General features: G+C 56.2%; 97 protein-coding genes (1 of these 97 running past the window's edge). 61 read left to right on the top strand and 36 right to left on the bottom strand.

The features are described 5' to 3' along the window. Window positions 1-1,263: the 5' portion of a xylose isomerase gene (gene xylA, locus DBY73_RS15270; protein ID WP_112011967.1), read on the bottom strand. It extends 60 nt beyond the left edge of the window; only the first 1,263 of its 1,323 coding nucleotides appear in the window; the start codon lies at window positions 1,261-1,263; its stop codon lies beyond the left edge, outside the window. 371 nt (window positions 1,264-1,634) lie between these two features. On the opposite strand from xylA, the gene xylF reads away from it, so the two are divergent. The 4 genes from xylF (at window position 1,635) to xylR (ending at window position 6,610) form a co-directional block, all read left to right on the top strand. Then, window positions 1,635-2,627 carry a D-xylose ABC transporter substrate-binding protein gene (xylF, locus tag DBY73_RS15260; protein ID WP_112011938.1) on the top strand — a complete coding sequence of 331 codons (993 nt, stop codon included), beginning with the start codon at window positions 1,635-1,637 and terminating at the stop codon, window positions 2,625-2,627. Window positions 2,628-2,699: 72 nt separating this feature from the next. Next, a complete protein-coding gene (locus DBY73_RS15255; RefSeq protein WP_112011937.1) occupies window positions 2,700-4,241 on the top strand; it encodes a xylose ABC transporter ATP-binding protein in 1,542 nt (513 codons plus the stop codon). Further along, window positions 4,219-5,400, top strand: coding sequence for a xylose ABC transporter permease XylH (gene xylH, locus DBY73_RS15250; protein WP_112011936.1), 1,182 nt, complete (start codon window positions 4,219-4,221; stop codon window positions 5,398-5,400). Before DBY73_RS15255 ends, xylH begins: the two co-directional genes overlap by 23 nt. A 31-nt stretch (window positions 5,401-5,431) precedes the next feature. Further along, window positions 5,432-6,610 carry a D-xylose utilization transcriptional activator XylR gene (gene xylR / locus DBY73_RS15245; protein ID WP_112011935.1) on the top strand — a complete coding sequence of 393 codons (1,179 nt, stop codon included), beginning with the start codon at window positions 5,432-5,434 and terminating at the stop codon, window positions 6,608-6,610. Window positions 6,611-6,653: 43 nt separating this feature from the next. Here xylR and DBY73_RS15240 read toward each other — a convergent pair whose 3' ends face one another. Beyond that, window positions 6,654-7,481: a protein bax gene (locus tag DBY73_RS15240; RefSeq protein ID WP_112011934.1), complete on the bottom strand. Its 828-nt coding sequence runs from the start codon at window positions 7,479-7,481 to the stop codon at window positions 6,654-6,656. A 314-nt stretch (window positions 7,482-7,795) separates the two neighbouring features. On the opposite strand from DBY73_RS15240, the gene DBY73_RS15235 reads away from it, so the two are divergent. Both DBY73_RS15235 and avtA read left to right on the top strand, forming a co-directional pair. Further along, entirely contained in the window at window positions 7,796-9,826 is a 2,031-nt protein-coding gene (locus DBY73_RS15235; protein ID WP_112011933.1) for an alpha-amylase, read from the top strand. A gap of 243 nt (window positions 9,827-10,069) precedes the next feature. Next, window positions 10,070-11,326, top strand: a complete 1,257-nt coding sequence (avtA, locus tag DBY73_RS15230; RefSeq protein ID WP_112011932.1) for a valine--pyruvate transaminase — start codon at window positions 10,070-10,072, stop codon at window positions 11,324-11,326. 3 nt (window positions 11,327-11,329) lie between these two features. Here avtA and DBY73_RS15225 read toward each other — a convergent pair whose 3' ends face one another. Both DBY73_RS15225 and DBY73_RS15220 read right to left on the bottom strand, forming a co-directional pair. Beyond that, window positions 11,330-11,800 (bottom strand): 4Fe-4S dicluster domain-containing protein, encoded by a 471-nt coding sequence (locus DBY73_RS15225; RefSeq protein ID WP_112011931.1) that lies wholly within the window; start codon window positions 11,798-11,800, stop codon window positions 11,330-11,332. Between the two features lie 108 nt (window positions 11,801-11,908). Next, window positions 11,909-12,649: a MipA/OmpV family protein gene (locus tag DBY73_RS15220; RefSeq protein WP_112011930.1), complete on the bottom strand. Its 741-nt coding sequence runs from the start codon at window positions 12,647-12,649 to the stop codon at window positions 11,909-11,911. A gap of 117 nt (window positions 12,650-12,766) precedes the next feature. Here DBY73_RS15220 and DBY73_RS15215 point away from each other — a divergent pair, with 117 nt between their 5' ends. Continuing rightward, on the top strand, window positions 12,767-13,732 hold the full coding sequence (locus DBY73_RS15215; protein WP_112011929.1) for a LysR family transcriptional regulator: 966 nt from the start codon (window positions 12,767-12,769) through the stop codon (window positions 13,730-13,732). Here DBY73_RS15215 and DBY73_RS15210 read toward each other — a convergent pair. From DBY73_RS15210 to DBY73_RS15195, 4 genes are all read right to left on the bottom strand, one after another. Next, complete coding sequence (locus tag DBY73_RS15210; protein ID WP_112011928.1) at window positions 13,729-15,267, bottom strand: aldehyde dehydrogenase family protein; 1,539 nt, start codon at window positions 15,265-15,267, stop codon at window positions 13,729-13,731. The genes DBY73_RS15215 and DBY73_RS15210 overlap by 4 nt on opposite strands. Window positions 15,268-15,422: 155 nt before the next feature. After that, window positions 15,423-17,261: a selenocysteine-specific translation elongation factor gene (selB, locus tag DBY73_RS15205; RefSeq protein ID WP_112011927.1), complete on the bottom strand. Its 1,839-nt coding sequence runs from the start codon at window positions 17,259-17,261 to the stop codon at window positions 15,423-15,425. Next, a complete protein-coding gene (gene selA, locus DBY73_RS15200) occupies window positions 17,258-18,643 on the bottom strand; it encodes an L-seryl-tRNA(Sec) selenium transferase (RefSeq protein ID WP_112011926.1) in 1,386 nt (461 codons plus the stop codon). Before selA ends, selB begins: the two co-directional genes overlap by 4 nt. Window positions 18,644-18,745: 102 nt before the next feature. Next, the gene (locus DBY73_RS15195; protein ID WP_112011966.1) at window positions 18,746-19,354 is read right to left on the bottom strand and encodes a glutathione S-transferase; all 609 of its coding nucleotides are present in this window, start codon (window positions 19,352-19,354) and stop codon (window positions 18,746-18,748) included. A gap of 456 nt (window positions 19,355-19,810) precedes the next feature. Here DBY73_RS15195 and DBY73_RS15190 point away from each other — a divergent pair, with 456 nt between their 5' ends. The 10 genes from DBY73_RS15190 (at window position 19,811) to trmL (ending at window position 35,709) form a co-directional block, all read left to right on the top strand. Then, entirely contained in the window at window positions 19,811-21,718 is a 1,908-nt protein-coding gene (locus DBY73_RS15190; RefSeq protein WP_112011925.1) for a PTS mannitol transporter subunit IICBA, read from the top strand. 102 nt (window positions 21,719-21,820) lie between these two features. Beyond that, window positions 21,821-22,969, top strand: a complete 1,149-nt coding sequence (mtlD, locus tag DBY73_RS15185; RefSeq protein ID WP_112011924.1) for a mannitol-1-phosphate 5-dehydrogenase — start codon at window positions 21,821-21,823, stop codon at window positions 22,967-22,969. Continuing rightward, on the top strand, window positions 22,966-23,556 hold the full coding sequence (gene mtlR, locus DBY73_RS15180; RefSeq protein WP_112011923.1) for a mannitol operon repressor MtlR: 591 nt from the start codon (window positions 22,966-22,968) through the stop codon (window positions 23,554-23,556). Before mtlD ends, mtlR begins: the two co-directional genes overlap by 4 nt. Window positions 23,557-23,613: 57 nt before the next feature. Continuing rightward, entirely contained in the window at window positions 23,614-23,976 is a 363-nt protein-coding gene (locus DBY73_RS15175) for a YibL family ribosome-associated protein (protein ID WP_112011922.1), read from the top strand. A gap of 246 nt (window positions 23,977-24,222) precedes the next feature. Then, window positions 24,223-29,790, top strand: a complete 5,568-nt coding sequence (locus tag DBY73_RS15170) for a DUF3320 domain-containing protein (protein ID WP_112011921.1) — start codon at window positions 24,223-24,225, stop codon at window positions 29,788-29,790. Window positions 29,791-30,067: 277 nt separating this feature from the next. Continuing rightward, window positions 30,068-31,723, top strand: a complete 1,656-nt coding sequence (gene lldP / locus DBY73_RS15165) for an L-lactate permease (RefSeq protein WP_112011920.1) — start codon at window positions 30,068-30,070, stop codon at window positions 31,721-31,723. Next, window positions 31,720-32,493, top strand: a complete 774-nt coding sequence (gene lldR, locus DBY73_RS15160) for a transcriptional regulator LldR (RefSeq protein WP_112011919.1) — start codon at window positions 31,720-31,722, stop codon at window positions 32,491-32,493. Before lldP ends, lldR begins: the two co-directional genes overlap by 4 nt. Then, complete coding sequence (lldD, locus tag DBY73_RS15155) at window positions 32,490-33,677, top strand: FMN-dependent L-lactate dehydrogenase LldD (RefSeq protein WP_112011918.1); 1,188 nt, start codon at window positions 32,490-32,492, stop codon at window positions 33,675-33,677. Before lldR ends, lldD begins: the two co-directional genes overlap by 4 nt. Before the next feature lie 175 nt (window positions 33,678-33,852). Continuing rightward, window positions 33,853-35,193, top strand: a complete 1,341-nt coding sequence (locus DBY73_RS15150; protein WP_112011917.1) for an aromatic acid/H+ symport family MFS transporter — start codon at window positions 33,853-33,855, stop codon at window positions 35,191-35,193. A 45-nt stretch (window positions 35,194-35,238) separates the two neighbouring features. Next, window positions 35,239-35,709 carry a tRNA (uridine(34)/cytosine(34)/5-carboxymethylaminomethyluridine(34)-2'-O)-methyltransferase TrmL gene (gene trmL, locus DBY73_RS15145; RefSeq protein WP_112011916.1) on the top strand — a complete coding sequence of 157 codons (471 nt, stop codon included), beginning with the start codon at window positions 35,239-35,241 and terminating at the stop codon, window positions 35,707-35,709. Window positions 35,710-35,742: 33 nt separating this feature from the next. On the opposite strand, the gene cysE is transcribed toward trmL, so the two are convergent. The 5 genes from cysE to DBY73_RS15120 all read right to left on the bottom strand — a co-directional run bounded on the left by cysE (window position 35,743) and on the right by DBY73_RS15120 (window position 38,856). Beyond that, entirely contained in the window at window positions 35,743-36,564 is an 822-nt protein-coding gene (gene cysE, locus DBY73_RS15140; protein WP_008502718.1) for a serine O-acetyltransferase, read from the bottom strand. 78 nt (window positions 36,565-36,642) lie between these two features. After that, the gene (gpsA, locus tag DBY73_RS15135; protein ID WP_112011915.1) at window positions 36,643-37,662 is read right to left on the bottom strand and encodes an NAD(P)H-dependent glycerol-3-phosphate dehydrogenase; all 1,020 of its coding nucleotides are present in this window, start codon (window positions 37,660-37,662) and stop codon (window positions 36,643-36,645) included. Beyond that, a complete protein-coding gene (gene secB / locus DBY73_RS15130) occupies window positions 37,662-38,129 on the bottom strand; it encodes a protein-export chaperone SecB (protein WP_112011914.1) in 468 nt (155 codons plus the stop codon). The genes gpsA and secB overlap by 1 nt, the downstream gene beginning before the upstream one ends. 32 nt (window positions 38,130-38,161) lie before the next feature. Next, window positions 38,162-38,413 (bottom strand): glutaredoxin 3, encoded by a 252-nt coding sequence (gene grxC, locus DBY73_RS15125; RefSeq protein ID WP_080329847.1) that lies wholly within the window; start codon window positions 38,411-38,413, stop codon window positions 38,162-38,164. Window positions 38,414-38,424: 11 nt separating this feature from the next. After that, the gene (locus DBY73_RS15120) at window positions 38,425-38,856 is read right to left on the bottom strand and encodes a rhodanese-like domain-containing protein (RefSeq protein WP_112011913.1); all 432 of its coding nucleotides are present in this window, start codon (window positions 38,854-38,856) and stop codon (window positions 38,425-38,427) included. Window positions 38,857-39,106: 250 nt separating this feature from the next. On the opposite strand from DBY73_RS15120, the gene gpmM reads away from it, so the two are divergent. From gpmM to DBY73_RS15100, 3 genes are read left to right on the top strand one after another with little or no spacing between them, the layout of a single operon-like run. Further along, window positions 39,107-40,651, top strand: coding sequence for a 2,3-bisphosphoglycerate-independent phosphoglycerate mutase (gene gpmM, locus DBY73_RS15110; protein WP_112011912.1), 1,545 nt, complete (start codon window positions 39,107-39,109; stop codon window positions 40,649-40,651). Window positions 40,652-40,684: 33 nt separating this feature from the next. Then, complete coding sequence (gene envC / locus DBY73_RS15105; RefSeq protein ID WP_258458741.1) at window positions 40,685-41,944, top strand: murein hydrolase activator EnvC; 1,260 nt, start codon at window positions 40,685-40,687, stop codon at window positions 41,942-41,944. 3 nt (window positions 41,945-41,947) lie between these two features. Further along, window positions 41,948-42,892 (top strand): divergent polysaccharide deacetylase family protein, encoded by a 945-nt coding sequence (locus DBY73_RS15100; protein WP_112011910.1) that lies wholly within the window; start codon window positions 41,948-41,950, stop codon window positions 42,890-42,892. A 41-nt stretch (window positions 42,893-42,933) separates the two neighbouring features. On the opposite strand, the gene tdh is transcribed toward DBY73_RS15100, so the two are convergent. Both tdh and kbl read right to left on the bottom strand, forming a co-directional pair. Continuing rightward, window positions 42,934-43,959, bottom strand: coding sequence for an L-threonine 3-dehydrogenase (gene tdh, locus DBY73_RS15095; protein WP_112011909.1), 1,026 nt, complete (start codon window positions 43,957-43,959; stop codon window positions 42,934-42,936). 9 nt (window positions 43,960-43,968) lie between these two features. Continuing rightward, complete coding sequence (kbl, locus tag DBY73_RS15090) at window positions 43,969-45,165, bottom strand: glycine C-acetyltransferase (protein WP_112011908.1); 1,197 nt, start codon at window positions 45,163-45,165, stop codon at window positions 43,969-43,971. 208 nt (window positions 45,166-45,373) lie between these two features. Between kbl and rfaD the strand changes: the two genes are divergently transcribed. Genes rfaD through DBY73_RS15060 form a run of 6 tightly spaced genes read left to right on the top strand, consistent with a single transcriptional unit; the run spans window position 45,374 to window position 51,901 of the window. Then, window positions 45,374-46,306: an ADP-glyceromanno-heptose 6-epimerase gene (rfaD, locus tag DBY73_RS15085; RefSeq protein WP_014881999.1), complete on the top strand. Its 933-nt coding sequence runs from the start codon at window positions 45,374-45,376 to the stop codon at window positions 46,304-46,306. A gap of 2 nt (window positions 46,307-46,308) precedes the next feature. Continuing rightward, a complete protein-coding gene (gene rfaF / locus DBY73_RS15080) occupies window positions 46,309-47,355 on the top strand; it encodes an ADP-heptose--LPS heptosyltransferase RfaF (protein WP_112011907.1) in 1,047 nt (348 codons plus the stop codon). 3 nt (window positions 47,356-47,358) lie between these two features. Then, entirely contained in the window at window positions 47,359-48,327 is a 969-nt protein-coding gene (rfaC, locus tag DBY73_RS15075) for a lipopolysaccharide heptosyltransferase RfaC (RefSeq protein WP_112011906.1), read from the top strand. After that, window positions 48,327-49,502: a glycosyltransferase gene (locus tag DBY73_RS15070; protein WP_112011905.1), complete on the top strand. Its 1,176-nt coding sequence runs from the start codon at window positions 48,327-48,329 to the stop codon at window positions 49,500-49,502. Before rfaC ends, DBY73_RS15070 begins: the two co-directional genes overlap by 1 nt. Next, complete coding sequence (locus DBY73_RS15065; protein WP_112011904.1) at window positions 49,483-50,748, top strand: O-antigen ligase family protein; 1,266 nt, start codon at window positions 49,483-49,485, stop codon at window positions 50,746-50,748. Before DBY73_RS15070 ends, DBY73_RS15065 begins: the two co-directional genes overlap by 20 nt. Before the next feature lie 58 nt (window positions 50,749-50,806). Beyond that, a complete protein-coding gene (locus tag DBY73_RS15060) occupies window positions 50,807-51,901 on the top strand; it encodes a glycosyltransferase (protein WP_112011903.1) in 1,095 nt (364 codons plus the stop codon). A 3-nt stretch (window positions 51,902-51,904) separates the two neighbouring features. On the opposite strand, the gene DBY73_RS15055 is transcribed toward DBY73_RS15060, so the two are convergent. Next, window positions 51,905-52,864: a polysaccharide deacetylase family protein gene (locus tag DBY73_RS15055; RefSeq protein ID WP_112011902.1), complete on the bottom strand. Its 960-nt coding sequence runs from the start codon at window positions 52,862-52,864 to the stop codon at window positions 51,905-51,907. Window positions 52,865-52,975: 111 nt separating this feature from the next. Here DBY73_RS15055 and rfaQ point away from each other — a divergent pair, with 111 nt between their 5' ends. The 8 genes from rfaQ to coaD all read left to right on the top strand — a co-directional run bounded on the left by rfaQ (window position 52,976) and on the right by coaD (window position 61,040). Then, window positions 52,976-54,052, top strand: a complete 1,077-nt coding sequence (gene rfaQ / locus DBY73_RS15050; RefSeq protein ID WP_112011901.1) for a putative lipopolysaccharide heptosyltransferase III — start codon at window positions 52,976-52,978, stop codon at window positions 54,050-54,052. Further along, the gene (locus tag DBY73_RS15045) at window positions 54,045-55,178 is read left to right on the top strand and encodes a glycosyltransferase family 4 protein (RefSeq protein ID WP_112011900.1); all 1,134 of its coding nucleotides are present in this window, start codon (window positions 54,045-54,047) and stop codon (window positions 55,176-55,178) included. The genes rfaQ and DBY73_RS15045 overlap by 8 nt, the downstream gene beginning before the upstream one ends. Beyond that, window positions 55,175-56,266 carry a glycosyltransferase gene (locus tag DBY73_RS15040; RefSeq protein ID WP_112011899.1) on the top strand — a complete coding sequence of 364 codons (1,092 nt, stop codon included), beginning with the start codon at window positions 55,175-55,177 and terminating at the stop codon, window positions 56,264-56,266. The genes DBY73_RS15045 and DBY73_RS15040 overlap by 4 nt, the downstream gene beginning before the upstream one ends. Before the next feature lie 34 nt (window positions 56,267-56,300). Then, window positions 56,301-57,287: a glycosyltransferase gene (locus DBY73_RS15035; protein ID WP_112011898.1), complete on the top strand. Its 987-nt coding sequence runs from the start codon at window positions 56,301-56,303 to the stop codon at window positions 57,285-57,287. A gap of 39 nt (window positions 57,288-57,326) precedes the next feature. Then, window positions 57,327-58,418 carry a glycosyltransferase family 9 protein gene (locus DBY73_RS15030; RefSeq protein ID WP_112011897.1) on the top strand — a complete coding sequence of 364 codons (1,092 nt, stop codon included), beginning with the start codon at window positions 57,327-57,329 and terminating at the stop codon, window positions 58,416-58,418. A 94-nt stretch (window positions 58,419-58,512) separates the two neighbouring features. Next, entirely contained in the window at window positions 58,513-59,787 is a 1,275-nt protein-coding gene (gene waaA / locus DBY73_RS15025) for a lipid IV(A) 3-deoxy-D-manno-octulosonic acid transferase (RefSeq protein WP_112011896.1), read from the top strand. Further along, on the top strand, window positions 59,787-60,557 hold the full coding sequence (locus DBY73_RS15020) for a glycosyltransferase family 2 protein (protein ID WP_112011895.1): 771 nt from the start codon (window positions 59,787-59,789) through the stop codon (window positions 60,555-60,557). The genes waaA and DBY73_RS15020 overlap by 1 nt, the downstream gene beginning before the upstream one ends. 3 nt (window positions 60,558-60,560) lie before the next feature. Beyond that, complete coding sequence (coaD, locus tag DBY73_RS15015; protein ID WP_112011894.1) at window positions 60,561-61,040, top strand: pantetheine-phosphate adenylyltransferase; 480 nt, start codon at window positions 60,561-60,563, stop codon at window positions 61,038-61,040. 42 nt (window positions 61,041-61,082) lie between these two features. On the opposite strand, the gene mutM is transcribed toward coaD, so the two are convergent. The 4 genes from mutM to radC all read right to left on the bottom strand — a co-directional run bounded on the left by mutM (window position 61,083) and on the right by radC (window position 63,274). Beyond that, the gene (gene mutM / locus DBY73_RS15010; protein ID WP_112011893.1) at window positions 61,083-61,892 is read right to left on the bottom strand and encodes a bifunctional DNA-formamidopyrimidine glycosylase/DNA-(apurinic or apyrimidinic site) lyase; all 810 of its coding nucleotides are present in this window, start codon (window positions 61,890-61,892) and stop codon (window positions 61,083-61,085) included. A 72-nt stretch (window positions 61,893-61,964) separates the two neighbouring features. Then, a complete protein-coding gene (gene rpmG, locus DBY73_RS15005) occupies window positions 61,965-62,132 on the bottom strand; it encodes a 50S ribosomal protein L33 (RefSeq protein ID WP_003024094.1) in 168 nt (55 codons plus the stop codon). A 22-nt stretch (window positions 62,133-62,154) separates the two neighbouring features. Further along, window positions 62,155-62,391: a 50S ribosomal protein L28 gene (gene rpmB, locus DBY73_RS15000; protein WP_013511031.1), complete on the bottom strand. Its 237-nt coding sequence runs from the start codon at window positions 62,389-62,391 to the stop codon at window positions 62,155-62,157. Window positions 62,392-62,608: 217 nt separating this feature from the next. Continuing rightward, a complete protein-coding gene (gene radC / locus DBY73_RS14995) occupies window positions 62,609-63,274 on the bottom strand; it encodes a DNA repair protein RadC (protein WP_112011892.1) in 666 nt (221 codons plus the stop codon). Between the two features lie 175 nt (window positions 63,275-63,449). Between radC and coaBC the strand changes: the two genes are divergently transcribed. From coaBC to slmA, 3 genes are all read left to right on the top strand, one after another. Then, the gene (gene coaBC, locus DBY73_RS14990; RefSeq protein WP_181573243.1) at window positions 63,450-64,661 is read left to right on the top strand and encodes a bifunctional phosphopantothenoylcysteine decarboxylase/phosphopantothenate--cysteine ligase CoaBC; all 1,212 of its coding nucleotides are present in this window, start codon (window positions 63,450-63,452) and stop codon (window positions 64,659-64,661) included. Continuing rightward, on the top strand, window positions 64,639-65,097 hold the full coding sequence (dut, locus tag DBY73_RS14985; RefSeq protein WP_146745779.1) for a dUTP diphosphatase: 459 nt from the start codon (window positions 64,639-64,641) through the stop codon (window positions 65,095-65,097). Before coaBC ends, dut begins: the two co-directional genes overlap by 23 nt. A gap of 119 nt (window positions 65,098-65,216) precedes the next feature. Beyond that, on the top strand, window positions 65,217-65,813 hold the full coding sequence (slmA, locus tag DBY73_RS14980; RefSeq protein ID WP_112011889.1) for a nucleoid occlusion factor SlmA: 597 nt from the start codon (window positions 65,217-65,219) through the stop codon (window positions 65,811-65,813). An 83-nt stretch (window positions 65,814-65,896) separates the two neighbouring features. Here slmA and pyrE read toward each other — a convergent pair whose 3' ends face one another. Continuing rightward, window positions 65,897-66,538, bottom strand: coding sequence for an orotate phosphoribosyltransferase (gene pyrE, locus DBY73_RS14975; protein WP_112011888.1), 642 nt, complete (start codon window positions 66,536-66,538; stop codon window positions 65,897-65,899). Window positions 66,539-66,605: 67 nt separating this feature from the next. Then, window positions 66,606-67,322 (bottom strand): ribonuclease PH, encoded by a 717-nt coding sequence (gene rph / locus DBY73_RS14970; protein ID WP_112011887.1) that lies wholly within the window; start codon window positions 67,320-67,322, stop codon window positions 66,606-66,608. A 124-nt stretch (window positions 67,323-67,446) separates the two neighbouring features. Between rph and DBY73_RS14965 the strand changes: the two genes are divergently transcribed. After that, complete coding sequence (locus DBY73_RS14965; protein ID WP_112011886.1) at window positions 67,447-68,310, top strand: YicC/YloC family endoribonuclease; 864 nt, start codon at window positions 67,447-67,449, stop codon at window positions 68,308-68,310. Window positions 68,311-68,514: 204 nt separating this feature from the next. Then, window positions 68,515-69,132 (top strand): trimeric intracellular cation channel family protein, encoded by a 618-nt coding sequence (locus DBY73_RS14960; RefSeq protein WP_112011885.1) that lies wholly within the window; start codon window positions 68,515-68,517, stop codon window positions 69,130-69,132. 2 nt (window positions 69,133-69,134) lie between these two features. Here the strand turns inward: DBY73_RS14960 and ligB are convergent, their stop codons facing one another. Then, window positions 69,135-70,805 carry an NAD-dependent DNA ligase LigB gene (gene ligB / locus DBY73_RS14955; protein ID WP_112011884.1) on the bottom strand — a complete coding sequence of 557 codons (1,671 nt, stop codon included), beginning with the start codon at window positions 70,803-70,805 and terminating at the stop codon, window positions 69,135-69,137. A gap of 251 nt (window positions 70,806-71,056) precedes the next feature. On the opposite strand from ligB, the gene gmk reads away from it, so the two are divergent. The 5 genes from gmk to recG are packed head-to-tail and all read left to right on the top strand — an operon-like array spanning window position 71,057 to window position 76,923. Continuing rightward, window positions 71,057-71,680 (top strand): guanylate kinase, encoded by a 624-nt coding sequence (gmk, locus tag DBY73_RS14950; protein ID WP_028017843.1) that lies wholly within the window; start codon window positions 71,057-71,059, stop codon window positions 71,678-71,680. A 54-nt stretch (window positions 71,681-71,734) separates the two neighbouring features. After that, window positions 71,735-72,010 (top strand): DNA-directed RNA polymerase subunit omega, encoded by a 276-nt coding sequence (gene rpoZ / locus DBY73_RS14945; RefSeq protein WP_000135058.1) that lies wholly within the window; start codon window positions 71,735-71,737, stop codon window positions 72,008-72,010. Between the two features lie 19 nt (window positions 72,011-72,029). Next, the gene (gene spoT / locus DBY73_RS14940; RefSeq protein WP_112011883.1) at window positions 72,030-74,144 is read left to right on the top strand and encodes a bifunctional GTP diphosphokinase/guanosine-3',5'-bis pyrophosphate 3'-pyrophosphohydrolase; all 2,115 of its coding nucleotides are present in this window, start codon (window positions 72,030-72,032) and stop codon (window positions 74,142-74,144) included. Between the two features lie 4 nt (window positions 74,145-74,148). Beyond that, window positions 74,149-74,838, top strand: a complete 690-nt coding sequence (gene trmH / locus DBY73_RS14935; RefSeq protein WP_112011882.1) for a tRNA (guanosine(18)-2'-O)-methyltransferase TrmH — start codon at window positions 74,149-74,151, stop codon at window positions 74,836-74,838. 3 nt (window positions 74,839-74,841) lie between these two features. Then, window positions 74,842-76,923 (top strand): ATP-dependent DNA helicase RecG, encoded by a 2,082-nt coding sequence (gene recG / locus DBY73_RS14930; RefSeq protein ID WP_112011881.1) that lies wholly within the window; start codon window positions 74,842-74,844, stop codon window positions 76,921-76,923. A 3-nt stretch (window positions 76,924-76,926) separates the two neighbouring features. Here recG and gltS read toward each other — a convergent pair whose 3' ends face one another. Next, window positions 76,927-78,129, bottom strand: coding sequence for a sodium/glutamate symporter (gltS, locus tag DBY73_RS14925; RefSeq protein ID WP_112011880.1), 1,203 nt, complete (start codon window positions 78,127-78,129; stop codon window positions 76,927-76,929). 224 nt (window positions 78,130-78,353) lie between these two features. Here gltS and DBY73_RS14920 point away from each other — a divergent pair, with 224 nt between their 5' ends. From DBY73_RS14920 to DBY73_RS14905, 4 genes are all read left to right on the top strand, one after another. Next, entirely contained in the window at window positions 78,354-79,745 is a 1,392-nt protein-coding gene (locus DBY73_RS14920) for a uracil-xanthine permease family protein (RefSeq protein WP_112011879.1), read from the top strand. Window positions 79,746-79,864: 119 nt separating this feature from the next. Next, on the top strand, window positions 79,865-81,565 hold the full coding sequence (locus tag DBY73_RS14915) for an AsmA family protein (protein WP_112011878.1): 1,701 nt from the start codon (window positions 79,865-79,867) through the stop codon (window positions 81,563-81,565). A gap of 264 nt (window positions 81,566-81,829) precedes the next feature. After that, entirely contained in the window at window positions 81,830-84,481 is a 2,652-nt protein-coding gene (ppc, locus tag DBY73_RS14910; protein ID WP_112011877.1) for a phosphoenolpyruvate carboxylase, read from the top strand. 94 nt (window positions 84,482-84,575) lie between these two features. Next, entirely contained in the window at window positions 84,576-85,424 is an 849-nt protein-coding gene (locus tag DBY73_RS14905) for an AraC family transcriptional regulator (protein ID WP_112011876.1), read from the top strand. Here the strand turns inward: DBY73_RS14905 and DBY73_RS14900 are convergent. Genes DBY73_RS14900 through DBY73_RS14880 form a run of 5 tightly spaced genes read right to left on the bottom strand, consistent with a single transcriptional unit; the run spans window position 85,411 to window position 90,372 of the window. Then, window positions 85,411-85,755: a PTS fructose-like transporter subunit IIB gene (locus DBY73_RS14900; protein WP_112011965.1), complete on the bottom strand. Its 345-nt coding sequence runs from the start codon at window positions 85,753-85,755 to the stop codon at window positions 85,411-85,413. The genes DBY73_RS14905 and DBY73_RS14900 overlap by 14 nt on opposite strands. A 14-nt stretch (window positions 85,756-85,769) precedes the next feature. After that, window positions 85,770-86,645 carry a [formate-C-acetyltransferase]-activating enzyme gene (locus DBY73_RS14895; protein ID WP_112011875.1) on the bottom strand — a complete coding sequence of 292 codons (876 nt, stop codon included), beginning with the start codon at window positions 86,643-86,645 and terminating at the stop codon, window positions 85,770-85,772. Beyond that, complete coding sequence (locus DBY73_RS14890) at window positions 86,611-88,905, bottom strand: formate C-acetyltransferase (RefSeq protein ID WP_112011874.1); 2,295 nt, start codon at window positions 88,903-88,905, stop codon at window positions 86,611-86,613. The genes DBY73_RS14895 and DBY73_RS14890 overlap by 35 nt, the downstream gene beginning before the upstream one ends. Before the next feature lie 52 nt (window positions 88,906-88,957). Then, window positions 88,958-89,278, bottom strand: a complete 321-nt coding sequence (locus DBY73_RS14885) for a PTS fructose-like transporter subunit IIB (protein WP_112011873.1) — start codon at window positions 89,276-89,278, stop codon at window positions 88,958-88,960. Between the two features lie 14 nt (window positions 89,279-89,292). Further along, window positions 89,293-90,372, bottom strand: coding sequence for a PTS fructose transporter subunit EIIC (locus DBY73_RS14880; protein ID WP_112011872.1), 1,080 nt, complete (start codon window positions 90,370-90,372; stop codon window positions 89,293-89,295). Between the two features lie 301 nt (window positions 90,373-90,673). Between DBY73_RS14880 and ptsP the strand changes: the two genes are divergently transcribed. The 3 genes from ptsP to DBY73_RS14865 are packed head-to-tail and all read left to right on the top strand — an operon-like array spanning window position 90,674 to window position 94,967. Next, window positions 90,674-93,175 (top strand): phosphoenolpyruvate--protein phosphotransferase, encoded by a 2,502-nt coding sequence (gene ptsP / locus DBY73_RS14875; RefSeq protein ID WP_112011871.1) that lies wholly within the window; start codon window positions 90,674-90,676, stop codon window positions 93,173-93,175. A gap of 13 nt (window positions 93,176-93,188) precedes the next feature. Then, window positions 93,189-93,851, top strand: a complete 663-nt coding sequence (fsa, locus tag DBY73_RS14870) for a fructose-6-phosphate aldolase (protein ID WP_112011870.1) — start codon at window positions 93,189-93,191, stop codon at window positions 93,849-93,851. Between the two features lie 12 nt (window positions 93,852-93,863). Then, window positions 93,864-94,967: a glycerol dehydrogenase gene (locus tag DBY73_RS14865; RefSeq protein ID WP_112011869.1), complete on the top strand. Its 1,104-nt coding sequence runs from the start codon at window positions 93,864-93,866 to the stop codon at window positions 94,965-94,967. Window positions 94,968-95,059: 92 nt separating this feature from the next. Here the strand turns inward: DBY73_RS14865 and katG are convergent, their stop codons facing one another. The 4 genes from katG to metB all read right to left on the bottom strand — a co-directional run bounded on the left by katG (window position 95,060) and on the right by metB (window position 102,192). Further along, complete coding sequence (gene katG / locus DBY73_RS14860; protein WP_112011868.1) at window positions 95,060-97,240, bottom strand: catalase/peroxidase HPI; 2,181 nt, start codon at window positions 97,238-97,240, stop codon at window positions 95,060-95,062. Window positions 97,241-97,448: 208 nt separating this feature from the next. Next, entirely contained in the window at window positions 97,449-98,339 is an 891-nt protein-coding gene (gene metF / locus DBY73_RS14855; protein ID WP_112011867.1) for a methylenetetrahydrofolate reductase, read from the bottom strand. 257 nt (window positions 98,340-98,596) lie between these two features. Next, window positions 98,597-101,029 (bottom strand): bifunctional aspartate kinase/homoserine dehydrogenase II, encoded by a 2,433-nt coding sequence (locus DBY73_RS14850; protein WP_112011866.1) that lies wholly within the window; start codon window positions 101,027-101,029, stop codon window positions 98,597-98,599. 2 nt (window positions 101,030-101,031) lie between these two features. Further along, entirely contained in the window at window positions 101,032-102,192 is a 1,161-nt protein-coding gene (metB, locus tag DBY73_RS14845; RefSeq protein ID WP_112011865.1) for a cystathionine gamma-synthase, read from the bottom strand. A gap of 275 nt (window positions 102,193-102,467) precedes the next feature. Between metB and metJ the strand changes: the two genes are divergently transcribed. After that, window positions 102,468-102,785: a met regulon transcriptional regulator MetJ gene (gene metJ / locus DBY73_RS14840; RefSeq protein ID WP_007369220.1), complete on the top strand. Its 318-nt coding sequence runs from the start codon at window positions 102,468-102,470 to the stop codon at window positions 102,783-102,785. A gap of 44 nt (window positions 102,786-102,829) precedes the next feature. Here the strand turns inward: metJ and DBY73_RS14835 are convergent, their stop codons facing one another. Next, the gene (locus DBY73_RS14835; protein ID WP_112011864.1) at window positions 102,830-103,510 is read right to left on the bottom strand and encodes an oligogalacturonate-specific porin KdgM family protein; all 681 of its coding nucleotides are present in this window, start codon (window positions 103,508-103,510) and stop codon (window positions 102,830-102,832) included. 339 nt (window positions 103,511-103,849) lie between these two features. Further along, window positions 103,850-104,062, bottom strand: a complete 213-nt coding sequence (gene rpmE, locus DBY73_RS14830; protein ID WP_003862040.1) for a 50S ribosomal protein L31 — start codon at window positions 104,060-104,062, stop codon at window positions 103,850-103,852. A 200-nt stretch (window positions 104,063-104,262) separates the two neighbouring features. On the opposite strand from rpmE, the gene priA reads away from it, so the two are divergent. From priA to rraA, 7 genes are all read left to right on the top strand, one after another. Then, on the top strand, window positions 104,263-106,458 hold the full coding sequence (gene priA / locus DBY73_RS14825) for a primosomal protein N' (protein ID WP_112011863.1): 2,196 nt from the start codon (window positions 104,263-104,265) through the stop codon (window positions 106,456-106,458). A gap of 119 nt (window positions 106,459-106,577) precedes the next feature. Beyond that, window positions 106,578-107,603 (top strand): DNA-binding transcriptional regulator CytR, encoded by a 1,026-nt coding sequence (gene cytR / locus DBY73_RS14820; RefSeq protein ID WP_112011862.1) that lies wholly within the window; start codon window positions 106,578-106,580, stop codon window positions 107,601-107,603. 92 nt (window positions 107,604-107,695) lie between these two features. Further along, complete coding sequence (gene ftsN, locus DBY73_RS14815; protein ID WP_112011861.1) at window positions 107,696-108,694, top strand: cell division protein FtsN; 999 nt, start codon at window positions 107,696-107,698, stop codon at window positions 108,692-108,694. A gap of 94 nt (window positions 108,695-108,788) precedes the next feature. Then, window positions 108,789-109,319: an ATP-dependent protease subunit HslV gene (gene hslV / locus DBY73_RS14810; RefSeq protein WP_003862036.1), complete on the top strand. Its 531-nt coding sequence runs from the start codon at window positions 108,789-108,791 to the stop codon at window positions 109,317-109,319. 9 nt (window positions 109,320-109,328) lie between these two features. After that, entirely contained in the window at window positions 109,329-110,663 is a 1,335-nt protein-coding gene (gene hslU, locus DBY73_RS14805) for an HslU--HslV peptidase ATPase subunit (RefSeq protein ID WP_112011860.1), read from the top strand. 69 nt (window positions 110,664-110,732) lie between these two features. Further along, window positions 110,733-111,653: a 1,4-dihydroxy-2-naphthoate polyprenyltransferase gene (gene menA, locus DBY73_RS14800; RefSeq protein ID WP_112011859.1), complete on the top strand. Its 921-nt coding sequence runs from the start codon at window positions 110,733-110,735 to the stop codon at window positions 111,651-111,653. A gap of 92 nt (window positions 111,654-111,745) precedes the next feature. Continuing rightward, complete coding sequence (gene rraA / locus DBY73_RS14795) at window positions 111,746-112,231, top strand: ribonuclease E activity regulator RraA (protein ID WP_042718157.1); 486 nt, start codon at window positions 111,746-111,748, stop codon at window positions 112,229-112,231. A 92-nt stretch (window positions 112,232-112,323) separates the two neighbouring features. Here the strand turns inward: rraA and zapB are convergent, their stop codons facing one another. Next, on the bottom strand, window positions 112,324-112,563 hold the full coding sequence (gene zapB / locus DBY73_RS14790) for a septal ring assembly protein ZapB (protein ID WP_010436935.1): 240 nt from the start codon (window positions 112,561-112,563) through the stop codon (window positions 112,324-112,326). 400 nt (window positions 112,564-112,963) lie between these two features. On the opposite strand from zapB, the gene DBY73_RS14785 reads away from it, so the two are divergent. Further along, the gene (locus DBY73_RS14785) at window positions 112,964-113,809 is read left to right on the top strand and encodes an MIP/aquaporin family protein (protein WP_112011858.1); all 846 of its coding nucleotides are present in this window, start codon (window positions 112,964-112,966) and stop codon (window positions 113,807-113,809) included. 21 nt (window positions 113,810-113,830) lie between these two features. Next, window positions 113,831-115,339, top strand: coding sequence for a glycerol kinase GlpK (glpK, locus tag DBY73_RS14780; RefSeq protein WP_112011857.1), 1,509 nt, complete (start codon window positions 113,831-113,833; stop codon window positions 115,337-115,339). Window positions 115,340-115,343: the final 4 nt, after the last annotated feature.

Genomic DNA, 115,343 nt, shown 5'->3' with positions numbered 1-115,343 from the left:
GTGCTGCGGCGCAAGCTGATGCTGTTCAGCGTACTTCGCGATCTCGGCAAGGGATAACTGGCCTTTCAAAATTTGCTGGCCCAGCTCACTGTTCCAGCCGCCGTAGCGCTTCGCAACGCGCTTATCCAGCTCGCCGTCTTCAATCATACGGGCAGCCACCTTCAGCGCCAGCGCCATGGTATCCATTGCGCCAATGTGGCCGTAGAACAGATCGTATTTATCGGTGCTCTGGCGACGCACTTTGGCATCAAAGTTAAGCCCGCCGGTGGTAAAGCCGCCCGCTTTGATGATTTCGTACATCACCAGCGCGTTCTCCTCCACGCTGTTCGGGAACTGGTCGGTATCCCAGCCCAGCTGCGGGTCACCGCGGTTTGCGTCAACCGAACCGAAGATCCCTAACGCGATAGCAGAGGCGATTTCATGGTGGAACGAGTGGCCCGCCAGCGTCGCATGGTTAGCCTCAATGTTCACCTTGATCTCTTTTTCCAGGCCAAACTGCTTCAGGAAGCCGTAAACGGTCGCCACGTCATAGTCATATTGATGTTTGGTTGGCTCCTGCGGCTTCGGTTCAATCAGCAATGTGCCGCGGAAGCCGATTTTGTGCTTATGGTCGACCACCATCTGCATAAAGCGGCCAATCTGCTCGCGCTCCTGGCGCAGGTCGGTGTTCAGCAGGGTTTCATACCCTTCACGGCCGCCCCACAGGACATAGTTTTCGCCGCCCAGCTGGTGCGTTGCGTTCATCGCCGTCACCACCTGCGTGGCCGCCCAGCTGAACACTTCCGGGTCCGGATTGGTTGCCGCCCCTGCGCCATAGCGCGGGTTGGTAAAACAGTTTGCGGTACCCCACAGCAGCTTCACGCCGCTTTCCTGCTGTTTTGCCGCCAGCACGTCCACCATCTGGGCAAAGTTATTCAGGTACTCTTTCAGCGATGCGCCTTCCGGTGAGACATCCACATCGTGGAAGCAGTAGTACGGCACGTTCAGCTTGTGGAAAAATTCAAACGCCACATCCGCTTTCCGCTTCGCCAGCTCAATGGCCTCACCCGGCTGCTGCCACGGACGATCGAAAGCGCCAACACCGAACATATCCGCACCGTTCCAGCAGAAGGTATGCCAGTAACAGGCGGCGAAGCGCAGATGGTCTTCCATGCGTTTACCCAGCACCCGCTCATCCGGGTTGTAATGACGGAAGGCTAAGGGATTGGTCGTTTTCGGGCCTTCATAACGAACGCGATCGAGTTGGTCGAAATAAGCTTGCATATTGAGCTCCATAATCAAGAGATGCGGCGGGTAGTCGATACTGGAGTAATAGTGAATAGACATTCCAGCTTGCTCAATTACGTTATTTCACACTGCTATTGAGAGAATGCACAACTGTGCGCTGGCTCGCAAAATAATGTGCGAGAAAACTTTTTCTCGGGGCTTATTCCAGAATCAAATGTAATTAGTACGTTACGCATTTTAAAATCCGATCGCGGTCATAAATTGAGAAATAAACCAAATATCGTAACGAGAAGATAAAAATCTGTAATTGCCAGCAGGACTTTCCACGTTAAAAATTTGCTGCGTCTCAGCAGTAAATGTTTCTTTTATCTCAGCAACACATATCCCTACAAAAAGGCACAATAATTATGAAGATAAAGAACTTAACCCTTACGCTCTGCACGACTCTCCTGCTCGCAAGCTTTGCCGGTCACGCCAAAGAGGTCAAAATCGGCATGGCGATTGACGACCTTCGCCTGGAACGCTGGCAAAAAGATCGCGATATTTTTGTTAAAAAAGCGGAATCACTCGGGGCGCAGGTCTTTGTACAATCGGCCAACGGCAACGAAGAAACGCAAATGTCGCAAATTGAAAATATGATCAACCGCGGCGTCGACGTGCTGGTCATTATCCCTTACAACGGCCAGGTGCTCAGTAACGTTGTAAAAGAAGCCAAACAGGAAGGAATAAAAGTTCTGGCTTACGATCGCATGATTAATAATGCCGACATCGATTTTTATATTTCCTTTGATAATGAAAAAGTCGGTGAACTTCAGGCTAAAAGCCTGATCGACAAGGTTCCTCAGGGAAATTATTTCCTGATGGGCGGCTCCCCGGTGGATAACAACGCAAAATTGTTCCGTGAAGGCCAGATGAAAGTGCTTAAGCCGTATATCGACGACGGAAAAATTAAGGTGGTCGGCGATCAGTGGGCAGACGGCTGGCTGCCGGAAAATGCGCTGAAAATTATGGAAAACGCGCTGACCGCCAACAATAACAAAATCGATGCCGTCGTGGCCTCTAACGATGCGACAGCTGGCGGTGCCATTCAGGCGCTCAGCGCACAAGGCCTTGCGGGGAAAGTGGCGATATCAGGTCAGGATGCCGACCTCGCGGGCGTGAAGCGCATTATCGCAGGCACGCAGACCATGACGGTGTATAAGCCGATTACCGAGCTTGCCAATACGGCTGCGGAAATCGCCGTCGAGCTGGGAAATGGCCAGCAGCCTAAAGCGGATTCCACCCTTAATAACGGCCTGAAGGACGTTCCGGCTCGCCTGCTTACCCCGATTGAAGTCAATAAAGAGAACATTGACGCCACCGTGATTAAAGACGGTTTCCATAAAAAGAGTGAACTGTAATCCAGCGCCGCCCCTGCAGAGCGGGGGCGCATCGACCAGCCCGGTATTTTCCTTCGGTCACGTGGAGCAGTTATGCCTTATTTACTTGAAATGAAAAGTATCACCAAAGCCTTTGGCGCGGTGAAAGCCGTCGATAACGTGAGCCTGCGCCTGAACCCCGGCGAAGTGGTATCGTTATGCGGTGAAAATGGTTCCGGTAAATCGACGCTGATGAAGGTGCTCTGCGGCATTTACCCTTACGGCAGCTATGACGGTGAAATCGTTTTTGCTGGCGAAGTGATTCAGGCTTCGCACATCCGCGATACCGAACGCAAAGGTATCGCCATTATTCACCAGGAGCTGGCGCTGGTGAAACACCTCACCGTTCTGGAGAATATTTTCCTCGGTGCTGAAATTTCACGCCACGGCGTGCTCGATTACGACACCATGACGCTGCGCTGCGAAAAGCTGCTGGCGCAGGTCAGCCTTGCTATTTCCCCCGACACCCGCGTGGGCGATCTCGGCCTCGGCCAGCAGCAGCTGGTTGAAATCGCTAAAGCGCTAAATAAACAGGTGCGTCTGCTGATCCTCGATGAGCCGACCGCCTCGCTCACCGAGCAGGAAACCGCCGTTCTGCTTAACATCATCCGCGATCTGCAAAACCACGGTATCGCCTGCATCTATATTTCGCACAAGCTTAACGAAGTGAAGGCCATATCTGACACCATCTGCGTGATCCGCGACGGGCAGCACATCGGCACGCGCGAAGCCGCGGGCATGAGCGAAGATGACATCATCACCATGATGGTCGGACGCGAGCTGACCGCGCTTTATCCGAACGAACCACACGCAGTGGGCGAAGAGGTGCTGCGCGTGGAAAACCTGACCGCGTGGCATCCCGTTAATCGCCATATCAAACGCGTCAATAACGTCTCTTTCTCACTTCATCGCGGCGAGATCCTTGGCATCGCAGGTCTGGTCGGTGCCGGACGTACCGAAGCCGTACAGTGCCTGTTCGGCGTCTGGCCGGGACGCTGGGAAGGGACTGTTTACATCGACGGCCAGCCGGTAAAAATCAGCAACTGCCAGCAGGCCATTGCGCACGGTCTTGCCATGGTACCGGAGGACAGAAAAAAAGACGGCATCGTGCCCGTCATGGCGGTGGGCAAGAACGTTACGCTGGCCGCGCTTAATCAGTTCACCGACAGGCTGAGCAGCCTGGACGATGCGGCCGAGCAGCGGTGCATCCTGGATTCACTCGCGCGACTGAAGGTGAAAACCTCCTCTCCGGAGCTGGCCATCGGACGCCTCAGCGGCGGCAATCAGCAGAAGGCCATTCTGGCGCGCTGCCTGCTGTTAAATCCACGCATTCTGATTCTGGATGAGCCGACGCGCGGAATTGATATCGGCGCGAAATACGAAATCTACAAGCTGATTAACCAGCTTGTGCAGCAGGGGATTGCCGTCATTGTTATCTCGTCTGAATTACCCGAAGTGCTGGGCCTGAGCGACCGTATTTTGGTCATGCACGAAGGCAAGCTAAAAGCCAACCTGACCAACCAGGGCCTGACCCAGGAAAAGGTCATGGAAGCCGCATTAAGGAGCGAACGCCATGTCGAAAAGCAACCCGTCTGATATCAAAGCCGCTGTCCCGACGCCCGGCGCGTTTTCGGGACTTAAAGCGCTAAACCTGCAGGTTTTCGTGATGATTGCCGCCATCATCGTCATCATGCTGTTTTTCACCTGGATGACGGACGGCTCGTATCTGAGCGCCCGCAACGTCTCTAACCTGCTGCGCCAGACCGCGATCACCGGCATTCTGGCCGTGGGGATGGTTTTCGTCATTATCTCTGCGGAGATTGACCTCTCGGTGGGGTCGATGATGGGCCTGCTCGGCGGCGTGGCCGCGATATTCGACGTATGGCTTGGCTGGCCGCTGCCTCTGACCATTGCCGTTACGCTGGTCCTTGGATTGCTGCTCGGCGCGTGGAACGGCTGGTGGGTGGCCTATCGCAAAGTGCCGTCGTTCATCGTCACCCTGGCGGGAATGCTGGCGTTTCGCGGCATTTTAATCGGGATTACCAACGGCACCACGGTTTCCCCCACCAGCGCCGCCATGTCGCAGATTGGGCAGAGCTATCTCTCTGACGGCGTTGGCTTTACGCTCGGGGTTATCGGGCTGATGGCCTTCGTTGCGTGGCAGTGGCGCGGGCGCATGCGCCGACAGGCGCTGGGCTTATCGTCTTCGGCATCAACCTCCGCCGTTGGCCGCCAGGCGCTCACCGCCGTTATCGTGCTGGGCGCCATCTGGCTGCTGAACGACTATCGCGGCGTGCCGACGCCGGTTCTGCTGCTCGCGCTCCTGCTGCTGGGCGGCATGTTTATGGCCACGCGCACGGCCTTTGGGCGCCGTATTTACGCTATTGGCGGCAATATTGAAGCGGCGCGGCTGTCAGGCATCAACGTGGAACGCACCAAGCTGGCGGTCTTTGCCATCAACGGCCTGATGGTTGCCATCGCGGGGCTGATCCTCAGCTCGCGCCTGGGGGCGGGTTCACCGTCTGCGGGTAACATTGCGGAACTGGATGCTATCGCGGCGTGCGTAATCGGTGGAACCAGCCTCGCAGGCGGTGTGGGCAGCGTGGCAGGTGCTGTAATGGGCGCATTTATTATGGCGTCGCTGGATAACGGAATGAGTATGATGGACGTCCCGACGTTTTGGCAGTATATCGTCAAGGGCGCCATTCTGCTGCTCGCCGTGTGGATGGATTCTGCGACCAAGCGACGGGCGTGAACACAACCTCCTCTTATTTGGGAAACAGGCCATGTTTGAAAAGCGTCACCGCATAACGTTGTTATTCAATGCCAACAAAGCCTATGACCGTCAGGTTGTGGAGGGCGTTGGGGAATATTTGCAGGCGTCGCAATCCGAGTGGGATATCTTTATTGAAGAAGATTTCCGCATGCGTCTTGAGAACATAAAAGACTGGCTGGGCGACGGGGTCATCGCGGACTATGACGACCCCGTTATTGAGCAACTGCTGAAGGATGTCGACGTCCCTATCGTGGGCGTTGGCGGCTCTTACCACGCTCCCGAGAACTACCCGCCCGTTCACTACATCGCCACCGACAATCATGCGCTGGTCGAGAGCGCCTTTTTGCACTTAAAAGAGAAAGGCGTGCATCGCTTTGCGTTTTACGGCCTGCCGGCGTCGAGCGGCAAGCGCTGGGCGGTAGAGCGCGAACATGCGTTTTGCCAGATCGTCGCGCAGGAGAAGTACCGCGGCGTGGTGTATCAGGGGCTGGAGACGGCGCCCGAAAACTGGCAGCACGCGCAAAACCGGCTGGCGGACTGGCTGCAAACGCTGCCGCCGCAAACCGGGATTATCGCCGTCACCGACGCCAGGGCGCGCCACGTGCTGCAGGTCTGCGAACATCTGCATATCCCGGTTCCGGAAAAACTCTGCGTGATCGGCATTGATAACGAAGAGCTGACGCGCTATCTGTCGCGCGTCGCGCTCTCTTCCGTGGCGCAGGGCACGCGCCAGATGGGCTACCAGGCCGCCAAGCTGCTTCACAGACTGTTAGATAACGAGGCATTACCGCTTCAGCGCCTGCTGGTTCCGCCCGTTCGCGTGGTGGAGCGACGCTCTACGGACTACCGCTCGTTAAGCGACCCGGCGGTAATTCAGGCCATGCACTACATTCGCAACAATGCCTGCAAGGGCATTAAGGTCGATCAGGTGCTGGATTCGGTAGGCATTTCACGCTCCAATCTTGAGAAGCGTTTTAAGGAAGAGGTGGGCGAAACTATTCACGCGGTCATTCACGCTGAAAAGCTGGAGAAAGCGCGGAGCCTGTTAATTTCTACGTCGCTCTCAATTAATGAAATTTCACAGATGTGCGGCTACCCCTCGCTGCAATACTTTTACTCGGTATTCAGGAAAGAGTACGACACTACGCCAAAAGAGTATCGGGAACGTCACAGTGAAGTATTGATTTAGAAAAGAAAACGCCTTCCATGAGGAAGGCGTTTTTTTATTTGAACTACATGTGCGCGGCAATTAAGCGCTGGTTATCCTGGTACATCGCAAACAAATAGTTGTTATAGCGTTGTCCCTGCGTGGAATACCCTTTCAGCTTGTGAATCATGGTGCTTGCAGTAACTTCCTGATCCGCTTTACGCAGCTGCGCGCGCGACTTGCGGAAAGAAGAGTAGGCTGGGTGCGTATTCAGATTAACCACATAGGCGTTAACTGAATCCTTCACCGATTCAAACTGGGAATAGCCTTTCACTTTACCTGGCGCATTGGTACAACGGCCTTTCATGCACTTCATGCCGAAAAGGTTGTTGTTGTTTCGCGCAAGCTTAGAGGTTCCCCAGCCGCTTTCTGCGGCTGCCATAGTGGCGACCATGCTGCCAGGAATAATATCCACGCGTTCAAGCAGCGAGTTCCACGGTACACGGCGGGTGTTACCGTTCCAGCTCACCTTATAGCGTTTGGCGATATTCTGCAGACGCTTACGTTCGGACGGCGACCAGCGGCTGTCGTACTGCTTGGAAATTAGCCAGTTACGATCTGCCGTAATCGCAGCATTTTGACTTGTTATATAAGGCATTACCGTCCGGAGAAACGCTTTTTTTCGTGGTGTCCCGGAAGGGTATTTTCGCAAATCAGGAAGTGAACTACTCTTTGCACTATTGCGAGAATACTCTTGTTTACTGCTAACCTTACTTTTACTCGTCGTCTTTATGACGTGGGCTTTCTTACTCGTTGTATCCGTGTGCGTCTTCGCAAGCACCCCACCCGAAAATGCAAGGGTGAGTAACATGAGTATCGAAGCCCCATATCGTCGAATGGGAGTCGATATCATTAGGTCTCCTGGCTGGATTTATTCATTCCAACACCTTATTTTTTTCTCGAAATTGAGAGCGGAATCTCAAATCATACCAAAAATAGACTGCAAGAGCACGTTTAGAAATAGTCCAAATCCGAAACCATGTCATCTCAAACGTGCTCATTAAAACGCCAAATCTAAAAAATTGTGTGCGATATCGCAGATAACGCTCTGGATTTGCGCGGGATCACTCATCCTTTGATGTCCTCCCGCCCGAACGCGTCAGAGGAGGATTTTTTCATTTGCAGCGGATGCCACACTGGTTAAAAATCCCGCGACAGGAAAATGGAATGAAACGCTCCACTTTGGCACTTATGCTCTTACCCGCAATGGCGCATGCCGGCTGGTCGTCGGCGGACTTTACTGCTTTCAAAAAAGACAGTGCTGGCATTTTCACCAGTACGGCAGCGCTGACGAAGGGTACCCGCCCTCTGACCCTGCGTTTTGACAACGCGTGCTGGCAGCCGGCCGATGCGATAAAACTCAACGAGATGCTGTCGCTCAAACCCTGTGAAGGTACGCCGCCGCAGTGGCGTCTGTTCCGCGACGGAGATTATCAGATGCGCATCGATACGCGCTCCGGCACGCCAACGCTCATGCTTACGGTGCAAAGCGCGGCTGAAAAACCCGTTGCGGGCGCGGTGCGCCAGTGCCCTAAATGGGACGGCAAGCCGCTGACCATTGATGTGAGCAATACGTTCCCGGAAGGCTCCGCGGTGCGGGATTTCTACAGTAAACAGATCGCCACGGTACAAAAGGGCAAAATTACCCTCCAGCCCGCGGCCAACAGCAACGGCCTGCTGCTGCTCGAGCGCGCCGAAACTGACAAACCCGCCCCCTTTAGCTGGCAAAACGCCACCGTCTACTTCGTGCTTACCGACCGCTTCGTTAACGGCGATCCGACGAATGACAACAGCTATGGCCGCCACAAAGACGGGATGCAGGAGATTGGCACCTTCCACGGCGGCGATCTCAAGGGGCTCACCAGCAGGCTCGATTATCTGGAAAAATTGGGCGTTAACGCGCTCTGGATAAGCTCTCCGCTGGAGCAGATCCACGGCTGGGTCGGCGGCGGAACGAAAGGCGATTTCCCCCACTACGCCTACCACGGCTACTACACGCAGGACTGGACGAAACTGGATGCCAACATTGGCACCGAAGACGATTTACGCCAGCTTGTCGACGAAGCGCACAGGCGCGGCATCCGCGTATTATTCGACATCGTGATGAACCACGCGGGCTACGCCACGCTGGCCGATATGCAGGAATACCAGTTTGGCGCCCTCTACCTGCAGGGCGATGAGCTGAAAAAAACGCTGGGTGAACGCTGGACGGACTGGAAGCCGGGCGCGGGGCAAAGCTGGCACAGCTTTAATGACTACATCAACTTTAGCGATAAAGCGGCGTGGGAAAAATGGTGGGGGAAAAAGTGGATACGCACCGATATCGGCGATTACGACACCCCGGGCTTTGATGATTTGACCATGTCGCTGGCGTTCCTCCCTGACCTGAAAACGGAATCGACGATGCCTTCCGGCCTGCCGAACTTTTATCAGCATAAGCCCGACACGCAGGCGAAAGCGATACCGGGATATACGCCGCGCGACTATCTGACCCACTGGCTTAGCCAGTGGGTGCGGGATTACGGTATCGACGGTTTCCGCGTCGACACCGCCAAACACGTGGAGCTTGACGCGTGGCAGCAGCTGAAGGATCAGGCAAGCCAGGCGCTGGCGGCGTGGAAAGCGTCTAACCCGGATAAAAAGCTCGACAACGCGCCGTTCTGGATGACCGGCGAGTCCTGGGGCCACGGCGTCATGCAGAGCGATTATTATCGCCACGGCTTTGACGCGATGATCAACTTTGATTATCAGGAGCAGGCGGCAAAAGCGGTGGATTGCCTGGCCGATATCGACCCGACGTGGCAGCAAATGGCGGAAAAGTTGCAGAGCTTTAACGTGCTGAGCTACCTCTCCTCGCACGACACGCGCCTGTTCCGCGAGGGCGGCCAGCGCGCCGCTGAGCTACTCCTGCTGACGCCGGGCAGCGTGCAGATCTATTACGGTGATGAATCAGCGCGTCCGTTTGGCCCAACCGGCTCTGACCCGCTTCAGGGAACCCGTTCAGACATGAACTGGGAGGAGATCGCGGGTAATCAGGCCGCGACCGTCGCGCACTGGCAGATTTTAGGCCAGTTCCGCGCCCGCCATCCGGCGATAGGCGAAGGCTCGCAAAAAACGCTGGCGCTGAAGCAAGGATACGGCTTTGTGCGCGAGCACAACGGCGATAAAGCCATGGTGGTGTGGGCGGGGAATTTCTAATTCTGTCCCCTCACCCCGCCCTCTCCCCAAAGGGGCGAGGGCGAAAAGACGGCTCCTGGCGATCCCCTCTCCCCTCCGGGGAGAGGGTTAGGGTGAGGGGCAAACTTCACCAGAACGATTCACTGAATAAATCAAAATCGACCACATAAAAATACAAATCCGACCACACCCGCCGATTTGCACCCGCACGGTGCTAACGTTATGGTTACCCACTCTCAAAATAAGCACATTAGATCACCTGCTATGACGTTTTCACTTTTCGGCGACAAATTCACCCGCCATTCAGGCATTACCCGCCTGATGGAAGATCTTAACGACGGGCTGCGTACACCGGGCGCCATCATGCTCGGCGGCGGAAATCCGGCTCAAATCCCGGAGATGAATACCTATTTCCAGACGCTGCTGGCACAAATGCTGGAAAGCGGCAAAGCCACCGATGCGCTTTGCAATTACGATGGCCCTCAGGGTAAGACCGAGCTGCTGAAACTGCTCGCCGACATGCTGCGCGAAGAGCAGGGATGGGATATCGGACCACAGAATATTGCACTGACGAACGGCAGCCAGAGCGCCTTTTTCTACTTATTCAACCTCTTTGCAGGACGCCGCGCAGACGGCACCACGCGAAAAGTCCTGTTCCCGCTGGCGCCGGAATACATCGGCTATGCGGATTCCGGCCTCGAAGAGGATCTGTTTGTTTCAGCTCGACCAAACATTGAGCTGCTGCCGGAAGGCCAGTTCAAGTATCACGTGGATTTTGAGCATCTACATATCGGCGAAGAGACGGGCATGATCTGCGTTTCGCGCCCCACCAACCCAACCGGTAACGTGATTACCGACGACGAGCTGATGAAGCTGGACGCGCTGGCAAACCAGCACGGCATCCCGCTGGTCATCGATAACGCCTACGGCGTGCCGTTCCCCGGCATTATCTTTAGCGAAGCGCGTCCGCTGTGGAACCCAAACATCGTGCTGTGCATGAGCCTCTCCAAGCTTGGCCTACCGGGCAGCCGCTGCGGGATCATCATTGCCAATGAAAAAATCATCACCGCTATTACCAACATGAACGGCATCATTAGCCTTTCCCCCGGCGGGATTGGCCCGGCGATGATGTGCGAGATGATTAAGCGCAACGACCTGCTGCGCCTGTCTAACGAGGTGATTAAGCCGTTCTACTACCAGCGCGTGCAGGAAACGATTGCTACCCTTCGCCGCTATTTGCCTGAAGAACGCTGCCTGACCCACAAACCGGAAGGAGCGATTTTCCTCTGGCTGTGGTTTAAGGATCTGCCGATCACCACCGAGCTGCTTTACCAGCGCCTGAAAAAACGCGGCGTGCTGATGGTGCCAGGCGATTACTTCTTCCCTGGCCTGGATAAACCGTGGCCGCATACGCACCAGTGCATGCGCATGAACTACGTGCCCGATCCGGATAAAATCGACGCGGGCGTGAAGATCCTGGCCGAAGAGATTGAAAAAGCGTGGCGTGAAGGCGGGCAATAACGGTTAAGCCAGGTTTCGCAGCCGTTCCGTGCGAAGTCTGGCAGGATCAATACAGCTTAGCGCGCGTGTCGGACACGCCTCTACGCAGGCGGGTCCGCCCTCGCGATGGGCGCACAAATCGCACTTCAGCGCCCGAGCGCGGTTGTCTACCCGGCGAACCTGCATCGCGCCAAACGGGCACGCCACCACGCAGCTTTTGCATCCGATACAGCGCGCCTGTTCCACCAGCCAGGCCCCGGCATGGCGGTGAATAGCCCGCGTCGGGCAAACGTTCGCGCACGGTGCGTCTTCACACTGATGACAGCCCACCGCCGTGGTATACGTATCGCCTTTAACGACCCGAATGCGGGAAGAAAGCGCCTCTGTAAAGGCGGGAGCGCCCTCCTGCATATCCTGATGTGCTACCGAGCAGGCGACTTCGCAGGTACGACATCCGATGCATTTCGCCGCATCTGCCATGATAAATCGGTTCATCCCTTCCCTCCTCATTCAGACCGTTAGGTAAGCTTGCCAGATGAGCACGCGTCGCTGCCATGATCGAAACGGCAGAAGAAGAAATAAACCTTAAGCGTGGCGCTTTTTTTAAAAACGCCAGCTCACTCCCGTCAGCAGCGCAAAGCTGTCGTCACGGTCAATCATCGGGCTGTTCTTCACGTCAGCAGGCAGCACGCTGTAGACCGCGCTGGCCGTCAGGAAAAGGCTCTGCGTAAGCTGGTACCTTGCGGTAAGGCCAACGTACGGGCTCCAGCCGTCGCCGGCAGAGTATTGATTCAGACCGCTGCGGCGAGATTCACTGCCCGACACGCCGTAGTAGTAATCGTTATAGCTGGCGTCACTGTAGAAAACCCCGGCGGAGGGGATCAGCGTCAGTCGCGCCATGCGGACGGGATGGAAATAAGACACCTCGCCAACCAGGCCGCCGCTCTCGTCCATCACATCGCCGGAAACGGCCACTTTCAGGCTTCCCCAGCGCTCATGGCGGTAGTAAGCGCCGCCCAAAAATGCGGAGGCCTTGCGCTCATCAAGCCGTTTCATCCGGGCGTCATCGTTATCATCCGGATCAAAGTGCAGCGGCATCCAGGAGGCGGTAAGGCTGATTTCGTTCTTATTGTCTTTCCACAAGATCCAGCCGCCCGTTGCCTGACGGATATAGAAGCTATTGCCTTCATAGCTTATTAATGGCACCGCCGTAGTATTTTTGTTATAGCCTTTGTAAGGAGACTCATTAAATACCGCCCCCGCACCCAGTGAAAATTCACCGGCCATTGCGGATGATGATGCAAATAACGCGGCAGCAATAAGAAAATTCTTTTTGATAATCATTCCATGCGATCCATTTAAACGCCAAGCGAGCGAGGCGAATAATAATGGTTACAAAATTATCAATGCAATGCCGCTATTTATATAATATTATATATAAAATCATATAGATGGGTTCTGATGATGAATAAGCTACAGTTAAAACCCCGTGAGCTAAAAATCATTTCCGTGATCGCCGCCACGCACAGCATCGGTGATGCCGCCGCATTTCTGGGAATGGCGCAGGCTAACGTCAGTAAATACCTGTCTGATTTTGAAACGCGTATCGGTCTAAAGGTTTTTGAGCGCACTACCCGGCATCTGGCGCTAACCCAGTTTGGCGAAGCATTACTCCCTTACGTTAATGCCGCACTTGATAAAAATAGCCTGCTCATAAATTTCATCGCAGATTATAAACATGAAAAACGCGGTAAAGTGACGATTTACGCTCCTACGGGGATCGTGAACTATCTTGCACGCCAGGTGATTCACCAGATTGAAGAAATCGGAGATATTCGCATTTCGTTAAAAACGTCCAATCTGGGGCGTAATGAGTTTTCTGAAGGCGCCCCATTTCCCGATGACTGCGATATATTAATTACCTACGCCCAGCCTAAAGACGAAAGCTTAGTTGCCAGCGTTTTAGCAAAATATTCCATCACGGCATTTGCGACAGCAGAATATTTAGAAAAGCATCCTATCAACTGCCCTGAAGAGTTAATTAACCATTCGTGTATCTTAATTGACTCAATGCTGGTGGATGATGCCAATATCTGGCGTTTTCACGATCGTGAAAGCGGAGAAATACATGATTACAGAGTGACCGGTAACTATATTTGCGACAACACCCAATCCGCGCTTGAACTGGCGAGAAATCATCTCGGTATCGTTTTTGCGCCAAAAGAAAGCCTGAAAAATGAGATTATAAGCGGCATGCTTATACCCTGCTTCCCGCATCAGGATGAGTGGTGGCTGGACCTCACGGCCATTTTTCGTAAACGTGAATACCAGCCCTGGCGCGTGCAGTACGTCCTTGACGGCATACTAAACTGCCTGCGCCAGCAGATAGCTCAGGCCGCACTCGGACGGCCCGAGCAGGAGAATTAAAACAGCCCCAGCGGTTTATCGGAATAGCTAACCAGCAGACATTTCGTTTGCTGGTAGTGTTCCAGCATCATCTTGTGCGTCTCTCGACCGATGCCTGACTGCTTATAACCACCAAACGCCGCGTGCGCCGGATAAGCGTGATAGCAGTTGGTCCATACGCGCCCGGCCTGGATGCCCCGCCCCATCTTATAGGCCTGGTTCCCGTTGCGGCTCCAAACGCCCGCCCCCAGGCCATACTGCGTATCGTTGGCAATCTCCAGCGCCTCGTCCATGGTTTTGAAGGTTGTGACGGCCAAAACCGGGCCGAAAATTTCCTCCTGGAAGACGCGCATTGAGTTTTGCCCGTACAAAATCGTTGGCTCCAGGTAGTATCCCTCCTGAAGATCGCCGCCCAGCACCTTCCGCCGCCCGCCGGTCAGCACGTCTGCGCCTTCCTTTTTGCCGATATCAATGTAGTTGAGGATGGTTTCTAGCTGTCCGTGCGAAACCTGCGCACCCATCTGCGTCACGCCGTCGAGCGGGTTGCCGCTGCGTATCGACTCAACCCGCCGAATTGCCCGCTCCATAAAGCGCTCATAAATGGATTCCTGAACCAGCGCGCGGCTAGGGCAGGTGCAGACTTCGCCCTGGTTAAAGGCAAACAGCGCAAACCCTTCCAGCGCTTTATCAAAGAAGGCATCTTCCTCATCCATCACGTCGGCAAAGAAGATATTCGGCGACTTCCCGCCCAGCTCCAGCGTGACGGGAATAATATTCTGCGTCGCATACTGCATGATCTGCTGGCCCACTTCCGTCGAGCCGGTAAACGCGATCTTGGCGATGCGCTTTGACGTCGCCAGATATTCTCCGATCTCGCCTCCCGCGCCGTTGACCACATTAATCACCCCCGGCGGGAGCAAGTCGCCAATGACCTCCATCAGCAGCAGCACCGACAGCGGCGTCAGCCGGGCGGGCTTCAGGACAACGCAGTTCCCGGCCGCCAGTGCGGGCGCCATTTTCCAGCTCGCCATCAGAAGCGGGAAATTCCACGGGATAATTTGCGCCACAACCCCGAGCGGCTCGTGAAAGTGATAGGCCACCGTTTCGCTATCCACCTCGCTGATCCCGCCCTCCTGCGCGCGAATGCAGGAGGCAAAATAGCGGAAGTGATCAATCGCCAGCGGGACATCCGCGGCCATCGTTTCCCGAATAGGCTTGCCGTTGTCCCACGTTTCCGCGGTCGCAAGAAGCTCCAGGTTTTGCTCCATCCGATCGGCAATTTTAAGCAGGATAGCGGCTCTGTCCTGAACGGAGGTGTGCGCCCACTTCTCTTTAACGCCGTGCGCCGCATCCAGCGCCAAATCGATATCACGCCTGCCCGAGCTGGCTATCTCGCACAGCGGCTGGCCGGTAACGGGCGTCAGGTTTGAATAGTATTCACCGTCAACGGGAGCTACCCAGCTGCCGCCGATAAAGTTGTCATAACGGGGTTTCAGCTTAAGCGGAAAGCCATATTCACCTGGCTGAATGCGCGATGAGGGAGGATTGTTGGTCATGACCGTCTCCATGCTGTGGGGATATAACAAGGGTAGTCACGGCTGGCTGTTTTCTCGCCAGCTAAAAACAGGTTTACGAGCTATATCACGGATTGCCGTTGTTTAACCCTCATGAAGCGAGCGGGGCATCACGCCCCGCCTCTTCACTGCCTGCCTTAGGGAAACAGCCGCGCGTCGCGAAGGATATGGTCATTGCCGCGACGGCGCGTAAAGCCGATGCGGTTAAAATATTCCAGGATCTGAATCGCCAGCTTTCGCCCCACGTTGAGCCGGTCGCGGAAGTCCGCCGCGCAGGTTGAACCACGCTCCCGATCCAGCTCGCGGATCAGGTTTGCAAACGCCACGATGCGATCGTTGCGGTAATAACGATCCTTCACGATCGCCACAATCAGCCCCTGCTGCGCCGCGTGCCGCAGCACCTGCCGCATTATCTGCTCGTCGGCGTGGATTTCGCGCGCCAGGTCGCGAACCCACCACGGCTCGTCGCCAAACAGCGGCGCCGCCTGTTGCCAGATAGCCTCCTGTTCGGCCGTGAAGCCGGCTTTGTGCTCCGGCAGGTGCAGCCAGCCGTGGTGGCTGCTAATCACGCCGCTCTCGCGCATGTTTTCAATCAGCAGCAGCACCAGCGCCTCGTCTTCCATAGGTAGCGCCATGCGCCGCAGGCGCTCGCGCCCCGGGCCTGGCTCATCCTGGTGCTGTTCGTGATAGGTGGCGAGCGTGCTGAGGATTTTGCGCTGCCAGCGCGCCGCGACGGGCGCACTCAGCAGGTTATACCCGGCCTGGATAAAGCCCGGCTCCTGCGTCAGCGCGCGCAGGCCTTCGCCGCTCAGCTGGCGCGCCCACGCGAAGTCGCCAAGGTTGACCGCGCCCCGCTCGAGGTGAACATTCAGCGCGGCTTTATCGTCCGCGGCCTGCGCGAGCGACGCCAGCCACTGGAGATACTCCGGCTTGCGCTTGCCGCGTCTCGGCGGGTTGAGCGCCACCACGCGGGCGCCAGCCAGCGTTTCCCGCGCGGAAATGTCGCGCAGCACCAGACGGTCGTTATCCGCAAGCCAGAGCGGGCTATCCAACACCAGCTCGGCAAGATCGTTTTCCAGCAGGGAGACGCGCCCGGTAATGTGGCTGGCCGCGTGGTGGATATGCAGCGGCTGCCATTGCGTCAGCGGGGTATGCGTTTGCAGGGAGACGATCACCCGCTCGGACGGCTCGGGCGGTGCGTCGGCCAGCAGCCAGTCGCCGCGGCTTAGCTGCTCTTTCTCCGCATCACCGGCGATGTTCAGGGCGATGCGCTGCCCCGCGTGGGCCTGTTCCGCGGGCTGGTTTTGCGCATGCAGGCCGCGCACGCGCATCGGCCTGTTGACGCCCGTCAGCCACAGCGTATCCCCCACCTTTACCTCACCGCTGAGGGCCGTCCCGGTGACCACAAGGCCCGCACCCTTAACGGTGAAGGCCCGATCGATAGCCAGGCGGAAGCGGAACTGCCCGGCCGGCTCGCGGGCGGGTAGCTGCAGCAGGTGCTGGCGAAGCGCGTCGATGCCGCGGCCCTGCGTCGCAACGGTGACGAAAAGCGGCGCATCGGCAAAGCCAAATTCATGCAGGGTCATCTGCACCGCGCTGCGCACCTCTTCAATACGGGAATCATCCACGCGATCGGCTTTGGTCAGCGCCACCGTCAGCTGCGGATTTCCGGTCAGCTGGAGTATGGCAAGGTGTTCGCGCGTTTGTGCCATCACGCCGTCATCGCACGCCACCACCAGCAGCGCATGGTCAATGCCGCCCACGCCTGCCAGCATATTAGCGAGAAACTTTTCGTGACCCGGCACGTCGATAAAGCCCAGCACGCGGCCATCGGGCTGCGGCCAGTAGGCATAGCCCAAATCGATGGTCATGCCGCGTTTCTTCTCTTCCGGCAGGCGGTCGGCATTCACGCCCGTGAGCGCCTGCAATAGCGTCGTTTTTCCGTGGTCGACGTGACCGGCGGTGGCAATGATCATTTCAACAGCATCTCCAGAAACCGCTTTTCATCTTCAAGACAACGTAAGTCCAGCCACAGGCGGCCATCGTAAATACGTCCAATGACCGGCACCGGCAGCGCGCGCCAGCGGGCCGATAGCGCCTCAAGCTGGCTCCCGCGCCCGTCGCGCGGCGTAAACGTGAGCGCCGCGCTGGGCAGCCGATCGACGGGGAGTGAGCCACTGCCGATCTGCGACTGGCACGGCTCTACGCGCACGTCAAAATCAGGGTAGAGGGGCGCAACCTGCGGCAGCAATAGCTCGCCCTGAGCGCGAATCGACGCCGCGTCGCGCGACAGCATACGCAGCGTTGGAAGGCGTTCAGCCAGCTTTTCCGGGTGCAGATAAAGCCGCAGCGTGGCTTCCAGCGCGGCGAGCGTCATTTTATCGGCGCGCAGCGCGCGCTTGAGCGGATGCTGCTGCAGCTGCGCAATCAGCGCGCGCTTGCCGACGATAATCCCCGCCTGCGGCCCGCCGAGGAGCTTGTCGCCGGAAAAACTCACCAGGCTCACGCCAGCGGCGATCATCTCCTGCGGCATCGGCTCTTTTGGCAGCCCGTACTGGCCTAAATCTACCAGCGAACCGCTGCCGAGATCGGCTATCACCGGCACGTCCAGCTCGCGTCCGATCGCGGCAAGCTCGGCCTCTTCAACCACTTTGGTGAAGCCTTCAATATGGTAATTGCTGGTATGTACCTTCATCAGCAGCGCGGTGTTTTCATTCACCGCCGCGCGATAATCTTTAGCGTGGGTGCGGTTCGTGGTGCCCACCTCGTGCAGGGTACATCCCGCCTGGCGCATCACGTCCGGAATGCGAAACGCTCCGCCGATCTCCACCAGCTCCCCGCGAGAAACAACGACCTCTTTACCGCTCGCCGTGGCGGCCAGCATCAGCAGCACGGCGGCGGCATTGTTGTTCACAATGCAGGCATCTTCCGCGCCGGTAAGCTGGCACAGGAGATCCGCCAGCGCGCGATCGCGGTGGCCGCGGCCCGCACCGTCAAGATCGTACTCCAGCGTAACCGGTGAACGCATGGCCTGCTCAACCGCCTCAACGGCTTCCTCAGCCTGCTGCGCGCGGCCCAGGTTGGTGTGCAGCACCGTACCGGTCAGGTTGATGACCGGGCGCAGCGCGCTTTGCGCATTCTCAACCAGCCTGTTCTCCACTTCCTGCCCCCACGCGCTGCACCAGTCGGGCAGCGCATTCTCCGCCTGAATATGCCGCCGGGCTTCGTCCTGAAGCAGGCGCAGCATCTCCACCGTCGCGGTATGGCCGAAACGCCCCAGCGCGCGGAGAATATCGGGCTGACGAAGCAGACGGTCGGTAGCAGGAATTTGGCTGTAGAGGGAATGATGAGTAGTCATGGAAACGCCCGGCGAGTAAATTTCACCCCCCTCCCGACGGGAGAGGGAGTTAGTATTGGGAGGGATTGTACAACCTCTCGCCGCGAAGTGTTATAACCCGAATCAAGCCTTTGGCGGTTCGGTGCGCGCAAAGCTCTCGCGCTGGAAGAGCGTTTCGGCAAGCTTCACCAGCAGCGGGCGCTCCACGCACCAGCCCGGAGAAACGCGGCGAAAATTGAGGTAGTCGATGGCGCAGGCAATCGCAATCGTCGCCAGATTTAGCTCATCGCTGCGAATTTTCCCGTGCTGTATCAGCTGCTCGCACATGTCCAGACTGCGGCTGATTTTTTCGCGCTGGCGCAGCAGCTCGGTTTCCGACTGCTGCGCGGCGGGCCTTGCCTGTTCGCGCACGGACGCAAGCGCGGCGTCCATAATGCCGTCGGCCAAGGCTTCGATCTGCTTCACGGCCAGCGCCGCTTTGGGCTCAGCGGGCACCATCGCCGGGGCGATGCCCAGCAGCTCGATGTACTCCGCAATAATCGGGGAATCAAACCAACACTCGCCATCGTCGGTGACCAGCGCAGGGACTTTTCCCAGCGGGTTATACCGCGCAACGCCGCTCTCCGCGCTGTAGGGCTGTTCATTCACAAACTCAAATTCGATCCCCTTCTCCAGCAGAAGAATCGAAATTTTACGCACGAAAGGGCTGGTATAGCTGCCGATGAGTTTCATTGCCTGCTCCAGGATGCCAACAAAGAGGTCAGTATGGATCATGCACAGAAAAATGGCAGGTAGCCGTATCGCATTCCCTGATTGCGGTAATGCGTTTGCCCGCGATCGCTCCCGGAAAGATCCGTATAAAAATATTTTGTGAAGATAGTCACAATACAGAAACAAACACCACACAATATAGTGTGATTGAAATCACAAAATGCCCTCCATCACGCCTGTTTTTTGCGCAACGATGATTTTTCATACGCCATATTTGTGATGGCGATCACTTCATTAACGTCCAGTCACCCTATATTTACGTGATTGAGATCACACAATTTTTCGCTGTCTGGACAGTTGAACGATTCAGTGCCAGATTTCACAGCATCAGAACAGGGCTCGGCTACCTCTGCCGCCGCACGTTAACAATAAACCTCGGGCCGCAGGCCTAAGCGTAAACAAAAGAAGGGGTGTTTTATGTCATCCGATTTCAAGATCAAAGTGCAAAGCTTTGGTCGCTTCCTCAGCAATATGGTGATGCCAAATATCGGCGCGTTTATCGCGTGGGGTATCATCACCGCGTTGTTCATTCCAACAGGGTGGTTGCCTAACGAAACGCTGGCGAAACTGGTTGGCCCAATGATTACCTATCTGCTGCCGCTGCTCATCGGTTATACCGGTGGTCGTCTGGTCGGCGGCGACCGCGGCGGCGTGGTCGGTGCAATCACCACCATGGGCGTGATCGTCGGTGCGGACATGCCGATGTTCCTCGGTGCGATGATTGCCGGCCCTCTGGGCGGCTGGGCAATTAAGAAGTTCGACGTTTGGGTTGACGGTAAGATCAAGTCCGGCTTCGAAATGCTGGTGAACAACTTCTCTGCGGGCATCATCGGGATGATCCTCGCGATTCTGGCGTTCCTCGGCATTGGCCCTGCGGTTGAAGTCCTGTCCAAAATTCTGGCGGCGGGCGTTAACTTCATGGTGGCACACGACATGCTGCCGCTGGCGTCTATCTTTGTTGAACCGGCGAAAATCCTGTTCCTCAATAACGCTATCAACCACGGCATCTTCTCGCCGCTGGGTATTCAGCAGTCACACGATCTCGGCAAGTCCATCTTCTTCCTGATTGAAGCGAACCCGGGTCCGGGTATGGGCGTACTGCTGGCGTACATGTTCTTCGGTCGCGGCAGCGCGAAGCAGTCTGCGGGCGGCGCGGCGATCATCCACTTCCTGGGCGGTATCCACGAAATTTACTTCCCTTACGTGCTGATGAACCCGCGTCTGATCCTGGCCGTTATCCTCGGCGGTATGACCGGCGTGTTCACCCTGAGCGTGCTGGGCGGCGGCCTGGTTTCTCCTGCGTCTCCGGGCTCCATCCTGGCGGTGCTGGCGATGACGCCGAAAGGCGCGTACTTCGCGAACATCGCGGCTATCTGTGCGGCAATGGCGGTCTCCTTCGTTGTTTCGGCCATCCTGCTGAAAACCAGCAAGGTGAAAGAAGACGACGACATTGAAGCGGCAACCCGCCGTATGCAGGACATGAAAGCAGAGTCCAAAGGCGCGACTCCGCTGGCGGCTGGCGAAGTATCCAACGACCTGAGCCACGTACGTAAAATCATCGTTGCCTGCGACGCCGGTATGGGCTCCAGCGCAATGGGTGCAGGCGTGCTGCGTAAGAAAGTGCAGGACGCGGGCCTGACCAACATCTCCGTCACCAACAGCGCGATAAACAGCCTGCCGCCGGACGTTGACCTGGTGATTACCCACCGCGATCTGACCGAGCGCGCCATGCGTCAGGTACCTCAGGCGCAGCACATCTCGCTGACCAACTTCCTCGACAGCGGCCTGTACTCCAGCCTGACCGAGCGCCTGGTTGCCGCGCAGCGTCACGAAGACAATGAAGTAAAAGTGCGTACCAGCCTGCAGGACAGCTTTGACGAGAGCAATGCGCACCTGTTCAGACTCGGCGCGGAAAATATCTTCCTTGGCCGTACCGCTGCCACGAAAGAGGAAGCCATTCGCTTCGCGGGTGAGCAGCTGGTTGCAGGCGGCTACGTTCAGCCGGAATACGTTGAAGCAATGCTGGAACGTGAAAAACTGACGCCAACCTACCTCGGCGAATCCATTGCGGTTCCGCACGGTACGGTTGAAGCGAAAGACCGCGTGTTGAAAACCGGCGTCGTGTTCTGCCAGTATCCGCAGGGCGTTCGCTTCGGTGAAGAAGAAGACGATATTGCCCGCCTGGTGATTGGTATCGCCGCTCGCAACAACGAGCATATCCAGGTGATTACCAGCCTGACCAACGCCCTGGACGACGAGTCCGTTATTGAGCGTCTGGCCAACACCACCAGCGTGGAAGAAGTTCTGGCACTGCTTAACAAATAACAGCGCCTCTTCCCTCTCCCCCCGGGGAGAGGGCTAGGGTGAGGGGGAGAAAGCTCCTCACCCCAGCCCTCTCGGGTAAAAACATTGATGAAGGTTAATACTATGAAAGCATTACATTTTGGCGCAGGTAATATCGGTCGTGGCTTTATCGGCAAACTGCTGGCAGACGCGGGCATTACGCTGACGTTCGCCGACGTGAACCAGGTGGTGCTCGACGCCCTGAATGCCCGTCATAGCTATCAGGTTCACGTGGTGGGTGAAAACGAGCAGGTTGAAACCGTATCCGGCGTAAACGCCGTCAGCAGCATCGGCGATGACGTGGTCGACCTGATCGCAACCGTCGATCTGGTCACGACCGCCGTCGGTCCAGTAGTGCTTGAGCGCATCGCCCCTGCCGTGGCAAAAGGCCTGGCAAAGCGTAAAGCGCAGGGCAATGACGCCTCGCTAAACATTATCGCCTGCGAAAACATGGTACGCGGTACCACGCAGCTGAAAGGCCACGTGATGGCCGCCGTCGCGGACGAAGATAAAGCCTGGGTCGAAGAACACGTTGGGTTTGTGGATTCCGCCGTGGACCGCATCGTGCCGCCGTCCGAATCGGCGACCAACGACCCGCTGGAAGTGACCGTGGAAACCTTCAGCGAATGGATTGTCGACAAAACCCAGTTTAAAGGCGCGCTGCCGACCATTCCGGGAATGGAACTGACCGATAACCTGATGGCATTTGTCGAACGCAAACTCTTCACCCTGAACACCGGGCATGCTATAACCGCGTACCTCGGAAAATTAGCCGGTCATCAGACCATCCGTGACGCGATTCTCGATGAGAAAATCCGCGCCGTGGTAAAAGGGGCGATGGAAGAGAGCGGCGCGGTGCTGATCAAACGCTACGGTTTTGATGCTGACAAACATGCGGCATACATTCAGAAAATCCTCGGTCGTTTTGAAAATCCGTACCTGAAAGATGACGTTGAGCGCGTTGGCCGCCAGCCGCTGCGTAAGCTGAGCGCGGGCGATCGCCTGATTAAACCACTGCTGGGCACGCTGGAATATGGCCTGCCGCATGCCAACCTGGTGAAAGGCATTGCCGCTGCGATGCACTACCGCAGCGAACAGGACCCGCAGGCGCAAGAGCTGGCCCAGATGATTGGCGATGACGGTCCACAGGCTGCGCTGGCGCAGGTTTCCGGTCTTGACCCAAACAGTAACGTGGTTGTGGAGGCGGTTAAAGCATACAACGCCACCAAATGATGCAGAATGCGGCGCAGGAGATCCTGCGCCCTAATTACAGATTGTCAGATATGCAGGCAATAATGGAACAAACCCAGGCCTTTGAAAATCGTGTGCTTGAACGTCTGAATGCTGGCAAAACCGTACGAAGCTTCCTGATTGCCGCCGTCGAGCTACTGACCGAGGCGGTGAACATCCTGGTGCTTCAGGTATTTCGCAAAGACGACTACGCCGTGAAATATGCCGTTGAGCCGCTGTTGGACGGAGACGGACCGCTGGGCGATTTATCCGTCCGCCTGAAGCTGATCTACGGTCTTGGCGTGCTGAGCAGGCCGGAGTATGAAGACGCCGAGCTGCTGATGGCGCTGCGCGAAGAGTTAAATCACGACGGTAATGAATACGCGTTTACCGACGATGAAATTCTCGGTCCGTTCGGCGAGCTGCACTGCGTTTCCGCGCTGCCGCCCGCGCCCCATTTTGATAACAGCGATCCTGAGCTGTATGCGATGCAGAGGCTGCGTTATCAACAGGTTGTCCGTTCAACGATGGTCCTTTCCCTGACTGAGCTGATTTCACGAATCAGCTTAAAAAAAGCGTTTCAGAAGTAAGCCTGCGCGCATTGGTGTATCCTTCCTGTAAATTCCCCCGATTTAGAGTCATTTGTCATGAAAGAAGTCGAAAAGAACGAAATTAAACGCCTGAGCGACCGTCTGGATCTGATCCGTCACCAGATGGCGGGTCTGTCACTGGTCGATTCCGCCGAGAAGTACGCCGAGCTGGAGAAAGAGAGCGAGAAGCTTGAAGCGGAAATCGAGCGCCTGCGCGAAGTGAAAGGCCAGAAGCTGAGCAAAGAAGCGCAAAAGCTGATGAGTATGCCGCACCGCCGCGCAATCACCAAAAAAGAGCAGGCCGACATGGGCAAGCTGAAGAAAAGCGTCCGTGGTCTGGTGGTGGTTCACCCGATGACCGAGCTTGGCCGCGAAATGGGCCTGAAAGAGATGACGGGCTTTTGTAAGACGACGTTCTGATAATTTAATTTAGAGTAATATTCCTGAGGCTCATATATTCACAACATAAATATATGAGCCTTTTATTTTAATCATCAATTAAAGATATATTATATTTAATTGGGCATTATTAGTAGACCGATTCACATTCATTACGCATCAGAGTAAAGTAGAGATTCATCTTTCACGAATATAAATAACACACGGTCTGCCTATGAATCGCTTTCATGGGCATCGTAGCCTGTCATTGCGTTAGGTTATTAATTTATGAATCCTACTGAAAATTCAACCTTCCAAAACGCCGCGCTTTCGTTAGAACAAAAACTTGAAAAAGCGCGTGCAGAACTGCTCGATCTTGGTGCCAGAAACCGCTTGCTTAATATCCCACGTTCTAAAAACACGCGTTTTCTTGAGATCATTGATGAACGTTCCGAGCATGTCTATAAACTTTTAGTTAGTGATAAAAAAGCGTTTACCTTTCTCCATGGGAAGTCTGGAAAAGAAGACGACAGTGAGCTTGTCGATGATGAAACAGACGAGAAAAAATTTATTTATCAGTTTGATGAAACCAGCACTGAGACAAAATCTCAACATCTGGATACAAAATTACAGACTCGGCTAACGCCCAAGGGCCTTCAAACACGTTTACTTGATCTCTACCATGACACCAAGACACTTGAAGAAGAGCAAGGTGCTAACATTCTTTATCTCGCGCTAGGCACATTGAAATGGATCGACCCAGCGAATAAAGAAAATGTACGCTATGCCCCCTTGATACTCGTCCCTGTGGGCCTCGAGCGAGGTAATGCTGGAGAGAGATTTAAGCTTAAAGCTCGTCATGAAGACATCATTCCTAACTTATCGCTAGAAGCGTTTCTTGACCGTGTACATCACATTAAACTGCCTGACTTGCAACCCGATGAAACGGATGAGATTAACGTCGCTGGTTACTTCGAAGCCGTGCAAAACGCGATAGCGTTGAAAACTGACTGGGAGGTTAAGAGCAATGATATGATTCTTGGCCTTTTTTCCTTCTCAAAATTTTTGATGTATCGTGATCTTGACCCTGCTAACTGGCCCGAAGATGAGGCGATCACCTCGAAGTATCTTATTCGCGCGTTAATGGAGGAAGGCTTCGATGAGAGTGATGATAGTTATTCCGATGATAGCCCGATAGATCCTATTATCTTGCCGAAAGATATGCTCCATATAATGGATAGCGATAGTTCACAAACACTCGCAATTCATGAAGTGAGAAAAGGAAAGAACCTTGTTATCCAGGGGCCTCCCGGCACAGGAAAGTCCCAGACAATAGCCAATATAATTGCCTCCGCTATTGCTGATGGCAAGACCGTGCTATTTGTTGCAGAGAAAATGGCAGCTCTTGAAGTAGTTAAAAGACGCTTAGATCAAACTGGTGTAGGCGATGCGTGTTTAGAATTACATAGCAACAAAGCCAATAAACGTATTCTGCTTGACGAATTAAAGCGGGTCTGGGAGTTAGGGTCTCCGCGCGGGGAATTTCCCGATGAACTCATTGAAAACTTAACTAAAGCCCGAGACTCTTTAAATGATCATCCTGCCCAATTACACAAAATATACCAGCCTTCGGGTTTGAGTCCCTATCAGGTTATTGGTCAATTGGTACGGCTTCATCAACAAGGGCAAACCCCTACTGATTTCACTTTGCCCAGGTTCGAGGAATGGAGCAATGATGGTCTGAAAAAGCGACTTGATCTCGTGAGTGAGTTAATTGAGCGCATTGAGGACATTGGGCTGCCTCAAAACCACCCCTGGAATGGGGTTAAACGAGTTTCAATCACCCCAGGTGAACTCAACCGTCTGGTTTCGAAAATCCAGGACCTTCTTATTCAGATTGAAAACTTCGACAGCCTGCTTACATTAACTGCTGCTAAGGTCGGTTTGAAGCTTGAGAAACATCTCGTCGCGGATTCAGCTAAAGTATTCGAACGCGCTCAAATTCTAAATCAAGCTCCAGAATTTGAAGAGGCCGCATTGATTAATGCTTGCTGGTCGGTCTCGCTCAACGATATAAAAAAATTATTGAAGCAAGGAGAAGTTTTCCAGAACGGTTACGACGATATTGAAGCACATATTCACCCTGCTCAATTTGACACTCACCTCATTGAGCTTAGAGATGAATTGCAAACTGTTCCAGATAACTTCTCGCCGAGTGGCTTTGCTGCGGCTCGCTCGCTGCAGCTAATGCTCCCACAGCTACAGACCGCTGTTACGAATTTGGCCCGAGAACTGGGCACGGAATCTACTTACGCATCTGTTAAGGATATTAAGAACCTTATTGCGCTTAGTTTACGCGTTGCAGATGCACCGGATGCAAGTCCGCAAGCATTTATCGCTTCCGTTTGGGAGCACGGTGTCGATCAAGCAATGGAACTGGTCGCATCCATTGCCCGATTAAGAGAATTGCGGCAAAAAATTGAGCCTCATATTTTCGAGGCGGTATGGGAAGCGGAGCTCACGCAAACTCGGCATAATCTTGCTATTCATTCCGGCATGTTTAAATTTCTTAACGCCGAGTGGCGTCGTTCAAAGGCACTTGTAAAGACGCTAATACGCGACACAAATCAACCACTTTCTCAGCAGATTGAACTACTTGATAGCATTATGCAGGCACAATCGCTTCGGAAAAATATTGCGGAGAATGATGAATTTGGCACAAGCGCATTTGGACCGCATTGGCGCGGCGAGAACAGTGACAGTGACGCACTCAAAGCCTTAGTAGAATGGATGGGCACGCTTAAAGACGTGGGTGCAGAAGCGCGTCAGCTCGCTAGCCAGCTTTCCGATCGTGAAATGCTTAAGCACCTTAGCAACCAGTTGTCTCAATTGCTGGAGAAGACCAGTGTTGAACTTAATCAGCTGTGGAAAGCCTTTGGTGCATTACCCGAAGCCTGGTTTGATAATCACTACTCCGTAAAGCGCGTGCCTGTAAGCTTCATTGAAGCGATGGTACAAAAACTCATTCATATTGATACAACTTCGCATCAGGTTTTGGTAGAGCCTGTTGACCATCTTGATGAACGGCTTGTTTTAATTAAGAAAATTATCGAGCTTCAATATCAAAAGAAAGCTATTGAATCGCAAGCTGAGTTAGGTTGTGCAGCGTTTGGTTCGTCATGGGCAGGTTACCAATCCATTTGGCCAAAACTCTTACGCGATTTTGAATGGATTGCAAACCAAGGTGACTTACGTTTTATCAGTGCCACTATCAAAGATCGCGATGAGCTAATGAACACCGCCACGGATCTTGCTAATACCAATGCATCAATTACTGCAACATTCGCAGAACTTGCAAAAGAACTCAGCACAACCGTCGAAGATCTCTTTAAATGCGACGCACAAGAAGCGTTACCCCTTGCAATTGCAAAAAGCAAACTGGCTTCATGGATTGAACATTCTGAGCAATTATCAAAATGGGTTTCGTGGAGACAACGAAGTACCAAGGCTAAACAAAAAGGACTTTCCGACGTTGTAGCAAGATTGGAGGATGGTCGCTTAAAACTTACCGAATGCTACGCGTCAGTTGAATACACCTACTATGAATCACTTTTCAAACTGATGGCCGATAAAACGCCATCCTTATCACGTTTTGATGGCGATCTTCATAGCCGTAAAGTAAGCCACTTTGCTGAAATGGACTTACGGCGAATCAAATCCTCATGCCTGGAAGTTGTTCGCGCGCATCATCGCCGTATTCCATCGAAAACAGGGGCAGCAGGCCCGGTTGGAATTTTACGATCAGAAATGGCAAGAAAGCGTGGCCATATGCCGATCCGTCAACTGATGTTAAAAGCGGGGCCGGCTATCCAGGCATTAAAACCTGTCATGATGATGAGTCCACTCTCCGTTGCGCAATTCCTGGTTCCAGGAAAGCAAACATTTGATTTACTTGTTATGGATGAAGCCAGCCAGATCCAGCCTGTTGACGCTATTGGCGCCATTGCACGCTGCGAGCAAGTTGTTGTTGTGGGTGATGAAAGGCAATTACCACCAACCAGTTTCTTCTCTCATATGACCGAAGCAAGCAACGACGACGACGATGAATCAACACAGGTATCTGATATAGAGAGCATATTGGGTTTATTTGTTGCCAGAGGCCTACCGCAGCGCATGCTACGCTGGCACTATCGTAGCCGTCATCAATCATTGATTGCGGTTTCGAATAGCCAGTTTTATGAAAATAAACTTTTCATCGTTCCTAGCCCTTATACGGAAGAGGCAGGGATGGGATTACGTTTCCATCACGTTGAAAATGGTGTGTTTGAATCGGGAACAACCAACGCAAACCCTACTGAGGCAAAACGAATTGCCCATGCAATACTTGAACATGTTCAACAACATCCTGAATTGTCGCTTGGAGTCGCCACGTTTTCCGTTTCACAGCGTAAAGCCATTCAGGACGAACTCGAATTGCTTCGTCGACTTAACCCGCAGTACGAGGATTTCTTCCAGGCTCACCCTGGCGAGCCCTTCTTCATAAAAAACCTTGAGAACATTCAGGGCGATGAGCGCGATGTAATTATGATTTCCGTTGGTTACGCGCGAAATGCGCAAGGCTATCTTGCGATGCGATTTGGGCCATTGGGTTCAAAAGGTGGCGAAAGGCGTCTCAATGTACTCATAAGTCGTGCCAAACGTCGCTGTGAGGTATTTGCATCCATTACCGATGAAGACATCGATCTGGAACGTGCAAAAGGGATTGGCGTAATGGCCTTCAAACTGTTTCTTCAATATGCCCGTACTGGACGTTTATCTTTGGCAACACATTCCGGACGACCAATGGATAGCGTATTTGAGGAACAGGTGGCGTCAGCGCTTCAGGCTCGTGGCTATCAGGTACATCCACAGGTTGGAATTGCAGGATTCTTTATTGATTTAGCCATCGCCGATTCCGAATTACCGGGACGTTATATTCTGGGTATCGAATGCGATGGTAGCGCCTATCACTCTTCTCGCTCAGCGCGGGAGCGCGATCGTCTGCGTCAGGCCGTTCTCGAAGACCATGGATGGAATATCCATCGCATCTGGAGCACGGATTGGTTCCAGCGCCCAGAGGAACAACTGCAGCGGGTAATTAATGCCATCGATAATGCCAAAGCAGAGCTTATTAACCGCGCCGAACATAAGTCAAAGGAGACGCGTGCGGTTAACATTGAGATAGTTACGGTGGAACGAGAAAACGTCGTTGAGGTTGGGTTAGGTAGAACAGAACCAGCAAATGAGCTGTTCGTTAATTATGAGGAATCACAGCCTAAAGCTAATCCAGGCTATGTACTCCATGAAATGCCCACGAACCTATTGGCAGATATGATCGAACATATTGTTTCGATAGAAGCACCAGTCCATTTAAGTGAAATTGTTACGCGACTTCGCACAGCCTGGGGATTAGGGCGGGCAGGCGCACGCATTGAAAGTGCCGTAAGTGTAGCCGCACAAAAGGCGTGTCAAAAAGGCAAAATCTATCAAGAGGATGGCTTCTTTTTCTATAAGGATTCAATTGTACAACTGCGTAACAGGCAAAATGTCATTTCTGCAGGTTTACGTAAGCCAGAGATGATTGCACCGAAAGAAATTGCCCACGGCGTGCTTGAGATCGTCAAAACGAGCCTAGGCGCAACTGAAGATGAAATTGTCACGTCTGTCTCACGGATGCTCGGTTTTAAATCAACAAGCAGCGTTCTGAAGAGAGTCATAACAGACGTTATTGAAAATCAAATTGAGGGTCATCAACTCAGGAAAAGTGACCATCTTCTTGTTGCTGAAGAAGGTCAAGATATGCGGAGCGTGAGCTAATAAGCAGTTGCAAGTAAAAAAATCTTAAAGCAGGGGCATTCGATAAGAATGCCCCACCGCAAATTGGCCCAACCAATCCGCCCTTACCTCCTTCCCTGGTTCACACTTCCATTAATTCCACTCACAAAACCATTGCTCATCCATAACATCTGATTAACCATTCATTGTCATTCACCCTACAATACAATATTGGCAGGACCACTTTTACACAGCGCGTGACGCAGAGATGGGCATAGACTCACCGCCGATCGCGATGTGGGGTCCTCAGGAGACCTGCATGAGCCTCTGGCAACAAAACTACGACCCGGCCGGAAATATCTGGCTGTCGAGCCTGATCGCATCGCTACCGATCCTGTTCTTCTTCTTTGCGCTGATTAAGCTCAAGCTGAAGGGCTATCTTGCCGCAACCTATACCGTCGCCATCGCGCTGCTGGTGGCGCTGTTCTTCTACAAAATGCCCGTCGACCGCGCGCTGGCATCGGTCGTGTATGGCTTTTTCTACGGCCTGTGGCCGATTGCGTGGATCATCATCGCGGCGGTGTTTGTCTACAAAATCTCGGTGAAAACCGGGCAGTTTGACATCATCCGCTCGTCGATTCTCTCCATCACGCCGGACCAGCGCCTGCAGATGCTGATTGTCGGCTTCTCCTTCGGGGCGTTTCTGGAAGGTGCGGCAGGCTTTGGCGCACCGGTGGCGATCACCGCCGCGCTGCTGGTCGGGCTGGGCTTTAATCCGCTGTATGCCGCCGGGCTGTGCCTGATTGTGAACACCGCGCCGGTGGCGTTTGGCGCGATGGGTATTCCGATCCTGGTGGCCGGACAGGTAACCGGGCTGGACAGCTTCGAGATTGGCCAGATGGTGGGCCGCCAGCTGCCGTTCCTGACCATTATCGTGCTGTTCTGGATCATGGCGATTATGGACGGCTGGCGCGGCGTGAAGGAGACCTGGCCCGCGGTGATGGTCGCCGGCGGTTCGTTCGCCATCGCCCAGTACCTCAGCTCCAACTTCCTCGGCCCCGAGCTGCCGGACATTATCTCATCGCTGGTCTCGCTGGTATGCCTGACGCTGTTCCTGAAGCGCTGGCAGCCTGTGCGCATCTTCCGCTTTGCCGATATGGGCGCGTCCCACGTGGATCAGACCCTTGCCCGCACGGGCTATACGCCGGGGCAGATTATTCGCGCCTGGTCGCCTTTCCTGTTCCTGACCGCGACCGTTACGCTGTGGAGCATCCCGCCGTTTAAAGCGCTGTTCGCTCCGGGCGGCGCGCTGTACGACATGGTGATTAACGTCTCCGTGCCGTTCCTCGACAAGATGGTCGCGCGCATGCCGCCGGTGGTTCACGACGCCACGCCGTATGCTGCGGTGTTCAAGTTCGACTGGTTCTCCGCCACCGGCACGGCCATCCTGTTTGCGGCACTCCTTTCCGTGGTGTGGCTGCGCATGAAGCCTGCCGCCGCGGTGCAGACCTTTGCCAGCACGCTGAAAGAGCTCGCGCTGCCGATCTACTCCATCGGGATGGTGCTGGCGTTCGCGTTTATCTCGAACTACTCCGGCCTGTCGTCCACGCTGGCGCTGGCCCTGGCCCATACCGGACACGCGTTCACCTTCTTCTCGCCGTTCCTCGGCTGGCTGGGGGTGTTCCTGACGGGCTCAGATACCTCGTCTAACGCGCTGTTCGCCGCGCTGCAGGCCACCGCCGCGCAGCAAATTGGCGTCTCGGACGTCCTGCTGGTTGCGGCTAACACCACCGGCGGCGTAACCGGCAAGATGATCTCTCCGCAGTCCATCGCTATCGCCTGCGCGGCGGTTGGCCTGGTCGGCAAAGAGTCGGACCTGTTCCGCTTTACCGTTAAACACAGCCTGATATTTACCTGCATGGTGGGCGTCATCACCACGCTGCAGGCCTATGTCTTAACCTGGATGATTCCATGATAGTGATGCCCAGGCGCCTGTCCGACGAGATTGCCTCTCGCGTGCGGGCGCTGATTGAAGAACAACAGCTGGAGGCGGGCATGAAGCTGCCCGCCGAGCGCCAGCTTGCCGCCCAGCTGGGCGTATCGCGTAATTCCCTGCGCGAGGCGCTCGCCACGCTGGTCAACGAAGGGCTGCTGGTGAGCCGCCGCGGCGGCGGCACCTTTGTGCGCTGGCAGCACGACGACTGGTCCGAGCAAAATATCGTTCAGCCGCTGAAAACGCTGCTGGAGAACGACCCGGACTACAGCTTCGATATTCTTGAAGCCCGCCACGCCATTGAGGCCAGCACCGCCTGGCACGCGGCGATACGCGCCACCGACGCCGATAAAGAGAAGCTCAGAGCCTGCTTCGAGGCCACGCAAAGCAGCGATCCGGACATTGCGTCCCAGGCGGACGTACGCTTCCACCTGGCGATTGCCGAGGCGTCGCACAACATCGTTCTGCTGCAGACCATGCGCGGCTTCTTCGACCTGCTGCAATCCTCCGTGAAGCAGAGCCGCCAGCGCATGTATCTGGTCCCGCCCGTGTTCGCGCGGCTGACCGAACAGCACGAGGCGATTCTTAACGCCATTCTGGACGGTGACGCCGACGCCGCGCGCAAAGCGATGATGGCTCACCTGAGCTTCGTGCACACCACCATTAAACGATTTGATGAAGACCAGGCACGACAGGCGCGTATTACCCGTCTGCCCGGTGAAAGTGATATTTCCAGGGAGAACAACGCATGATTATTTCAGCAGCCAGTGACTATCGCGCCGCGGCGCAGCGCATCTTACCGCCGTTCCTGTTCCACTATATCGACGGCGGGGCCTATGCGGAGCATACCCTGCGCCGCAACGTGGAAGACCTGTCGGACGTGGCCCTGCGCCAGCGCGTGCTGAAGAATATGTCCGACCTGAGCCTTGAGACGAAGCTGTTCAACGAAACGCTCTCGATGCCCGTTGCGCTCGGCCCCGTCGGCCTGTGCGGCATGTACGCCCGCCGGGGTGAGGTGCAGGCCGCCGCCGCAGCGGATGCCAAAGGGATACCGTTCACGCTCTCCACCGTTTCCGTGTGCCCGATTGAAGAGGTTACACCCACCATTAAGCGTCCGATGTGGTTCCAGCTGTACGTGCTGCGCGACCGCGGCTTTATGCGTAACGCCCTCGAGCGCGCTAAAGCGGCGGGCTGCTCGACGCTGGTGTTCACCGTCGACATGCCGACGCCGGGCGCGCGCTACCGCGATGCGCACTCCGGCATGAGCGGCCCGAACGCCGCCATACGCCGCTACTGGCAGGCGGTGACGCATCCGCAGTGGGCGTGGGACGTCGGCCTTAACGGTCGCCCGCACGATCTGGGCAATATCTCCGCCTATCTCGGCAAGCCAACCGGGCTGGAAGACTACATCGGCTGGCTGGCGAATAACTTCGATCCGTCGATTTCCTGGAAAGATCTCGAGTGGATCCGAGAGTTTTGGGACGGCCCGATGGTGATCAAAGGCATTCTCGATCCGGAAGACGCCCGCGACGCGGTGCGCTTCGGCGCGGACGGCATTGTGGTCTCTAACCACGGCGGCCGCCAGCTTGACGGCGTGCTCTCCTCCGCCCGCGCATTACCGGCGATTGCAGACGCGGTTAAAGGTGATATTACGATTCTGGCCGACAGCGGCATTCGCAACGGCCTTGACGTGGTGCGCATGATCGCGCTGGGTGCAGACAGCGTGCTGCTGGGGCGCGCGTATCTGTATGCCTTAGCGACCGCCGGGCAGGCGGGCGTCGCAAACCTGCTGGACCTGGTTGAGAAGGAGATGAAGGTGGCGATGACGCTGACCGGTGCGAAGAACATCAGCGAGATCAGCCGTGATTCGCTGGTGCAGGAGCTGAGCAAGCTGCCTGCCGGTCTTGCCCAGCTGTCTCAGGGCAGCGCTGCCTAATCCATTCCATTTTTGCTTCACGCGTTCAGCCCACCTTCGGCTGAACGCTTTTTTTTGCGCAAAATAACACCCACATAACATTTCAGATAACTAAATTTGACATCCTGGTGGCGATCGCAAATGTATATACAGGCAAATACAAGAACATTTAAAACACCACAACAGAGGGTAGCGTATGGCGTATTCAGGCAAGGTGGATATCCAGCAGGTGATCGACGATAGCCCCTTCTCACGATTCCACTGGATGCTGATCGTGCTGGGATTTTTGGTTTTGGCGATCGACGGATTCGACACCGCCGCGATGGGCTATATCGCCCCAACGCTCTCGGCCGAATGGGGGATCGCCAGACAGGACCTCGGCCCCGTGGTCAGCGCTGCTCTGCTGGGCCTGTCACTTGGTGCGCTGGTTGCCGGGCCGGTGTCGGACCGCGTCGGGCGCAAGCGCGTGCTCGTTTTCTCCTGCCTGTTTTTTGGCCTTTCCAGCCTGGGAACCGCCTGGGCGCAAAGCCTGAACACCCTCACCCTCTGGCGCTTTTTAACCGGCCTCGGGCTGGGCGCGGCAATGCCTAACGCCATTACGCTGATCTCGGAATTTGCGCCGCAGCGCTGCCGCGCGATGGCGATTAATACCATGTACTGCGGCTTTCCCCTCGGCGCGGCGGGCGGAGGGGCAATCTCCTCATGGCTGATTCCGCATCACGGCTGGAAAAGCGTGCTGCTGCTCGGCGCCGTCGCGCCGCTCGTGCTGACGGTGCTGCTGGCGCTGCTGCTGCCGGAGTCGGTGAAGTATCTGGTGCAGCGCGGAAAAGAGACGGCGCGCATCCGGCGCATCGCCAGCCAGTTTGCCGGGCAGTCAGTCGAAAAAGTGAGCGGGTTCTTTCTTACCGAGACAGGCGCGGGGCAAAAGAAAGGCAGCGTGGCGCAGCTCTTTGCCCTTCCCTGGCTGCCCGGCACGCTGATGCTCTGGACCACCTACTTCATGGGGCTGGTGATTTACTACGTGCTGCTAAGCTGGATGCCGACGCTGATGCTCGGCATGGGCTACCCGCTGGCGGAATCGGCGTGGCTGACCTCCCTCTTCACCTTTGGCGGCACCGCCGGGATCTTGCTCGCGGGCTGGATGATGGATCGCTGGGAAGCGCACAGGGTGGTGACCGGGGGTTTTTTCATCACCATGCTGCTAATCCTCGCGCTGGGCATGGAGCATAACCACATCGTGCTGTTCGGCGGTCTGATCTTCGTGATGGGGATTACCATGAACGGCGCGCAGTCCGGCATGCAGACCCTCGCCGCCACGTTTTATCCTACCCACTGCCGCGCGACGGGCATCGCCTGGATGCAGGGCATCGGGCGCTTTGGCGGCGTCGCGGGCACCCTGACCAGCGCGCACCTGCTTTCGCTGCAGTGGCAGGCGGACAGCATCCTGATGTTCCTGAGCGTTCCCGCGCTGCTGGCCACCGCCGCCACGCTCTACAAAATGTTCCGCTACCGTTCGCAGGTCGCGAGCATCGCGTAGGCCCACCCGTTTCTGCTATTCTGCCCCCGCAATTAAGGGGGCAGCATGCTTAACATCGTTTTATTCGAACCAGAAATTCCGCCGAACACCGGCAACATTATCCGCCTGTGCGCCAACACCGGCTTTCGTCTGCATATCATTGAGCCGATGGGCTTTGCGTGGGACGACAAGCGCCTGCGCCGCGCGGGGCTGGATTACCATGAATTTACGGCGGTGCTGCGCCATCACGACTACGCCGCATTTATGGAAGCCGAAAAGCCTCAGCGCATGTTCGCCCTGACGACCAAAGGCACCCCCGCGCACAGCGCCGTAAGCTATCAGGAAGGTGATTATCTGATGTTTGGGCCGGAAACGCGCGGCCTGCCGGCGACGATTCTGGACGCCCTGCCCGCCGAGCAAAAAATTCGCATTCCGATGATGCCGGACAGCCGCAGCATGAACCTGTCAAACGCGGTGTCGGTGGTGGTGTATGAAGCGTGGCGCCAGCTTGGTTATCCCGGCGCACTCTTACGGTAGGCCCGGTGGACGCAGCGCCACCGGGCAAAAATCTCAGATGCCGTCGCCATACTCGAAGGTATGGTGAATGCCGTTGAAGTGCTGATCCATGTCCATGGACGGCTTATCGCTGTCCGGCTTGCCGACGATGCGCGCCGGGACGCCGGCGGCAGTGGTATGCGGTGGCACAGGCTGAAGCACGACTGAACCCGCGCCAATCTTCGCGCCGCGCCCGACCTCAATATTGCCGAGAATTTTCGCACCCGCGCCAATCATCACCCCTTCACGGATTTTCGGATGGCGATCGCCGCTGGTTTTGCCGGTACCGCCCAGGGTAACCGACTGCAGGATCGACACATCATCTTCAATCACCGCCGTTTCCCCGACAACGATGCCGGTGGCGTGGTCGAGCATGATCCCGCGGCCAATTTTCGCTGCCGGGTGAATATCCACCTGAAAGGTGACGGAAACCTGGTTTTGCAGGAAGATGGCCAGCGCGCGGCGGCCCTCGTTCCACAGCCAGTGGCCGATGCGGTAAGCCTGCAGAGCGTGAAAGCCCTTCAGGTACAGCAGCGGCGTGGAATATTTGTCTACCGCCGGGTCGCGCGTGCGCACGGCCTGAATATCACAGGCGGCAGAGGCGATCATTTCCGGGTCGGCGGCGTAGGCTTCTTCTACCACTTCACGAATGGCGATGGCGGGCATAATCGATGAGGCAAGCTTGTTAGCGAGCATATAGCTCAGGGCGCTGCCGAGGTTTTCATGCTTGAGTAGCGTCGCGTGGTAGAAGCTGGCCAGCATGGGCTCACAGTCGGCCAAAGCCCGGGCTTCGGCTTTAATATTGTTCCAGACGATATCCAGTTCTTCACACGGCATTGCTTACTCCAGACGATACGTTAATGACCGGCCAGTTCTTTGCTGGCCGGGTCAAGTCGCTAACAGGGGTCCCTGCGATTAGTTGCTGCTGCGCTCGTCCTTGCGCGCACGACCTAATAAGGTCAATGCTGCCTCGCGCGCATTTTTTCCGCAATACAATACCTGATAAATTTCCTCGGTTATTGGCATTTCGACACCAAAACGGTGCGCCAATTCGCGAACTTCTTTGGTATTGCGGTAGCCTTCAACCACCTGGCCAATCTTCTCCTGCGCGCTTTTCACATCGCTGCCCTGCCCGAGCATCATGCCAAAGCGGCGGTTACGCGACTGGTTGTCGGTACAGGTCAGCACCAGATCGCCCAGCCCTGCCATCCCCATAAAGGTGGCCGGATCGGCGCCAAGCGCTTCGCCCAGGCGAGACATTTCGGTGAGCCCGCGGGTAATCAGCGCCGTGCGCGCGTTCGCGCCAAAGCCGATACCGTCGGACATACCGGCACCAATGGCAATCACGTTTTTCACCGCGCCGCCCAGCTGTACGCCGATGAAATCCGGGTTGCTGTAAACGCGGAAGCTCTTGCCGCAGTGCAGCAGATGCTGAAGATCATCAGAGAATGTCTGGTCGGTTGAAGCGAGCGAGATCGCCGTCGGGAGGCCAGCGGCCAGCTCTTTGGCAAACGTCGGTCCGGAAATCACGGCCAGCGGAATGTCATCGCCCAGCGCTTCGCGGGCAACGTCCTGCAGCAGGCGGCCCGTTTCGGCTTCCAGCCCCTTCGTCGCCCACACGATGCGTGCATCGGCGCGCATCAGCGGCTTGATCTGGCGCAGGACTTCGCCGAACACGTGGCTCGGTACCACAACCAGTATATTGCGGCTGGCCGCCAGGGCGGTGGCAAGGTCACTTTCCAGATGCAGAGAGTCAGGGAACGGAACGTCCGGGAGAAACGCCACGTTGCAGCGGTCGTGTTGCAACATCGCGATATGTTTAGGATCGTGGCCCCACAGGACCACGTCGTGACCATTTCTTGCCAGCGTGATAGCAAGAGCGGTGCCGTAAGAGCCGGCACCGATCACAGTCATTGACGCATTAACAGTGCTCATCAGGCATCCTGATGTTGTTCGGCACCTTCGCCAGCCTGCTGCTGCAGATAGTTCATGAACAGCGCATCGAAGTTAACTGGCGCAAGGTTCAGTTGCGGGAATGTACCGCGAGATACCAGGCTGGTGATGCATTCACGCGCATACGGGAACAGGATGTTCGGGCAGTATGCACCCAGGCAGTGCGCCAGCTGGTTGCCTTCGATACCGCCAACGGAGAAGATGCCGCCCTGCTGTACTTCGCACAGGAATGCAGTTTCTTCGCCCAGAGACGCGGTAACGGTCACACGCAGTACGACTTCATACACGTCATCCGCCAGCTGGGTGGATGCGGTATCCAGATCAAGTTTAACCTCTGGCTGCCAATCTTTCTGGAAAACGTGCGGCGCATTTGGCGCTTCGAAAGAGACATCTTTGGTGTAGATACGCTGGATCTGGAAAGTCATTTCGGTGTTGTTTTGTTCTGACATGGAAAAACCCTTTTTAATTGTCCTAAAACGTCTTAGCGCAACAGCGGATCGAGTCCACCACGCGCGTCGAGCGCATACAAGTCATCACAGCCGCCAATGTGCTGCGCATCAATAAAAATCTGCGGAACCGTCGTGCGGCCACTACGTTGAATCATCTCTTCGCGTTTAATCGCGTCACCGTCAATAGGCAGTTCCTGGAACGTTACGCCTTTGCTGTTCAGCAACGCTTTTGCACGGTGGCAGAACGGGCAGGTTGCTTTGGTGTAGATCTCAATATTGGCCATCACTGAACTCCTTATTTACCGCGAACCAAAGGAAGATTCTCTCCGCTCCAGCCGGAAATGCCTTCTTTCAGAACCGTTACGTTTTCGAAGCCTGCTTTATGCAGCGCGTTAGCAGATTCCTGCGCCTGCATGCCGGTGCCGTCAACCACAATAATCGGCTGAGCTTTATGCTTATCCAGCTCACCGAGGTTGTTCGCTTTGATTTCCGCTGGCAGCAGGTTAATAGAACCTGCAATATGCCCTTTGCGGAAGTCATCACGCTGGCGCAGATCGACCACGACCGCATCTTCTTTGTTAATCAGACGGGTCGCTTCACCCCGCGTGATCACCTTAATTTTAGACGTCAGGCCCTTAAACGTGGTGAAAAGCACGGCGGCCAGCAGGCCAATCCACGCGATGCTCAGAACCGGGTGGCGGCTGACAAATTGCATAATTTCTTGCATGGGGGGTACTAACTCCCGACTAAGTGATTAAAAAAAACCAGGAGAGGAGTATACCTGCGCGTTGTGGCAAATACAGCCAGTGACATAAAGCTAATCCATTTTCTGCGGCCTGCCACGAAAAAAAATGGCTGAAAATACCCTCCAGGGTGGTTTGTGACCGCGCTTTCTTTGATCTTCCGAGGCTATTTTATCGATTCAGCTGTAGTAAAATTACGCAAATTTTTTGTCTCTTGAGCATGAGGTTGTCGCAATGTCGGTTTCTAAAAAACCTATGGTACTGGTCATTCTTGATGGTTATGGCTATCGCGAAGAAAGTCAGGATAACGCCATTCTTAACGCCAAAACCCCGGTTATGGATGCGCTGTGGGCAAAACGTCCTCACACCCTGATTGATGCATCTGGTCTGGAAGTGGGTCTGCCGGATCGCCAGATGGGCAACTCCGAAGTTGGACACGTCAACCTGGGCGCGGGCCGTATCGTGTATCAGGATTTGACCCGTCTCGACGTAGAAATCAAAGAACGCACCTTCTTCGCCAACCCAACGCTGACCGGTGCCGTTGATAAAGCCGTTGCGGCAGGCAAAGCCGTTCACATCATGGGCCTGCTCTCTGCGGGCGGCGTTCACAGCCATGAAGATCACATCATGGCGATGGTTGAGCTGGCAGCCGAGCGAGGTGCGGAAAAAATCTACCTGCACGCGTTCCTCGACGGCCGCGATACGCCTCCGCGCAGTGCGAAGGGCTCGCTGGTCGCGTTCGAAGAAAAATTTGCTGCACTGGGCAAAGGGCGCGTGGCGTCTATCATTGGTCGCTACTACGCCATGGACCGCGATAACCGCTGGGATCGCGTTGAGCAGGCCTATGACCTGATGACGCTGGCGAAAGGTGAATTCCAGTTCGCAACCGCCGTTGAAGGCCTGGAAGCCGCTTACGCGCGTGATGAAAACGACGAGTTCGTGAAAGCCACCGTTATTCGTGCAGAAGGCCAGGCCGATGCGGCAATGGAAGACGGCGACGCGCTGATCTTCATGAACTTCCGCGCTGACCGCGCGCGCGAAATCACGCGCGCCTTTGTAAACAGCGACTTCGACGGCTTCGCCCGCAAAAAAGTGGTTAAGCTCGACTTTATCCAGCTGACCGAATACGCGGCAGACATTAAAGCGCCTTGCGCCTATCCACCGGCTTCCCTGGCAAATACCTTCGGCGAGTGGATGGCGAAGCACGACAAAACGCAGCTGCGCATCTCCGAAACCGAGAAATACGCGCACGTGACCTTCTTCTTTAACGGCGGCGTTGAAGAGCCGTTCAAGGGAGAAGAGCGCATTCTGATCAACTCGCCGAAAGTGGCGACCTACGATCTGCAGCCGGAGATGAGCTCCGCCGAGCTGACCGAAAAACTGGTCGCGGCGATCGAAAGCGGCAAATACGACGCCATCATCTGTAACTACCCGAACGGCGACATGGTCGGCCATACCGGCGTGATGGACGCGGCTGTGAAAGCGGTTGAAGCGCTGGATCATTGCGTTGAGCAGGTAGCGAAAGCGGTTGAGTCCGTTGGCGGCCAGCTGCTGATTACCGCCGACCACGGCAACGCGGAGCAGATGCGCGATCCGTCTACCGGACAGGCGCACACTGCCCACACCAACCTGCCGGTTCCGCTGATTTATGTTGGTGATAAATCACTGAAAGCGGTAGAAGGCGGCAAGCTTTCCGACATCGCGCCGACCATGTTGACGCTGATGGGTATGGAAATCCCGAAAGAGATGACTGGCAAGCCGCTGTTCATCGTGGAATAATCGCTCCCCATGAGGGGAAAGGCGATTTTTTCAATCACATGGGTCGTGAAGCCGTTACGGTTATCAGTCAGACCTCTGCTTTACGCCAGCGCGCTCAGCGCTGGCGTATTGCTGTGCGCCCAATCCGCCCACGCGGACGACCGCGACCAGCTTAAATCTATTCAGGCCGATATCGCCGCTAAAGAGCGCGCGGTACGCCAGCAGCAACAGCAGCGTTCGGTACTGCTTGCCCAGCTTAAGCAGCAGGAAGAAGCGATTTCCGCCGCCGCGCGCAAGCTCCGCGAAACCCAGAATACCCTCGCCCAGCTGAATAAGCAGATCGACGACATGAACGCGTCGATTGCCAAACTGGAGCGCCAGCGGGACGCGCAGGAGCGCACGCTTGCGGCCCAGCTTGACGCCGCGTTTCGTCAGGGCGAACACACCGGCCTTCAGCTGATCCTGAGCGGAGAAGAGAGCCAGCGCGGCCAGCGCCTGCAGGCCTACTTTGGCTACCTCAACCAGGCCCGCCAGGAGACCATTGCGCAGCTGAAGCAGACGCGCGAAGAAGTCACCACTCAAAAAGCCGAGCTGGAAGAGAAGCAAAGCCAGCAGCAGACGCTCCTTTACGAGCAGCAGGCCCAGCAGGCGAAGCTTGAACAGGCGCGCAACGAGCGTAAGAAAACCCTTTCCGGACTTGAGTCCTCCATCCAGCAGGGTCAAAGCCAGCTGAGCGAGCTGCGCGCTAACGAATCTAAGCTGCGTAACAGCATTGCCCGTGCGGAAGCCGCCGCAAAAGCCCGCGCCGAAAAAGAGGCGCGCGAAGCGCAGGCCGTACGTAACAAGCAGCAGGAAGCCTCGCGCAAAGGCACCACCTATAAGCCAACCGAAAGCGAACGCTCCCTGATGTCGCGCACAGGTGGCCTTGGCTCTCCGCGCGGTCAGGCCTACTGGCCCGTTCGCGGCACCCTTCTGCATCGCTATGGCGAACAGCTGCAGGGTGAGCTACGTTGGAAGGGGATCGTTATCGGTGCGTCTGAGGGTAGCGAAGTGAAAGCCATCGCCGATGGCCGCGTGATCCTGGCCGACTGGCTGCAGGGCTACGGGCTCGTGGTGGTGGTTGAGCACGGTAAAGGCGATATGAGCCTTTACGGCTACAACCAGAGCGCGCTGGTCAGCGTCGGCACTCAGGTGCGCGCTGGCCAACCCATCGCCCTTGTGGGCAGCAGTGGCGGTCAGGGCCGCCCGTCACTCTATTTCGAAATTCGTCGCCAGGGTCAGGCGGTCAATCCACAGCCGTGGTTGGGAAGATAAGTTTTGCTTCACTTTCGCCGAATTGTTCTCTCCGTCGTCAGCGCTCTGGCGCTGGCTGGACCGGTTTACGCAGGCAAACTTGCCATCGTGATTGATGACTTCGGTTATCGTCCGCATAACGAAAATCAGGTGCTGGCGATGCCGCAGGCCATCTCCGTCGCCGTGTTGCCAAATGCCCCGCACGCCCGCGAGATGGCAACCAAAGCCCACAACAGCGGGCATGAAGTCCTGATCCATTTGCCTATGGCACCGCTCAGCAAACAGCCGCTTGAAAAAGACACGCTGCGCCCGGAGATGAGCAGCGACGAGATCGATCGCATCATCCGCGAGGCGTACGGTAAAGTGCCCTACGCCGTCGGGCTGAATAACCACATGGGCAGCGCAATGACCTCCAGCCTGTACGGTATGCTCAAGGTGATGCAGTCGCTTGAGCGCTACAACCTCTATTTCCTCGACAGCATGACCATCGGCAACAGTCAGGCGATGCGCGCCGCGCAGGGAACGGGCGTGAAGGTGATTAAGCGTAAGGTGTTTCTGGACGATACCCAAAACGAAGCGGATATCCGCGTGCAGTTTAACCGCGCGGTGCAGCTGGCGCGCCGGAACGGCTCGGCGATTGCCATCGGCCACCCGCATCCGTCTACCGTCCGCGTGCTTCAGCAAATGCTCCCGACGCTGCCTTCCGACATTACGCTGGTTCGCCCAAGCGACCTGCTGAACGAACCGCAGGTAGATACGTCGCGTCCTGGCAATGCCCGGCCGCCGGTAACGCAGCCGCGCAATCCGTTCCGCGGCGTGAAAAACTGCGCGCCAAAGCAGCCACTTGAGCCGGTCCATGCAACGCGCTTCTTCACGGTGATTGGGGAAAGCATCGGTGAAAGTACGCTGGTGAAATATTTCCAGCATCAGTGGCAGGGCTGGGGAAATAGCGACTCATCGTCGCGTTGATTCACGCCCATAAAAAAAGCGCCTGAGGGCGCTTTTTTTACTTAATCCCAGCTGAGGATCACTTTTCCAGACTGCCCTGAGCGCATCGCGTCAAAGCCCTGCTGGAACTCATCGATGGAGAAGCGGTGAGTGATGATTGGAGAGAGATCGAGGCCGGACTGGATCAGCGCCGCCATCTTGTACCAGGTTTCAAACATCTCGCGGCCATAGATGCCCTTGATGAACAGCCCCTTGAAGATGACTTTGTTCCAGTCGATGGACATATCCGACGGCGGAATACCCAGCATCGCGATACGGCCGCCGTGGTTCATGGTATCCAGCATGGTGCGGAACGCCGGCGGCGCGCCGGACATCTCCAGACCCACGTCGAACCCTTCGGTCATGCCCAGCTCGGCCATCACGTCGGTCAGGCTCTCTTTAGACACATCTACCGCGCGGGTCACGCCCATTTTGCGCGCCAGAGAGAGACGGTACTCGTTCACGTCGGTGATCACCACGTTACGCGCGCCGACGTGCTTCGCCACCGCGGCCGCCATGATGCCGATTGGGCCTGCGCCGGATACCAGCACGTCTTCACCGACCAGATCGAACGACAGCGCGGTGTGTACCGCGTTGCCGAACGGGTCAAAGATGGAGGCCAGATCGTCAGAGATATTGTCCGGGATTTTGAACGCGTTGAACGCCGGGATCACCAGGTATTCCGCGAAGCAGCCCGGCCGGTTCACGCCCACGCCGACGGTGTTGCGGCACAGGTGCGTGCGTCCGCCGCGGCAGTTACGGCAGTGGCCGCAGGTGATATGGCCTTCGCCGGAAACGCGGTCGCCAATCTTGAAGCCTTTCACTTCCTGGCCGATGCCAACCACTTCCCCCACGTATTCGTGACCGACAACCATCGGAACGGGAATGGTTTTCTGCGACCACTGGTCCCAGTTGTAGATGTGAACGTCAGTACCGCAGATGGCGGTTTTACGAATCTTGATCAGCAGATCGTTATGACCGACGTCCGGCTCCGGCACGTCGGTCATCCAAATCCCTTCTTCCGCTTTCAGTTTGGATAACGCTTTCATCACACGTCCTCAGGCAATTACGCCCAGCTGTTTGCCGATGCGGGTAAAGGCTTCCACCGCACGCTCAATTTGTTCAGGCGAATGCGCCGCAGACATCTGGGTGCGGATTCGCGCCTGACCTTTTGGCACCACCGGGAAGAAGAACCCGGTGACGTAAATCCCCTCTTTTTGCAGCTCGCGGGCAAATTTCTGCGCCACCACCGCGTCGCCCAGCATCACCGGAATGATCGCATGGTCGGCACCGGCCAGGGTGAAGCCTGCCGCACTCATTTTCTCACGGAACAGGCGCGCGTTAGCCCACAGGCGGTCGCGCAGCTCAGCGCCGGACTCCACCATCTCCAGCACTTTGATGGACGCGGCAACGATCGCCGGAGCCAGGGAGTTGGAGAACAGATACGGGCGGGAGCGCTGGCGCAGCCACTCAACCACTTCTTTACGCGCGGCGGTATAGCCGCCGGACGCGCCGCCGAGCGCTTTGCCCAGCGTGCCGGTGATGATGTCCACGCGGCCCATCACGTCGCAGTATTCGTGCGAGCCGCGGCCGTTTTCGCCGACAAAACCAACGGCGTGGGAGTCATCGACCATCACCAGCGCGTCGTATTTATCGGCCAGGTCGCACACGCCCTTCAGGTTGGCGATCACGCCGTCCATGGAGAACACGCCGTCGGTGGCGATCAGCACGTGGCGAGCGCCAGCCGCGCGCGCCTCCTTCAGGCGTTCTTCCAGCTCGACCATATCGTTGTTGGCGTAGCGGAAGCGCTTCGCTTTGCACAGGCGCACGCCGTCGATGATGGAGGCGTGGTTCAGGGCGTCGGAGATAATTGCGTCTTCAGCGCCGAGCAGGGTTTCAAACAGGCCGCCGTTGGCATCGAAGCAGGAGGAGTACAGGATCGCATCTTCCATTCCGAGGAAGTTGGCCAGCTTCTGCTCGAGCTGCTTGTGGCTGTCCTGGGTGCCGCAGATAAAGCGCACGGAGGCCATGCCGAAGCCGTGGGAGTCCATGCCGCTTTTCGCCGCGGCAATCAGCTCTGGGTGATTCGCCAGGCCTAAGTAGTTGTTCGCACAAAAGTTGATCACGTGGCTGCCGTCGGCAACGGTGATGTCCGCCTGCTGTGCAGACGTGATAATACGCTCTTCTTTGAACAACCCTTCCGCACGGGCGGTGTCGAGGTCGCTGTTTAACTGTTTGTAAAAATCACCACGCATTGCATTCTCCAGACTCGGCAAATTTCGGGACATATTACCCAAACCTATAGTTTATGACGAGATGACGCAGTATCTCTTGTCGTTTTTGCAGCATAAATCACGCGTACCCCTGCGCTGTGAAGGTGAATGAAGCCTGAGCATTGAGATGATATGATAAAGAGATTAGCGTTCGGGATTGTCCCCGACTCATACTTCAAAGGTTACAGTTATGATCATCGTTACCGGCGGCGCGGGCTTTATCGGCAGCAACATCGTTAAGGCCCTCAATGACAAAGGCATCACCGACATCCTGGTGGTGGATAACCTGAAAGACGGCACCAAGTTTGTGAACCTGGTGGATCTGAACATCGCTGACTATATGGATAAAGAAGACTTCCTTATCCAGATTATGGCAGGTGAAGAGTTCGGCGAGATCGAAGCCATCTTCCACGAAGGCGCGTGCTCTTCCACCACCGAGTGGGACGGCAAGTACATGATGGACAACAACTATCAGTACTCCAAAGAGATCCTGCACTACTGCCTGGAGCGTGAAATTCCGTTCCTGTACGCCTCTTCTGCGGCAACCTACGGCGGCCGCACGTCTGACTTTATCGAATCCCGCGAATACGAGCAGCCGCTGAACGTCTACGGTTACTCCAAGTTCCTGTTCGACGAATATGTGCGCCAGATCCTGCCGGAAGCGAACTCGCAGATCGTTGGCTTCCGCTACTTCAACGTCTATGGGCCGCGCGAAGGCCACAAAGGCAGCATGGCGAGCGTGGCGTTCCACCTGAACACACAGTTGAACAACGGTGAAAGCCCGAAACTGTTCGAAGGCAGCGACGGCTTCAAGCGCGACTTCGTCTACGTGGGCGACGTGGCGGCAGTCAACTTGTGGTTCTGGGAAAACGGCGTATCCGGCATCTTTAACCTGGGCACGGGCCGCGCGGAATCCTTCCAGGCGGTGGCAGACGCGACGCTGGCGTACCACAAAAAAGGCAGCATCGAGTACATTCCGTTCCCGGATAAGCTGAAAGGCCGCTACCAGGCATTCACTCAGGCAGACCTGACTAACCTGCGTAAAGCGGGCTACGACAAGCCGTTCAAGACCGTTGCCGAAGGCGTAACGGAATATATGGCCTGGCTGAACCGCGACGCGTAAGTATGAGAATTCTGGTGATCGGCCCGTCATGGGTGGGCGACATGATGATGTCGCAAAGTCTTTATCGCACGCTCAAGGCGCGCTATCCCCAGGCAATCATCGACGTGATGGCACCCGCGTGGTGCCGTCCGCTGCTGTCGCGTATGCCGGAAGTCAACGAAGCGATTCCGATGCCGCTCGGCCACGGGGCACTGGAAATTGGTGAACGCCGCAAGCTTGGGCACAGCCTGCGCGACAAGCGCTACGATCGCGCCTACGTGCTGCCTAACTCATTCAAATCCGCTCTCGTGCCTTTCTTTGCGGGCATCCCGCACCGCACCGGCTGGCGCGGTGAAATGCGCTACGGCCTGCTGAACGACGCGCGCGTGCTGGATAAAGAAGCCTGGCCGCTGATGGTCGAGCGCTATGTGGCGCTGGCCTACGACAAGGGCGTGATGCGCAGCGCGAAAGACCTGCCGCAGCCGCTTCTTTGGCCACAGCTGCAGGTCAACGACGGGGAGAAATCCCACACCTGCAACGCGTTTGGACTTTCGTCTGAGCGCCCGATGATCGGCTTTTGTCCCGGCGCGGAGTTCGGCCCGGCAAAACGCTGGCCGCACTATCACTATGCGGAACTGGCTAAAGAGCTTATCGACGAAGGCCATCAGATCGTGCTGTTTGGCTCCGCGAAGGATCACGACGCGGGCAACGAAATTCTCGCCGCATTAAGTACCGAACAGCAGGCCTGGTGCCGTAATCTGGCCGGGGAAACCCAGCTGGAGCAGGCCGTTATTCTGCTTGCCGCCTGCAAGGCCGTGGTGACGAACGACTCCGGCCTGATGCACGTCGCCGCCGCGCTGAACCGCCCGCTGGTGGCGCTGTACGGCCCAAGCAGCCCGGACTTCACGCCGCCGCTGTCCCATAAAGCGCGCGTCATTCGCCTGATTACCGGCTACCACAAAGTCCGTAAAGGCGATGCCGCTGAAGGCTATCACCAGAGCCTGATCGACATTACGCCGCAGCGCGTCCTCGAAGAGCTTAACGAACTGCTGTTGAGCGAAGAAGGATAACGCATGCGGGTATTGATCGTTAAAACGTCCTCCATGGGGGATGTGCTCCACACCCTGCCGTCGCTGACGGACGCCATGCGCGCCATTCCCGGCATTCGCTTTGACTGGGTGGTCGAAGAAGGCTTTGCGCAGATCCCTACATGGCATGAGGCCGTGGACCGCGTCATTCCTGTGGCAATCCGCCGCTGGCGCAAAGCGTGGTTCTCCGCGCCGATCAAAGCCGAACGTAAGGCGTTTCGCGAGGCGGTGCAGGCTCAGCGCTACGATGCCATTATCGACGCGCAGGGGCTGGTCAAAAGCGCCGCGCTGGTCACGCGTCTGGCGCATGGCGTAAAGCACGGCATGGACTGGCAAACCGCCCGCGAACCGCTGGCGAGCCTGTTTTACAATCGCCGCCATCACATCGCAAAAGATCAGCATGCCGTAGAACGTATTCGCGAGCTGTTTGCTAAAAGCCTCGGCTATGCAAAACCGGACGCGCAGGGGGATTACGCGATCGCCCAGCGTTTCCAGCAGGCAGGCGATGACGGTCATAAACCGTATTTCATCTTTCTTCATGCCACCACGCGCGATGATAAGCACTGGCCGGAATCCCACTGGAAAGCGTTAATCCAGCTGCTGGCGGAGCATGATATTGAGATTCGGCTGCCGTGGGGCGCGCCCCATGAGGAAGCACGTGCGAAGCGGCTGGCGGAAGGCTCGGCGAATGTAACGGTTTTACCGCGCATGAGCCTTGAGAACGTTGCGCGGCAGCTGGCAAATGCTAAACAGATTGTTTCGGTGGATACCGGTCTGAGCCATCTTAGCGCGGCGTTAAGCCGCCCTAACGTCACGCTGTACGGGCCGACGGACCCGGGTTTGATCGGCGGCTACGGCCAAAATCAGCATTATCTCCTTTCAAAAAGCGGATTAATGTCCGATATTTCCCCTCAGGAAATTTATGATTTTATTAAAGGAACAGGAGCGTTTTGATGCGGAAGCTTCATATTATTAACCTCGCAAAGATGGGCGGTGTTGAACGCCTGTTCCTGCAATATATCAACGACGCGACTTCCGCAGACGATATTATTTTTTGCATCAGCAACCATATCGGTCCTGAAATCGAGCAGCATTTACCGGGTAAGAAAATAACCTTTGTTAACAGAATCATAAATTCTGTCACGCTGAAATATCCCGTCTTTATGCGAAAATTTGCCCTACAGACAAAGCTCTGGTTTGCAAAACCTGATGCGGTAATCATCTGGGATCTGATCCCCGGTTTTGCAGGCAAACCTTCGCGAGGGAAAGTTATCTATTACGATCACGGCTGCTCATGGCGGTATGCGCACAGCAGGAAGAATTTGGCTTTTTTTGCGTTGCTTGATGGATGTATCTCCGCAGCAAAAGCCTCAAAGCGCGTTATGGAACTGCGCTTCGATCCTGACTGTCCGGTTAAAACGGTGATCAACCGCATCCAGCCGCCGCCGGGCATAAACAAGGGTGAAAAAACGCTGAGCGCGCCGCTGAGTTTAGGCGTCGCTGCCCGTCTCGTAGGATTAAAAGGCATTAGCGTGGCGCTGCTGGCGCTCAAATCGCTTCAGGATCGCGGTATGGACGTGACGCTGGACATTGCCGGTAAGGGCCCAGACGAAGACGCTTTTCGCCAGCTGGCTGAAAAACTCGGCATCACTAAGCACGTCAACTTTTTAGGCTTCAAAGACGATTTGAGCGGCTTTTTTAACGCGATCGACATTTATCTAAGCACCCCCGTGACGGAACCCTTTGGACTCTCATGTATGGAAGCCCTGTTCTACGGCGTACCGGTGGTTTTCCCGATGATTGACGGACAGCCGGAAGTGGTTGAAGACGGCGTATGCGGCGTGGGCATTGTTCCCGACGTAGCACCGGAAGCACACCAGGCGTTAACCGGCATAAACGTGAATTTCCCCTATGACGTCTATTCTCCCGAGCAGGATCGTCTCGTGAGCCCGATGCTGATGGATCACCATGCCGTGGCTAATGCTGTGATAAAAATCGCTGGCGATGATTATGCGACCTGGCGTGCAAATGCATTTGCGCATGTCGCCCAACATTTTGATTATAAAAATTTCATTAGCGAATTTAACGCTACAATTTTGGAAGTTGTTGATGAAAACAATAAAAAATAAGCTTTCGCTCGACGTAGTGCTTTTTATTGCTTTTTTAATGATGTTAGCATCCCAGTATCTGCTTATTTTTGATTCAGCTCGTCCACGAAAAATTTTCTACACGGCGGGTTATGTGGCTATTTTAGCCATGTTTATATGCTATAAAAGAATCAACAAGCCTCTTAAAAATCTTGTGCCGATGCTTGCGTCCCTGTTGCTAGCAGGCACGATTTTGATTTGGGTCGCACTGTTTAAAAACAACGGCGCCTATTGGGATATCTACAATAGTTATGAAACGTCCGGAAAAATAATATTACTATTTTCCGTATTGATTTTTATTTTTTCAAATTTTAACATCAAGCACAATACTGTACTCTTGGATTCGATATTCATTATCGGCGGAATATTAGCCAACGTGTATGCTATCCACCAGTACAACTTCCATTCAGAACAGCGTATTGAGCTTGGTTTTGATCGGGCAACGATGGCGGCCTACATCATTACCGTTATCGATATTCTGCTGCTTCATGCGGTGTTAAATAGACATGGCTGGGTGAGATATGTGCTCTTCGCGTTTACCATTGGCTTAACCTTCAGTGCGATTATTTTTACGGGCACGAGGGCTGCAATTTTAAGCTATCCGATTCTGTGTCTGCTTCTTGCATTTACCCACAGCAACGTCAACAAACAGCACCTTATTAAGATGATTGTATTCTTTGCCTGCCTGCTGGCAGCGGCGGTTTATATTTTTCAACAGCCGTTAGAAAAGCGGCTAGATGCCCTGCAACATGATATAAAAACGCTGCAGAACAGCAATAACAGCCGCACCTCCGTCGGAGCACGCGTTGCAATGTTCGAGGTTGGCGTGAATACAGGCTCTGCGGCCCCCCTTGGCCAATCCGCAGAGCAACGTAACGCTCGGATAAAGCAGCTTGCGACCAAAGACACTTCCCTTGGTGGCTCCGTCACTTATATGAACGTCCATTTGCACAACGAGCTGATTGATAACTACTCGCTGCGTGGGATAGCAGGCGCAGGGGCGCTAATTCTCTTTTACCTCTCCCTTCTGTTGTGCGCCTGGCAAAACCGCAACCCGACGCTGATGGTGATGACGCTTAGCCTGATCGTTTATGGCTTAAGTGATGTCATATTCTTCAGCAGGGAAGGCTCGATTGTTTACGTTATTGGTCTTCTCACGGCGATGATTTTTCTCGGGAAAAGAGGAGAATTATCCGTACAGGCTGAGACTTTACACGCTGCGAAATAACGCACTACTATACCTCTGAGCAATATGCTCGGGGGGCCAATAACATAGAGTTAATGAGATGAAGATAAATAAAATTATCATTGCCGGGTATGAATTAAGCGGCCTGGGAGGGATGGAAACGGTATGCAGCACGCTAGTGCGATTACTCCGCGCCCGTCATCCCGGCATTGATATTTCTTTTGTCTTTTTTAAAGAAGGCAACGCTACCGTTTGCGACGACTGGCTGGCCCACAGCAACTACAGCCGCATCACCTCAGGCATAAGAAATACGAAAATCCGTCGATTATCTTTCGCAAACTCTTTTCGTAAGCTGATAAGCCGGGAAAAACCCGAGCTTATTATTGCGCTCGATACACTGTCCTGTTTTATCAGCAACGTCGCCAGACAATATACCTTGCAGAAGCCGGTCATTTTTTCCTGGCTGCATTTCTCAACGCATAATCTTTATAAAGCAAAATATGTAAAGCGGGCCGATTATCACCTGGCTATTTGCTCTGAAATCGCCGAGCAGCTGACTGCGATGGGTATTGAAGACGGCCGTATCTCCACCATCTACAACCCTATCGCCCGCAGCCCCGTTTGCATCCCTCGCCCGCCGGAAGGTACGCGCTTTATTTACGTTGGCAGAATTATTGCCGATGGGCAAAAAAATATGCGTGGATTGTTCGACGCGCTGGCGCAAACAAAAGGTGCATGGACGCTGGACATCATTGGTGCAGGCGCTGACACAGAAATGTTGCAGGAATACGCGAAAGCCGTGGGCATCGAGGACAGGCTATGCTGGCATGGATGGCAAAAAAACCCCTGGAGCTATATCCGTGAAACGTTGCAGACAACCACTTGCCTACTCAGCAGCTCTCACTTTGAAGGGTTTTGCATGGTCCTTGCCGAAGCCAGCGCGCATGGTGTGTACGCCATAAGTTCGAACTGCAAAACAGGACCTGCGGATATTATTCAAGAAGGCGTTAACGGGAATCTGTATCCGACCGATCGCCCGGACGTTTTCGTTAAGCACCTTCAGGAGATCGTGAACGGTAAAACGCTGCCGGACAGTAATATTATCAAACAGGCTATCGAACCGTTCTACGAAGATAACTACACTCTTGAAGTGCTCCGTGCGTTCGCCCGTGCGGGCCTCACCTTTACCGAATAATCCCTACACGCCTGTTTTACGCTGGTAGTACTCTGCCAGCGTCATTCCCTCGCACTGGTTTTGCAGCGAACTGAACAGCGCTTCAAGATCGTCATACAGTCCTTCAATCTCTGCTTCGGTTTTAAACGTCGGGCTGCCACCGGGCATGTATTCCGATGAGTGCAGCATGTATTCAACGTAATCGCTGCCCTGCTCAAGGGTTTGCTGCACGACGCGTTTCATCGTGTCGACGTTTCCCCCCGCAGGGCGTAGCCAGTTCACGGAAGGTGAGCGAACCTTACCTCTCAGGCGGTCATAGCCCTGCTTGAGGGTATTGATTAGCGCAGAATGCTTGTACTGAATACTCATCGGCACTTCAAGCAGCGAAGAGGTCCCTGGCTTACTGATGTCGTTCTCGTCCATAAAGTAGGCATGATGTGGGAAATGACGATAGTCCGTACCGCCCGTCCCCTGCGGAGCGCCTTTTGCCGTGCGCCAGTCCACTTTCGGGGTGACCGAGCAATCAACCTGATAGCCTAGCTCCACCAGCAAACGCGCATAGCGCTCATCGAATGCCCAGCGCCCCGCCCGGTGGCTAACCATTTTGGTCTGGAAGGTGTCTTCCAGCAGGTGCGTCATAAACTCGACTTTCTCGCGCATCTGCGCATCGGGATATTCGATAAGATAGGGCTTGTAGCGCCAGTCGTCGTCCGTTAACGGCACCTCCGGCGGGCTGTTCCAGGCATGCAGATGCATACCCACTTCGCCGGTTCCGCGAGCGATGACGTCGCGCGCGAACTCCACGTAAAACGGATCGACCGCCATCTCGTAGTTGGTCAGATAAACCGGTTTAAAACGGTATTTTTCGCAGAGCGACTGAAAACGCGGTAAAAAGCGCGCGTTTTCGGTGGTGATACTGCTGTGCTTCTGCCAGAGGTTATCCCCTTCAGTATCAATCGTTATCAGAAACGCCGGTTTAGTCATTGGGACCATCCTTACAGTGTTACGCTACCCCTCGCTAGGGTAACACAAAGCTTTTCTCAGTCAGACTAATCACCTAAAATCGACCATTGGGCCTCAGGCGAAGAGTTAAGCATGACCTTAAAAACATCCTCCGGAAAACCGACAATCCCCTCTCGTATTCTGATTATCAAACTACGTCACCATGGGGATATGCTGCTGGTCACACCGGTCGTTCATGCCTTAAAAGAACGCTATCCCGATGCTGAGATTGACGTTCTTCTCTATGAAGAAACCCGGAGTATGTTGTCAGCCTACGGCGAAATCCACCACATTTATGCCATCGACCGCCGCTGGAAAAAGCAGGGGGTCCGCTTCCAAATGAGCCAGGAATGGCAGCTTCTCTCTCAGCTTCGCCAGAAACGCTATGACCTTGTGCTCAACCTGGCCGATCAGTGGCGCAGCGCCATTATCACGCGGTTTACCGGCGCGCCGCAGCGCATTGGCTTTGCCTTCCCGAAACGTCACCATCCGCTGTGGAGAGCCTGCCATAGCGAGCTCGTCTCGACCGATAATCACGCTGGCCTGCATACCGTAGAGCAAAACCTGTCCATTCTTGCTCCGCTGGGCATCGACACCCGCACCGCGCCCGCCACCATGGCCTATACGCCAGATGACTGGCAGTTTTGTCAGTCTTTACTAGCTGAAAATGCGGGCAGCTATGTTGTCGTTCAGCCGACGTCGCGCTGGTTCTTCAAATGCTGGCGGGAAGAGAGAATGGCCGAGGTTATTCGGGCGCTCACCGATGCCGGTCACCATGTGGTCATCACATCCGGTCCGGACGAGAAAGAGCGCCAGATGGTCGATGCTATTCTTTCCAGCTGTCAAAGCGATAAAACGCATACGCTCGCCGGACGGCTTACGCTGCGCCAGCTGGCGGCGCTCATCGACCATGCTTCACTCTTTATTGGCGTCGACTCGGTCCCGATGCATATGGCGGCCGCGCTGCGAACGCCGCTCATCGCCCTGTTCGGCCCGTCTAAGCTGACGTTCTGGCGCCCCTGGCAGGCAAAAGGCGAGGTTATCTGGGCGGGGGACTACGGGCAGCTTCCCGATCCCGACGACATTGATACCCGCACCAGCGAACGTTATCTGGATTTGATCCCCGCTTCCGTCGTGATCGACGCGGCGAAAAGGTTATTACATGAATAAATATCGCCTGGCGATCGTCAGACAAAAGTACCGCCCGGACGGCGGGGCTGAACGTTTCGTTTCCCGCGCGCTTGAAGCGCTGGACGCTCAGGACCTTGAGCTTAACGTGATTACCCGCGAGTGGGACGGACCGGTCAAACCCGAGTGGCACATCCACATCTGTAACCCGATGAAGTGGGGCAGAATCAGCCGCGAGCGTGGTTTCGCCCATGCGGCCCGAAAATTATGGCAGGCCGAGCAGTTTGACCTCGTTCAAAGCCACGAGCGTATTCCCGGCTGCGATCTGTATCGCGCAGGCGACGGGGTTCACTCCCGATGGCTTGAGCAGCGCTGCCGTATTTTGCCCGCCTGGCAGCAAAAGCGCCTGCTTAACGATCGCTATCACCGCTACGTGATCGGCGCGGAAAAAGAGATGTATCTCGCCAGCGAGCTGCGGGGCGTCATTTGTAACTCAGAAATGGTTAAACGCGAGATCGTCGAAGATTTTGGCATTTCTGAGAACAAAATCCGCGTCATTTATAACGCCATTGATAGCCAACGCTTCCTGCCGCCTTCTGAAGAGGCGCTGCTGCCGCTACGTCAGCAGTGGCAGATTCCTGAAAAGGCGAGCTGCCTAATCTTTGTCGGTTCCGGCTTTGAGCGTAAAGGCCTCAGCGCCGCGATTCAGGCGATTGCCCCTACCGATCGTCATCTCCTGGTCGTTGGCAAAGATAAAGACCAGCCGCGCTACCAGCAGCTTGCGAAAGCGCTGGGCTGTGAAGCGCGGGTGCACTTTTTTGGCGTTCAGCAGGAAACGCTGCCGTTTTACCAGATGGCGGACGGACTGCTGTTGCCCACGCTTTACGACCCGTTCCCTAACGTCATTCTCGAAGCGATGGCCTGCGGTCTGCCTGTCATCACCAGCACGGGCTGCGGCGGCGCCGAGTTTATTGAGCAGGGCATTAACGGCTACGTCTGCGACGCGCTGGACGTTAGCGCGCTGTCGCAGGCGGTGATGGCGTTACCTTCCCGCGCGTTGGGCTCCGATCCCGCGCTTCGCGCCAGAGAGCGCATTATGGGTTGCACATCTGAACGCCTGTCGACAGAGCTGGTTGCTTTTTATCAGGCACTTCTGGAGAAAAAATGAGAATTTTGCTCGTCATTGATGGCCTGCCCGGCGGTGGCGCGGAAAAAGTAGTGCTTACGCTGGCGGAAAACTTTATTCGTAAAGGCGACCGCGTTTCGCTTTTCTCACTCAGGGACGTTTGCGCCTACCCGCTGCCGGAAGGGCTGGATTACCGCGTTATCGCCGACCGCTGCCGGACGCCGTGGCGCAAGCTCACCGAGATATCTCGTCGGGCCGCGCAGCTTGACAGCGCCATCGCAGAAGCTGAGCAGGAGGGTAAATTCGACCTGGTGTTATCCAACCTGCACAAAACCGACCGCATCGTGGCGCGCAGCAAGCGCCTGAGACATCACAACCTCTGGTTCTGCCTGCACGGCGTGTTCTCTGCCTCCTACCTCGGCAATAAAACCGGGCTTTCCCGATGGCTTAAAAAGCAAAAAGTTAAACGCGTTTATCAGCAGCGGCGGATTGTTGGCGTATCCCGCGCCGTAGGGCAGGATCTGATTGACGCGTTTGGCATAACGCCAACGAAGCTATGTACCATTTATAACCCGTTCGATCTCGATGCTATCCGGGAAAATGCGCAGGCACCCTGCGAAATGGCGGGTGAAGATTACCTGATTCACGTTGGCCGCTTCCACACGGCAAAGCGTCATGACCGTCTGATTGAAGCTTACGCAGAAAGCGGTATTCGCGCGCCGCTGGTGCTTCTGGGCAAGGGAAATGCCGAACAGGAAGCCCGACTGCGGGAACTGGCTGCGCGTTCCGGCGTCGGTGACAGGGTGCTTTTCAAAGGCTTCCAGACCAACCCGCTACCGTGGATTAAACAGGCGCGCCTGCTGGTTGTCAGCTCGGATAGCGAAGGTTTCGGCAACGTGCTGGTAGAAGCGCTCATCTTAGGAACCGCGGTGGTCAGTACCCGCTGCCCGGGAGGCCCGGTCGAGATTTTGACGGGTGATTTGCAGCGAGGCTTAAGCGAGCTGAACAGCCACGATCTGGCCCGGACCATGCAAAGCATTTATCATAATCCGCCGGCAATCGATACCACCCAGCTTGCGCGATTCGACGTCAACACGATTTGCGAAGAATATCGCAACCTTCATCGCTAATTTGACGATCCCATTGTCTATTAATAGGTTTCATATGACTAACGCACCTTTACTAAGCATCGTGGCCGCTGTGTATAACGGTGAAAAGTTTCTCGATGCCTTCTTCAGGTGTATTGAGCAGCAGCAGCTTAGCGATGTCGAAATGATCATGGTGAACGACGGCTCCACCGATTCCAGCCTGGCAATCCTGGAAGCGTGGCAGACGAAGTTCAGCAATATGAAGGTCATCAGCCAGCCCAATCAGGGCGTATCGGTTGCGCGTAATACGGGCCTGGCAGTTGCAACGGGTAAATACGTCACGTTCCCGGACATCGACGACAAGCTTTATCCCGGCATGTACACCACGCTGCTGAACATGGCTGAAGAGAACGACCTTGACGTGGCAACGTGCAACGGGCGCTATGTCTACGAGGATCGCCGCGAGCCACAGTCCATTTTCCCTACCGACAGGCTCTCTTCAACGCCGGTGCTGCCGGGCCACGTCTGGCTAAAGCGCGCGCTGGATTCGCGTAAGTTCCTGCACGTCACCTGGCTAAACATCTACCGGCTCGCCTTTATCCGCCAGATGAATTTTTCCTTTGAGCCCGGCCTGCGGCATCAGGATATCCCGTGGACCACAGAAGTTTTACTTGCCGCCGAGCGGGTGCAATATACAGAAAAGACGTTTTACGATTACTACATCCATTCTGAGTCCGTCTCGCATAAGCCGGATACCGACGACACGTTGATTCGCTCTGCGCACCACTATATGAAAATTCTCGAAATGCTGGATGCCATCAACAGGCGCTACGCCGATAAAACGCGCGATATCAAAGCCTGTCGCTGGCAGATTGCAAAAGAAGGTCTGGGCATCATCCACACCATCGATGAGATGAAAGACAAAGAAAAACAAAAATCCCTGATTCGTGAATTTTTCGAGCGCGGGATTTGGCAACTCATCTGGACTAACGCTCACGATTTACGCCTGCGCTGGCGCCTTGGCCGCCGTTACTTGCGCTTAAAGAAGATGCTGAATAATTAAACAGGTACGCGGGCCGTTGAATAACGGCTACGGAGAGTTATGAGCAAAGTTGCAAAACAGGTAGCCGCAGGCGTATTTCTGACGATCTGGAAAGCCACCGGCTACAGCGTGAAAAAAATCACGCGTTTCTCACCCGAAGATAAGCTGAAAACCATTGCGATCTTCTCAACAACGGCCCTGGGGGATTTTATCCTCAATACGCCGGCAATCGCTGCGTTAAAAGCGCGCTGGCCTGACGCAAAGCTACTGCTGGTAATGAACCAGCGCAACGAAGCGCTCGCGGCGGGAAGCAACCTGTTCACGGATATCTTTTACTGGAACGGAAAGGCGAACGACGTGCTGAAGCTGGCCGGATTCCTGCGTAAGCACAGGGTCGATGCTACGTTTATCCTCCATTCCCGCACGCCTTACGACATCATTGCCGCCTCGCTAGGCCGTTCGACGTATATCTTCAAGGACGTCTATTACAACGACTATCAGGGTCAGGAAAACTTTGCGCTGGCGCGGTTTTTGTCCGCCCATTTTGATAACCGAAAACAGGGCAATATTCATCTCATCGATCAAAAAGCGCAGCTCTTGAAATCGATTGGCATCGATATGCCCTCGAAAGAGATGTTTATTCCCGCGCCCTTCACGCCGGAGCGGCCAGAAAAAACGGTGGTCGGCATACACGCCGGTGCATCAAGCCTGGAGCGCTGCTGGCCGGTGGAAAAGTTCGCTCAGGTTATTGAAATGCTCTTAGCGCAGCATCCCGATCTTGAGATCGTGCTGATTGGTGCAAACGCGGAAAAGGCGCTTAACCAGCGCATTATTGATGCCCTGACGGGCCAACAAGCGCGCGTTCACAATCTGGCGGGAACGACTAACCTTATACAGCTGGCGGCAAAAATCGCTGGCTTTACCTGCCTCGTGGTAGGGGATACCGGCCCGCTCCATATCGCCGTTGCGCTGAAAACGCCGACCGTTGGGCTATACGGCGGTCAAATGTACGTTGACGGCGCAGCCCCCATGCAGGACAGCGCCCTGCATCACGTGCTGGTATCAGACGATGACAATGTCGGCATCAGTCGAATCGACGTCGCGGATGTATATAGCGCCATTAACCAATGTCTGGCGGCAAACCCCGTCTGAACGCCTCAGCGCAGGCAACAGAGCCAAAGAGATAGCTTTAGTACCGCTAAATGCTTAGAATTTGCCCGCCAAAACAAAAAAACGGATAGAACCCTTGGAATTGCTTTACACCACTTTGCTTTACCTTATACAACCGCTGGTCTGGCTGCGCTTGCTCCTCCGTAGCAGGAAGGCTCCCGCTTACAGAAAACGCTGGGCCGAGCGTTATGGATATTGTAAAAACAAGGTTGCGCCCGAGGGAATACTGCTGCATTCCGTTTCTGTCGGTGAGACGCTGGCGGCGATCCCGCTGGTGCGCGCGCTGCGCCACCGCTATCCGTCACTGCCGATCACCGTCACCACCATGACGCCTACCGGCTCCGAACGCGTGATGTCCGCATTCGGTAAAGACGTCCATCACGTCTACTTGCCGTACGACCTGCCCTGCGCCATGAACCGTTTCCTCAATACCGTTCGCCCTAAGCTGGTGATCGTGATGGAGACCGAGCTGTGGCCCAATATGATTTCAGCGTTGAACGCCCGCAAAATCCCGCTGGTGATTGCCAACGCCCGCCTCTCGGAGCGCTCGGCAAAAGGGTACGGCAAGCTCGGGAAAGCCATGCGTCGCTTGCTCGGCAAAATCACGCTCATTGCCGCCCAGAATGAAGAAGACGCTGAGCGTTTTATCGCTCTTGGCCTCAAACGCAACCAGCTGGCAGTCACTGGCAGCCTCAAGTTTGATATTTCCGTAACCCCCGAGCTGGCTGCCCGCGCGGTGACGCTGCGCCGCCAGTGGGCCCCGCGCCGTCAGGTGTGGATTGCCACCAGCACCCACGACGGCGAAGAGGAAATTATCCTGCAGGCGCACCGCAAGCTGCTTGAGCAGTTCCCGGACCTGCTGCTGATTCTGGTTCCACGCCACCCGGAGCGCTTTAAAGATGCCCGTGAAATGGTGCAGAAAGGCGGCTTCAGCTTTACCCTGCGAAGCAGCGGTGAAGTGCCTTCCGGCAGCACGCAGGTGGTGATTGGCGATACGATGGGCGAGCTGATGCTGCTTTACGGCATTGCCGATCTGGCGTTTGTGGGCGGCAGCCTGGTTGAGCGCGGCGGCCATAACCCGCTTGAGCCTGCCGCGCACGCCATCCCGGTGCTGATGGGGCCGCACACGTTTAACTTCAAAGATATCTGCGCCAAGCTGCAGCAGGCCGACGGCCTGATTACCGTGACCGATGCGGATTCGGTGGTGAAAGAGGTTTCGACCCTTCTCACCGACGAAGATTACCGCCTGTGGTATGGCCGTCATGCTGTCGAAGTACTGCATCAGAACCAGGGCGCGCTGACCCGCCTGCTACAGCTTCTGCAGCCCTATTTGCCTCAGCGGAGCCACTGATGCCTACGCGCCTGTCGGTCGTGATGATCGCCAAAAACGCCGCTGACCTGTTGCCGGACTGCCTGGCCTCCGTCAGCTGGGCCGACGAGATCGTCCTGCTCGACTCCGGCAGCGATGATGCTACCGTAGACGTTGCCCGAGCCGCGGGCGTAAAGGTTTATGTCGATACCGACTGGCAAGGCTACGGCATCCAGCGCCAGCGCGCGCAGTCTTATGCCTCCGGCGATTACGTCTTAATGATCGACACCGATGAGCGCATCACGCCGGAGCTGAGGCAGTCGATTCAAGCGGTCCTTGCCGCCCCTCAGCCCAGTGCGGTCTACAGCATCGCGCGTCGCAACTACTTCCTTGGCCGCTTTATGCGCCATAGCGGCTGGTATCCCGATCGCGTCACGCGCCTTTATGAGCGCGAGCGCTATCGCTATAACGATAATCTGGTGCATGAATCACTGGCCTGCGACGGCGCGGCGGTGATCCCGCTCGCGGGCGACCTGCTTCACCTGACCTGCCGCGACTTTGCCAGCTTCCAGCGCAAACAGCTTAACTACGCCACCGCGTGGGCGCAGGAGCGTCATCAGCGCGGCAAGAAGGTCTCGTTGTCCGGGATTTTCACCCATACGCTGGGCGCGTTTCTGAAAACGCTGCTGCTGCGCGGCGGCGTGCTGGACGGCAAGCAGGGATGGTTACTGGCAGTGGTAAATGCCCAGTATACTTTCAACAAATACACCGAGCTGTGGGCGCTGTGCCGCGGCTACTCAGAGAAAACGTGAGCCATGAGCACAAAAGCGATTTATCCGGGTACCTTCGATCCGATCACCAACGGTCATCTTGATATCATCACCCGCGCGGCGAGCATGTTCGACAAGGTGATACTGGCGATTGCATCCAGCCCCTCCAAGAAACCCATGTTTGACCTGAACGAGCGCGTTCAGCTCGCGACGGACGCCACTGCGCATCTGCCAAACGTTGAGGTGGTCGGGTTTAGCGATTTGATGGCCAACTTCGCTCGCGCCCAGCAGGCCAACATTTTGATCCGCGGCTTACGCGCGGTGGCGGACTTTGAGTATGAGATGCAGCTGGCGCACATGAACCGCCACCTGATGCCGGAACTGGAAAGCGTGTTCCTGATGCCGTCGAAAGAGTGGTCGTTCATCTCCTCCTCGCTGGTGAAGGAGGTTGCGCGGCACCAGGGCGACGTGACCCATTTCCTGCCGGATAACGTTCACCGGGCGTTAATGGAAAAGCTGAAGTAGCCGTCTGACTGCCGGGCTGTGCCTGCCCGGCCTGCAACGGCCCTACTTCTGACACTGGCGGCAGTAAAACGTCGCGCGCTGCGCGTGCTTTGTCGCAATAATCGGCGCTCCGCACGCTCTGCACGGCTCCCCTTTTCGACCATAGACCTGCAGCTCCTGCGCAAAATAGCCCGGCTTGCCGTCGCTTTGCAGGAAATCCTTCAGCGTCGTTCCCCCCTGCTCAATCGAGCGCAGCAGCACGGCCTTAATCACTCTGACCAACAGCTCGCACTCCTGCGGCGAGAGCGAAGAGGCAAGCCGATCGGGATGGATCCCGGCCGCAAACAGCGATTCGCTGGCATAGATGTTCCCCACGCCAACCACCAGCTTGTTATCCATCAGCCAGGGCTTAATTGGGGTTTTCTTCTTTGCACACTTCTGCTGCAGGTATTCTGCGTTAAACGCGTCAGAGAGCGGCTCGGGCCCCAGATGCGCCAGTGCGCTATGCCCTTCGAGCTCTTTTGTCCACAGCCAAGCGCCGAAACGACGCGGATCGGTGTAGCGCAGCACCTTGCCGTTGCTCATCACCAGGTCAACGTGGTCGTGCTTTTCCGCAGGCAGCTCTTCGGTAAGGATACGCAGGCTGCCGGACATCCCAAGATGGATGATAATCCAGCCGTCAGGAAGCTCCAGCAGCAGGTATTTAGCGCGCCGCTGAACGCTGAGAACAGGCTTATCGCTCAGGGCATGGATCTCATCGGAGACCGGCCAGCGAAGCCGACCGTTGCGAACGACGGCATGAAGAATTGTAGCACCAGCCAGATGCGGTTCGATGCCACGGCGGCTGGTCTCTACCTCGGGTAATTCAGGCATGGTTCCTCCGTTGAGATGCAGAATGCAAAAAACCCCGCAGTTGCGGGGTTTTTCAGTACAGGAAGGTTAAAATTATTTAATTTTAGCTTCTTTGTACAGTACGTGCTGACGGACAACTGGATCGAACTTTTTCAGTTCCAGTTTTTCCGGCTTAGTACGCTTGTTCTTCGTGGTGGTGTAGAAGTGACCAGTACCAGCAGAAGAAACCAGCTTGATTTTCTCACGAATACCTTTAGCCATGATTTATTTCCTCTTTAAGTACTTAGTACTTTTCGCCACGGGCACGGATTTCAGCCAGAACTGTATCGATGCCTTTCTTATCAATTACACGCATACCTTTAGCAGATACACGCAGGGTGACAAAACGCTTCTCGCTCTCAACCCAGAAACGGTGAGAGTGCAGGTTCGGCAGGAAACGGCGTTTAGTCGCGTTCAGTGCGTGGGAACGGTTGTTACCGGTCACCGGACGCTTGCCAGTAACTTGGCAGACTCGGGACATGTCTATTCTCCAAAAATCAAATTAGCTCGAGCTTCGTATGGGGTATCGGCGCCTCGTCAGGCTTTACAGCCCGGTCATCGCATAGTTCTATTGAACTCTCGATTGCCAGGCCCAAATGCCAAACCCGAGATTCTCAAAGGTGGCGTAGTATACGCTGACTCGGCGGTGTGCTCAAGTCCCGAACAGACAAAGATCCCGATGGATCGCGAGAAATAGTCTAAATCCAACCCTGTTCGGCGAAGGAAATGTACTCTCCGCGGCCAATAATCAGATGATCCAGCACGCGAATATCCATGATTTGGCAGCATTTAATAATGCGCCTGGTAATTTCTTTGTCGGCTCTACTTGGTTCTGCACAGCCAGAGGGGTGATTATGCGCGAGGATCACCCCGGCTGCATTCACTTTTATCGCTTCCCGCACAATGACTCGTGGATGAACCTCAACGTGGCTTAATGTACCTGAAAACAGATGGCAATGCTTCAGCACCCGATTTTTGTTGTCGAGAAAGATCGCCATAAAGATCTCGCGCTCCGCGTCTGCCAGCTGGCTTTGCAGAAAATCGCGGGTCATTTCCGGCGTCAGTATCGGGTCTTCCTCCTGCATTCGGACGGTGTAAAAGCGCCTCGCAAGCTCGGCGATGCCTTTGATCTGGGCAAATTTCGCCACGCCAATGCCACCAACGTCGTTGAATGCCTCCATTTCAGCAGTCAGCAGGCCATGCAGCGAACCAAAATGCGCAATTAAGTCGCGCGCCAGTACGAACACGCTCTTGCCCGACGTTCCGGTACGCAAAAACAACGCCAGCAGTTCGGCATCGGTCAGGGATGTAATTCCATAGCGCAGCATTTTTTCGCGCGGCAGCAGCGGTGATATCTCTTCCATGCTCGGTCTCCTTATGGCTGTCACCATGCTGCCACAGCGCTATCAGGCTGTTCGACCCGCAATTTGTGTTCTTGCGTAACGCCTCGCAAAGTGCAACAGCGGACAGCATCACCCCACTTTTAGGATTGTGATAAAATGCCCGCTCTCTGGTGAAACCCAACAGGAAAGAATCATGATGAGCCTGGCCGGTAAAAAAATCGTTCTTGGCGTAAGCGGTGGCATTGCTGCCTATAAAACGCCTGACCTGGTGCGCCGTTTGCGCGAGCGCGGGGCCGATGTGCGGGTGGCTATAACCGAAGGCGGTAAAGCCTTTATTACCCCTCTGAGCCTGCAGGCCGTTTCGGGCTACCCCGTCTCCGACAGCCTGCTCGATCCCGCAGCTGAAGCCGCGATGGGCCATATCGAGCTGGGAAAATGGGCGGATCTGGTTATTCTGGCACCCGCCACGGCTGATTTGATTGCCCGCGTTGCCGCGGGTATGGCGAACGATCTGGTCTCTACCATTTGTCTTGCCACGCCAGCGCCCGTCGCCGTTGTTCCGGCCATGAACCAGCAGATGTACCGCAACGCCGCCACCCAGCATAATCTTGAGACGCTGGCCTCGCGCGGCCTGCTGATTTGGGGACCAGACAGCGGCAGCCAGGCGTGTGGTGATGTAGGCCCGGGGCGTATGCTCGACCCGCTGGCTATCGTTGATATGGCGGCTTCGCATTTCTCGCCTGTCAACGATCTGCAACATCTCAACATCATGATTACCGCAGGCCCAACGCGCGAGCCGCTGGACCCGGTACGCTATATCACCAACCACAGCTCCGGTAAGATGGGCTTCGCCATTGCTGCCGCAGCGGCCAAACGCGGCGCGAACGTCACGCTGGTGAGCGGTCCGGTTTCGCTATCAACGCCGCCGTTCGTCCAGCGCATTGACGTCACCACCGCGCTGGAGATGGAAGCCGCTGTGCAGACGCATGCACAAAAACAGCACATTTTTATTGGTTGTGCGGCCGTTGCCGACTACCGTGCCGAAACCATTGCCGATGCAAAAATCAAAAAGCAAGGCGATGAATTGACAATAAAAATGGTCAAAAATCCGGATATCGTTGCCGGGGTTGCCGCACTGAAAGACCGTCGGCCTTACGTTGTTGGGTTTGCCGCCGAAACAAATAATGTGGAAGAATATGCCCGGCAAAAACGTACCCGCAAAAACCTCGATTTGATTTGCGCGAACGATGTATCGCTGTCCACGCAAGGATTTAACAGCGATAGCAACGCACTGCACCTTTTCTGGCAGGATGGAGATAAAATCTTACCGCTTGAGCGCAAGGAACTCCTGGGCCAACAATTACTGGACGAGATCGTTACCCGTTATGATGAAAAAAATCGACGTTAAGATTCTGGACCCGCGCGTTGGCAAGCAATTTGCGCTGCCAACCTATGCCACCTCCGGCTCTGCCGGTCTTGACCTGCGCGCCTGTCTCGATGACGCCGTAGAGCTGGCTCCAGGCGCAACGACCCTGCTCCCAACGGGCCTGGCTATTCACATCGCTGACCCGTCGCTGGCGGCAGTGATCCTGCCGCGCTCTGGTTTGGGCCATAAGCACGGCATCGTGCTGGGTAATTTGGTCGGCCTGATTGACTCTGACTATCAGGGGCAGCTGATGGTATCCGTCTGGAACCGCGGCCAGGACAGCTTCACTATTGAGCCCGGCGAGCGTATTGCGCAAATGGTCTTTGTACCGGTGGTACAGGCCGAATTTAACCTGGTAGAAGATTTCGACGCTACCGACCGTGGCGAAGGCGGCTTCGGCCATTCCGGACGCAAATAATCGTCCGATAGACACGCATCTCACCGCGCCATAATGCAATAACAAACCGCAAACGCTTGTTTGCGGTCGTTGTGTGGATGCCAGCCTGGCAGTGCTTATTTTCAGGGGTATTTTGTAACATGGCAGAAAAACAAACCGCGAAAAGGAACCGTCGCGAAGAAATACTTCAATCTCTGGCTCTGATGCTTGAATCCAGCGATGGCAGTCAACGCATCACCACCGCTAAACTGGCCGCGTCCGTAGGCGTGTCAGAGGCGGCGCTGTACCGTCATTTTCCGAGTAAAACCCGGATGTTCGACAGCCTGATCGAATTTATTGAAGACAGCCTGATCACGCGCATCAACCTGATCCTGAAAGATGAGAAAGACACTACCGCACGTCTGCGTTTGATTGTGCTGTTGATTCTGGGCTTTGGCGAACGCAACCCCGGATTAACCCGTATCCTGACCGGCCACGCGCTCATGTTCGAGCAAGACCGTCTTCAGGGACGCATTAACCAGCTTTTCGAACGCATCGAAGCGCAGCTGCGCCAGGTACTGCGTGAGAAGAAAATGCGTGAAGGCGAGGGCTACACTACTGATGAAACGCTGCTGGCAAGCCAGATTCTGGCGTTTTGTGAGGGGATGCTCTCCCGCTTTGTGCGCAGCGAATTTAAATACTGTCCAACGGAAGATTTTGACGCCCGCTGGCCGCTGGTCGCAGCACAGCTGCAGTAATATTTTTGCCGGATGACGGCTTCGCCTTATCCGGCCTGCTAATTCCGCAGGCCCGGTAAGCGCTAGCGCCACCGGGCAAAAAATCACACGCCAAACGCTTCCCGATATGCCTGCACCGCAGCCAGATGGTCCGCCATCTCAGGCTTCTCTTCCAGATACGCAATCAGATCTTTCAGGGTGATAATCGACGTCACTTTACAGCCGTAATCGCGCTCAACTTCCTGAATAGCGGAGATTTCGCCGCGTCCGCGCTCCTGGCGATCTAAAGAAATCAGCACGCCCGCCAGCGTCGCGCCGTTGGCCTGGATAATCTCCATGGATTCCCGAATGGCAGTCCCGGCGGTGATGACATCGTCCACCAGCATTACGCGGCCCTGCAGCGCGCTTCCCACCAGGTTGCCGCCTTCGCCGTGCGTTTTGGCCTCTTTGCGGTTAAAGCAGTACGGCACATCGCGATCGTGATGTTCTGCCAGCGCAACCGCCGTTGTCGTCGCAATCGGAATGCCTTTGTAGGCAGGGCCAAAAAGCAGGTCAAAATCAATTCCTGAATCCACCAGCGCTTCGGCGTAGAAGCGGCCTAACAGAGCCAGATCGCGCCCGGTATTAAACAGCCCGGCATTGAAGAAATAAGGACTTTTGCGCCCGGATTTCAGCGTAAATTCGCCAAACTTAAGTACCTGCTTGTTAAGCGCAAACTCAATAAACTGGCGCTGATACGATTTCATGGATTCGCTCCTCTGTTTTTTCTGTCTTACAGGCAAAAAAAAGGCGACTCATTGGTCGCCTTTAAAATCAATTTTCTAACGCCGCCTTCTGCGTCGTAACAATGGATTCGATTCCCCCTCGGGCCAGCGCCAGCAGGGTGAGTAGTTCTTCGTGGGTGAACGGCTCGCCTTCTGCCGTCCCCTGCACCTCAATGATGCGCCCGTCCTCGGTCATCACGACGTTCATGTCCGTTTCGGCAGCGGAATCTTCAACGTATTCCAGATCGCACAGGGCTTCACCGTTAACGATCCCAACGGAAACGGCTGCAACCATCCCTTTCATCGGGTTGGTTTTAAGCTTACCGGCCGCCACCAGCTTGTTCAGGGCATCCGCCAGCGCAACGCATGCACCGGTGATAGATGCGGTACGCGTACCGCCGTCAGCCTGAATCACGTCGCAGTCCAGAGTGATGGTAAATTCGCCGAGCGTCTTCAGGTCAACCGCAGCGCGGAGCGCGCGGGCGATCAATCGCTGAATTTCCATAGTACGGCCGCCCTGCTTGCCCTTTGCCGCTTCACGAGCATTGCGGGTGTGGGTTGCGCGCGGCAGCATGCCGTATTCGGCGGTGATCCAACCCTGTCCCTGCCCTTTCAGAAAACGCGGAACGCCTTCATCGATAGAGGCAGTGCACAGCACTTTGGTGTCACCAAACTCAACCAGCACGGAGCCTTCTGCGTGTTTTGTATAGTTACGGGTCAGAGTGACGGGACGCACCTGATTGGCGCTACGACCTGCTGGACGCATGATGATTCTCCGGCTTGAAACGAATGTGGCTGCGCATTATACGGATAAAGGACGCTTATTCCTATCCTGAGAAGCCCCCGAAAGCTATAATCCCCCCATCTCTCCTTTAAAAACGGGAACATCTATGATCCGCAGTATGACCGCCTACGCCCGCCGTGAAATCAAAGGTAGCTGGGGTAGCGCCACCTGGGAAATGCGTTCGGTAAACCAGCGCTATCTGGAAACCTATTTCCGTATGCCGGAGCAGTTCCGCAGCCTTGAGCCCGTTGTGCGTGAGCGCATCCGTACTCGCCTGACGCGCGGAAAAGTAGAATGTAACCTGCGCTTCGAGCCGGACGCCAGCGCGCAGGGCGAGCTGATCCTCAACGAAAAACTGGCGAAACAGCTCGTGAATGCAGCGAACTGGGTCAAAATGCAGAGCGATGAAGGCGAAATTAACCCTGTTGATATTCTGCGCTGGCCTGGCGTTATGGCGGCCGGCGAGCAGGACCTGGACGCAATCACAGCGGAAATCCTTGCCGCCCTCGACGGCACGCTGGACGATTTTATCATTGCCCGCGAGACCGAAGGCCAGGCGCTGAAAGGGATGATTGAGCAGCGCCTTGAGGGCGTGAGCAATGAAGTGGCGAAGGTGCGTACTCATATGCCAGAAGTGTTGCAGTGGCAGCGCGAGCGCCTTGTCGCCAAACTGGAAGAAGCGGAAGTTCAGCTGGAAAACACCCGTCTGGAGCAAGAGCTGGTGCTGATGGCACAGCGCGTGGACGTGGCCGAAGAGCTGGATCGTCTGGAGGCACACGTCAAAGAGACCTACAACATCTTGAAGAAAAAAGAAGCCGTGGGTCGCCGCCTCGACTTTATGATGCAGGAGTTCAACCGCGAGTCGAACACCCTGGCGTCTAAGTCCATCAATGCCGAAGTGACCAATTCTGCAATTGAGCTGAAGGTTCTGATCGAGCAGATGCGCGAGCAGATCCAGAATATCGAGTAATGTCTTTTGGGTGGTGTAGGCTGCGCCACCCATTACTATTTCTAATCCATTCAGACACTCATTTTTCCCTCTCACCGCCTCTCATAAAGCCTAACCAGCATAACGTGATAAAAATTTATAGGGCAAAATGACTCGCCTTAGAAAATCTCAATCGTGATATTGCGCACAAATCGCTAACCTGCCCGCGTTCTGACCGGAGGTTATATGTTGCTTCATATTCTGTATCTCATTGGCATCACCGCAGAAGCCATGACGGGCGCGCTGGCTGCCGGACGTCGTCGTATGGACACCTTCGGCGTGATCATCATTGCTACCGCGACCGCGCTGGGCGGCGGCTCCGTACGCGACATCCTGCTTGGACATTATCCATTGGGATGGGTGAAAAACCCCGAGTACGTGATTATCGTTGCGACAGCCGCCGTTTTAACCACCATCGTCGCCCCCGTTATGCCTCACCTGCGCCGGCTGTTCCTGGTGCTTGATGCGCTTGGCCTCATCGTATTTTCGATCATCGGTGCACAAATAGCGCTCGATATGGGTGAAGGCCCCGTCATCGCCACTATTGCTGCCGTCATTACCGGTGTATTCGGCGGCGTGCTGCGGGATATGTTTTGCAAACGCATTCCGCTGGTGTTCCAGAAAGAGCTGTATGCGGGGATCTCCTTCGCAGCGGCCGTGCTCTACGTTGCCCTGCAGCATTATGTTTCCAACCACGACGTCGTGGTCATCTCCACGCTGCTGTTTGGTTTTACGGCCCGAATGCTGGCGCTGCGCCTGAAGCTGGGGCTCCCGGTGTTTGACTATAAGCACAACGCCCACTGAGTTTAAAAACCGTTGATGTGCTGCTCAGCCAGCCACGCTGCCAGCGCATTAACTTGAGAGTCTTGCAGCCAATGAATAATTTGCCTTGCCTTCTCCGCCCCCGTTCCGGGCAAGGTCTGCCAGTCAGCGCTGTTACGCTTACGCATCGCATGCCAGGAATCCGCGCCAGACGCGCTTAACGCGGCTTTCGTCATCGGTATTCCCATCGCCGTAATCCAGCGAATAAACGGCTGCTCGCGCACCAGATTAAAACTGTGCCAAAGCGCCAGCCCGCGCGCCGCAGAAAAGCCCGGCGTGGCCGACAGCTGCTCCCGTGAGAGCTGTAGCCATGAAAAAATATGCTCGAAACGGTGCGCCTGGTGCAGCGCTCTCCAGCCAGACTCGCCAAGCCCCTTAATATTCAGCCCCTGCTTCGAGCTTAACCACGAAAGGCGCGCAATAAACTGCTCCAGACACTCGGGTGAGGCGTAAAAACAGGTCAGCGAATGAAAATGCGATACCGGAGGCTGCGGTTTTTGCCGATCGGCCCCTCGCCAGACGACCTTATCGAAACGGGGAATTCCCTGCCCGGCAAGACTCACCATGACATGATCGCCCGGCGCAATGTCCAGCCGCTGCCAGCGCCCAACCGATCCCAGGCTGACTCGCTGCACGCGTTTATCGTCCAGCCGTATCGGCTCAAGCGCCGCCATAACGGAAATCTTTCCGGTACGACCTACCGCAAACTGAATGCCCCGTACTTCAGCAACCTGTGCAACAGGCGTATATTTCCATGCCGCAACCCAGCTTCCGTCTCCTGGCAGCCAGCGTTCACCGGCAGGTTCATTTTCTGAACGCACGACAATGCCGTCCGTCACAAAAGGTAGCGGCGCCGTTAGCCATTGCGCGCGCTGCCTGGCGACATCATCCACAGAGTGAACCGCAAGGGTGAAACGTGCCGTTAAATCAAAGCCCGCAGCAGACAGCTCGACAAGCCGTTGCTGCATGGAGTGCGGGCCATCCGGCCAGGCCCAGATAAATATGCCTATTTGGCTTAGCAAAGTGCGATCCGTTTGCCTCATCATGGCACCCGCCACCTTTGCGCGCGCGTTCATTCCCCCCATCTGCTGCTGTATATGGTTATCGCGCAGGAGAAAAAGCTCTCCCTGCAACACGCTATTGCCGAGCGCGCCTTTTATACGAGCAGGAACCGCCGGGATCGAACGTACCTGCGCCGTCCAGTCTTCGCCCTTTATCCCATCGCCACGGCTTATGGCCTGGGAGAGTGTGCCGTTACGGTAGATCAGCGTGACCGCAACGCCGTCCACTTTGGGCTGCACCCACAGGTTGTGACGCGCCAGCATCCATTCCCGCAGCGCTTCCTTGCTGGCGATTTTACGTACGCCCGTATGGGCAACCGGATGAGGTACGTTTCCTACCAGAGCTGGAAGGCCACTCCCTGCAGATTCCTGGCCAAAACAGCGCTGCCACTGCGCTAACCGGGCATTGAGCTGGTCATAAACCTCGTCGCTCACTTCGCTTACGCCTTGCTTCCAGTAGCTATCGTCCCAGCCCTTGATCTGATTGCTTAACGCCGTAATCTCTTTATCTGCTTTAGCCTGCGACCAGACGGGGCACACCGCCGCGCCGTACCCACACCACAACAGCATCAATCCGCTTATCCATCGCCACATTGTTACTCCTCCTTTACGTTAAAGGAGATATACCCCGAGGCGTAAAACAGCGCTAACAGCAACCTTTTGTCCTGCGAGACGCTTTCAAAGATTTATTTTTATTGCTGTAAACCACACGTAAAACCTGAAAACGGCACGCAAAATTCAATAATCCACGGGAAAAAGTGTGACAAAGGCTACGTCACACAGCGGCGACGTGTATAATAAGCCCGTATGTAGGACTTCTTCGCTAACACATACAAAAGACTCTCATGGCTCAAGGCACGCTTTATATTGTTTCTGCCCCTAGTGGCGCGGGTAAATCCAGCCTTATTCAGGCACTGTTAAAAACCCAACCGTTGTACGACACGCAGGTTTCTGTTTCTCACACCACGCGAGCGCCGCGTCCGGGTGAAGTGCACGGTGAACACTATTTCTTTGTAAATCATGACGAATTTAGAGCAATGATTGGCAGAGACGCGTTTCTTGAACACGCGGAAGTTTTCGGTAACTACTACGGAACCTCGCGTGAAACGATTGAGCAGGTTCTGGCAACCGGCGTGAATGTGTTTCTGGATATTGACTGGCAGGGTGCCCAGCAGATTCGCAAGAAAATGCCGGATTCACGCAGCATCTTTATTTTGCCGCCGTCGAAAGATGAGCTGGATCGCCGCCTGCGCGGCCGCGGCCAGGACAGCGAAGAAGTGATCGCAAAGCGTATGGAGCAGGCAGTTGCAGAAATGAGCCATTACGCGGAATATGATTACCTTATTGTGAATGATGATTTTGATGCCGCGCTGAGCGATCTCAAAACCATTCTTCGTGCAGAACGTCTGCGCATGAGCCGCCAGAAGCAGCGACATGACGCTTTAATCACCAAACTGTTGGCAGACTGAACCCACTTTCAGTATCATGCCCAGTCATTTCTTCACCTGTGGAGCATTTTAAGTATGGCACGCGTAACTGTTCAGGACGCTGTAGAGAAAATTGGTAACCGTTTTGACCTGGTGCTGGTCGCCGCGCGTCGCGCTCGTCAGATGCAGGTAGGCGGCAAAGATCCGCTGGTACCGGAAGAAAACGATAAAACCACCGTTATTGCACTTCGCGAAATCGAAGAAGGTCTGATTAACAACCAGATCCTCGACGTGCGTGAGCGCCAGGAGCAGCAAGAGCAGGAAGCCGCAGAACTGCAGGCCGTAACCGCCATTGCTGAAGGTCGTCGTTAATTAAACCTGCGGGTCGCCCTTGTATCTGTTTGAAAGCCTGAATCAACTGATTCAAACCTACCTGCCTGAAGACCAGATCAAACGTCTTCAGCAGGCGTATCTCGTTGCACGTGACGCTCACGAGGGTCAGACACGTTCAAGCGGTGAACCCTATATCACGCACCCGGTAGCGGTAGCCTGCATTCTGGCCGAGATGAAACTCGACTATGAAACGCTGATGGCTGCCCTGCTGCATGACGTGATTGAAGATACCCCTGCCACCTACCAGGATATGGAACAGCTGTTTGGTAAAAGCGTTGCCGAACTGGTGGAAGGGGTCTCTAAGCTTGATAAGCTTAAATTCCGCGATAAGAAAGAGGCGCAAGCCGAAAACTTCCGCAAGATGATTATGGCGATGGTGCAGGATATCCGCGTCATCCTCATCAAGCTCGCTGACCGCACCCACAACATGCGCACGCTGGGCTCACTCCGCCCGGACAAGCGTCGCCGCATCGCCCGTGAAACCCTCGAAATTTATAGCCCGCTGGCGCACCGTTTAGGTATTCATCACATTAAAACCGAGCTGGAAGAGCTGGGTTTTGAAGCGTTGTACCCAAACCGCTATCGCGTGATCAAAGAGGTGGTTAAAGCCGCACGCGGCAACCGTAAAGAGATGATTCAAAAAATCCTCTCTGAAATCGAAGGGCGCTTGCAGGAAGCGGGAATACCGTGCCGCGTTAGCGGTCGCGAAAAGCACCTGTACTCGATCTACTGCAAAATGGTGCTTAAAGAGCAGCGTTTTCACTCGATCATGGATATTTACGCATTCCGCGTGATTGTTCATGACTCCGACACCTGTTATCGCGTACTGGGCCAGATGCACAGCCTGTACAAGCCGCGTCCGGGTCGCGTGAAAGATTACATCGCCATTCCCAAAGCGAACGGCTATCAATCTTTACACACCTCGATGATCGGCCCGCACGGCGTGCCTGTTGAGGTGCAAATCCGCACCGAAGACATGGACCAGATGGCAGAGATGGGTGTGGCTGCGCATTGGGCTTACAAAGAGCACGGCGGCGAAAGCAGCACCACTGCACAAATCCGCGCCCAGCGCTGGATGCAAAGCCTGCTGGAACTCCAGCAGAGTGCGGGTAGCTCGTTTGAATTTATCGAGAGCGTCAAATCCGATCTCTTCCCGGATGAGATTTACGTTTTCACACCTGAAGGGCGCATTGTCGAACTGCCTGCGGGCGCAACGCCGGTTGACTTCGCTTACGCCGTGCATACCGATATCGGTCACGCCTGCGTGGGTGCGCGCGTCGACAGGCAGCCTTATCCGCTGTCTCAACCGCTTTCCAGCGGCCAGACGGTGGAAATTATTACTGCGCCGGGCGCACGTCCGAACGCGGCCTGGCTGAACTTTGTCGTCAGCTCAAAAGCGCGCGCCAAGATTCGCCAGCTGCTGAAAAACCTCAAGCGCGATGATTCCGTTAGCCTCGGGCGTCGACTGCTCAACCACGCGTTGGGCGGCAGCCGTAAGCTGGCAGAGATCCCGCCGGAAAATATTCAGCATGAGCTGGAGCGCATGAAGCTCGCCTCGCTGGATGATTTGCTGGCCGAAATTGGCCTTGGTAACGCTATGAGCGTCGTGGTCGCCAAGAACCTGCAGCAGGGAGACGCAACCGCCGTTCCAGCCGCAGCGCAAGGCCACGGACACCTGCCTATCAAAGGCGCAGACGGCGTGCTCATCACCTTCGCTAAATGCTGCCGACCGATTCCGGGCGATCCGATTATTGCGCACGTGAGTCCAGGCAAAGGCCTGGTCATCCACCACGAGTCCTGCCGCAACATTCGCGGCTACCAGAAAGAGCCTGAAAAGTTCATGGCGGTCGAGTGGGATAAAGAGACGGCGCAGGAATTTATCACTGAAATCAAGGTGGATATGTTTAACCACCAGGGTGCACTGGCAAACCTGACTGCGGCAATCAACACGGCCACGTCCAACATTCAAAGCCTGAATACGGAAGAAAAAGATGGCCGCGTGTACAGCGCCTTTATTCGCCTGACGGCCCGCGACCGCGTGCATCTGGCAAATATCATGCGCAAGATCCGCGTCATGCCGGACGTCATTAAAGTCACCCGAAACAGAAACTAGCTTTATGAATGCACAACGTTATGCACGTATCTGCGAAATGCTCGCCAGGCGTCAGCCTGACCTGACGGTCTGCATGGAGCAGGTCCACAAACCTCATAACGTCTCTGCCATTGTCCGCACCGCAGACGCTGTCGGCGTGCATGAAGTGCACGCCGTCTGGCCGGGTACGCGCATGCGCACCATGGCATCTACCGCCGCAGGCAGTAACAGCTGGGTTTCCGTTAAAACGCATCACACCATCGGTGAAGCCGTATCGCACCTGAAAGGCCGCGGTATGCAGGTGCTGGCGACCAACCTGTCTGATAAAGCCGTGGATTTCCGCGAGATCGACTACACCCGGCCAACCTGCATATTGATGGGCCAGGAGAAAACCGGGATCACGCAGGAAGCGCTGGATCTGGCGGATCGGGATATCATTATTCCCATGATCGGCATGGTGCAGTCTCTGAACGTTTCGGTCGCTTCGGCGCTGATTTTGTATGAAGCGCAGCGCCAGCGTCAGAACGCAGGCATGTACGAGCGCAGCAACAGCATGCTGCCGGAAGATGAGCAGCAGCGCCTGCTGTTCGAAGGCGGCTACCCGGTGCTGGCTCGCGTTGCGAAGCAGAAAAAACTGCCGTATCCCCACGTTAACGCGCAGGGCGAGATTGAAGCCGATGCCGCGTGGTGGGCCACTATGCAGTATGCGGGATAAGCGATGAAAGGCCGCCTGCTGGATGCCATTCCGCTCAATACGCTGACCGGCGTGGGCGCGGCGCAAAGCAGCAAGCTCGCTAAAATTGGACTGCATACCGTGCAGGATCTCCTGCTCCACCTCCCCCTCCGATACGAAGACCGCACCCAGCTGTATAAAATTGGCGACCTGCTTCCCGGTATTTATGCCACCGTTGAAGGCGAAGTTCTGAACAGCAACATCACCTTCGGCGGACGCCGGATGATGACCTGCCAGATAAGCGATGGCACCGGCATTCTCACGATGCGCTTTTTCAACTTCAACGCGGCGATGAAAAACAGCCTTGCCACTGGGCGCCGCGTGCTGGCGTATGGTGAAGCTAAACGCGGTAAATACGGCGCGGAGATGATCCACCCGGAGTATCGCGTGCAGGGCGATCTCAGCATGCCGGAACTGCAGGAAACGCTAACGCCGGTTTATCCGACGACTGAAGGCATTAAGCAGGCGACGCTGCGCAAGCTTACCGACCAGGCGCTGGAGCTACTCGATACCTGCGCCATCAACGAACTGCTGCCACCGGAGCTGGCGCAGGGCATGATGAGCCTGCCGGAAGCGCTGCGTACCTTGCACCGTCCGCCGCCGTCCCTTCAGCTCAGTGATTTAGAAAGCGGCAAACATCCAGCCCAGCGGCGGCTTATCCTTGAAGAGTTACTGGCACATAACCTGAGCATGCTCGCGCTTCGCGCGGGCGCGCAGCGTTTCCACGCTCAGCCGTTAAGCCCACGAGACGATCTCAAGGATAAGCTGCTGGCCTCGCTGCCGTTTAAGCCAACCGGCGCGCAGGCGCGCGTGACCGCAGAAATAGAACGCGATATGGCGCTTGATGTACCGATGATGCGCCTGGTTCAGGGCGACGTTGGCTCCGGTAAGACGCTGGTTGCCGCGCTGGCCGCGCTGAGGGCAATTGCCCACGGCAAGCAGGTGGCGCTGATGGCTCCCACCGAACTGCTGGCAGAGCAGCACGCGAATAACTTCCGCAGCTGGTTTGCCCCGCTCGGCGTGGATGTCGGCTGGCTGGCAGGCAAGCAAAAAGGCAAGGCGCGCATCGCACAGCAGGAAGCAATTGCCAGCGGACAGGTACAGATGATTGTCGGTACGCACGCCATTTTCCAGGAACAGGTACAGTTTAATGGCCTGGCGCTGGTCATCATTGATGAACAGCACCGGTTTGGCGTCCACCAGCGCCTGGCGCTGTGGGAGAAAGGGCTGCAGCAAGGCTTCCATCCGCATCAGCTGATCATGACCGCGACGCCCATTCCGCGCACGCTGGCAATGACGGCCTACGCCGATCTGGATACCTCCACCATTGACGAACTGCCGCCGGGACGCACGCCGGTCACTACCGTAGCAATTCCTGACACGCGCCGCAGCGATATCATCGATCGCGTGCGCAACGCCTGTACCCAGGAAGGACGTCAGGCGTACTGGGTCTGCACGCTGATTGAAGAGTCTGAGCTGCTGGAAGCCCAGGCCGCGGAAGCGACGTGGGAAGAACTTAAGATCGCCCTGCCGGAGCTGAACGTTGGCCTGGTGCACGGGCGCATGAAGCCCGCAGAAAAGCAGGCGGTCATGCAGTCATTCAAGCAGGGTGAGTTACACCTGCTGATTGCGACAACGGTCATCGAAGTGGGCGTGGACGTGCCGAACGCCAGCCTGATGATCATCGAAAACCCGGAGCGACTCGGCCTTGCGCAACTCCACCAGCTGCGCGGGCGCGTGGGGCGCGGCGCGGTCGCCTCACACTGCGTGCTGCTGTACAAAGCGCCGCTGTCAAAGACCGCGCAGATGCGCCTTCAGGTGCTGCGCGACAGCAACGATGGCTTCGTGATTGCGCAAAAAGATCTGGAGATACGCGGCCCTGGCGAACTGCTGGGCACGCGTCAGACGGGCAACGCCGAGTTCAAAGTGGCCGATCTGCTGCGCGATCAGGCGCTGATCCCCGAAGTTCAGCGCCTTGCCCGCCATATTCATGAACGTTACCCGGAACAGGCTAACGCGCTAATCGAGCGCTGGATGCCGGAAACCGAGCGCTATTCTAATGCCTGACCCTTAGGCAAAGATCGGCAGCATCAGATACAGCTTAATCACCAGCGCATTCGCAATATCAATGAAGAACGCCCCGACCATCGGAACCACCAGAAATGCCATATGCGACGGGCCGAAACGCTCCGTGATTGCCTGCATATTGGCGATTGCCGTCGGGGTTGCCCCTAAACCAAATCCACAATGGCCTGCAGCCAGTACCGCCGCATCGTAATTTTTGCCCATCATGCGCCAGGTCACGAACATCGCGTACAAGGCCATAAACACGGCCTGTACTGCGAGGATCGCCACCATCGGCAAGGCCAGTGAGGCGAGCTCCCACAGCTTGAGGCTCATCAGCGCCATCGCCAGAAACAGTGAGAGACAGACGTTACCCAGCACGGACACCGCGCGTTCAAACACGCGGTAGAAACCCATCAGCGCCAGACCGTTGCTCAGCACCACGCCGATAAACAGCACGCAGACGAAGGTCGGTAACTCAAAGGCGGTTCCCGAGAGCCATTGCGCAACGACTTTTCCCACGGTAAGACAGATAGCAATCATCGCAATGGTTTCGATCAGCACAAGCGACGTAATCGTGCGCCCGACGTCAGGTTTTTCGAACGCGGTTGGCACCAGCTCATCATCCGGCCTGCCGTCCGGCGTTGCGGAGTGTTTCACCAGATATCGTGCAACCGGGCCACCGATCAGTCCGCCAAGCACCAGGCCGAAGGTTGCGCAGGCCATAGCAACTTCCGTTGCGTTTTCAAAGCCGTAGCGCTCCACAAACAGCTTGCTCCACGCGGCTCCGGTTCCGTGTCCACCTGACAGGGTAATAGACCCAGCAAGCAGCCCCACCAGCGGGTCCAGCCCCAGCAGCGTGGCCATGCCGATACCGATGGCGTTTTGCATCAACAGCAGCCCTACCACCACAATCAAGAATACGCCCAGCACCTTACCACCCGAACGCAGGCTAGCGAGATTGGCGTTTAGCCCGATGGTGGCAAAGAAGGCCAGCATCAGAGGATCTTTCAGGGACATATCAAAATCAATTTCCCAGCCCATGCTTTTTTTCAGCACCAGCAGGGCCAGCGCCACCAGCAATCCGCCGGCGACGGGTTCAGGAATAGTGTACTTCTTCAGAAAGGAAACGCTGTGCACCAGCTTACGGCCTAGCAGAAGGACTAGCGTTGCGGCAACAAGGGTCGACAACGTATCAAGATGAATCATAGAAAGCTCCTTTATGCGCGCGTTTCATCAACACGCGGCGTTATCCTGCGCCGATTTGCGCTCAAAATGAGCGACCGGCGTGAAAAGTGTAATTTTTTTTGCCGATGTGTTGGAAAAAACCTGCTCGCGTCGGCAGATTTTCTCGTCTTTTTTTGCTGGCAATCGTTTGCTTTTGCCAGGTGCTCAGCTAAAATGCCCGCTTTTCCACCGTGGGATTGCAGCCAATGTCCGTTAACACCGTCGAGTCTTCTGATGCGCAACCGATTGCGCAGAAGCATAACAGCGAATTAATTTACCGCCTTGAAGACCGCCCACCGCTCCCTCAAACAATTTTCGCCGCCTGTCAGCACCTGCTGGCCATGTTTGTCGCCGTGATTACCCCTGCGCTGCTGATCTGTCAGGCGCTCGGCTTACCGGCTGAAGATACGCAGCACATCATTAGCATGTCCCTGTTTGCTTCAGGCGTTGCCTCCATTATTCAAATTAAAGCCTGGGGGCCGGTAGGCTCCGGCCTGCTGTCGATTCAGGGCACCAGCTTTAACTTTGTCGCGCCTTTAATTATGGGCGGCACGGCGTTAAAAACCGGCGGTGCGGACGTCCCGACCATGATGGCTGCGCTCTTTGGTACGCTGATGCTGGCAAGCTGCACGGAGATGGTCATCTCCCGCGTGCTGCACCTGGCTCGCCGCGTGATTACGCCGCTGGTGTCTGGCGTGGTGGTGATGATTATCGGCCTGTCGCTGATTCAGGTCGGCTTAACGTCCATCGGCGGCGGCTATGCGGCGATGAGCGACCACACCTTCGGCGCGCCTAAAAACCTGCTGCTGGCGGGCGTGGTGCTGGGGATCATTATCCTGCTCAACCGCCAGCGCAATCCATACCTGCGCGTGGCGTCGCTGGTTATCGCCATGGCGGCAGGCTATCTGCTGGCATGGGCGCTGGGCATGCTGCCGGAAAATACCGCGCCAGCCAACGGCGCGCTGATTACCGTTCCCACGCCGCTCTATTACGGCCTGGGCATCGACTGGAGCCTGCTGCTGCCGCTGATGCTGGTCTTTATGATCACCTCGCTGGAAACCATCGGCGACATCACCGCGACGTCTGACGTCTCCGAGCAGCCGGTTTCTGGCCCGCTTTACATGAAACGCCTGAAAGGCGGCGTGCTGGCAAACGGCCTGAACTCCTTTGTGTCGGCGGTGTTCAATACCTTCCCGAACTCCTGCTTCGGCCAGAATAACGGCGTGATCCAACTGACCGGCGTTGCCAGCCGCTACGTCGGATTTGTGGTGGCGCTGATGCTGATTTTGCTGGGCCTGTTCCCGGCGGTCAGCGGGTTTGTGCAGCACATCCCCGAGCCGGTGCTGGGCGGCGCTACGCTGGTGATGTTCGGCACTATCGCCGCGTCCGGCGTGCGTATTGTCTCCCGCGAGCCGCTGAACCGCCGCGCAATCATGATTATCGCGCTGTCGCTGGCCGTGGGCCTGGGCGTTTCGCAGCAGCCGCTGATCCTGCAGTTCGCTCCTGACTGGGTGAAGAATCTGCTCTCTTCCGGTATCGCCGCCGGCGGCATCACGGCCATCGTGCTGAACCTCGTCTTCCCGCCAGAGAAAAACTGATCGCCATCGCGGCAGGCCGTCAATACCTGTCGCGACATCTCTTTACACCATTCCCGCCTTGAGGATTGCGCATAAATCGTGCATAACTCACCTATGTACGTTTCGCGGGATGGAAGACCATGAAATTTATTGGAAAGCTTATTGTCTATCTTCTGATCGCCCTGCTCGTCGTGGTGCTGGCGTTCTATTTTCTTATTCAGACCCGCTGGGGAGCAGCGCAGGTCAGCAGCTGGATAACGGTAAATACCGATTACGAACTCAATTTTGACCTGATGGACCACCGTTTTTCATCTCCATCACACCTCATTCTGGAAAATGTCACCTTTGGCCGCGACGGCAAACCCGCCACGCTTGTCGCTAAAAAAGTGGATATTGGCCTAAGCAGCCGCCAGCTCACCGACCCGCTGCATATGGATACCATTACTCTTGATGACGGCACGCTGAATCTTTCACCGCAGACCGCACCGCTGCCCTTCCAGGCCGACCGTCTCCAGCTCAACAACATGGCGTTCAATAGCCCCAATACGGAGTGGGATCTCAGCGCGCAAAAAGTGACGGGCGGCGTTAGCCCGTGGCAGCCAGAAGCGGGCAACGTGCTGGGGAAAAATGCGCAAATTCAGATGAGCGCGGGTTCACTGACGCTGAACGGCCTACCCGCTACCAACGTGCTGATTGAAGGCCAGCTCAACGGCAACGAGGTGGTGCTGAAAACCCTGGGCGCCGACATGGCGCGCGGTTCGCTGACGGGTTCGGCCCAGCGCAACGCTGACGGAAGCTGGGCGATCGACACCCTGCGCCTGAACGATATCCGCCTGCAAAGCGATAAGCCGCTGCTGGATTTCTTCGCGCCGCTGAACACCGTTCCTTCCCTGAAAATTGGTCGTCTTGAAGTGACCGACGCTCGCCTGCAGGGGCCTGACTGGGCGGTCACCGATCTCGATTTAAGCCTGCGCAATATTACGCTCAGCAAAGGTGACTGGCAGAGCAACGAAGGGCGACTGTCGATGAACGCCAGCGAGTTTATTTATGGCTCGCTGCATCTCTTCGATCCGATCCTGAACGCGGAGTTCTCCCCGCAGGGCATTGCGCTACGCCAGTTCACTTCCCGCTGGGAAGGTGGCATGGTGCGTACCTCCGGCAGCTGGCTACGCGACGGCAAGGCGCTGGTGTTGGACGACGTGGCCGTCGCCGGGCTGGAATACACGCTGCCGGAGAACTGGAAAACGCTGTGGATGGACACGCTTCCGCAATGGCTGAACAGCGTCACGCTGAAAAAATTTGGCCTGAGCCGCAACCTGGTGATCGACATCGATCCGTCATTCCCGTGGCAGATCACCTCTCTGGATGGATACGGCGCCAACCTGCAGCTGGCGAAAGACCGCCAGTGGGGCGTGTGGAGCGGCAACGCAACGCTGAACGGCGCGGCGGCAACGTTTAACCGCGTCGACGTGCGCCGGCCGTCGCTGGCGCTCAACGCCAACGCCGCGACGGTGAATATCACCGAGCTGAGCGCCTTTACCGAGAAGGGCATTCTGGAAGCCACGGCGACGGTTTCGCAGCTTGCGCAACGCCAGACCACCGTCAGCCTGAACGGGCGCGGCGTACCGCTCAACATCCTGCAACAGTGGGGCTGGCCAGCGCTTCCCATCGGCGGCGATGGCAATATTCAGCTAACGGCCAGCGGCAGCGTGCAGGCCAACGCGCCGCTAAAGCCGACGGTTAACGGCAAGCTAGATGCGGTAAATATGGAAAAACAGCAGGTGCAGCAGGTGATGACGGGAGGCGTAATTTTATCCCCTTCATCTCCCTCCTCCCCATAGCGCAAACCCGGCCCCTTTCTGAAAGAGAGGGGCCTGGGACGTGCAATCTGTCCCGCGATCTTCATCACATTCTCATAAGCATCTCTTATCTGGCGCGAAGTGAATTAAATTTCGTAAATTACCCGCATTTATTCGATTGCTGAACCGTTTTCGCAGCAATTGACGACGGGGGTTTTACGTGGCTTTATAAGGGGAGATGACAAATTAATGTCCAAAAGATTTTCGACTGGGCATAAACAAAAATGATGGGGTGACTGGGTTTTTATGAACGAACAATATTCCGCGTTGCGTAGTAATGTCAGCATGCTCGGCAAAGTGCTTGGGGATACCATCAAAGACGCCCTGGGGGAGAACATCCTCGACCGCGTTGAAACCATCCGCAAGCTGTCCAAATCCTCCCGTGCCGGTAACGAGGCGAATCGTCAGGAGCTGCTCACCACCCTGCAGAACCTGTCTAACGATGAGCTGTTACCCGTCGCCCGCGCGTTCAGTCAGTTCCTGAATCTCGCAAACACCGCTGAGCAATATCACAGCATTTCGCCGAACGGCGAGGCTGCCAGCAACCCGGAAGTGATTGCCCGCACGCTTAGAAAACTCAAAGAACAGCCCGATCTGAACGAAGCGACCATCAAGCAGGCGGTGGAATCCCTTTCGCTTGAACTGGTGCTGACCGCTCACCCCACCGAAATCACCCGCCGCACGCTCATCCACAAAATGGTGGAAGTGAACAACTGCCTGAAGCAGCTGGATAACAAAGACATTGCCGACTACGAACGCAATCAGCTGATGCGCCGCCTGCGCCAGCTGATTGCCCAGTCCTGGCACACCGATGAAATTCGTAAGCATCGCCCAAGCCCCGTCGATGAAGCAAAATGGGGCTTTGCGGTGGTCGAAAATAGCCTGTGGGAAGGCGTGCCGAACTATCTTCGCGAGCTAAACGAGCAGCTGGAAGAGAACCTGGGCTATCGCCTGCCGGTTGATTTTGTGCCGGTACGCTTCACCTCCTGGATGGGCGGCGACCGCGACGGCAACCCGAACGTCACCGCGGAAATTACCCGCCACGTGCTGCTGCTGAGCCGCTGGAAAGCCACTGACCTGTTCCTGAAAGATATCCAGGTGCTGATCTCCGAACTGTCGATGGTGGAAGCCACGCCGGAACTGCGCGAGCTGGCCGGTGAAGAAGGTGCCAGCGAGCCGTACCGTTTCCTGATGAAAAAACTGCGCGGTCAGCTGATGGCGACGCAGGCCTGGCTGGAAGCCCGCCTGAAAGGCCAGCGTCTGCCGAAGCCGGAAGGCCTCCTGAGCCAGAACGAACAGCTCTGGGAACCGCTCTACGCCTGCTATAAATCGCTCCAGGCCTGCGGGATGGGCATCATCGCTAACGGCGAGCTGCTTGACACCCTGCGCCGCGTGAAGTGTTTTGGCGTGCCGCTGGTGAGGATCGACGTGCGTCAGGAGAGCACTCGCCACACCGAAGCGCTGGGCGAGCTGACCCGCTATCTGGGCATCGGCGACTATGAAAGCTGGTCCGAAGCCGACAAGCAGGCGTTCCTGATCCGCGAACTGAACTCCAAGCGTCCTCTCCTGCCGCGCAGCTGGGAACCGAGCAACGATACCCGCGAGGTGCTTAACACCTGTAAAGCGATCGTTGATGCGCCAAAAGGATCGGTGGCCGCCTATGTGATCTCCATGGCGAAGACGCCGTCCGACGTGCTGGCCGTACATCTCCTGCTGAAAGAAGCCGGTATCGACTATGCCCTGCCGGTGGCCCCGCTGTTTGAAACGCTTGATGACCTGAACAATGCCAATGACGTGATGACCCAGCTCCTGAATATCGACTGGTATCGCGGCTTTATTCAGGGCAAACAGATGGTAATGATCGGCTATTCCGACTCCGCAAAAGATGCGGGCGTAATGGCGGCATCCTGGGCGCAGTATCAGGCGCAGGACGCACTGATCAAGACCTGCGAGAAAGCCGGCATTGAGCTGACGCTGTTCCACGGTCGCGGCGGCTCGATTGGCCGCGGCGGTGCCCCAGCACACGCGGCGTTGCTCTCTCAACCACCGGGAAGCCTGAAAGGTGGCCTGCGCGTGACCGAACAGGGCGAAATGATCCGCTTCAAGTACGGCCTGCCGGAAGTCACCATCAGCAGCCTGTCGCTCTATACCAGCGCCATTCTGGAAGCGAACCTGCTGCCGCCGCCGGAGCCGAAGGAGTCCTGGTGCCGCATCATGGACGAGCTGTCGGATATCTCCTGCGATCTGTACCGCGGCTACGTGCGCGAAAACAAAGATTTCGTCCCTTACTTCCGTTCAGCCACGCCTGAACAGGAGCTGGGTAAACTGCCGCTAGGCTCACGTCCGGCCAAGCGTCGGCCGACCGGCGGCGTCGAATCCCTGCGCGCCATCCCGTGGATTTTCGCCTGGACGCAAAACCGCCTGATGCTGCCCGCCTGGCTGGGCGCGGGTGCCGCGCTGCAGAAGGTGGTGGAAGACGGCAAGCAGCACGAGCTGGAAAGCATGTGCCGCGACTGGCCGTTCTTCTCGACGCGTCTTGGCATGCTTGAGATGGTCTTCTCAAAAGCGGACCTGTGGCTGGCGGAATACTACGATCAGCGCCTGGTAAAACCGGAGCTGTGGGCGCTGGGCAAAGAGCTGCGCGAGCTGCTGGAAGGTGATATTAAGGTAGTGCTGGATATCGCCAACGATTCACACCTGATGGAAGACCTGCCGTGGATTGCCGAGTCAATTCAGCTGCGCAACATCTACACCGATCCACTGAACGTGCTGCAGGCAGAGCTTCTGCACCGTTCACGCCAGGCGGAAGAGGAAGGCAAAGAGCCAGACCCTCGCGTTGAGCAGGCGCTGATGGTGACGATCGCTGGCGTTGCGGCGGGTATGCGTAACACGGGCTAATGCTTTATGCCGGGTAGCGCTACGCTTGCACGAGCCTACGAAAGTAGGCCGGGCAATCGTCAGCGCCACCCGGCAGTACCTTGGTATCCACATCATGCAATACGACATTACCCAAATCCTGAGTGACCTGATAAACGGTACGTTGCCGCTTCGCCAGGTACACTTTGCAAACTCCAACGCTCCCGCCCCCGAACTTGCCTTAAAAGTCGATTTTCCACGCCTGGAAATTGCGATCGAGGGGTCAATTGCAGATCGCGCTGTTCCCGCCCTACAGCAACGTGATGTTCTCTACGTCCCAGCCGGCGGCTGGAATTATCCACAGTGGCAGGAACCTGCAACCACGCTGAGCATCCTGTTCGGCAAACAGCAGCTTGGGTTTAGCCTTGTGCACTGGGATGGTATTGAAGTACGTAATTTCGCGAAACAGAACGTCGCCCGCCGCGGCCCCCGCATTGGCTCATTCCTGCTGCAAACGCTGCATGAAATGCAGATGCAGCCTCATGAACAACAAACCGCACGGCTTATTGTTGCCAGCCTGCTTAGCCACTGCGTAGATCTGCTCGGAAGCCAGATCCAGACAGCCTCCCGCAGCCAGGCGCTGTTTGAAGCGATCCGCGTGTATATTGATGAACACTATGCCGCACCGCTCACCCGAGAATCAGTTGCACAGGCGTTTTACATCTCCCCCAACTACCTTTCACACCTGTTCCAGAAAACGGGCGCGGTCGGTTTTAATGAATATCTGACCCACACCCGGCTGGAGCACGCGCGCCGACTGCTGAAGGGATATGACTTGAAAGTGAAAGAAGTGGCGCATGCCTGCGGATTTGTCGACAGTAACTATTTTTGTCGGTTATTCCGCAAGAATACGGAGCGCTCTCCATCCGAGTACCGACGCCAGTATCACAGTCAGCTCATCGAAAAAGTGGCTACTCCACAATGATGTGCGTATGCTGCGGCGCGGATAGCATTTTACGCACCGCCGCCATGACCTTTTGCGGATCGCGCAGGAAAGCGTTTATGCCGCACTTCACATAGCGGACATGGTCAAAGCGCTCGCTGCCTGCCAGTTCAATATCGGTAATGAGTAAGGCGACAGCGGCGCGGCGAATATCATCATCCGTAAGCTCGCATTCAACGCCCAGCGCGCCCTGCGTTTCAATCATCACGCTCCATTTTTCCTGCTGGCAGAGTTTCTCTAACTTCTCGGCAGCCATGTAGGTATGCGCAACCCCGCTGACGCATGCGGTGACCGCCACCAGACGCCTGCTCATGTTCGCTGTCATAATCAACCTCCTACCGTGACGCAAAAACCCTTTCGCTCCGCCATTTGCCGGATGGCTTCAATCTCCAGCGGCGTCGGCGGAACGATATGCTCCATTCCCCACCGCTGCCCAAGGAGACGGTACTTTGGCTCTCCGTACGGGTGGAATGGCAGTAAATGCAGCTGCCTGATCCCGGAAGGTTGCAAGAATGACAATACGCGAGCCATGTTCTCTTCGCTGAGCGTATAGCCAGGAATAAGCGGCACGCGTGGGATCACGTTTACGCCCTCAGCGACCAGCTGCATAAAGTTATCCAACACTCTGGGCAAATTCATTGCAATCACCGAACGCGCCCGTTCGGCGTCCATAATTTTTAGATCAAAAAGCACTTCGTCACATTGATATGCCAGAGGCAGCAAACGCGAAAGAGGAGCATCCCCCGCCGTTTCTATCGCCGTATTGACCCCGTTGCGACGCAGCCTTCGTAAAAACTCTGTTGCGAAAGGGGCCTGCATCAACACCTCCCCACCGGAAAGCGTGACGCCACCGCCCGATGAGCGGAAGAAAATGTCGTCTTTCATTACCTCGCGTTCAAGGTCATCCAGGGTTACCTCCCTACCGATACGCTCAAACGCGCCTGACGGGCATTCGTCAGCGTCATGCAAGCAGGGGGCGCAGTGTAAACATTTACTTTCCCTGCGTACCGTCTCGATTTTAGGCGAGATCGACTCCGGGTTAGCGCACCACGGGCATTTGTGAGGGCAGCCTTTAAAAAAAACCACCGTCCGGATGCCGCTCCCGTCATTCAAGGAGTAGCGCTGGATGTTGAAAACACGCGCCACGCTGGCGCGCGTTTCGATGACGTCACAGCTGATGCGCTGTTCGACGGATAATGTCATCCTGGATCTCCTTCGACAGCTCAACAAAGAAGGCGCTGTACCCGGCAACGCGCACCACCAGCCCGGCAAAATCCTGAGGGCGCTGTTGCGCTTCACGCAGCGTGTCCGCATTTACCACGTTGAACTGAATGTGCTGTAGTTTAAGCTGGGTAAACGCCCGAAGAAAATCGGCCAGCTTTTGCAGACCTGCCTCCCCTTCCAGCGTCGCGGGAGTAAATTTTACGTTCAGCAGCGTACCGTTGGACAACAGATAATTATCCAGTTTGCTCACCGATTTCAGTACCGCCGTCGGGCCCTGAATATCCTGACCAAGCATCGGAGAGAGGCCGCCGTCCGCCAGCTGTTCGCCCGCTAAGCGACCATCCGGCGTCGCACCCACAACCGCGCCAAGCGGCACATGCGCAGAAACGGTATACGAACCCGGCGTGAACTGCCCGCCGCGCGGATTCCGGTATTTTTCAACCTCTTTACAGTAGTGGCGCAGTAGATCAGCGCTGATGTTGTCGACCTCATCGATATCATTGCCGTATTTTTCGAAGCGGTTAATCAGCCGTGCGCGCACTTTTTCCCCTTCTGGGGTGGCAAAGTTAGCTTTAAGCACGGCGAGCAGCTCATCAAAACTTAAGCGCTGCTGTTCAAAGACCAGCCCCTTCAGGGCGTGGAGGGAGTCGCTTAGATTTGCAATGCCAATACCCTGTACGCCGGAAAAGTTGTAGCGGGCGCCGCCGTCGGTTACGTCTTTGCCCGTTTCCAGGCAATCGCTGATGAAAGACGACAGCAGCGGTACGGGCGCCCAGTCCCGATGGCCGATATCACAGATATTGCTCCCTTCGACCATCAGCGCAATGTAATGGTTAATTTTGGCACGGATATGCTCAAGCAGGCCTTCATAGCTCAGGTCACTATTACCCTCGTTTTCCTGGATAGCGATTTCCATCACCTTCAGGAGATTAAACATCGCGATATCGTGCAGGCCGTAGGTTCTTCCCGGAATCGACAGCTCGACGCAGCCAACCACCGCATAATCACGCGCATCTTCCAGCGACACGCCGCGGTTCAGGAACGCAGGCACGACAACCTCATCGTTGAAAATCTGTGGGATGCCGGTTCCCAGGCGGATCGTCTCCGCGGTTTTGAGCAGGAAAGGCCGGTCTATGAGCTCATTCACCCGCACGCCGAGGTTCGGCTGAGGAAGCTGAACGTTCTGATAGGCATCAAGGCACAGGAAGGAAAGTACGTTCACCGCGCTGCGGCCGTTTTCCGTCAGCCCGCCCAACAGAGCGGTATAACCCGTCGGGAACCCCGCAAAATAACGGGCGCTGCTGGTCGAACGCAGCAGCACGACGTCGTTGCACTTCACCCAGAGGCATTCCAGCAGTTCTTTGAGGAAGCCTGGTTCTTCTCCCTGTGAGAGAGAGGCCTGGTAAAACGGCAGCATATATTGGTCAAAGCGGCCAATTGAAAGCGAACTGGCGTTGGATTCATACTGTAAAATGACGTTCATGTACCAAAACAGCTGGCACGCCTGCCAGAAGGTTTGCGGCCTGAACGCTGCATTATGGCGTGAAATTTCTGCAATCTTGAGCAGTTCTTCGCGGCGCGGCGCGACAGCGTGCTGGGCAAGTTCCTCAGCCAGTGCTGCATAGCGCAGTATATGCCGCTGGGACGCTTCAAGCAGAATCAGCGCTGCCGCATAGAAAGAGTTCTGCTCATCGCGGGCGCAGAGCGCACGCATTTCCGCCACCAGCGCGCCCAGCCCGTTATTCAGCAGGCGCGGATAATCGATAATGATATGCCCCTGCCCTTTATCCGTCTGGTTGATGCTAAAGATCTGCGTACCCACGGCAGCCTTTACATCTTCGGTCATCTGGCTGTTGATGAAGTCCTTCATCGACCGCTTTTCCCAGTAGGGATAAAGCACCTCACGATAGGTCTGCTTATCCGCATCACTGATTTCGAAGCGATCCTGCGGGCGCGTCGCAAACTGATCCAGTTCCTTAAGCAGCCAGTAGGGATCCATTTCCGGGGACATGATGCCCGCGCGCGGCTTAACGGTACGGTTTCCGGCAATCAATTCCTCGTCACGAATCGCGATATTCACATGGTCGAGAATGTACGCCGTGGCTTTCGCACGCCGGATAATGACCGGCTCGCCTTCCGTCTGCTGATGGCTGGCGGTGTAGAGCAATGCGCGCTCAAGCGAGATTTCACGCGGGTTTGCAAAGAGCGCGTCTTTTAAACGCTGGGTACGATTCGTCATGAGGGAACTCCTGTAACGGAAAACGAGCCCGCCCCAACGGGGCGGGAGAGCATCAGGCGGTTTGAGCCAGGTGAGTGTCAATTTTGTTCATGATGGCGTCGGCACGCTTTACAGCGTCACTGATGTTGACGCGCACGATGGTCTTACCGGCAAAACGCTCCTCAAACTTGATGCCAATATCTTTGGTCAGGATCACCACATCCGCTGCCGCAATGTCCTCTGCGGTCAATTCGTTTTCAAGACCAATGGAGCCTTGCGTTTCCACTTTCACTTCCCAGCCTTTCGCTTTCGCCGCGCTCTCCAGCGCTTCGGCTGCCATATAGGTATGAGCAACGCCTGACGGGCATGCGGTTACTGCAATAATTCGGGCCATGTTCTCTTCCTCATTCAGTTAATTTCGAAATCCAGATCGAGGTCATCCTCTTTTTCCTCGACCTGTTTGGTATTCTTACGCGCAATGCTCTTCAGCACGTTGACGCTAATCGCCGTCACTACAGCCCCCACAGCCACTGCCGCAATGTAGCCCAGTTTGCCTTCCACAACGGGGAGCACAATCAGCCCACCCCAACCGGCATAACACTGCGCTCCCATTAACGCCGCGGTAACCGCGCCACAGGCAGAGCCCAGCATGATGGACGGGATCACGCGCAGGGGATCGGCTGCGGCAAATGGAATCGCCCCTTCCGTAACGCCGACGCAGCCCATGACCAGCGCCGCTTTGCCCGCCTCGCGCTCTTCACTGGTAAAGTTTTTACGATTAATCAGCGTTGCCAGCCCCAGGCCCAGCGGCGGAACGCAAATCCCTACCGCCGCAATCGCGACCACGGTGTAAACGCCCTGAGCAACGCAAATCAGCATGAAGGCATAGGCCACTTTGTTAATCGGGCCGCCCATATCAAACGCCAGCATGAGTCCAATAATGACGGCAAGAACTACAATGCTGCCCTGCTGCATCCCCTGCAGCCACTGCGTTAAACCGGTGGTTAATGCCCCAACAGGCTCGCCCAGCCCCCACATCATGATGCCTGCGGTAACGAAGGTGCCGATGATAGGAATGATGAAAATGGGCATAACGGAGCGCAGGACTTTTGGAACCGGCAATTTTTTCAGGTACCAGACCACAATCCCGCCGAGGATCCCGGCAATAATGGCGCCAAAGAAACCGGCTCCGAAACTGTTGCCGACCCAGGCGGCAATCGCGCAAGGCGCCAGTGCGGCGCGTTCTGCAATGGAATAGCCGATATAGGCAGCCAGGAAAGGCACCATCAGCGTTAACCCCGCCACGCCGATATCGAACAGTTTTTTCAGATTGGGGTCTGTTGCTGCATCCGGTACCGCACCTTTGCCATACAGCATGACCGAAACCGCCAGCAAAATGCCTCCCGCCACAACGAACGGGATCATGTGCGACACCCCCGTCATCAGATGCTGTCGGGTGTTCTTAAGAATATGCATCAACTCTTTCATATGTCGCTCCTGGCCAAACCCATAAAGATGTTGTGGCAAACAATAGGCAATCGCGAAGAGGGCGGACAGGAGACAAAAAGGCCATTTACTGGATTATTGTAATATAGAAATAAAAATGCGATCCGCCTCGAAAATTCATGCTGGCGATATAAAGCGCGAAATGTCTTAACCTGTGAGTCAAATCCCACTTTTTGCGTGATATTACATTTGTCCAGCTTTTGGCAGATTTGTCGCATGGCGCGCGTGAGCGACGCACTCGTATGCTGTGTCCAATTAACGATCCTTGGTTTCAGGAGTGTGTATGGCTCTGGTAGTGGAATTTACCTGTGAATTGCCCAACGGTGTTCACGCGCGTCCAGCAAGTCACGTAGAGACGCTGTGCAATACGTTTACGTCACAAATTGAATGGCACAATCTGCGGACGGACCGGAAAGGTGATGCAAAAAGCGCGCTGGCCCTTATTGGTACCGATACGCTGTCAGGCGATGCCTGCCGCATGATCATCAACGGGGACGATGAGCAGCATGCCCATCAACGGCTTAAGCAGTGGCTGAGCGAGGAGTTTCCACATTGCGACGCACCGCTTGCAGAAACCATCAATACCGAGCTTGATCCGCTGCCAGAATCCCTCACGCGCCTGCATCCCACGCTGTTTCGCGGCCTGCCCGTTTGCAGCGGCAGCGCCCAGGGCATTCTTACGCTACTCACCTCGTTGGATCTCAATGCGCTGACGGATTTACCTGACGCAAAAAGCGTGGAAGAGGAGCAGTCGGCGCTGGACAATGGCCTCGTCCTGCTGGTGAAAAACATTGAGCTGCGCGCGCTGGACAGCGACAGCACCGCCAGCGCGATCCTTGAAGCACACCGCTCGCTGGCGACGGACACCTCGCTGCGCCAGCACCTTCTCGCTGGCGTTAACCAGGGCCTGAGCTGTGCGCAGGCGACGGTCGCCACGGCGAACCATTTTTGTGAAGAATTTTCCCGCTCCAGCAGCAGCTATTTGCAGGAACGCGCGCTGGACGTGCGGGATGTCTGCTACCAGCTTCTTCAGCACATCTACGGTGACGAGCGCTTCCCGGCGCCGGGCAAGCTGACGCAGCCGACAATTGGCCTTGCCGAAGACCTCACGCCCGGCCAGTTTTTGGAACTCGATAAAACCTTGCTTAAGGGCTTATTATTAAAAAGCGGCGGCACGACCTCACACACCGTTATTCTTGCTCGTTCCTTTAATATTCCCACCCTGGTTGGCGTTGACAGCGAAAGCGTGTTGCCATGGCGCAACCAGCCCATCTTTGTGGATGGCAATGCCGGTGCAGTTGTGGTGAACGCCAGCGATGCGGTAGCACGCTATTACCAACAGGAAGCGCGCGTGCAGGAGGCCATTCGTGAACAGCAACACGTCTGGCTTGACCGTGAAGCACGAACCGCCGACGGGATGCGAATCGAAGTTGCCGCCAACATTGCCCACGCCGTAGAAGCGCAGGCAGCGTTCAGTAACGGCGCAGAAGGCGTTGGGCTATTCCGTACCGAAATGCTTTATATGGATCGTGCCAGCGCACCGGACGCAGACGAGCTGTACAACCTATTCTGCCAGGCGCTTGAAAGTGCAAACGGGCGCAGCATCATCGTGCGGACCATGGATATCGGCGGCGATAAGCCAGTGGAATACCTTAATATACCGCCTGAGAACAACCCGTTCCTCGGCTACCGCGCCGTGCGTATTTATGAAGAATATTCAGCGCTTTTCGCCACCCAGCTGCGGGCGATCCTGCGCGCCTCTGCCCACGGCAGCCTGAAGATCATGATCCCGATGATCTCTTCCATGGAGGAGATCCTGTGGGTGAAAGAGAAACTCGCCGAAGTGAAACAGCAGCTTCGCGCAGAGCATATTCCCTTTGATGAAAAAATCCCGCTGGGCATCATGCTCGAAGTTCCCTCGATCATGTTTATCATCGACCAGTGCTGCGAAGAGATTGATTTCTTTAGCATCGGCAGTAACGACCTGACGCAGTACCTGTTGGCTGTGGACCGCGACAATGCCAAAGTCACGCGCCATTACAACAGCCTGAACCCGGCCTTCCTGCGCGCGCTGGATTACGCCGTTCAGGCCGTTCATCGTCAGGGAAAATGGATTGGACTCTGCGGCGAACTCGGAGCAAAAGGCTCTGTACTGCCGCTGCTGGTGGGACTGGGGCTGGACGAGCTCAGCATGGGCTCGCCTGCCATCCCGGCAACAAAAGCGCGCCTGGCACAGCTTGATAGCCGCGCCTGCCGCCAATTGCTTAATCAGGCAATGGCGTGCCGTACCTCGCTTGAAGTGGAGCACCTTCTCGCGCAGTTCCGCATGAATCAGCAGGATACGCCGCTGATAACGCCACGCTGCATTTCACTGGATAACGACTGGAACAGTAAAGAAGAGGTCATGAAAGGAATGACCGATAACCTGCTGCTCGCAGGACGTTGCCGCTACCCCCGCAAGCTGGAGGCCGATCTGTGGGCACGAGAAGCCGTCTTCTCCACCGGCCTTGGCTTTAGTTTTGCCATCCCGCACAGCAAATCGGAGCACATTGAACAATCCACCATTAGCGTTGCACGCCTGAACGCGCCGGTAATGTGGGGAGAGGAAAAGGCGCAATTTATCATCATGCTTACGCTCAATAAGCATGCCGCGGGCGACCAGCACATGCGTATTTTCTCGCGCCTGGCGCGCCGCATTATGCATGAAGATTTCCGCAGCGCACTGGTCAATGCCAGCTCTGACGATGCCATCGCCACCCTGCTGCAACGTGAATTAGAACTGTAAAAGAGGAAGAGTCATGGAATTGTATCTGGATACCGCTAACGTTGCGGAAGTTGAACGCCTGGCGCGCATTTTTCCGATTGCGGGTGTGACCACCAATCCCAGCATTATTGCTGCCAGCCGCGAGTCCATCTGGGACGTGCTGCCGCGCCTGCAAAAAATCATGGGTCCGGAGGGCATCCTTTTTGCCCAAACCATGAGCCGCGACGCCGAAGGCATGGTGGCGGAAGCCAAACGTCTCAGTAATGCCCTGCCGGATATCGTGGTGAAAATCCCGGTCACTGCTGAAGGCCTTGCTGCGATTAAGCAATTGAAAAAAGAGGGCATCACTACCTTAGGAACCGCCGTATACAGTGCCTCTCAGGGTTTATTGGCCGCGCTGGCGGGCGCGAAGTATGTCGCGCCGTATGTGAATCGCATCGATGCTCAGGGCGGTGATGGAATCCGCATGGTTCAGGAGCTGCAGTCTCTGCTGGAAATGCATGCACCAGAAAGCAAAGTATTGGCAGCCAGCTTCAAAACGCCACGTCAGGCGCTGGAGTGCCTGCTGGCCGGATGTGAAGCGATCACGCTTCCTTTAGACGTAGCGCAACAAATGCTCGGCACCCCGGCGGTAGAGTCAGCGATAGAGAAGTTCGAGCAGGACTGGAAAAACGCGTTTGGTAACCTCAACCTCTAAGGGAGAACAGTTATGGACCGTATCATTCAATCGCCTGGGAAATATATCCAGGGCGCCGATGTGCTTACCCGTCTCGGGGACTATCTGAAGCCGCTGGCAAACCGCTGGCTGGTGGTCGGTGATAAATTTGTGCTGGGTTTTGCTGAAGAAACCCTGCGTCAGAGCTTTAAAAACGCAGAACTGCACGCAGAAATCGCGCCGTTTGGTGGCGAATGTTCACAAAATGAAATCGATCGTCTAAAAAAAATGGCCGACAGCGCCGACTGTCTGGCCGTGCTGGGCATCGGTGGCGGTAAAACGCTGGATACCGCCAAAGCGCTGGCCCACGTTATGGACGTGCCGGTTGCCATTGCACCGACTATTGCCTCTACCGACGCACCGTGCAGCGCGCTTTCCGTTATTTATACCGACAGCGGCGAGTTCGAGCGCTACCTGATGCTGCCGCACAACCCGAACATGGTAATTGTGGATACCAAAGTGGTCGCGGGCGCGCCTGCTCGTCTGTTGGCTGCGGGCATTGGCGATGCGCTGGCTACCTGGTTTGAAGCGCGCGCCTGCTCCCGCAGCGGTGCCACGACGATGGCGGGCGGCAAGTGCACGCAGGCGGCGCTTGCGCTGGCGGAATTGTGCTACAACACGCTGGTCGAAGAGGGTGAAAAGGCGATGCTGGCCGCCGAGCAGCACGTGGTCACCCCTGCCCTTGAGCGCATTATCGAAGCGAATACCTATCTGAGCGGCGTCGGCTTTGAAAGCGGCGGCCTTGCGGCAGCGCACGCCATCCATAACGGCCTTACTGCCATTTCGGATGCGCACCACTTCTATCACGGTGAAAAGGTGGCGTTTGGTACGCTCACGCAGCTGGTACTGGAAAATGCACCGGTGGAGGAGATTGAAACCGTTGCCGCGCTGTGCCACAGCGTTGGCCTGCCCATTACGCTGGTTCAGCTGGATATTAAAGAGGATATTCCGGCGAAGATGCGCCTGGTGGCAGAAGCCTCGTGCGCGGAAGGAGAAACCATTCACAATATGCCGGGCGGCGTATCGCCGGATCAGGTTTACGCTGCGCTGCTGGTTGCCGACCAGTACGGGCAGCGGTTCCTGCAGGAGTGGGAATAACGAAAAAAGCCGGGTGGCGCTGCGCTTACCCGGCCTACAAAACATCTTAATCCGCAGGCCGGGTCAGGCGTTACAGCCACCCGGCATACGAGTTACTTCACGTCAAAGCGGTCCAGATCCATCACCTTCGCCCATGCGGCAACGAAGTCGCGAACGAACTTCTCGTGCGCATCGCTGCTGGCGTAAACCTCGGCCAGCGCGCGGAGAACGGCGTTGGATCCGAAGACCAGGTCAGCGCGGGTCGCGGTGTATTTCACATCACCGCTGGCGCGATCGCTTCCGGCAAACAGCTCGTTAGAGTCGTCGGTCGCTTTCCACTGGGTATTCATGTCCAGCAGGTTGACGAAGAAATCGTTGCTCAGCACGCCCTCGCGGTTGGTAAACACGCCGTTTTTGCTGCCGTCGAAGTTAGCGCCCAACACGCGCAGTCCGCCGACCAGTACGGTGAGTTCTGGCGCGGTCAGCGTCAGCTGCTGGGCTTTATCAATCAGCAGCGATTCGGTCGTCGAAGCATTCACCTGCGCACGGTAATTGCGGAAGCCGTCAGCAATTGGCTCCATCAGGTTGAACATCTCGATATCGGTCTGATCCTGACGCGCATCCACACGGCCAGGCGTGAACGGTACGTTAACATAAACGCCCGCAGCTTTTGCCGCCTGCTCAACGCCCACGACGCCTGCCAGCACGATGATATCGGCCAGCGACGCTTTGTTGGTGGTGCGCTGAATAGCTTCCAGAGCTGGTAGCGCGCGAACGGCCGCGGCGTTCACATCCCAGTCGCGCTGGGGCGCCAGCGCCAGGCGCGCGCCGTTGGCACCGCCGCGCTTATCGCCTCCGCGGAAGGTGGACGCAGAGGCCCAGGCCACGGAAACCAGCTCGCTTACGGAGAGGCCGGACGCCGCGATTTCCGCTTTCAGGCTTTCAATGTCTTCTTGCGACGGATTGAACACCGGCTGCGGCAGCGGATCTTGCCAAATCAGGTCTTCTTTTGGCACTTCCGGACCCATGTAGCGCGATTTCGGCCCCATGTCGCGGTGGGTCAGCTTGAACCAGGCGCGGGCGAAGGCTTCGTTAAAGGCCTGCGGATCGTTGAGGAAACGGCGCGAAATTTTTTCAAACTCCGGATCAAAACGCAGCGTCAGGTCGGTGACCAGCATTGTCGGCCTGCGTTTTTTCGACGGGTCGAACGGATCGGGCATGATCTCCGGTGCGTCTACGGCTTCAAACTGAATAGCGCCTGCCGGGCTGCGGGTCTGTACCCACTCGTATTTGAACAGGTTCTCGAAGAAGTAGTTGCTCCACTGGGTCGGCGTCTGGGACCAGATCACTTCCAGGCCGGAGGTGATTGCATCTGCGCCTACGCCCGTACCGTGCGTGCTCGCCCAGCCAAGGCCCTGCGCTTCAATCGGAGCCGCTTCCGGATCGGCACCGACGTGCGTGGCTTCGCCCGCACCGTGTGTTTTGCCCAGGGTGTGACCACCGGCAATCAGCGCGACGGTCTCTTCGTCGTTCATGCCCATGTTACCAAACGTCGCGCGGATGGCGGCGGCGGCAGACAGCGGCTCGCCGCTGGCGTTTGGCCCCTCAGGGTTAACATAGATTAGCCCCATTTCGGTGGCAGCTAACGGACGCTTTGCCAGCTCTTCCGGATCACGGTGCTTAAGCCAGGTGGTTTCATCGCCCCAGTTGACGTCCATATCCGGTTCCCAGACGTCTTCACGCCCGGCACCAAAACCAAAGGTGCGGAAACCGGAGTTCTCCAGCGCGACGTTACCCGCCAGGATAAACAGATCGGCCCAGGAGATTTTCTGGCCATATTTTTGCTTGATAGGCCACAGCAGGCGGCGCGCCTTATCCAGGCTGACGTTATCAGGCCAGGAGTTCAGCGGAGCAAAGCGCTGTTGACCGCGTCCTGCACCGCCGCGACCGTCTACGGAGCGATACGTGCCCGCACCGTGCCAGGCCATGCGGATAAACAGGCCCGCATAGCTGCCCCAGTCGGCAGGCCACCACGGTTGAGAGTCGGTTAAGAGTGCTTTGAGATCGCCTTTCAGCGCGGAGTAATCAAGCTTGCTAAATTCTTTGCGGTAGTCGAAGTCTTCACCCAGCGGGTTAGAACGATTGGAATGTTGGTTAAGAAGGTCTATCCGGAGTTGTTTTGGCCACCAGTCACGGCTGCTTGTACCTGCCCCCGCGCTATGATCGACGCCGCCCTGATGGAACGGGCATTTGCCAACTGATGCCGCTTTATTGGTTTCGTCTGACGTGCTCATCGCTATGCTCCCTTTACTGTATTACCGTTACGATATACGCCCTTATTGATAAGGTATAGTTGGGATAACCCACAGATTCGATAGTTAATTCCGTTTAATTTCACGCAAAAAATATGTGTCTTTAGAGCGTCAAAATCAGCATCGCCCAATCGACCAGAAAATAAAACCCTTAGAAATCAAAAAACCCTCCGAAGAGGGTTTTTATTCATTACGCACCAGGTCTGACGCCGAGCGTGTGGCAAATGGCGTAACTCATTTCGGCCCGGTTCAGCGTGTAAAAGTGGAAATCTTTCACGCCTTCGCGGCTCAGGATTTTCACCATGTCCATCGCGATATTTGCGCCCACCAGCTTGCGTGTCTCTGGGTCATCGTCCAACCCTTCGTACATTTTAGACATCCAAAGCGGGATGCGCACGTTGGTCATATCGGCGAATTTCTTCGCCTGTTTGAAGTTTGATACAGGCAGAATGCCCGGGATGATTTCGACGTCGATCCCCGCCGAGACGCAGCGGTCGCGGAAGCGGAGGTAGCTTTCGACATCGAAGAAAAATTGGGTGATCGCGCGGTTGGCGCCCGCGTCGACTTTGCGCCTCAGGTTAAGCAGATCCGCCTGCGCGCTTTTCGCTTCCGGGTGAACTTCAGGGTAGGCCGCGACGGAGATATCAAAATCCGCCACGTCTTTCAGCAGCGCGACCAGATCGGCGGCGTACATGTCCGGCCTGCCGCTGCCCGGCGGCAGGTCACCGCGCAGGGCAACGATGTGGCGAATGCCGTTATTCCAGTAATCCTGGGCGATGGCGCGCAGCTCTTCAGGCGTCGCATCGATGCAGGTCAGATGCGGGGCCGCTTCGAGGCCGGTGCGGTCCTTAATGCCTTTAATGATGCTGTGCGTGCGGTCGCGCTCGCCGGAGTTCGCGCCGTAGGTCACGGAGACAAACTTCGGCTTCAGGCTGCTCAGGCGATCGATAGAGCTCCAGAGGGTTTGCTCCATTTCACTGGTGCGCGGCGGAAAAAATTCAAAAGAGACGTTAATCTGGCCGTTTACTTCGGCCAGGCTCTGATTCAGGGCTTCCCGCTGGTTGGCGTGAAAAAAGCTCATACCTTACCTCTATCTTTCGCGTGTCGTTATTTGTTGTGTTGTGAACTTCTATACGTTTAGACGTCCAGATGTAAAAATGACGGAAAAGCGGAGAGACGTCAACATAAATAATCAACAATAACGGTGAGGTTTGTTCAGGGAAGATGAGGGGGATTCATGATGGGGTGAGCAGGCCCCTCACCCTAACCCTCTCCCCCGAGGGGAGAGGGAACGATTACACCCTCGCCCCTTTGGGGAGAGGGCCGGGGTGAGGGGAATTACAGCAGCTTAGCCAGACGGTTGATATCTGACTGAATTGCTCCGGCGGTAACATCGCGCCCCGCGCCCGGGCCGCGGATAACCAGCGGGTTATCGCGATACCAGCGGCTTTCGATGGCGAAGACGTTATCGCACGGCAGCAGCGCGGCCAGCGGATGTTCAGGGCGGACGGCCTCAACGCCGACCCGCGCCTTGCCGTTGGCCTCGAAGCGCGCCACGTAGCGCAGCACCAGCCCCATCTCGTTTGCCGCTTCCAGGCGTTGCACCATCTGCTCGTTCAGCTCGTCGCCGTTCTCGAAGAAGTGATCGACGGAACCCTCCTCACAGCCTGAAGGCACCAGCGACTCAACGCGGACCGCGTCAGGCTCGATGTCGTAACCCGCTTCGCGCGCCAGGATCACCAGCTTGCGCATTACGTCTTTACCGGCGAGATCGACACGCGGGTCCGGCTCGGTTAGGCCCTGTTGCCACGCCTGATCCACCAGGTCGGTGAACGGCACGGTGCCGTCGAACTGCAGGAACAGCCAGGAGAGCGTGCCGGAGAAGATGCCGCTCAGCGCCAGAATGCTGTCACCGCTTTCAATCAGATCGCGCACGGTATGGTTAACCGGCAGGCCCGCGCCAACCGTGGCGTTATACAGCCAGTGGCGGCCCGTTTTCTCAAACGCATCGTGGATCTGACGATACTTATCGGTGCTGCTCGCCCCTGCCAGCTTGTTGGCGCTGATGACGTGGAAACCGTGGCTGGCGAAATCCAGATACTGATCGGCAAGCTGCTCGCTCGCCGTCACGTCCAGCACCACCAGGTCATCATACGGGTGCGCGCGCATCCACAGGAACAACGACTCTTCGTCCTGCTCGACCGCTTCATCGTTAAAGAAGGCCAGCGCGCGGCTGGCGTCCAGCCCTTCGTAGTTCAGCAGGCTGCGGCGGCTATCCACCACGCCTGCGAGAATAAATTCAAACCCGGTACGCGCCGAAAGCGTGACCTGCTCGCGCGCGAACAGCTCCAGCCAGCGGGAACCGATATTGCCTTTCCCGAACAGCACCAGGCCAATACGTTTTTCCGCGCGGAACAGCGAGGTGTGCAGCCCCTGAATCAGGCTTTCGGTCGGGCCTTTACGCAGCACGGCCACCAGGCTGATGCCCTCTTCCGACTGCCAGGTAAATTCCACCGGTTGGCCCTTCAGCTGCTGCCAGAAACGGTGGCAATGCAGCGGGTTACGTGTGACGCCCGCGCCCACCATCGCCACCAGCGCCAGCCCCTGACGCAGGCGAAGCTCGCCCGGCAGGCCCGCTTCATCCAGAATTTTCAGCGCGCTGTCCGCCACTTCTGCCGTGTAGCAGAACTGCAGCAGCTGGCGGTCGTTATGCACGCCCACGGCCAGCGGGCGCACCTGGGCGCGCTTCAGGATCAGGTCGATATCTTTGTGCGCAAGCTTGAAGTCCTGGCCCGCGGGCACCTGGAACTCAATCAGGCAGATGTCGTCGTGGCTGGTGACAATGCGTGCGCCGGTACCGGAAGCCAGCACGCGCTCAATGCGCGTGGAACCCTGATCCGGCGTATAGCTGCAGCGCAGCTGCAGGTCGATATCGCTGCCGGAGACGGGCTGAAGCGTGCGCGCGTGCAGCACCGGCGCCGCCAGACGCGCCAGCTCGCTCGCCTCGTCCAGGCGCAACAGCGGAAGCAGGCACGCATCTTTTACCTTGCGCGGGTCCGCGCTGTACACGCCGGCCACGTCGCTCCAGATGGTGACGCGGGAAACGCCCGCCAGCGCGCCGATTTGCGTCGCCGAGTAGTCCGACCCGTTACGTCCCAGCAGCACGGTTTCGCCCGCGTTGCTGCGGCTGATAAAGCCGGTGACAACAATGCGTTTACCCGGATGCTGCACCAGCAGCTGTTGCAGCAGCGGGTAGGACAAGCCTTCATCAACCTGCGGCTGCGCGGCGCGTTCGGCGCGCAGGAAATCGCGCGCGTCGAGCCAGGCGGCCTCCACGCCGAGGTGTTGCAGCACGGCCGCCATCAGGCGCGCGGACCACACTTCGCCGTGGCCAACCACTTCGGCATACACCGCATCGGTAATACCGCTGTCCAGCAGGGCAGCCAGGCGCTCAAGATCGTGCGTAAAGGCGCTGATCAGCCCGTCCGCCACGTCTGCAGGCAGCAGGCCAGCAATCAGCTCGCTCTGATAGCGACGTAACGACTGTTGCACCTGATGCGCAGAAAGGCGATCGGTCTGGCTCAGTTTCAGCCAGCTGATCAGCTGGTTGGTGGTGCTGCCCGCCGCAGAGACAACCATCATGTCACCCGGCTGTGAATACTCGGTCATGATCCCCGCGACGCGCAGGTAACATTTCACATCAGCAAGACTACTACCACCAAACTTGTGCAGCTGACGACCCTTCGCCCCTGCCTGCGCTATCACACTCATGATTACCCCTTGGCTGCGATCCGGAAGCCATTTTCCAGATCGGCAATTAAATCTTCAGAATCTTCAATACCGGTCGAGATACGCAGCAGCGTCTCGGAAATCCCGGCGGCGGCACGCGCTTCCGGTGCCATACCTGCGTGCGTCATGGTCGCGGCGTGGGAGATCAAGCTTTCAACCCCACCTAATGATTCCGCCAGCGTAAACAGTGACAGCCCGCTCAGGAAGCGACGCAGCGTTTGCTCGTCGCCGTCCAGTTCAAAACTTAACATCGCGCCAAACCCTTTCTGCTGGCGCGCGGCAATCTCGTGGCCCTGATTTTCCGGCAGCGACGGGTGGTACAGCTTTTTCACCAGCGGCTGCGTTTGCAGGAAATCCACGATCGCCTGGGCATTGCGCTGCGCAGCTTCCATGCGCGGAGACAGCGTGCGAATGCCGCGCAGCAGCAGGTAGCTGTCGAAAGCCCCTGCGGTGACGCCGATATTATTCGCCCACCATGCCAGTTCGGTGACAACCTCAGGATCTTTGGCAATCACCACGCCCGCCACGACGTCAGAATGGCCGTTCAGATATTTAGTACATGAATGCACCACCAGATCTGCACCCAGTGCCAATGGGTTCTGAAGGGCCGGACTGAGGAACGTATTATCCACGACACTTATCGCTCCCGCATCCCTTGCGAGCTGACAAATTTTCGCAATATCGACAACGCGCAACAATGGGTTGCTTGGACTTTCCACCAGAACCAGCTTCGGCTTCTCTGCAAGCGCCTGTTTTAGCGCCTGTTCGTCATTCTGATCGACAAACAGCACCCGATAACAGCCGCGCTTCGCCAGGCTGTCAAACAGGCGATAGCTTCCGCCGTAGCAGTCGTGCGGCGCAACCAGCAGATCGCCGGGCTTCAGGAAAACCGTAGTCACAAGGTGAATGGCCGACATCCCGGTGTTGGTTAACACCGCGCCCGCACCGCCCTCAAGCTCCGCCAGGGTACGCTGGGTCACGTCACGCGTAGGGTTGCCACGGCGCGAGTAGTCATGCGCGCGGGGCTCATTAAATCCGGTGAAATTATAGGTACTGGAAAGGTGAATTGGCGGGACAACACAGCCGTACTGCTCGTCATCATTCAATCCGCTACGCACTGCGATGGTGGCCTGTTTACGCGTCATGGTGAAGGCTTCCTGGCTAATTAGGTGAAAAGTCAGCCACCAGAGTAAACACTGAATTTATGGACGTCAATACATCTGGACATCTAAACTTCTTTGCGTATAGATTGAGCAATGCGCAAATAGCCGTTAAAATTATATGCTTTAGGCCACGCTGCAGCGGCAATATCCGTGCCACGGTATCGTCTCTACGGTAAACTAGGCAAGATTACGGTTCGGAACCGCTCGTTGGGGTTTTGCACCTTTAGATTAATGACTGAGAGGATTAAAGGTATCTCATGGCTGAATGGAGCGGCGAATATATCAGCCCATACGCTGAGCACGGTAAGAAGAGTGAGCAAGTAAAGAAAATTACGGTTTCCATTCCTCTGAAGGTGTTGAAGATCCTCACCGATGAACGTACGCGTCGTCAGGTGAACAACCTGCGCCACGCGACCAACAGCGAGCTGCTGTGCGAAGCGTTCCTGCATGCGTTTACCGGCCAACCGTTACCGAACGATGAAGATCTGCGTAAAGAGCGCAGTGATGAAATCCCGGAAGAGGCGAAGGTGATCATGCGTGAGCTGGGTATCGACCCGGACACGTGGGAATACTAACGCGACGGTGTCATCCCGCTGAGCTGGCTCAGCGGGATAGTTTCTTAGAAGTTGTAGCCTAAGCCCACGCGCAAGCGCATCTGGCGATCGTCGCTGGTGGCGGTGTTATAGCCAGAGGAGACGTTACCCACCTCAACAAAGGGGATCCACGAGTCGATGTTATACGCCACGCGGACGTTATATTCGTAATCTTCTTTTTTGTTGTTATACAGATCTTCGCTGTCGGCAAACTTATAAATGCCGTTCAGCTCAAACATCCAGTTCTGAATATTATAGCCCAGCCACATTTCCGGACGATAAACTATACGATCGTCTTTGCCATCCGCATTGCGCCGCGTATATTCCGTGCGATAGCGAAACGCCGTCCACCAGCTATCGTCAATATTATACTGCACGCGAAGATATGGCTTATAAATCGCCATATCGTCGCCGGTTTCAACCGCAACGCCTGGCTGCCAGATAAATCCCTGCCAGTTGAACTGATAGCTTGCGGTATATTCGTTGCTGTTACTTTCCATATTATTCAGCGCGTCGTTTGACTGTTTGTCATTCGAGCGCGACACGGCCTCTACCGCGACGCCAAAGCCCGTGCCGAAACGGTGCGACATGTATACGCGGTCGTAGTTGCGACCGTCGTCGTAGTACTCGTGACGGTAATCAACATAGCCCGCCTGCGCCGCGCAGGAAAGTAATGGAAGCACGAATAAGAGTTGCTTAATCTGCATAATATATCCCTCAAAGAAAATACGTCCTGAAAGCCAGCGGAATTGACATGGCAAATAAGAATGCATAACGGGCGCAGTGTAATTTCACGCGGAGAGGGAAACCTTTTATTTTTTGACACCGCAGGATAAACAGTGGCAGAAAAATCAAGATACGCGAGACAGAGCTCACTATCCGTTAAAGAATACATCGGGTAAATAGATTAAAAAATAAAAGACAATGCGCTTTTATTTTATATTAAATGAAATAAGGATTGAGGTAAAATATACAATGAAAGGATTTATTCAGAGGGGATATTTCAGGCACAAAAAAACCGCCCGAAGGCGGCTTCTTCTGGATGCTTATTTCGCGCCCGGGATGCTGAAACGCTTGTTGAAGCGGTCAACACGGCCACCGGTTGCAACATCACGCTGCTTACCAGTGTAGAACGGGTGGCATTTGCCGCACACGTCCAGGTTCAGATCGTGGCCCACGGTAGAGCGGATCTGGATAGAGTTACCGCAAGAGCAGTTTGCAGTAATCATTTCGTATTTCGGGTGAATATCTTTTTTCATGGGAGAACCTCAGTTAAGGCCGCGTCGCTCTTCCAGCCCTAACGCCAGACACCACGCGATGTTGAATGTAAGTTCTTTGGCGTAAAATACACCAAAGGCGGCGAATCATACAGAATTTAACCAACGTATGCAAACTGATCCGCACGCCGCTTTCTCTAATGTGTATACTAACGCGCCACTTTTCAAGTCAGGAAGATTCGATGCCCGTTGCTCACGTTGCCCTGCCCGTTCCGCTTCCCCGCACCTTTGACTACCTGCTGCCCGACAGCATGAGCGCCAAAGCGGGCTGCCGCGTGACCGTGCCGTTTGGTAAACAGCAGCGGGTTGGAATTGTCGTCTCCGTCAGCGAAAAAAGCGAGCTGCCGCTTAACGAGCTGAAGTCGGTCGTTGAGGTGCTGGACAGCGAGCCCGTGTTCTCAACCAGCACCTTGCGGTTGCTGCTGTGGGCGGCGGATTACTACCATCACCCGATTGGCGACGTGCTGTTTCACGCCCTGCCTATTCTGCTGCGTCAGGGTAAAAGCGCCAGCCACGCGCCGATGTGGTACTGGTTCGCCACCGAGCAGGGCCAGGCGGTGGATATCAACAGCCTTAAGCGCTCGCAAAAGCAGCAGCAGGCGCTGGCCGCGCTGCGCCAGGGGAAAATCTGGCGTCATCAGGTGAGCGAGCTTGAGGTCAACGAAACCGCGCTGCAGGCGTTGAGAAAGAAGGGGCTGAGCGAGCTGGCCAGCGAAGCGCCTGCGTTATACGACTGGCGCGACAGCTTCTCCGTGACGGGCGATCGTCTGCGCCTCAATACCGAGCAGGCCACCGCCGTGGGCGCGATTCACAGCGCCTCGGATCGTTTCTCCGCCTGGCTGCTGGCGGGCGTCACCGGCTCAGGTAAGACCGAAGTGTATCTAAGCGTGCTGGAAAACGTGCTCGCTCAGGGCAAGCAGGCGCTGGTGATGGTGCCGGAAATCGGCCTCACGCCGCAAACCATCGCCCGCTTTCGCGAGCGCTTTAACGCGCCGGTTGAGGTGCTGCACTCCGGTCTGAACGACAGCGAACGCCTCAGCGCCTGGCTGAAAGCGAAAAACGGCGAGGCGGCGATTGTGATCGGCACCCGCTCGTCCCTGTTTACGCCGTTCAAAAATCTCGGCGTCATCGTGATCGATGAAGAACACGACAGCTCCTATAAGCAGCAGGAAGGCTGGCGCTACCACGCGCGCGATTTGGCAGTCTATCGCGCCCACAGCGAGCAGATCCCGATAATCCTGGGTTCCGCTACCCCCGCGCTCGAAACGCTGCACAACGTCCGCCAGCGCAAATACCATATGCTGCGCCTGACGCGCCGCGCGGGGAATGCGCGTCCAGCCATCCAGCACGTGCTGGATCTGAAAGGCCAGCAGGTGCAGGCGGGGCTCGCGCCTGCGCTCATCGCCCGCATGCGCCAGCATTTGCAGGCGAATAACCAGGTCATTTTATTCCTCAACCGCCGCGGGTTCGCGCCTGCGCTGCTGTGCCACGACTGCGGCTGGATTGCCGAGTGCCCGCGCTGCGACCATTACTACACCTTCCATCAGGCCCAGCGCCATTTGCGCTGCCACCACTGCGACAGCCAGCGCCCGGTGCCGCGCCAGTGCCCGTCGTGCGGTTCAACGCACATCGTGCCGGTTGGCCTGGGAACGGAACAGCTGGAGCAGACGCTGGCCCCCTTCTTCCCCGGCGTACCGATTTCGCGTATTGACCGTGACACCACCAGCCGCAAGGGCGCGCTGGAACAGCAGCTGGCCGAGGTCCATCGCGGCGGCGCGCGCATTTTAATCGGCACGCAGATGCTGGCAAAAGGGCACCACTTCCCAGACGTCACGCTGGTCGCCCTGCTGGACGTGGACGGCGCGCTGTTCTCTGCGGATTTCCGCTCCGCCGAGCGTTTTGCCCAGCTTTATACGCAGGTGGCAGGCCGCGCCGGGCGCGCCGGGAAGCAGGGCGAAGTGGTGCTGCAAACGCATCACCCAGAACATCCTCTGCTGCAAACCTTGTTGCACAAGGGCTATGATGCCTTTGCCGAGCAGGCTCTTGCCGAGCGCCAGACGATGCAGCTTCCGCCGTGGACCAGCCACGTCATTATCCGCGCCGAGGATCATAACAATCAGCAGGCGCCGCTTTTCCTGCAGCAGCTGCGGAATCTTCTTCAGGCCAGCCCACTGGTCGATAATCAGCTGTGGATTTTAGGCCCGGTGCCGGCGCTGGCTCCCAAGCGCGGCGGACGTTTTCGCTGGCAAATCCTTTTGCAGCACCCTTCCCGCATGCGCTTACAGCAGATCGTCAGCGGCACGCTGGCGCTGATCAATACGCTGCCGGAAGCGCGCAAAGTGAAGTGGGTTCTCGATGTAGACCCGATCGAAGGCTGAAGCTGGATCGAAAAATTTAACACTCCTCACACTTTTTATGAAAATTCTGTAACCGCTTCCATTCACTATCTGTAAAAATGGAGACGGCAGAAGTTCAGTGTTCAGGCGAGGAGAAGGCGTTGAAGTCCAGGAAAGAGGTTGCCTCGGCGACCATGAAAGACGTTGCCCAGAAAGCAAACGTATCTACGGCAACCGTGTCCCGCGCATTGATGAACCCGGACAAAGTCTCCCAGGCGACCCGTAATCGGGTAGAGCAGGCGGCGCTGGAGGTGGGCTATTTCCCGCAGGCGATGGGGCGTAACGTCAAGCGCAACGAGTCGCGGACCATTCTGGTGATTGTCCCGGACATCTGCGATCCCTTCTTTAGCGAAATCATTCGCGGCATTGAAGTTACCGCCGCCGAACAAGGCTATCTGGTGCTGATTGGCGACTGCGCCCACCAGAACCAGCAGGAAAAAACCTTCATCGACCTGATCATCACCAAGCAAATTGACGGCATGCTGCTGCTCGGTTCGCGCCTGCCGTTCGATGCAAGCATCGAAGAGCAGCGCAACTTACCGCCGATGGTAATGGCCAACGAGTTTGCGCCAGAGCTGGAATTGCCTACCGTCCATATCGATAACCTGACCGCCGCGTTTGACGCCGTCAATTACCTTCAGGAGCTGGGGCACAAGCGCATTGGCTGCATCGCCGGGCCGGAAGAGATGCCGCTGTGTCACTATCGCTTACAAGGCTACGTGCAGGCGCTGCGCCGTGCGGGCGCCACCGTTGACCCGCACTACATCGCCCGCGGCGATTTCACCTACGAAGCCGGCGGCATGGCGCTGGAAAAACTGCTGGCGCTGCCGCAGCCGCCAACGGCGGTGTTCTGCCACAGCGATATCATGGCGCTGGGCGCCTTATCGTATGCCAAGCGCCGCGGCCTGCGCGTGCCGGAAGACCTGTCCATCATTGGTTTCGACAATATTTCGCTTTCTGAATTTTGCGATCCGCCACTCTCAACCGTTGCGCAACCGCGCTATAAAATTGGCCGCGAAGCCATGCTGCTTCTGCTGGATCAGCTTCAGGGTCAAACAGTTAGCAGCGGTTCGCGTTTGCTGGACTGCGAGCTAATAGTGCGCGGCTCCACCCGGGCATTGCCTTAAAGTAAATACCTTTCAGACTCCCGTATCTGGTCAAAGGCCCGCCGCTTAAGTAACATGGCGGGCTGACAACGAATAAATACAGCGAAACGATAGTGGCACAACGAGATTATGTACGTCGCGGCCAGCCGGCACCTTCGCGACGCAAAAAGAGTAGCCCAAGGAAAAAGCAGAGCAGCCTGCCTTCTGTCTCTCCGGCAATGGTCGCCATCGCTGCGGCTGTCCTGGTGGCCTTTATCGGTGGTCTTTACTTTATTACGCACCATAAGAAAGAAGAGTCCGAAGCGCTGCAGGGTAATAAAGTGGTCGGAAACGGGCTGCCGCCAAAGCCGGAGGAACGCTGGCGCTACATCAAAGAGCTGGAAAGCCGCCAGCCTGGCGTGCGTGCGCCTACCGAGCCGTCTGCCGGTGGCGAGGTGAAGAACGCCAATCAGCTGACTGACAAGCAGCGCCAGCTGCTGGCCCAGATGCAGGCCGATATGCGCCAGCAGCCTACGCAGCTGAACGAAGTGCCGTGGAACGAACAAACCCCGGCCCAGCGTCAGCAAACGCTTCAGCGCCAGCGTCAGGTGCAGCAGCAGGTTCAACAGCAGCAGTGGACGCAGACTCAGCCTGTGCAGCAGCCGCGTACCCAACCGCGCGCCGTCGAGCAGCCCTATCAGCAGCCGCAGCAGCAGACACGGACCGCTGCCTCTCAGCCTGTTCAGCAGCAGCCGAAAACGCAGCCGCAGAAACAGACGTCGCAGCCGTATCAGGATCTGCTGCAGACGCCTGCGCACACGACCGCCCAGCAGCCTAAGACGCAGCCGGCCGCGCCGGTCACGAAAGAGACCGAAGCGCCGAAGCAGACGGCTGAGAAAAAAGACGAACGCCGCTGGATGGTTCAGTGCGGTTCATTTAAGGGCGCGGAGCAGGCCGAAACGGTGCGTGCTCAGCTGGCGTTTGAAGGGTTTGATTCACGCATCACCACCAATAACGGCTGGAATCGCGTGGTGATTGGCCCGGTCAAAGGCAAAGAAAATGCGGACGGAACGATTTCCCGTCTGAAGGTCGCCGGCCACACAAACTGCATTCGACTCGCCTCCGGGGGTTGAAACCCCCAAAATCCCCCCCATCTATCATTCTATTCAGCCCTGAGCACAGGCTCAGGGCGTCTGTTTCCCGATTCTGTAACCAGGGGGTCTGCTCGTGACAACAATAGTAAGTGTACGCCGTAACGGCCAGGTGGTAATTGCCGGGGACGGCCAGGCCACGCTGGGTAATACCGTCATGAAAGGTAACGTGAAGAAAGTCCGTCGTCTTTATAACGACAAAGTAATCGCCGGCTTCGCGGGCGGTACAGCGGACGCCTTTACGCTGTTTGAACTGTTTGAACGCAAGCTTGAAATGCACCAGGGTCATCTGGTGAAAGCCGCCGTTGAGCTGGCGAAAGACTGGCGTACCGACCGCATGCTGCGCAAGCTCGAAGCGCTGCTGGCGGTGGCGGATGAGAACGCCTCGCTGATCATCACCGGTAATGGTGACGTCGTGCAGCCAGAAAACGATCTGATTGCTATCGGCTCCGGTGGCCCGTATGCCCAGGCTGCTGCCCGCGCGCTGTTGGAAAATACCGACATGAACGCGCGCGATATCGCGGTGAAAGCGTTGGATATTGCAGGTGATATCTGCATCTATACCAACCACAACCACACCATCGAAGAATTACCGTCTAAAGCGTAAGGATCTCCCATGTCTGAAATGACCCCACGCGAAATTGTCAGCGAACTGAATAAACACATTATCGGCCAGGATAACGCCAAGCGTTCCGTGGCCATCGCGTTGCGTAATCGCTGGCGCCGCATGCAGCTGGATGAAGAGCTGCGCCACGAAGTCACGCCGAAAAATATTCTGATGATCGGCCCGACCGGCGTCGGTAAAACCGAAATCGCCCGCCGTCTGGCGAAGCTGGCGAACGCGCCGTTCATCAAAGTTGAAGCCACGAAGTTCACCGAAGTGGGCTATGTGGGTAAAGAAGTGGATTCCATCATCCGCGATCTCACCGATTCGGCGATCAAAATGGTGCGCGTTCAGGCCATTGAGAAAAACCGCTACCGTGCGGAAGAGATGGCGGAAGAGCGCATTCTCGACGCCCTGATCCCACCGGCAAAAAATAACTGGGGCCAGGCTGAACAGCAGGCCGAGCCGTCTGCGGCGCGCCAGGCGTTCCGCAAAAAGCTGCGCGAAGGCGAGCTGGACGACAAAGAGATTGAGATCGATCTCGCCGCCGCGCCGATGGGCGTAGAGATCATGGCGCCTCCCGGCATGGAAGAAATGACCAGCCAGCTGCAGTCCATGTTCCAGAACCTGGGCGGCCAGAAGCAAAAAGCGCGTAAGCTGAAAATCAAAGACGCGATGAAGCTGCTGATCGAAGAAGAAGCGGCGAAGCTGGTGAACCCGGAAGAGCTGAAGCAGGATGCTATCGACGCGGTTGAGCAGCACGGCATCGTGTTCATCGACGAAATCGACAAAATTTGTAAGCGCGGCGGCAACAGCTCCGGCCCGGACGTGTCCCGTGAAGGCGTTCAGCGCGACCTGCTGCCGCTGGTTGAAGGCTGCACCGTCTCCACGAAGCACGGTATGGTGAAAACGGACCACATTCTGTTTATCGCTTCGGGTGCGTTCCAGGTTGCCAGCCCGTCTGACCTGATCCCGGAACTGCAGGGTCGTCTGCCGATCCGCGTTGAGCTGCAGGCACTGACCACCGAAGATTTCGAACGCATCCTGACCGAGCCAAACGCTTCTGCTACCGTACAGTACAAAGCGCTGATGGCGACCGAAGGCGTGAACCTGGAGTTCACCGAAGACGGTATCAAACGTATCGCTCAGGCCGCATGGCAGGTCAACGAAACGACCGAAAACATCGGTGCGCGTCGTCTGCACACCGTGCTGGAACGCCTGGTGGAGGATATCTCTTATGATGCGAGCGACCTTAACGGTCAAACCATTACCATTGACGCTGAATATGTGAGCAAACATCTTGATGCGTTAGTGGCAGATGAAGATCTGAGCCGTTTTATCCTATAATCGCGGTTACTGCATTTTCATCACTGTTGATGGGGGCTAATGCCCCCATTTTTATTGGCTAAATATAAGATGACTGATATCAGCCGTACTCAGGCGTGGCTTGAAAGCCTGCGCCCTAAAACGCTTCCTCTGGCCTTTGCTGCCATTGTTGTTGGCACCGCGCTTGCCTGGTGGCAGGGGCATTTCGATCCGCTGGTCGCCGGGCTGGCGCTGGTGACCGCCGGTCTGCTGCAAATTCTGTCGAACCTCGCGAACGATTACGGCGATGCGGTGAAAGGCAGCGACAAGCCTGACCGCATCGGGCCGCTGCGCGGGATGCAAAAAGGCGTTATTACCCAGGCGCAGATGAAGCGCGCCCTGATTATCACCGTGGTGCTGATCTGCCTGTCCGGGCTGGCGCTGGTGACGGTGGCGTCTAAAACCACAAGCGATTTCATTGGCTTCCTGGTGCTGGGGCTGCTCGCCATCATCGCGGCGATCACCTATACCGTCGGCACGCGGCCTTACGGCTACATCGGCCTGGGCGATATTTCGGTGCTGGTCTTCTTCGGCTGGCTCAGCGTGATGGGAAGCTGGTACCTGCAGGCGCATACGGTGATCCCGGCCCTCTTCCTGCCCGCGACGGCGTGCGGCCTGCTGGCGACGGCGGTGCTTAACATCAATAACCTGCGCGACATCGACAGCGACCGTGAGAACGGCAAAAACACGCTGGCGGTACGCCTGGGGCCTGTCAACGCCCGCCGCTACCACGCCTGCCTGCTGATAGGGGCGCTGGTCTGCCTGGCGCTGTTTAACCTGATTTCCCTGCACAGCCTGTGGGGCTGGCTGTTTGTGCTTGCCGCGCCGCTGCTGGTAAAACAGGCGCGTTTTGTAATGCGTGAACTCAGCCCGGCGGCAATGCCCCCGATGCTGGAAAGAACGGTGAAAGGCGCGCTGCTGACTAACCTGTTGTTCGTCATTGGGATTGTGTTAAGCCAAACGCTAAGTTAGCTGACAAATATCAATTAACAATTGATGATTTTGCCAACAATGCATTTCGCACGATATACTGAACACATTCGCAGCAATAGAGCGTTAAACCTATGAAATACGATACCTCCGAGCTTTGTGACATCTACCAGGAAGATGTCAACGTCGTTGAACCGCTGTTCTCCAACTTTGGTGGGCGGTCGTCGTTTGGCGGACAAATCATCACGGTGAAATGTTTCGAGGATAACGGCTTGCTGTACGATCTCCTTGAACAGAACGGCCGTGGCCGCGTTCTGGTGGTCGACGGCGGGGGTTCTGTGCGCCGGGCATTAATTGATGCTGAACTCGCCGGCATTGCCGTTCAGAACGAGTGGGAAGGCATTGTGGTTTACGGCTCGGTGCGCCAGGTGGACGATCTTGAAGACCTGGATATCGGCATTCAGGCGATTGCGGCCATTCCGGTCGGCGCCGCGGGTGACGGCATCGGCGAAAGCGACGTCCGCGTGAATTTCGGCGGCGTGACCTTCTTCTCCGGCGACCATCTCTATGCCGACAATACCGGGATTATCCTTTCCGAGGATGCGCTGGATATTGAGTAATACGCCGCTTCCCCGCCATTAAACGTGAAGCATAAAAAAAGCCGGGTGGCGGCTTCGCCTTACCCGGCCAATTCAGTTAATCCCCAAGGGAATTACACTTCTTCCATACGTCCCAGCAGCGCCTGCAGGCGATCCTGCCAGCCATTCTGCTGTTCGCGCAGCTGGTTGTTTTCGCGCTCCAGCTCTTCACGGCCGTGCTGTGCGTTCTGAACTTCCTGCGCGAGGCTGTTGTTCTTCTCTTTCAGCTCTTCAATTTCCATCTGCAGCAGGGTGATGGTGTCGATCGCCTGCTGTACTTTCGATTCCAGTTTCTCAAACACTTCTAAAGACATGATGCTACCTCTCCTGAATTGCAAGGCGACGCTTTAACGTAAACGCGCACGACATATACGACGATTGTATGGAGCGCGGCGCTCTCTGTCCAGCGGCACGCCGCGCAGATCGCGGTTTGCAACACTTTTCAGCCTCGTCCTGGTGCGTTCGCGACATATACCCCTAAATTGTTAACTCTTCGGTTAATGAAATGATTCAGCTCACATTTCGGTACTGGTGCAAAAACGCGCTTTATGGCGCGAAAACGCTCATTTTATTGACGCAGACCACACATTTTGATTTCGATATTTCTCGTTTTTGCTCGTTAACGATAAATTAACACTATGTCTACAGGACATCGTGGCTGTCACGGGCTACCACGCTAACAATAAACCTTCATCTTTCTTCAGGATTCCGATTATGAGTCAGACATCAACCTTAAAAGGCCAGTGCATTGCCGAGTTCCTTGGTACCGGGTTGTTGATTTTCTTCGGAGTGGGCTGTGTCGCAGCACTGAAAGTCGCGGGCGCGTCTTTTGGTCAATGGGAAATCAGTATCATCTGGGGTCTGGGAGTGGCGATGGCCATCTACCTGACCGCAGGGGTTTCCGGCGCACATCTTAACCCGGCGGTCACCATCGCGTTGTGGCTGTTCGCATGCTTTGACGGACGCAAAGTTGCGCCATTCATCATCTCTCAGTTTGCCGGCGCGTTTTGCGCAGCGGCGTTAGTTTACGGGCTTTATTACAATCTTTTCATCGACTACGAACAGACGCATCATATGGTGCGCGGCAGTGTCGAAAGTCTTGATCTGGCAGGTATATTCTCAACATATCCAAACCCGCATATCAATTTTGTGCAGGCGTTCGCAGTTGAAATGGTCATTACCGCTATTCTGATGGGCGTCATTATGGCTCTGGGCGATGATGGCAACGGCATTCCGCGCGGCCCGCTGGCGCCGCTGCTGATTGGCCTGCTGATCGCGGTGATCGGTGCCTCCATGGGGCCACTGACCGGCTTTGCGATGAACCCGGCGCGCGATCTGGGTCCAAAAACCTTCGCCTTCTTTGCAGGATGGGGCGACGTCGCCTTCACCGGCGGCAAAGACATTCCTTACTTCCTGGTCCCGCTGTTCGGACCAATCGTAGGGGCAGCGCTGGGCGCATTCGGCTATCGCAAATTAATTGGTCGCCACTTACCGTGCGACACCTGTGTGGAAGAAGAGAAGGAAACAACCTCTACCGCACAACAAAAAGCTTCGCTGTAATCTGACTACGGGACACATACCATGACCGAAAAAAAATACATTGTTGCGCTCGACCAGGGCACTACCAGCTCCCGCGCCGTCGTAATGGATCATGACGCGAACATCGTCAGCGTGTCACAGCGTGAATTTGAGCAAATTTACCCGCGTCCAGGCTGGGTAGAACACGACCCGATGGAGATCTGGGCGTCGCAAAGCTCCACCCTGGTGGAAGTGCTGGCGAAAGCCGATATCAGCTCCGACGAGATTGCCGCCATCGGCATCACCAACCAGCGTGAAACCACCGTTGTCTGGGAGCGTGAAACCGGCAAGCCGATTTATAACGCCATCGTCTGGCAGTGCCGCCGTACCGCAGAAATCTGCGAAAAGCTGAAGCGTGACGGAATGGAAGAGTACATCCGCAGCGCAACCGGCCTGGTCATCGACCCGTATTTCTCCGGCACCAAGGTGAAGTGGATCCTCGATCACGTGGAAGGTTCACGCGAGCGTGCGAAGCGCGGCGAGCTGCTGTTCGGTACGGTGGATACCTGGCTTATCTGGAAGATGACCCAGGGCCGCGTTCACGTCACCGATTACACCAACGCCTCGCGTACCATGCTGTTCAACATCAACACCCTGGAGTGGGACGACAAGATGCTGGACGCGCTGGACATCCCGCGCGCCATGCTGCCCGACGTGCGTAAATCTTCTGAAGTGTACGGCCAGACCAACATCGGCGGTAAAGGCGGCACGCGTATTCCTATCGCCGGTATCGCCGGTGACCAGCAGGCGGCGCTGTTCGGCCAGCTGTGCGTCAAGGAAGGGATGGCGAAAAACACCTACGGCACCGGCTGCTTTATGCTGATGAACACCGGCGAGAAAGCGGTGAAATCAGAAAACGGCCTGCTGACCACCATCGCCTGCGGCCCGCGCGGCGAAGTGAACTATGCCCTGGAAGGCGCGGTATTCATGGCGGGCGCATCCATTCAGTGGCTGCGCGACGAGATGAAGCTGATCAGCGACGCGTTTGACTCCGAGTACTTCGCTACCAAAGTCAAGGACACCAACGGCGTGTACGTGGTACCGGCGTTCACTGGCCTTGGCGCACCGTACTGGGACCCGTACGCCCGCGGCGCCATTTTCGGCCTGACGCGCGGCGTGAACTCGAACCACATCATTCGCGCCACTCTGGAATCCATCGCCTACCAGACGCGCGACGTGCTGGAAGCGATGCAGGCTGACTCCGGCATTCGTCTGCACGCCCTGCGCGTGGACGGCGGCGCGGTCGCCAACAACTTCCTGATGCAGTTCCAGTCCGACATTCTGGGCACCCGCGTTGAGCGCCCTGAAGTGCGCGAAGTGACGGCGCTGGGCGCGGCGTACCTTGCCGGTCTGGCCGTTGGCTTCTGGCAGAACCTGGACGAGCTGCAGGAAAAAGCGGTCATCGAACGCGAGTTCCGCCCGGGCATCGAAACCACCGAGCGCAACTACCGCTACAGCGGCTGGAAGAAAGCGGTGAAACGCGCCCTGGCGTGGGAAGAGCACGACGAGTAAGAAA

It is taken from the genome of Enterobacter sp. RIT418 (assembly GCF_003057745.1).
GTDB lineage: Bacteria > Pseudomonadota > Gammaproteobacteria > Enterobacterales > Enterobacteriaceae > Enterobacter.
The sequence above is the reverse complement of the archived record's forward strand: the minus strand, read 5'-3'. Positions and strand labels throughout refer to the sequence as shown.

Bases quoted from the DNA above. Each gene is read 5' to 3' on its own strand.
- DBY73_RS14905 (WP_112011876.1), top strand. From the start codon at position 84,576: ATGCAATACGACATTACCCAAATCCTGAGTGACCTGATAAACGGTACG.
- lldP (WP_112011920.1), top strand. From the start codon at position 30,068: ATGAGCCTCTGGCAACAAAACTACGACCCGGCCGGAAATATCTGGCTG.
- rpmG (WP_003024094.1), bottom strand. From the start codon at position 62,132: ATGGCTAAAGGTATTCGTGAGAAAATCAAGCTGGTTTCTTCTGCTGGT.
- ppc (WP_112011877.1), top strand. From the start codon at position 81,830: ATGAACGAACAATATTCCGCGTTGCGTAGTAATGTCAGCATGCTCGGC.
- rfaD (WP_014881999.1), top strand. From the start codon at position 45,374: ATGATCATCGTTACCGGCGGCGCGGGCTTTATCGGCAGCAACATCGTT.
- mutM (WP_112011893.1), bottom strand. From the start codon at position 61,892: ATGCCTGAATTACCCGAGGTAGAGACCAGCCGCCGTGGCATCGAACCG.
- DBY73_RS14880 (WP_112011872.1), bottom strand. From the start codon at position 90,372: ATGAAAGAGTTGATGCATATTCTTAAGAACACCCGACAGCATCTGATG.
- DBY73_RS15030 (WP_112011897.1), top strand. From the start codon at position 57,327: ATGAGCAAAGTTGCAAAACAGGTAGCCGCAGGCGTATTTCTGACGATC.
- DBY73_RS14915 (WP_112011878.1), top strand. From the start codon at position 79,865: ATGAAATTTATTGGAAAGCTTATTGTCTATCTTCTGATCGCCCTGCTC.
- fsa (WP_112011870.1), top strand. From the start codon at position 93,189: ATGGAATTGTATCTGGATACCGCTAACGTTGCGGAAGTTGAACGCCTG.
- DBY73_RS15055 (WP_112011902.1), bottom strand. From the start codon at position 52,864: ATGACTAAACCGGCGTTTCTGATAACGATTGATACTGAAGGGGATAAC.
- selA (WP_112011926.1), bottom strand. From the start codon at position 18,643: ATGACTACTCATCATTCCCTCTACAGCCAAATTCCTGCTACCGACCGT.
- glpK (WP_112011857.1), top strand. From the start codon at position 113,831: ATGACCGAAAAAAAATACATTGTTGCGCTCGACCAGGGCACTACCAGC.
- gpsA (WP_112011915.1), bottom strand. From the start codon at position 37,662: ATGAGCACTGTTAATGCGTCAATGACTGTGATCGGTGCCGGCTCTTAC.
- DBY73_RS15035 (WP_112011898.1), top strand. From the start codon at position 56,301: ATGACTAACGCACCTTTACTAAGCATCGTGGCCGCTGTGTATAACGGT.
- hslU (WP_112011860.1), top strand. From the start codon at position 109,329: ATGTCTGAAATGACCCCACGCGAAATTGTCAGCGAACTGAATAAACAC.
- DBY73_RS14965 (WP_112011886.1), top strand. From the start codon at position 67,447: ATGATCCGCAGTATGACCGCCTACGCCCGCCGTGAAATCAAAGGTAGC.
- DBY73_RS15215 (WP_112011929.1), top strand. From the start codon at position 12,767: ATGATGAATAAGCTACAGTTAAAACCCCGTGAGCTAAAAATCATTTCC.
- DBY73_RS15060 (WP_112011903.1), top strand. From the start codon at position 50,807: ATGAAGATAAATAAAATTATCATTGCCGGGTATGAATTAAGCGGCCTG.
- secB (WP_112011914.1), bottom strand. From the start codon at position 38,129: ATGTCAGAACAAAACAACACCGAAATGACTTTCCAGATCCAGCGTATC.
- ptsP (WP_112011871.1), top strand. From the start codon at position 90,674: ATGGCTCTGGTAGTGGAATTTACCTGTGAATTGCCCAACGGTGTTCAC.
- DBY73_RS15235 (WP_112011933.1), top strand. From the start codon at position 7,796: ATGAAACGCTCCACTTTGGCACTTATGCTCTTACCCGCAATGGCGCAT.
- priA (WP_112011863.1), top strand. From the start codon at position 104,263: ATGCCCGTTGCTCACGTTGCCCTGCCCGTTCCGCTTCCCCGCACCTTT.
- rph (WP_112011887.1), bottom strand. From the start codon at position 67,322: ATGCGTCCAGCAGGTCGTAGCGCCAATCAGGTGCGTCCCGTCACTCTG.
- DBY73_RS14895 (WP_112011875.1), bottom strand. From the start codon at position 86,645: ATGACATTATCCGTCGAACAGCGCATCAGCTGTGACGTCATCGAAACG.
- coaD (WP_112011894.1), top strand. From the start codon at position 60,561: ATGAGCACAAAAGCGATTTATCCGGGTACCTTCGATCCGATCACCAAC.
- trmL (WP_112011916.1), top strand. From the start codon at position 35,239: ATGCTTAACATCGTTTTATTCGAACCAGAAATTCCGCCGAACACCGGC.
- DBY73_RS15255 (WP_112011937.1), top strand. From the start codon at position 2,700: ATGCCTTATTTACTTGAAATGAAAAGTATCACCAAAGCCTTTGGCGCG.
- DBY73_RS14890 (WP_112011874.1), bottom strand. From the start codon at position 88,905: ATGACGAATCGTACCCAGCGTTTAAAAGACGCGCTCTTTGCAAACCCG.
- DBY73_RS15225 (WP_112011931.1), bottom strand. From the start codon at position 11,800: ATGAACCGATTTATCATGGCAGATGCGGCGAAATGCATCGGATGTCGT.
- tdh (WP_112011909.1), bottom strand. From the start codon at position 43,959: ATGAAAGCGTTATCCAAACTGAAAGCGGAAGAAGGGATTTGGATGACC.
- DBY73_RS15195 (WP_112011966.1), bottom strand. From the start codon at position 19,354: ATGAAACTCATCGGCAGCTATACCAGCCCTTTCGTGCGTAAAATTTCG.
- pyrE (WP_112011888.1), bottom strand. From the start codon at position 66,538: ATGAAATCGTATCAGCGCCAGTTTATTGAGTTTGCGCTTAACAAGCAG.
- DBY73_RS15175 (WP_112011922.1), top strand. From the start codon at position 23,614: ATGAAAGAAGTCGAAAAGAACGAAATTAAACGCCTGAGCGACCGTCTG.
- gpmM (WP_112011912.1), top strand. From the start codon at position 39,107: ATGTCGGTTTCTAAAAAACCTATGGTACTGGTCATTCTTGATGGTTAT.
- rpmE (WP_003862040.1), bottom strand. From the start codon at position 104,062: ATGAAAAAAGATATTCACCCGAAATACGAAATGATTACTGCAAACTGC.
- radC (WP_112011892.1), bottom strand. From the start codon at position 63,274: ATGGAAGAGATATCACCGCTGCTGCCGCGCGAAAAAATGCTGCGCTAT.
- kbl (WP_112011908.1), bottom strand. From the start codon at position 45,165: ATGCGTGGTGATTTTTACAAACAGTTAAACAGCGACCTCGACACCGCC.
- DBY73_RS14865 (WP_112011869.1), top strand. From the start codon at position 93,864: ATGGACCGTATCATTCAATCGCCTGGGAAATATATCCAGGGCGCCGAT.
- DBY73_RS15065 (WP_112011904.1), top strand. From the start codon at position 49,483: ATGAAAACAATAAAAAATAAGCTTTCGCTCGACGTAGTGCTTTTTATT.
- zapB (WP_010436935.1), bottom strand. From the start codon at position 112,563: ATGTCTTTAGAAGTGTTTGAGAAACTGGAATCGAAAGTACAGCAGGCG.
- rfaF (WP_112011907.1), top strand. From the start codon at position 46,309: ATGAGAATTCTGGTGATCGGCCCGTCATGGGTGGGCGACATGATGATG.
- metF (WP_112011867.1), bottom strand. From the start codon at position 98,339: ATGAGCTTTTTTCACGCCAACCAGCGGGAAGCCCTGAATCAGAGCCTG.
- DBY73_RS14885 (WP_112011873.1), bottom strand. From the start codon at position 89,278: ATGGCCCGAATTATTGCAGTAACCGCATGCCCGTCAGGCGTTGCTCAT.
- DBY73_RS14960 (WP_112011885.1), top strand. From the start codon at position 68,515: ATGTTGCTTCATATTCTGTATCTCATTGGCATCACCGCAGAAGCCATG.
- DBY73_RS15190 (WP_112011925.1), top strand. From the start codon at position 19,811: ATGTCATCCGATTTCAAGATCAAAGTGCAAAGCTTTGGTCGCTTCCTC.
- recG (WP_112011881.1), top strand. From the start codon at position 74,842: ATGAAAGGCCGCCTGCTGGATGCCATTCCGCTCAATACGCTGACCGGC.
- xylH (WP_112011936.1), top strand. From the start codon at position 4,219: ATGTCGAAAAGCAACCCGTCTGATATCAAAGCCGCTGTCCCGACGCCC.
- metJ (WP_007369220.1), top strand. From the start codon at position 102,468: ATGGCTGAATGGAGCGGCGAATATATCAGCCCATACGCTGAGCACGGT.
- rfaC (WP_112011906.1), top strand. From the start codon at position 47,359: ATGCGGGTATTGATCGTTAAAACGTCCTCCATGGGGGATGTGCTCCAC.
- grxC (WP_080329847.1), bottom strand. From the start codon at position 38,413: ATGGCCAATATTGAGATCTACACCAAAGCAACCTGCCCGTTCTGCCAC.
- DBY73_RS14835 (WP_112011864.1), bottom strand. From the start codon at position 103,510: ATGCAGATTAAGCAACTCTTATTCGTGCTTCCATTACTTTCCTGCGCG.
- gmk (WP_028017843.1), top strand. From the start codon at position 71,057: ATGGCTCAAGGCACGCTTTATATTGTTTCTGCCCCTAGTGGCGCGGGT.
- DBY73_RS14920 (WP_112011879.1), top strand. From the start codon at position 78,354: ATGTCCGTTAACACCGTCGAGTCTTCTGATGCGCAACCGATTGCGCAG.
- trmH (WP_112011882.1), top strand. From the start codon at position 74,149: ATGAATGCACAACGTTATGCACGTATCTGCGAAATGCTCGCCAGGCGT.
- xylF (WP_112011938.1), top strand. From the start codon at position 1,635: ATGAAGATAAAGAACTTAACCCTTACGCTCTGCACGACTCTCCTGCTC.
- selB (WP_112011927.1), bottom strand. From the start codon at position 17,261: ATGATCATTGCCACCGCCGGTCACGTCGACCACGGAAAAACGACGCTA.
- DBY73_RS15150 (WP_112011917.1), top strand. From the start codon at position 33,853: ATGGCGTATTCAGGCAAGGTGGATATCCAGCAGGTGATCGACGATAGC.
- mtlD (WP_112011924.1), top strand. From the start codon at position 21,821: ATGAAAGCATTACATTTTGGCGCAGGTAATATCGGTCGTGGCTTTATC.
- DBY73_RS14900 (WP_112011965.1), bottom strand. From the start codon at position 85,755: ATGAGCAGGCGTCTGGTGGCGGTCACCGCATGCGTCAGCGGGGTTGCG.
- DBY73_RS15210 (WP_112011928.1), bottom strand. From the start codon at position 15,267: ATGACCAACAATCCTCCCTCATCGCGCATTCAGCCAGGTGAATATGGC.
- rfaQ (WP_112011901.1), top strand. From the start codon at position 52,976: ATGACCTTAAAAACATCCTCCGGAAAACCGACAATCCCCTCTCGTATT.
- avtA (WP_112011932.1), top strand. From the start codon at position 10,070: ATGACGTTTTCACTTTTCGGCGACAAATTCACCCGCCATTCAGGCATT.
- DBY73_RS15020 (WP_112011895.1), top strand. From the start codon at position 59,787: ATGCCTACGCGCCTGTCGGTCGTGATGATCGCCAAAAACGCCGCTGAC.
- dut (WP_146745779.1), top strand. From the start codon at position 64,639: ATGATGAAAAAAATCGACGTTAAGATTCTGGACCCGCGCGTTGGCAAG.
- DBY73_RS14850 (WP_112011866.1), bottom strand. From the start codon at position 101,029: ATGAGTGTGATAGCGCAGGCAGGGGCGAAGGGTCGTCAGCTGCACAAG.
- cysE (WP_008502718.1), bottom strand. From the start codon at position 36,564: ATGCCGTGTGAAGAACTGGATATCGTCTGGAACAATATTAAAGCCGAA.
- ligB (WP_112011884.1), bottom strand. From the start codon at position 70,805: ATGTGGCGATGGATAAGCGGATTGATGCTGTTGTGGTGTGGGTACGGC.
- DBY73_RS15040 (WP_112011899.1), top strand. From the start codon at position 55,175: ATGAGAATTTTGCTCGTCATTGATGGCCTGCCCGGCGGTGGCGCGGAA.
- lldR (WP_112011919.1), top strand. From the start codon at position 31,720: ATGATAGTGATGCCCAGGCGCCTGTCCGACGAGATTGCCTCTCGCGTG.
- katG (WP_112011868.1), bottom strand. From the start codon at position 97,240: ATGAGCACGTCAGACGAAACCAATAAAGCGGCATCAGTTGGCAAATGC.
- rpoZ (WP_000135058.1), top strand. From the start codon at position 71,735: ATGGCACGCGTAACTGTTCAGGACGCTGTAGAGAAAATTGGTAACCGT.
- rpmB (WP_013511031.1), bottom strand. From the start codon at position 62,391: ATGTCCCGAGTCTGCCAAGTTACTGGCAAGCGTCCGGTGACCGGTAAC.
- lldD (WP_112011918.1), top strand. From the start codon at position 32,490: ATGATTATTTCAGCAGCCAGTGACTATCGCGCCGCGGCGCAGCGCATC.
- rraA (WP_042718157.1), top strand. From the start codon at position 111,746: ATGAAATACGATACCTCCGAGCTTTGTGACATCTACCAGGAAGATGTC.
- xylR (WP_112011935.1), top strand. From the start codon at position 5,432: ATGTTTGAAAAGCGTCACCGCATAACGTTGTTATTCAATGCCAACAAA.
- DBY73_RS14785 (WP_112011858.1), top strand. From the start codon at position 112,964: ATGAGTCAGACATCAACCTTAAAAGGCCAGTGCATTGCCGAGTTCCTT.
- metB (WP_112011865.1), bottom strand. From the start codon at position 102,192: ATGACGCGTAAACAGGCCACCATCGCAGTGCGTAGCGGATTGAATGAT.
- slmA (WP_112011889.1), top strand. From the start codon at position 65,217: ATGGCAGAAAAACAAACCGCGAAAAGGAACCGTCGCGAAGAAATACTT.
- DBY73_RS15240 (WP_112011934.1), bottom strand. From the start codon at position 7,481: ATGATATCGACTCCCATTCGACGATATGGGGCTTCGATACTCATGTTA.
- DBY73_RS15220 (WP_112011930.1), bottom strand. From the start codon at position 12,649: ATGATTATCAAAAAGAATTTTCTTATTGCTGCCGCGTTATTTGCATCA.
- mtlR (WP_112011923.1), top strand. From the start codon at position 22,966: ATGATGCAGAATGCGGCGCAGGAGATCCTGCGCCCTAATTACAGATTG.
- DBY73_RS15070 (WP_112011905.1), top strand. From the start codon at position 48,327: ATGCGGAAGCTTCATATTATTAACCTCGCAAAGATGGGCGGTGTTGAA.
- menA (WP_112011859.1), top strand. From the start codon at position 110,733: ATGACTGATATCAGCCGTACTCAGGCGTGGCTTGAAAGCCTGCGCCCT.
- coaBC (WP_181573243.1), top strand. From the start codon at position 63,450: ATGAGCCTGGCCGGTAAAAAAATCGTTCTTGGCGTAAGCGGTGGCATT.
- gltS (WP_112011880.1), bottom strand. From the start codon at position 78,129: ATGATTCATCTTGATACGTTGTCGACCCTTGTTGCCGCAACGCTAGTC.
- DBY73_RS15045 (WP_112011900.1), top strand. From the start codon at position 54,045: ATGAATAAATATCGCCTGGCGATCGTCAGACAAAAGTACCGCCCGGAC.
- DBY73_RS15120 (WP_112011913.1), bottom strand. From the start codon at position 38,856: ATGCAAGAAATTATGCAATTTGTCAGCCGCCACCCGGTTCTGAGCATC.
- DBY73_RS15170 (WP_112011921.1), top strand. From the start codon at position 24,223: ATGAATCCTACTGAAAATTCAACCTTCCAAAACGCCGCGCTTTCGTTA.